Genomic DNA, 115,343 nt, shown 5'->3' with positions numbered 1-115,343 from the left:
AAAAACCTTTTGGGTTCAGCGCATAATGAAAAGTGGTTAACGCCTTTTTCTGCAGGTACGCCTCCATATAAATTAGCACATTGCGGCAACTAATAATATCCATTTTGCCAAAAGGCGGGTCTTTTAAAAAATTATGTACGGCAAATACACACGTATCTCTTACCCGCTTATTTACCTGGTAGCCGCCGTTGTTTTCGGTAAAAAATTCTTTTAACCGCTGCGGGCTTATTGCTTCCACATCGCTTTTGGTATAAATGCCCAATCTTGCTTTAGCAATGGCCTGCTCGCTTATATCGCTGGCGAATATTTGAACCCTGTCTTGTTTATCGCCTAAAAATTCGTTAATACATATGGCCATGGAATAGGCTTCTTCGCCCGTGCTGCAACCTGCCACCCATATACGAATGGGTTCCCCCACAGGCTTGGTTTTTATGAGTTTTGGAAAAGCAGTTTCGTATAAATTGTCCCAGGTTTTGGCATCGCGGAAAAATCCGGTAACAGGAATCAGGAGGTCCTGGTAAAGCATATCCTGTTCGGGTTTATTTGCCCTTAAGTATTGTAGATACTCAGCCAGATCATCGTTTTTATTGAGCAGCATCCGGCGGAGTATGCGCCTGCGGATAGTGGTTTGTTTGTAGTAAGTAAAATCGATTGCTTTGCGGATACGCAATAAAGAAAGTATTTGTTTGAACAGTTCTTCATCTGTTTGCGAAATGGTTTGTTCGTTATTATTTCCATTGATGCGGCGGGTGATCTCCATCAATTTTTGTGGTATCTGTTCAGGCGGAAGAATAAAATCAACCACGCCTGCCCGCACCGCACTATTGGGCATGCTGTTATACGCCGCTGATGCCTGATCCTGGGCTATGGTAATGCCACCATGATCTTTGATCGCTTTTAATCCATGTGTACCATCACTGGCAGTACCCGATAATACTACACCAATGGCATGGCTTTGATGCACTTCCGCCAGTGAGGCAAAGAAAAGGTCAATCGGCAGATTGAGTTGATTTTTGTTTGTCGCGCTTTTTGCAGGACGGGGGCTCAGTTCCAGTTTGCCATCATTTGCGATCAGCATTTTATTGCTGGGGATAATATAAATATGATCGGGTTCTACTTTAATGTCATCTGTAATTTCCAAAACGGGCGTAGTGGTAACCTTTTGCAGCAGTTCCGGCAGCAGGCTTTCGTGGCTGGGGTTTAAATGCTGCACCAGCACATAAGCCATTCCTGAATTTTCGGGGATAGCTTTCAGCAGTTTTTTAAATGCATCCAATCCACCTGCTGAAGCGCCAATACCCACTACAGGAAACAGGTTGGCAGATGGGGTGAGCTCCGTCCCGGCCGAAATGGGCCTGCCGGGCTGGCGTGCCGGTTCAGACAGGGGGGCATCCGATAATGAGGCGGCGTTGTTTTTTTTATTAGCAACCGGCTTTTTCTTATGGGGAGATGCTGATTCCATTTGACTGCCTGCTTTCTGTTTTTTTACGACAGGCGGCCCTTGTTTTCCCGAAATGCTTTTTCTCCCCACAAACCTCATTTCAACTTATTTTAAATAAAAGGGGAAGTTACAGCATTGCAGTGCTATATGCAAATAGGAGTACCGGTTTGCTTTTTTAAAAGCCTCAAAGTCTCCCTGGTGGTTTTACCATACGGTACAGAAAGGTTTAAAAGAAAAGCCGGGTGTGGTATAATTCCAGCTTCCGCCTTCCTTTACTTACAGTACGGAACAGCTAAACCGCATTGTTCAAAATCATTTTTATTGTAGTGTTCCTGTATTTGTACCCTTTTGTTCATCAATCCGCTTGTTTTCTCTCATGGTTTGCCAGTATTCTCTCCCGTAATCCACCAGTACTTCTTCGCCAGGCTTAATATTACGGATAGCTTCTATATATACTTTTTTCTTTACCGTAACATATACAGCGTTATTGCGTAACCCTTTAATCTTTCCGAATCCTTTTGCATCATTGGCATACCGCGCCAATGCTTTCCTGTATGGCCGGGCATTAATAACATGATTGCGGTTTACATACATGATATAAACATTATCGGCTTCCTTTTCTTCAACTTCCTTCCAGGTGGTTACCCTGCCTTTGTATTCAATAATATGGGTTCCGGAAGGTATAAAGGCTTTTGTAAATAATCCTTTACCGGATCCCGGCAGGGACGATTCTTTTATAAATAACTGGTTCTCATTCATACATCATTAATCTGCCTCAGCATCGCGAAGTTTAATTCCCATTCATTTTCACAGCGCTTATCAGCTTTTTTACAGGCCGTATAAATATAACCTTTGCTTTTGAATAACCAACTTATCCGGCAGTTTTTATATGTTTACAAACAGGGTAAGATTTTACCCGGATTGGGTAGCCGGGAACCATTTTTATTACAGTACATTTTTGATCGCATCCATAATAATATCTTCCGCTCAACCACACTTTACCCAAACGCAGGGATGATATAGTAATTTTTTGTGCCGCCCGGGAACGCAGGTGCCAGGCAAGCTTTTCGGCTGCTGACAGTTGCTGGGCTGTAGTTGCCTTTTCGTTTGAAAGCCTGGCCCGGAGATCCTTTTCAATCATATTTTTCCCTACGGGGAGCTGAACATGAACGTTCTTTCAGCGTATGTTCTTTTTACTGATGGATGTTTTTTGTTTGCTCCCAGGCGGCCCGCATGTCCTTTTCCACTCTTTCGGCCAGTACCGGGTGCATCGCTTCGGAGCCATCATTATACTTGCCTGCCGCGATATTTCCACCGGCGCCGTTAAAATGAATATGGGGTACGCCGTTCATTTCCTTCTCTCTCGCATTACGCGCTATGCCAATAAACTCGCAGGTAACATCGCCCTGGCCATAATAACTCTGGGGATGCGTGGCGTAATAGGTCATTACGGCTACCGGGGTTTCATTATTCCAAAAGCTCACACATTTCAGCTATGAACTAATCAACCCTTCCTGCGCCGCGATGGCTGGAGCATCCGTCATCTTGCTCCAGCGGGTAATGGCAACCTTGCCATCCTCACCCAAAATACTGCGATTGGACGTTACTTTTTGTACTACGGCCTCGCCAAAACGGAGATGCGTAACAGGCACTGTGTTTTTGAGAGCGGTATTAACGGCATCGGCTACATGTTGAACCGCATCATACAAAAATGCAGTATCAAAAGAGATGCCGCCCAAACCGTACTCTTCCATAACCCTTGCACTGAGCGAATCAACAATAGCGCGCGCTTTGGCACAGGCAACGGGGCTCCCAACAGGCGGAGTTACATTTACATTAAAAATACTCACCCCGACCGGCTGCGCCATCACCTGCTCTGCAGCAGTAAAAAAGATAAGTAGCCACAGCAGTATTATTCTCAAAAACATATACCACGCACTATGTTTTTTACAAAAGGGCTTTACCATTGTTTTAGTATTTAATAAGGAGCGATCTTCACATTATACCTGCGGCGCCCAGTAGGTACAATGCCCGGCGGTATAAACGGGGCCTTTAAAAAGCTGGCATGCGCCACAATCTTTACCTGCCAGCGGCGGAAGCCAGAGATTACAATTGCCGCATTGCTTTTCAGGGATGGGTGATTGCTTTACATACCCCATGGATTGGCGTGCTTTCAGATCATTTTCAGACAAACCTGTATAGTCACTACATGGATCCACAGGGGGAGCGCTCCCCGCTTCTTTCGCTGATAATTTTTCTTTAGCATTACAACTATGCAGCAATAATGATCCTCCTGCAAGGGTTACGCCTGCAGAAACACATTTTTGTAAAAAAGATCTTCGTGAATTGATTTCATGCATTACGGTACACTCTTTTGTTCTATAATAAATTTCTCGTCAAAACACCCGTATAATCATTCGTATAATTATTGTAGGGAATCGCTCATCGCCTGCTTTACCGCTTGTAATGCGCCTTTAATTTCCCCGGTTGCTCCCGATTCATAGGCCTGAAGCGCGCTGGTCAGATCCGGATCGGGCTTATCTTGATTTGCTGATTTTTGCAGCCCTTTAGCGAGCCCTTCTAACCCGGCAAGCTGCCAGTTGACGGCTTCCTTAACTTCAGGAAGAGACAATAATGTGATTACCGCTACAATATCTTCTTTCTTTTTGCGCGCGCCAATTACATAGAAGAAATCTTTGATGAAAGCAACTTTTCCGGGGCCGGCATTTTCAAAAAACGTTTTACGACCGATCAAAAGCTTTAAGAGTTCCATAGAAGACCCGGCATCCGAACTTAATACGGCGGTTTGAAACAATGGCATTTCTCCATACCGCTCCATAATGTTAGCCAGTGCCGGTATTACCCGGGGTGAAACAAATTGACCGAGGCTGAGCGCTGTTTGCAAAACCACCTGCGCAGAACCATCGTCAACACTATTCAATAATTGTGGCAGGCATTGCGGGTAGTGTTCCGCAAGTATTACCGCATGCCTGCGCATACCCGGATGCGGGTCTTTCAATACCTGTTCTATCAGCGCCGCATCCAGTACATTTAATCCTTCTAATGTATACAACGCATGTAAACGCGCTCTTGCATCAGCATGCTCCACACACATTTTTTTTAATGCGGGAACTACCGATAAGCTGCCCTGTTCGAGTAAAAGCCGTTGCGCCTGCAAGCGCCACCATTGATTAGGATAGGCAAGCAGTGCAACCATCTCCTCCGGGTTTTTTTTCCTGAGATCAGGGATTTGAGTTGCTCTTTTTGCAGCGCCTTCCGGAACAATGCGGTAAATTCTGCCATACTGTTCGCCATTAGTAAAATCCATATCCTTCTTCAGGTCTTCCGGAATGGAAACAGGCGTTTCAATATGCTGGCGGTACATGTCTATGATATACAAATACCCATCGGGACCAACAGTAAAATTTGCAGGACGGAACCAGGGATCAGTAGATGCCAGGAATTCCCTGTCTTTCTCTCCTTCCGCACGTTTTGCCACAAATAAAGGATGATCATCTTTCAGGGTAAGTATATCTCTATGCACCAGGTTACCTGCCACATCCCCGGTAAAGATGGAACCATAAAAAGGTTCAGGAAATGCATCTCCGCCATAAAAAACACCTCCGGAAGCTCCGGTAAAGTGCCCTTCCGCATATTCATTCCGGTTCAGTTTGCGCTCATCATAATCCTTTTGCCGCCGGTTGCTGCGTTCAAGCCGCCAGTAAGGCGGCGGTGTTTTTTGAAACATCAGCAGTTCGTGATCAGAAATATTTATATCAACCCGGTCTGAAGGTAAGTATGCATGCCGGTGTAAGTATCGCCACGGAATGGGCGCCTGCTGAATATGTGTAGTGTTCTGTGTGTAAAAACGATTTCCCCAGTCGTCTACCGCCAGTCCAAACTGACCATTTCCCGATTCGTTTTCAAATAGGCCCCTGCCTGGTCTGAACCTGAAATCACTTCCTCCCATAGATAGTGTATCCGTAGCCGTGTGGTTTACCGCATACACTTTACCGGCCTGTCCGTTGTTATTGGCATATATCCAGTTATCGGGCGCTAAACGGAGACTGGTAATTTGCGCTTCAGAATTGCTTGCAAAAAAACCGGTAAAAAGCATTTCTTTAATATCCGCACGAAAATCGCCGGTAGTGTCTTTTAGAAAAAGAATATCCGGAGCCGCTGTTACAATCAGCCCGCCTTTCCACGGCAGCATGCTGGTTGCGCTGGGAAGTCCGTCAGCAAACACAAAAGAAGTATCAGCTTTACCATCGCCATTGCTATCTTTCAGTACACGAATCCGGCCTTTGCCCTTGCCGCTTTCGGGCTGATAAGGATAATCCTCCATTTCTACCACGTACACATTACCCTGCTCATCAAATACCATATCTACAGGAGACATGATATGAGGCTCCGATGCGAACAGTTCTATTGTAAAACCATCAACAATTTCAAAATGCTTCATTGCTTCTTCAGGTGAGAGCGCATCAGCGTAATGCTTTTGCGTACAGGAAAAAAACAATAAACTGCAAAGGAGCAGCGTAGTAGTGCGGCATGCACTGTAATTGATATTCGGCAAGGTTTACATATTTAAGGTGACTAAAGTTATTGCCTTTAAAAACAGACCTCCTGCAATTCCCCCAAAAAAAGCATACGCATTGAATAACAGCCTGCTTCCTATTTTTTTCTTTTCTGATACACTTTTACATAATCCACAATAAAAACATCAGGGAATACGGCATTCCTGATCTCTTCCAGCTTTGAAGGATATTCCATGCTCAGGATCATGTATTCTTCAATATGGGATATGCCCTGTGTTACTTCGTAAAATTTATACCCGTCTATATAAAAAATATATTTCTCCGGCGTCCACTCCAGTCCAAAAGTGTGAAAGCCTTCACTCACCCCTTTCAGATAGCTCTGCATGCCGCGGGTAGTGCGCTGATTAGGTCCGTAAGCCCAATGCACATTATGCGAAACAATATCGGTTCCTAATTTTTTGAAGAACTCCAAAATATCAATCTCTGCACCAAATATTGCCGGATCTTCTCCTTTTGAAATTTCTGTAGATTGAATCCAGAATGCCGCCCATACCCCCGGCGACTTTTGCAATTGCGCCCGGCATTCGTAGTATCCGTATTTACTCATGAACAAGTCCTGGGTGCCTACAGCGCTTCCCAATAAACTGTCGCCTTTTTTCAAAGCATATAGTTTCAAATATCCATCTTCTACCTTAACTGCTTCTTCCGATACATAGGCAATACCTCTCGGACCTACGCCACGCAGGGCCCATTTTTGGGGATCCAGTTTGTTGCCTTTAAACTCGTCTTTCCAGACTAATTTATATCCCAATTTTTTAGGGGTATAGCGTTTTTCTGACATCGGATTTTGAGCCGGCCTTTGTGCTATACAGGTGGCTGTAAAAAGCGCGCAGGCGATAAACAGTAAAACATTTTTCATTTTGTGTTGAAAGTTTTAGTTGGATTTTTACGAAACTTATCTTTCTGTAATCCAATTTTATGATACGGGATTGCTTTAAAACCATACCGGAGCGCTCCTGGTTGCAGCCGGAAGTTGCCTGTATTGTAATTATTTATTCCCGGGTTTTCATTCATGATGTGATCGCCCGTGTTCTTAAATTCTTTTTCGGATTTGGCAATAATGTTATCCCTGCTCAGTACCGTGTTCAGGTCCAGCCCATCGTGCAGATCTATCCATCTTCCCATATAGGAAATATTATGCGTGATCCTGTTGTACTTGGCAACAGCAGGCTCATCATCATACAAGGATAATAATGCAGGATATTTTTGAGCATACGGAGGCAATTTATACTGCATGGCGTCCATTCGTTCAAACAGGGTATTGGTTGTTCCGTTAAAATAATATTTGGCCCAGCCCAATCCTCTTGAATCAACATGGATAGCAGGTTTGCATCCAATGAAAATATTATTATCCACCACGTTATCCCTGCCACCACCAATCATAACGCCTCTTGCGCAGTTGTAAAATATATTGCCGCTTACCGTAGTGCCGCTTGCCCAGTCATCGAGGTACACCGCGTTTACATCGTGTACGCCCGGCCCGGTAAGATCATGAAAATAATTATAGCGGATGATGTTCCCTCTCTCCGTCCAGTCGCGCCCCATATAAAAAGCGCCTACATCGCCGGTTTCCAGGGCAAGGTTGTACAGTTCGTTATATTCAATAATATGCTCATTGCCTGTAAGTAAAATGCCGGAGCCGGGCGCATCATGAATTACATTATGAGCTGCACGATTGCCCACCCCGGAAATAGTAATAGCAGACTGGTAGGTGCGGATCCATTGGGAGTAATGATGTATATGCGTGTTCTCTACAAAATTTCCGGCCGGTGTAAGACTTTTACGGTTGCCCCCGCCAAGTAGTACGCCTCCCGCGGCAACATCATATATATTGCAGGCAGCTATACCATTGTTTTGACCACCTTCTATCTTTACTGCCACATCCCCAAGATTACTAAAAGTGCAACCGCCAATAAGATTGTTTTTGCCCCCTTTAATTACAATACCGTTTCCGCGGGAAAACTGAAATGCCAGTCCTTCTACCTGCACATTTTCTGTACTATCCAGCAACATAACCGGGTGGTTGAGCAAAGAAACAAACGCCTTGCCGGTGGCTATAGGCGAAGGAGGCCAAAAGAACAGCACCCCGGCTGAACGGTCAAGATACCATTCGCCGGGCTGGTCTAATTCTTCCAGCACATTTACCGCATAATATCTTTGCTCTTTGCAATAGCCATAGTGAGAATGCGGCGGTTCAATGAAAATTTCTTTAGTGCCGGTATCAATAGATTGCACCTTCACAAACTCATCGTACCAGTTCCATACCCAATACCCGTGTAAAAATATGTCATTGGTGTTCGACCAGTTGTTCTGACGGTTACCACTATAGGTAAACCGCCCGTAATGCTTCCCCACGGGAAGACCAAAGCGCATATGCGGCAGTTCACCTTTATACACCAGTTCGCCGCTTTGCGGTACATCGGCAATTTTTGCCCATCCTTCGTTTGGCCACCTGGCCAATTGCATTTTTTTATCATTAAAAAAAAACTCCAGTCCGGGTCTGCCGCGGTTCGTAATGGCGCCAAAATCTGTTATGCCATCCGCCTTCAGGTTCACTTCAAAAATTTCTTTCTGATACGCCGTATCTATTTTTTTTATAGCAGCAGCATCGGTAAGCGCATGAAATTTTTTTATTGCTTTGCCGCCCACCAACTGCACTTTTTCATTTCCGTAATTTTTCCACAGCACAGGCGCATTGGTTTTTCCCGCATGTTTGTTTGCAAGTACAATCGTTTCTTCTATCGGATAAACGCCGCCACGAATAAGAACCTGGATGCCCTGTGCCGGTATGCTGCCTTTTTCATTTAATTGTTCAATTTCCAGCTTAGCTCTTTCAAAAGTTCTGAAGGGGCCGTCTGCCTTATTTTTACCAGGCGTGGCCAGCTTTCCCGACCAGGCATCATTGCCGGCAAGAGAAACATACAATATAAGCTTTTCGGCAGCCTGTGCATAGGAATGGCCGGGTATAATAAAAATAAGCAAAAGGATTACCGGGAAAACTAATTTCATTGGAGATGCATTGGGTTATGTATTGATTAAACGGGTTTGTTTAAATGCCGGCGCTTAAATAATAGTATAGAGCTGTAACGGCAGGAACTATACTATGGGATCGTAAAAAATATACTGCACAATATGCTCATTCAATATGTACAGCGGTAAGCTCTTTCATGCCATTACTCTATTCCATAATAATACACTTCCGGGTGCATTCCTTCGCTGATTGTATAGTAACCCTTTCCTTCCATTGTAAAACCAATGGCCTCTCCCTGTTGTTCTGCTTTGTAAGGCATTTCGCGGGGCGGGGTCATTAATAGCTGCCATACGGGCTCTTTTGCCCTGCGCTTCCAGTAATACACTTTAAGGTAACTCTTTACCAGCACCTGGCTGCCATTTGCGGATATATCTCCGCCGGATATCCATTTGCCACTATTGCCGCCTTCAAAAAATAAAGTAGCTCTTTTGGTAAGTATTACCGTATCGTTCCGTTTGAACAGTAACGGCGCGGTATACACGCTTACGGAATCTTCCCGTTTTGAAATGATATAAAACAATTTTTCCACGGGGTCAACCATCAGGGTTTCCGCATCACGTGCCCCATCGGGGTATTTCAGATACAGCGGATCAGCATTTGCGTACCCGGTAAATATTTTTGCTGAAGATTTAAGTTTTGGTTCTTTTATCCTGTAAACCGTAATGTATTTTCTTTTAGCGTTGTTATCCCCGATATCTCCAATATAAACATAAGGCTTCCCTTTGGGGCCTCTGCCCACTGCTATATCTTCACAATCGGTTACCCCATTTTTTATAAGCGGATTGGCTTTAAAAGTGTAAATAGCTTTTAATACCCCGTCTGTACCTATTAAAAAGAAGCGGCTGGTATCTCCGCTGTCGTTATGAATATAAAGCAATCCTTTATTGATGGAAGAAGCGGCAATACCTGATGTTTCGTCATTGATATCGGCGTTCAACTTTCCTTTTATTGTTACAGGAATACTATCCTGTGCCGGAGCGGGTAAAGAAAACGCGATGCAAAGCAAGAATAAAAAGATTTTCATTGTCCGTTTAGCATTAAGTGTAAGGGTGCGGGAATAAATATAACAAAAAAGTCTGGAGTAACGCTTAAGGTATATTCCAAATTGTTGCATTGTTTTGCTTCTGGAAGTAAACCATAAGTGTCCGTAAGCATTTAAAGATAACAGGGATGTGTGTAGCAGGCTGTCCGCCAAACCATCTGTATTGATTGAAGCTAAGCCAGCACACCTTCCCTGCCTGCCCTTTAGGCTGCGTTAGGGGTGACTGGCAGAGGGTTAATTAGTTGAAATTTGCTTTGTTGTTTTCTTTGCTCCCTTTTTAAAAATCTTTTTCGCCAGTACGATAACTGCCAGTACGATAAAGCCGACCGCCAGTCCTACAATAAACTCCCGGATAAAAGCCGGCAGTACGGGAAGCAGGTGATGAAGAAAATCAATATTGTGTACAAAAATACCACCCGAAACGAGGATTAAAGCCACCGTGCCGATGACACTCATACTTCTGATTATTTTAGGAAGTGCTGCCACTAATATTTTCCCTACCTTATCAGAAAAGCTGTTGTCTTCTTTATTAAGCGCGATAAGTTTATAGCCCAGCTCGTCCATCCGCACAATCAGGGCAACTATTCCGTACACGCCAACCGTAGCAATAATAGCGATCAGTGAAACCACCATAACCTGGGAAACGATTGGTGTACCTACTACAGTACCCAACGCGATGATAACAATCTCTACGGAAAGGATGAAATCTGTAAAAACGGCCGATTTCACCTTCTCTTTTTCTTTTAGCAGCATTTGTTCTTTGGTAAGATTTTCTGCCAGGGCAACCATTTTAACATGTTTGTGGGGGACTATATATTCGTAGATTTTTTCCGCGCCTTCATAAGCCAGATATAATCCTCCAAGCACCAGGATAATGGTAACGGCTGCAGGGAGAAAAGCGCTGAGCAGAAAAGCGAAAGGCAGGATAATGAGCTTATTCAAAAATGAGCCCCTGGTAATGGCCCATAAAACAGGAATTTCCCGGTCTGAAACAAACCCTGATGCCTTTTCGGCATTCACGGCCAAATCATCACCCAGAATTCCGGCGGTTTTTTTTGCAGCCACCTTGCTCATCACAGCCACATCATCCATGAGCGCGGCGATATCATCGAGCAGTGCAAATATTCCTGATGCCATTCGTATTACTTCAATTTTTTAAAAAGTTTGTCACCGGTCCGTTTCCATTTTGGCCAACATCGGGGGTGAAGATACTGCGCTCCTGTGATCGGCTATGCATTAACGCGGAAAATTATTTTTCACCGGCATACCAGTCTTTTAAACTTTTCTATATTACCCAAAATATAAAATTCCAACACCTTCACGGTTTTTATATCCATATAATCACCATGAATATCTGTAATCAAAATCAAATCAGGCAGTGATTCTTTTTACAGACCTAAGTTGAGATGATGGGGTGCGGGGTGCCGGTTACAGTATGGTATTTCCAGGTAACGTCTCCCCGGCCTTGTTCCGGGCCAGTATCTTTGCAGGGAAGAAGAGATTTAAAAGCAGCATAACAAAATTGTTTCCTATTTTTATAGCTGTTCGAAAAAGATAATAAATAAACAAGCACAATGAAAAGAAGAAATTTTATAAAAACTACGGCTGCAGGAACGCTGGCTTTCATGCTTCCCTTTCCATCATCGGCATTTGCCCCCGGCAAAAAACTACGGGTTGCACAAGTTGGACTGGGTGCTATGGGGTTAAATGATTTGAAAGATATTGCATCTCATCCATCGGTAGAAATTGTGGCACTATGCGATGTTGATGCAAGCAAGCTCAATGCAGTAAAAGCCAGCTATGCCAATGCTAAAACTTTTGCTGATTACAGGGAAATGTTCAAGAGTATAGGCGATGAGATAGATGCTGTAGTGGTTTCAACTCCCGACCATGCACATGCGCCGGTTGCTTTGAAGGCTATGGAAATGAATAAAAACGTGTATTGCCAGAAACCCCTTACACATTATATTTCTGAGTCAAGAAAAATGGACGCAGTAGCGCGCCAGAAAAAGCTGGTAACGCAAATGGGCATACAGGTGCACTCCTTCTACGATTACAAGCTGGCTACTATTTTAATTCAGAAAGGCATCATCGGTAAAGTAAAAAAAGTAATTGCCTGGTCGCCCAAAGTGTGGGGATATGACGGTCCCGAGCCGGAAGGAAGCGACCCTGTACCGGAAGGATTAGATTGGAACCTGTGGCTGGGTACGGCTAAGGAAAGACCTTATAAAGAAGGATTTTACACCCCCGGCAACTGGAGAAAATGCATTGATTACGGCTGTGGTACTTTAGGCGATATGGGCGTTCATATTTTTGACACGCCATATAACGCTTTACAATTGGGCGTTCCATTAACTGTTAAAAACGCCTGCCGACCTCCTAACGATTTTGGACACCCCGAAAAAAATCATGTAACCTATGTGTTCCCTCAAACGCCCTATACGGCTAAAACGCTGGAGTGGGTTTGGTTTGATGGAAAGGGTGCACCCGAACTTGAAAAAGACCTGATGTTGCCTGATGGACAAAAACTACCCGATCAGGGTGCTATGTTTATTGGTGAAAATGGACAACGCCTGTTGTTGCCTCATTTCATGGAACTGCCCAGGTTAATTATTAACGATAAGTATGAAGCTATTGATATAAAAAAATACGATCGAAAGGGCAAAGCCGGAAAGCCCGTTACCAGCTACGATATTGAAGGCCAAAAGCATTATCATGAATTTGTGGATGCCTGCCTGGGAAAAGCTGAATGCAGTGCACCGTTTTCTTATGCGGCAAAATTAACGGAAGTGATTTTGCTGGGTGTGGTAGCCGCCAGGTTCCCCGGTCAAACACTTAACTGGGACGGAGAGAATGCGCGCTTTAAAGAAGAAGAAGCGAATAAATTTTTAAGTGGTGAATATAGAAATTTCTAAGGCTTCGCGCTTAGGAACATGCCGGTATAACGCCAGATACTTTTATCATAAACATTCATAATATAAGTATCTACAAATCAAAAACATTCATAATATAAGTATCTACAAATCAAAAAGCCAGGAAATACAGTATTTCCTGGCTTTTTATTACTTTACTACCTACAAGAAAGTGGAGCTGCAGGGAGTCGAACCCTGGTCCAAACAAATCCGCCATACGCTTTCTACATGCTTATCTGATGATTCATTGTCGGAGATAAACCGGACATCAACAAACCCATCTATCTCTTAGCTGGATGGTCTTAAGTTATGATCACAGCCTTTCATAACAGCAACCCGCTTTGTTTTTATGTCGGCGGCGGGGATTGGTAGCTGGTCAACCTTCCCGGCGGCCCTAATGACTATCTAATCACTGATTAGGCAGCCATGGCATACTGAGTATTGCCATTTGAATTGTTGAATATTCAGATTAAGGTGCTAATTATCCAACGCACCGCATGCTTACACGTACAAAGAACTTTGCTGTCAAAACCGGTCAGCCCCGGATATACAAATGTGAAAATGTGCAAATATGAAGATGTGCAAATGAATACAACATTGTCTCTTCACAAAGCAACTGCAAATGTACAAATAAACTGGGAAGCAACTGCGCCAAATGCCAAAGCATTTCAAAGGCCCTTATGAAAAACCGGTTAAGACTGCCCATTTCCACATTTCACACATTTTCACCTTTTCACATTACTTCCCTCTTCCCCATCCAAACCAGTCGTTACCATTGGCATAAATAAGTAAACCAAATAGTATAATCATACCTACAATTTGCGCGTACTCCAGGAATTTATCGCTGGGCTTGCGGCCGGATACCATTTCATACAGGGTAAACATTACATGCCCGCCATCTAATGCCGGTATGGGCAATAAATTCATAAAGGCAAGTACTATCGAAAAAAATGCAGTAATTCTCCAGAAGGTCTCCCAGTCCCACCCGCTATCCGGGAATATAGATCCCATCGCTTTAAAGCCACCCACTCCTTTGTAGGCGCCTGTTTCGGGCGATAATATTTTTTTAAACTGGTCTATATAAAATTGCAACTGGTCGCCCGCCATTTTTACACCGGCAGGAAATGCTTCCAGTACAGTGTACCTGGTTACGTGCAATTTCAATACGCCCATACTGTCTAAATCCGAAATAGCACTTACCGGGTAAAAACCGATAGTGCCCTCTTTGGTAACGGCTGTGGGTAACGATAAAGTGTCGGCTCCCCTTAATACATTTAACTGAACAGTTTGTTCCCTGCTGTTTTCCAGGATGTTTTTAAGCTCATCAAAAAACACAGCGGAAGCCGAATTCACCGCTATTATCTGATCGCCGCTTTTCAAACCTGCTTTATAGGCATTGCTTGAATCAGCTACCTCATTCACTATTACTGGTATACGGGGTTCCAGCAAAGGCATGCGGCTTCTTTTCTTCTCTACTAATTTGCCTATAAGGTCAACAGGAAGCTTAACCGTTTCCAGCTTGCCATCTCTTTCTATACTTACATTATTTCCCAGGATCAGTTTTTTTACAATATCTGTATAGTCTTCTACAGGCTGGTCATTTACCGCCAGTATTTTATCGCCGTTCTTAAAACCCAAATCAAACATCAGGCTGTCTCTGAATGCCAGCCCGTATTTCATTGAACTTACAGGCACTTTCTTTTCACCCCATACCAGTAATATCATACTGTATATCAAAAAAGCAAGGAGGATATTCATCGTTACACCCGCAACCATAATAATTAAACGCTGCCAGGCCGGTTTGCTTCTGAATTCCCAGGATTCGGCGGGTTTTTTCATCTGCTCTTTGTCCATGCTTTCATCAATCATGCCCGCAATTTTTACATAACCGCCCAATGGCAGCCAGCCCACGCCGTATTCCGTTTCACCCACTTTCTTTTTGAACAGCGAAAACCAGGGATCAAAGAACAGGTAAAATTTTTCCACCCTGCATTTAAACCATTTGGCAGTAAGATAATGACCTAACTCATGTATGATGACCAGAATAGAAAGCGACAAAATTAATTGCCCTGCCTGCAAACCCACTGATGCCCAGTTTATCGCTAATAATGTTATCATTTAAACAAATTGATTTTTTTTAATTGAAAGTTGAAACGGCAATAATGAAGTTTTCTTTTTTCACTTTCCCTTTTGTGTTGTTATATATGTGTTATATATGGATCAAAGAAGCGGCAAAATTACGGGCTGCGGCATCGCTCTCAAAATATTCTTCCAAAGTGGGGTTCTCAATGTAATGTATCTTATCCATGGTTCTTTCCACTATTTCCATCATATCTAAAAAGCCTATCCTGTTGCGCAAAAAACCGTATACCGCAATTTCATTAGCGGCGTTAAGCACGCAGGGCATGTTCCCCCCTTTATGGAGTGCTTCCGTGGCAAGCGCCAGGTTACGAAAAGTTTTAATATCGGGCTGCTCAAAATGCAGTCCCGGAGACCGCGTAAAATCGTAGCGGGGAAACGTATTGGGTATACGCTGCGGAAAAGCAAGTGCGTACTGTATAGGAAGTTTCATATCGGGCAAGCTCATCTGGGCTTTAATACTGCCATCTTCAAACTGCACCATAGAATGTATGATACTTTGCGGATGCACAATTACCTGTATTTGCTTTGGCTGCAGGTTAAACAACCAGCGCGCCTCAATCATTTCCAGCCCTTTATTCATTAGTGTGGCAGAATCAACCGAAATTTTGGCGCCCATATTCCAGTTGGGATGCTGCAGGGCATGTTCTTTTTTTACATTCACCAAAAAGTTGGGTTTTTTGCCCAGGAAGGGTCCACCCGATGCCGTTAGCACCACTTTCTCAATTTTATTTCTTGTTTCTCCCAGCAAACACTGAAATATAGCGGAATGTTCAGAGTCTACCGGTATTACCGGCACTCTTTTCTCTACCGCTTTTTGCATCACAATATCACCGGCTACTACCAGCGTTTCTTTATTGGCCAATGCGATGGCTTTACCCGAATCAATGCCCTTTAATGTAGATTTTAGTCCGGCAAAACCAACAATAGCAGCCACCATCATATCATAACTATCAAAAGTGGCAACTTCTTCCAGCGCGCTTTCGCCGGCAAAAACCTTTACATCTGTTTGTGCCAGTGCGTCCTTAACCGCGGCGTATTTGCTTTCGTTTACAATAACTACCGCGTTGGGGTTAAATTTTTTTGCCTGCTGGATCAGCAGCTTGTCATTAGAATGGGCGGTTAAAATTTCCACCTCAAACTTATCAGGGTTAGAGGCAATCACTTCCAGGGCCTGTGTACCTACGGAACCCGTGGAACCAAATATAGCTATTCGTTTTTTCATTCAATTTTATTGCGAACCCATCAGTCCGGAGATTCAAGATACAGCATGTAAAAACACTGATAAAAATTATCTGTCTATTATTTCAAATTATACGGGTTGGCATCGGTTATAGCTCCTGTAAATAATATTGTAATTCATCCGCTATCTTTCGGTCGTTGCTCAAGCGGGGAACCTTATTTTGCCCGCCCAGTTTACCCACACTCTTCATATAATCTATAAAGCCATTCTTTCTTACCGGCCGGATCCTCAGGGTTTGAAGGATATTACCGCTAATCAGGTCATCATAATAAATATTCTTTTCCCTCAAATTCTGATCCACAGCCATTGAAAAATCAGGAACGCTTTGCGGGCTGTTTTCAAATTCCACGAACCACTCATGATAGCTTTTACCTTTGCCCTGCGCTATCATGGGCGCCACTGTAAATTCCGTAATCTTCAGTCCTTCTTTTTCAGCGGCTTTCATTAAACTGTATTCCACTTCTTCACCAATTACATGCTCGCCAAAGGCAGATATAAAATGTTTGATACGGCCGGTAACCACTATGCGGAAAGGATCTGTTGAAACAAATTTCACCATATCGCCCAGGTTATAGCCCCACAGCCCGGCATTGCTGTTAATGATAAGCGCGTAATTCTCACCCGCTTTTACATCTTTGAGGGACAGCCTTGTTGGATTTTCAGAAAATATTTCCTGCGCGGGTATAAATTCAAAAAATATCCCAAAGTTTGTATTAAGCAACAAACCTTCCTGCTGCTGAGCATCCTGGAAAGCAAAAAATCCTTCCGATGCCGGAAAGGTTTCTATAGTATCTACTTTTTTGCCTATGCTTTCAAACAGCCTGGCTTTATATGGCTCAAAATTTACGCCCCCCTGTACCATTACATTAAAGTTAGGAAACAGGTCCTTTATTTTTTTGCCGCTCCTTGCCGTTAGCCGGTCAAAATACATTTGCATCCACGGCGGTATCCCGCTCACCATAGTCATATCCTGGTCAATGGTCTCATCTACTATCTTCTCCAGCTTGGTTTCCCAGTCTTCAATACAATTGGTTTCATAGCTGGGCAACTGGTTGGTACGGAGGTACCGGGGTATAAGATGGTTGGAAATGCCGCTTAGCCGGCCCGTGGGTATGCCGCCTACTCTTTCAAGTACGGGGCTGCCACTCAGGAAAATCATTTTGCCATCGGCAGAGGAATAGTTTCCGGTTTCCGACATATAACAGAAAAAAGCATTCCTGGCTGTTTCAAAATGATTATCTACCGATTCCTTTGTTATAGGAATATATTTTACCCCGCTGGTAGTACCGCTGGTTTTGGCAAAATAAATAGGCAGCCCCTTCCACAACACGTTGTGCTTACCCTGCTTAATGCGTTCAATATAAGGCTTAAAGGCTTCATAGTCGCGGATGGGAACAGCCTGCCTGAATTCGTTGTAGGCAGCCACCTCATTCAAAGCGTGCGCTATCCCAAATTCGGTTTTTCTGCCCGTTTTCAGCAGGTCTTTCAAAATCTGCTCCTGGTCTGCCAGGGCCGTAAACATCGATTTTTTTACCTGCTTATGGATATAGCCGGCAAATGGCTTTGCCAAAAAGGATTTGATCTTCATGTGCTTTCAGCAAGAATAGTTGAGACCGCAAAGATAGCTTTACGGCTGCAAAGCGGCACGCTAAGCCGGGAAGATTTTTTCTTTCAATTGTTTGCCGGGAAGAAAATTAACCCTACCTTTGCACTCCTTAAAATTTGCCTTATGTTTGCAATAGTTAAAATAGCCGGTCAGCAGTTTAAAGTTCAGCAGGGACAGAACCTCTATGTTCCGCATTTAGATGGAAAGGCAGGTGATGCCTTAGAGTTTACCGATGTGCTGCTGGCAGATAATGGCGATGCCTTATCAACCGGCGCCGATGTAAAGATAAAAGTTAAAGCCGAAATAGTTGGCGAAGTACAGGGTAATAAAGTAATTGCCTTTAAAATGAAAAGAAGGAAAGGCTTCCGTAAAAAACACGGGCACCGTACTTTGTTTACGCATATTAAAGTAACGGACATTGCATAGTTGAAATTCGGACATTGAAATTCGAAATCCGAAACGGTAACTTCTAAATTAAAAATCATGGCACATAAAAAAGGCGAAGGCAGTGTAAAAAACGGCCGCGACTCGCAAAGTAAAAGATTGGGTGTAAAAATATATGGCGGACAGCCAGCAACTGCAGGTAACATTATTGTTCGCCAGCGTGGCACCGCCTACCATCCGGGTAAGAACGTAGGTGTGGGAAGAGACTTTACCTTGTTTGCGCTGAACGATGGTATGGTTGAATTTAAGAAGGGCAAAAACAATAAAACTTTTGTTTCTGTAGCCGCTGCTGAAGCAACAGATTAAAAAAAAATTTTGCAGTTGGAAAAATGTTTTTACTTTTATGACGTTAATCCATTATTAACTAACCATTAAATTCTAAAAAACATGGCAACTGCAAAGAAAGCTGTAAAAAAAGCCGCTCCTAAAAAGGCTGCTAAGAAAGCTGCTCCTAAAAAAGCCGCTAAGAAAGCCGCCCCTAAAAAAGCTGCTCCTAAAAAGGCTGCTAAAAAAGCTGCTCCTAAAAAAGCTGCTAAGAAAGCCGCTAAAAAGAAATAAGCTTAGCTTTTTTCTCAACAGCTCAAAAAATATAAGTCCCGTTTACGGGACTTTTTTTATTATTGGCCTGCCTGGCAGGTGTGGCTTTAGAACAAGCTGCTATATGCCGGATATTACATTTCAAATCTATCTACATGGATAATTCTCAGATAGCAGACGCCTTTTCCCTGCTTTCCAAACTCATGGACATTCATGGCGAAAACAGTTTTAAGGCAAAATCCTATGCAGTGGCGGCATATACTATAGAAAAACTGCCTGTTGTATTAACCGCGTTAACCGATGAAAAAATATTTGCCATAAAAGGTATCGGCAACACCATTGGTAAAAAGATCATAGAGATCAGGCAAAGCGGAAAATTAAATGCGCTGGAAATATACCTGCAAAAAACACCTGAAGGCATACTTGAAATGCTGCAAATAAAAGGGCTTGGTCCTAAAAAAATAGCGGTGATATGGAAGGAAATGGGACTGGAAACAATTGGTGAATTATTGTATGCCTGTAATGAAAACAGGCTGCTGCTCTTTAAAGGATTTGGAGAAAAAACCCAGCAGAATGTAAAAACCTATATTGAATTTTACCTGCGCAGCAAAGGAAGTTATTTATATGCCGGCATAGAACCTTATGCCCTGAGCATGCAGCAACAACTTCAAAAACAATTTCCCAATCATAAATTTGTACATACCGGCGCTTTTGCAAGACAATTGGAAACGATTGATGAACTGGAATGGGTGAGTACCGCAGGCAATAACGAACTGGAACAATTTTTTTCAGCGCATCCATTTTCCGTTACGGAAAAAAACGAATCCGGTATTCGTTTTAAAACGGAAGACAACCTGACCATTATATTTTACGCCGCCGGGGAGGAAAATTTTGGAAGCATCTTATTTCATACCAGTTGCTCCGGCGCTTTTTTAAATGAATGGAAAAAGCAATTTCCATCTGCACAAATTCACAGCAGTGAAGCGCAGGTGTTTAACGCGGCGGGCGTTTCTTATATTCCTCCCTGCCTTCGCGAAAAAGAAACGATAATAGCTACGGCAATGAACACCCCCCCCGTAATACTTATTCAGCCGGAAGATGTAAAAGGGGTTATTCACAGCCACAGCAACTGGAGTGATGGAAGACAAAGCATAGAAGAAATGGCAAAGGCAGCCATTGAAAAAGGATTTGAATACCTTGTTATCAGCGATCACAGCAAATCGGCCTTTTATGCTAACGGATTAAGGGAAGACCGGATAAAGGAGCAACATCTTTATATTGATGCGCTTAATAAACAACTGTACCCTTTTAAAATATTTAAAAGCATTGAGTCCGATATTTTGAACGATGGCAACCTGGATTACAGCAGCCAGGTATTAGCTACATTCGACCTGGTAATAGCTTCCGTTCATTCCAACCTTAAAATGTCGGAAGACAAAGCGATGTTCCGTTTATTAACGGCTATTCAAAACCCCTATACTACTATACTGGGGCATATGACCGGCAGACTATTGCTGAGCAGGGAAGGATACCCTGTGGATCATAAAACGCTTATTAACGCCTGCGTGGAGCATGATGTAGTTATAGAATTAAATGCCCATCCCCGGCGCTTAGACATAGACTGGCGCTGGATTGATTACGCGCTGGAAAAAGGCGCCCTTATTTCTGTTGATCCCGATGCGCATCATACAGATGGTTATAATGATATACGCTATGGCGTGCTTGCCGCGCAAAAAGCCGGATTAACCCGCCAAAGCAACCTCAGCAGTTACAGCCTCGGGGAGTTTGAAATTTTTTTACAAAAAAGAAAAAAGAAAAAAGGAGTTTGAGGCAGGATACAGGTTGCAAGTTGCAGGCTGCAAGGATAAGACAACCCTGAACCCTGTAACACTACTTTCCAACCCACCCGCTCATCACGACACCATACCATTTTCATAAAGCGGCAACTCCACGTAAAAGGTGGTTCCCTTTCCTTCTTCCGTATCGAACCAGATGTTTCCCCGCGACTGCTCCACAATGCCTTTGCATATGGCCAGTCCCAAACCCGTACCCGAAGTTTTTGTAGTAAAATTAGGAGTGAAAATATTAGGAAGCATGGCTTTTGGAATGCCTAAGCCATTATCGCTGATGCTGATCCTTACGTTATGCGCATTTCTTTCTTCCTTTACCGTAACATCTCCCCGCTCTCCTTCAGGAATAGCTTCAATGGCGTTTTGCAGAAGATTGGTGAAAAGCCTGTTGATCTGGGTTTTATCAGCATCAATGCATAAAGCATCATCGCCGGGCGCCCAGTGAATGGTTACGCTTTCCTGCACATCATGCAGGTATACCAGCGAATTTAAAAGCTTATTAATCTCAAATACTTCATTTCTGGCATTGCCGATATTAGCGAACTGCGAAAACTCGGAGGCTATTCTAGATAAATGATCTATCTGTTCCACAAGGGTTTGAGCCACGTTAGATGATAACTCCTTAACGTTAGGTGCATTATTATAAATGGCTTTCTGCAGATATTGTATACTGAGCTTCATGGGCGTAAGCGGGTTCTTAATTTCATGCGCTACCTGCCTTGCCATTTCCCGCCAGGCGCCTTCTCTTTCCGTTTTAGCCAATGCCACAGCGCTTTCTTCCAGCTTTTGCACCATTTTATTATACTCTTTTACCAGTCCGCCTATTTCATCTTTCTTCTTCCAAACAATTTCCGCATTGTGTTTGCCAAGGTTAACGTCTCTCATCATGGCACTAATAAGCGTAAAAGAACCGGTTATCCTGTTGGTAAGAAATAATGCGATAATTCCGGACAAGAGAAAAATGAAAGCGTTAAGATTAATAATGGTAACCAGGAAGCTCGATATCTCCCGTTTCAGCCTGTTTTGAGAATTGAAATAAGGAATATTAAGATAGCCAACGGTTTGCCTGTTTTCGCCCATTACCGGCACGTAAATGCTGAGATAATTCATTTTACCGTATTGCTCTTCCTGTACATATTGTATTTTCTTTTGCCGGTTAAGATTATAAAACGCCAATGGGTCCATCATACGGCTTAGCACTCCTTTGTTGTATACAAAAGGCTGGGAAGATATCTGGAGTGAACCATCGGAGTTATACAGGTTAACATCGGCATTATGCAGTTGAGCCATATCGGTTATTTGCTGCCGTACAGATTTTCCATAAACAGAATCGTATGCCTGTATACCGTTATCGAGCAGCCGGTGATCGCTGATCTTATTTTTTAAGGCAGTAGATATGTCCTGTATGGACCGGCTCAGCTTATCGCGGTTGTTTTTATTATAGGAAGCGGTAAAAAATAAAATGGTGGCCGCTCCAACTACGATAAAAGAGAATACACTCACAAAAATTACGGTGCCATATATCTGCGACCGGATATTAAAATCCGTGATTTCACGTAACGCCCGCCACCGGAACCCCGATTGAATGATAATGCTTGCCACCTGGAACAATGCTACCAGCAAAAGAAATGAACAAAACAGGTAAGCAAAAAGCGTAATAGCTTCCATGATGAAGCTGCTTCTTCGTGTGATGATAATTACCTTATTGCCCGACTTATACCACAATTCGCTATACCCGTTGGTCAGCTTTTCAAAAAATTCCTGTTTGGGCAAATCACTTTCCGTTAGGCTGGTAGGAAAACTATAATCATTAACATATACCTGCAAAGCGCCGCCATCGTAAATGGCGTATGCATAATCCGGCGCATATTCAAATGAATAGTCTTCCGCCTGCCTGAACAGCTCAGGATATAATGCCTCGCTCCGGTAACGTTTGGGATTAGCCAGCATAAAAAAATAAGACCTGACTGACTGGGCGCTATCCCTGATGGCTTTAAGATAGATATAGCTGAATTTATCAAACGCCGTTTCGTAGTAGCGCAGACCGGGGATCCTGGTACCTTTACCCTGTACAGAATAAATGGTATTTAACTCATCAAAGGTTAACCGCTCACCACTGGGAATGGGCCTTTCCTCCGCATCATAAAAAAAGAGCTCTGTGTCATATTTATTAAGGTATGGCGTAAAGTTGGCATTGATCAGGCTATCTTTAAATATAGCGCTTTGTACAGGATCATGCAGCCGCCAGAGGTTAGTAAGAAAAAAGCTGTTACTGAAACTTTGGATAGCTATATTTAATAATCTTTCACTCGAAGGGTCGGCCTGCATTACCAGTTTTTCAGCGGTTCGTTTTCTTAACTCCAGCTCTCTTGTACGGTTTTGAAAAATAATAATAGACGCAATAGACGCCGAAAAAATAAATAACCAGAAAAGCGCATTTGCCACCAGGAAATTATTTCTTTTTAAACCAAGTTCCACTTTACCCATAAGATATACATACAGTAACAGCCAGATGAGCATGCATAATTCAAAAAACACATAAGCGCTGTTCACCCTTACACTCAAACCCAGTAACCCAATAATGGAAATAATGAGCATGGGGTTGTAACGCGATTTTCGGTTTAATATATTTATCGCTTTTACAACAGCCTGTGAAAAAATAAAATACCCCAATGAAACGCAGCATAGCACTATAAATCCAAATACACTGTATGTGGTAAGGCTGAAAAAATTAGTGACATCGAAAGAAACCTGTGAATCGGCTACGAGGCTGCGTATAACATGTCCGCCAATAAGCGTGGCTATTACCATTACCAGCGACAGTACCACTATTGCTATACGGCGCCAGGTAATATTTTCTATCTGTAAACGAATTTGCTGCTTTGAGAACTGGATCCTGGCAAAAAGTACCAGCCAGAAAAAAAGAATGCTGTTGATCAGCAAATCGCCCAAGGAGCGGGATATAATACTGGATCCATATATTACCGGGTCAAACAATTCAAATTGCCGGAAGTTGGCAGGTATGGGAAAAAAATAACTTAATACCCGCAATCCAATCATCAGTACTACCATAAAAGATACCCCCGCAACCGCTCCTGCCCACCGCGAAAGCGCTATGGCCAGGTTATGAAAAAAGAATAACGTAAGCAGCGACCCCAGTATTCTTAACAGCACGGTCAGCCAGTCGTTGCTGTGCTGGTCAACTAATGATTTGGGCTGAAGATAAAAAAGCGTTGTACCGTTGATACTTTGCACCGGGTAGCTGGTGGGGGTAAATACAAGGGCGTAATTTTCTTCTATATGAGCATGATTAACAAAACCGTTCTTCAGGTATTCGCTTTCCAGTACATACTGCCTGCGAATGGGCAAAAGATATAACGCAATAACAGACTTACCCTGGTAAGCAATTTTTTTCCGTATTACTTCATACTGACCATTGGACAGGGATGCAATATACCGGAGTTGTTCCTTCCGCAGCAAATCCTGCCCGGGTAAAACAGACTGCGTGTTCCAGAATAAAAGATTGTAGGTTCCGGGAACCACTTCTTCATACAAAAAAACCTTATAATCCTGCCGCGTGATGTGCTGCACTTCAGCTTCGTCTTCAGTTTTATTAAGGATCTTTCCCAGCAGTACCGTGTCTCTTAAAAAAGTATCGAAATTTTGCTCATTGCGCCAGATATATTTTTCCAGGGATTTTGTTACTCCTCCGGGGGAAGAAGTATAAGACCAGTAATTGCTGAAGATAAAGGAGATCGTAAACAGCCATGCTGCTCCAATAAGCAGGTAACCGTTGTTATAAAGAATATCGCTCCAGAATTTTTTCAAGATTCCTTTTTTTGCTGTTTAACCCGGTTCCAGATGGCGTCCATTTCTTCAAGCGACATCTCTGCCAGGTTCTTCCCATTTGTTATTGCTTCCTTTTCCATACGCGTAAAGCGGTCAATAAATTTTTTATTCGTTCGCTCCAGCGCACTTTCAGCGTCAATATGCAAAAACCGTGCATAGTTAATGAGTGAAAACACCAGGTCGCCGTATTCTTCTTCTATATGTTCAGTGTTATTCTCGGCTATCGCTTCCTGGAGTTCTTTCATTTCCTCTTCCACCTTTTCCCAAACCTGCCCCCGGTTGTCCCACTCAAAGCCCACCTGCTTTGCCTTTTCCTGCAGGCGCATAGCCTTTACCGTGGCGGGAAGCGCCGCAGGAACGCCGCCCAGAACGGATTTTTTACCTTCTTTTAATTTCAGGTTTTCCCAATTGCGCTTTACGTCTTCTTCATTTTCCACCTGCACATCTCCATAAATATGGGGATGCCGGAAGATCAGTTTTTCACATACGCCATGAATAACATCCTCCAGGGAAAACTGCTTTTGTTCTGTAGCTATTTTAGCATAAAAAACAATATGCAGCAAAATATCTCCAAGTTCTTCCTTAATATCCTTCCAGCTTTGCTGCGTTATAGCATCAGCCAGTTCATAGGTTTCTTCAATAGTAAGCGAGCGCAGGGTTTGTATGGTTTGCTTTTTATCCCACGGACATTGCGCTCTTAACTCATCCATGATCTTTACTAATCTCAAAAAAGCATTGCCTGTTGTTTCCATATATCTTCGTTAAACCTTGTAAGCCGATATGATCAGAAAAACGATAACCAGTATAGCCATCACCGTAAAGGTCATCCAGCTTAATAAAAAATATTTGAGCAACGTTCTGAACCTGCCCTGCCCGTAGAAATTCCGCATGGCTTTATACACGTAATACAGCACATATACAATCATTGTAACCTTTGCCAGGGAAAATATCCGCCAGTGCAATCTTCCGCCAATAGCACCAAGCATGTAATACAGCAGCATCAGTACAAACAGGGCACAATAGGTATGTATAGCAAATATACCATGATCCGCATAATAAAACTTTGTTCTCCTGATGTACAGCAGTTTTAAAAAAAGCGCAAAAAAAGGAAGTGAAATAAACAGCATGGTGGGAAAAGAATGCTTGAACTTATCTATCAGTACCTGTAATGACTTTTCGCTGTTCTTTTTCTGTTCCTGGTACCAGTGCAGTGTTTTTAGTTTAACAGAACGTTCTATCAACCCGTCTTTTCTTCCTGCAGGCAATTGCTCCTGCACTGCACTGTAGGTAGCTTCGTTTTGGTACCATTGAATGGTATAAAATCTTACATTGCAGGTTTCGCCTTTGCCATGAAGCTTACCGTTTTCGATGGTTGCTTTACTTATAGAATCCGCTTTACTTATGATGCCGCCCGGAAGCGGCAATCCTGCAAAAACAGAATCCATTACCGGGGTTTTAGTTTTATCGTTTTGCTTTTCCGCTATTTCCTCTTTTTTCAACCTGCCGGTTAACAATTTTATATCGCTTTCATATTGGGCTATCGTTCTGCCTACAGCATTTTTCAAAACCGTATCGCTGGTTTTTGCGAACATTTCATTCATCCCACTGAGGCCTTCCTTTTTAATATTTAATGTTTCCTTCAATGCCTCTACCCCTTCTTTTTCCGTTTCTTTATGACCGCTGATAAAAGAAAAATAGAGAAGAAAAAAGAAAGCGGAAGTAAACACATACATTCGTATAGGGTGCAAGTGGCTTGCTCTCCTGCCTTTAACATATTCGGCAGTGAGGAACCCGGGTTTCAGTAAAAGATACCGGACCGTAGTAAAAAACTTTCCATCAAAATGGGTAATATCATAAAAGAAGTGCGTTACCAGGTGCCATGCAGATTCGCGGGGTTCAATATTTTCCTGTCCGCATATTCCGCAATACCTTCCCTGAACTGCTGCCCCGCAATTGAGGCAGTTTTTTTCCTTCCTTTCTTTAAAATGAGACAAGGGCTTAAATTTTGATAAAAATAATACTTTTGCCAGCTATGAAGCATCACTTATTCCCGTTTCTCCGTTATCTTGTTCTGTTACATGCAGCCATCCTGTTTTTTCAGCAAAGCGTTGCGCAATACTATTACCACGATATTGTATTAGCCGCTCAAAATCAGCAACAACAGCAGCTATACAAAAAGAACAGGGTAGCGCAGGTAAAACTGCTCAGTTATGAGGCAAACGGACAGCCCGCGGAAAATTTCATTTGTGAAGTAACCCCCAATAACAATTATACCCAAATAAGAACCCTTACCAAAACCGATCTTACGGGTACCTCATCGCTAACTGCCTTTTACAATGCCAACGGACAATTATACCGTTCCACAGACAGCAGCAATGAATCGGTAAATAAATATGAGTACAGTTACGATATTGCCGGAAGACTATTGATTGCCGGCAATACATCGGAAGGGTTTACCAGCAAAATACAGCAAAAAGAAACCCATGAATGGAAGTATAACAACGATGGCTGTCCTGAAACAATGTTTCGTATTAAGAATACCACAGACACTACCATTGTAAAATTTGTTTGTGATGGCCAGGGCAATGTAACAGAAGAAGAAAGCTGGTGGCATAACGTTTCAAAAGAAAAAATATATTATTATTTCGATGCGCTTAACCGCTTAACGGATGTGGTGCGATACCATACCCGGCTTGCCAGACTGTTGCCCGATTATATGTTTGAATACAATGAAAAAGGACAGCTTGCTCAAATGATCGCCGTTCAGCAGGGAGGAAGCGATTACCTGGTGTGGCGGTATGAATACGCGGAAAGCGGGTTAAAGACAAGAGAACTTTGTTTGAACAAACAAAAAAAACTTGTGGGTAAAATGGAATACCAGTATATATTAAGAGACAAATAGCGGTTTTACACAATATACCATTTGCTTTCCGCATCTTTTGCGTAAGATAAGCCGTTGCTCATAACATGTATTTCCCTGCCGGAAGCGGCATCTGTATACGTTTGCTTTTCATATACCCTTACGCCGTTGTTTTCCCTTGTGAGGTACAGGATCAAGGCATGAATACCCGGCCCCACGTCATGCAGCCATTGCTCTTCACTTTCTCTTACAAATGCGGAACTCATAAAAAAAATTTATTAAAAGATACGATTTTTTGCATTTGATGCGGTACAATGGAAGAATAGACTTAGAAGAAACCTTAGCGATGTGTTTGATGAAGCGCTTTCCGTATTTCAATTCCGTTACAGTTCGATTACAAGCACATTCGGCATAAGTCGCGCCGGGATATTCATAAACGACCATGTGTTATAGGTCCACGAAACCCTGATGATGCAAATTTTAAATACTTACACAAACAAAGAAGGTCTCCAATTTCAATTTTAAAGGTAATGAAACAATACCCGATCTTAAACACCCGGGGAATAGTTTTTATTGCTTGTTTCCTGTGCAGACTGGAAGATATGCAAGACTTGCAGAGATACCCGTAATGCCTTCATAAGTACAGTCATTAGTGGTGAATGGTTATCAATAAATTGCCGAACGATATCGTGTATTTTCTCTTTCCGGTTTTATGATTTTTAAAGAGCACTCATATAGCGTGTGGCACAATTGAATTACCTAATAATATTATCCGTAGGTGTATTTAACACCTGGCATAAGTATAAACTCCTAAGAGATAAATTAATCACGGTTGTACCAAAATAAATACGCACTAATCTTGTTTTTAGACATTGTTGTCTTCTAAAATTATTTCAGAAAGCCACACAATGGTTCAACCCAATTCTTATGAATAATCTTTACCCGACCCGTTCATCCTATGGGCTGTTATATGCCTGTATCAGCAAGCTATCGTCCAAAAGTAAAATCGCACTTATTTTCCTGCTCGCCATTATCATGTACAAAGCGTCAGTTGCGCAAACTACACTTTCGGCAGGCGATATCGCTGTTGTTCGCATCAACGAAGATGGCACAGACGGCTTTTCATTGGTAAATCATGTTCCGGTCTCCGCCGGCACAAGTAATTACAGGGCTTATGCTATCAACTCAGGTGGTACAAGCTATGGTACCACTACTGCGGTGCCGGGAGCGTTATTAAGCACAAACCCGGTTATCAGTTTCTCAAATAATAGTGGTTTTAGTGATAATGTTGCATCGGACGGTGAAGGAGGTTCTATTGCTATAAGTGATTTTGATATTAATGTACTTCCTATAAACAGCGGTGGGTCAAAATTAACGGCAGATCCCATTGAATATCACGATGAAACCCAACCCGGCTGGTCGGGATATCCTGCTATCATTACTTACGGCTCCTCCAATGCACATTATGGCTGGTCTGTCCGTTCCGGCAATGGTGCTGAATTCAATCTCAAAGCCATTGATGCGCACGATTGGGGAAACTGGGAAGGTGGTACCACTTTCGTATTGGAAGCATTCAGGGATGGCGCCTCTCTTGGAAGCATAACGTTTAGTGGTAATACAAGTGGAACATATGTTCAATTAAGAGAGGAGGATCAGCTTTCTGCGATATTTAAAAATGTGGATGAGGTGCGGATGTATCAACAGGGCGGAATAAATTCTTATATTACAGTAAACAATATACAGGTTGGTCCTGCATCAGCAAGCCCACCACCAGCCATAACAGCCAATCCTCCCAACCGTACAGTGTGCGCATTGTCCAATACTACTTTTTCGGTAACGGCAACCAATGCTACCGGTTACCAATGGCAGCAAAACACCGGATCTGGTTTTAGTAACATCTCAAACGGAGGGGTATATTCCGGTGCTACAACAAGTACACTTAGCCTTGCAGGAATTACCGCGGGAATGAGTAGTAACCAATACAGGTGTGTAGCCAGCGGCTCAGGAACTGCAACGTCAAATGCCGGTACCCTTACCGTATCAAATATAAGCGCAGCTTTCGGTCAGACGAATATTGCCTGCTATGGAGCGAGTACGGGCAGCGTTACTGTTACCCCTTCGGGCGGGATTTCACCCTATAGTTACAGTTGGTCGCCCAGCGGTGGTACAGCAGCTACTGCCAGCGGGCTTGCGGCAGGCAGCTATACGGTAACCATTACCGATAACACAACCTGCACGGCTACAAAGAACTTTACAATCTCACAACCGGCAGCCGCATTGTCTGCTACCATTTCAGCTACCAATGTGTCTTGTAACGGAGGTAGCAATGGTACGGCGAGCGTTGCCGTAAGCGGAGGAACACCCGATTATACTTATAGTTGGAGCCCCAGCGGGGGAACCGGTGCAATTGCCAGCGGCCTTGCAGTGGGTACCTACACCTGTACGATTACCGATGCTAATAGTTGCCAGGTTATAAAAAGTGTGACCATTAACCAACCAACGGCACTTTCAGCTACTGCTTCTAAAACAGATGTAAGTTGTTACATGGGTAGCAACGGTACGGCGAGTGTTAGCGTAAGCGGTGGCACAGCACCTTACAGCTATAGCTGGTCACCCAGCGGTGGTACAGCAGCAACTGCAAGTGGTCTTACTGCCGGCACCTATACGGTAACAGTTACAGATAACAATACCTGTCAAACTACAAGGTCAGTTACTGTCAGTCAGCCTTCAGCGTTAACTGCTACAGCATCTAAAACAGATGTAAGCTGTTACATGGGTAGCAACGGTACAGCGAGTGTTGGCGTAAGTGGTGGCACAGCACCTTACAGCTATAGCTGGTCGCCCAGCGGTGGTACAGCAGCAACAGCCAGTGGTCTTGCTGTGGGAACATATACTGTAACTGTTACAGATAATAATACTTGTCAAACTACGAGAAGTGTTACGGTTACTCAACCCGCTTCAATTACAGCAGTTGCAACACCTGCTTCAGAAACGATTTGCAGCGGAGGCTCAACAGATATTGCGTTGACATCTTCATCGTCTGGTGCCGGTTTCAGTTGGACTGTCACTACCGTTAGCGGTAGCGTATCCGGCACATCGGCTTCCAGCGGCTCATCCATACAGCAAACACTTACCGGTAGTGGCGTAGTAAAATATACCATTATACCTAATAACGGATTATGCTCAGGCGCGTCTAAGGATATACTGGTTACAGTGAATGCACTTACCACTATAGCGCTTCATCCTTCAGGCAAAGCGATTGATGAAGAAGAAAGCACCAGTTTTTCTATAGAAGCCAATAATGCCTCTTCCTATCAGTGGCAGGTGGATGCCGGCAGCGGATTTACCAATATTTCCAATAACAGTTATTACAGTGGCGCTGCCACTGCCACACTTACCATAAGCAATGCGTTGGGTGGGATGGATGGCTATCATTACCGTTGTGTAGCAACCGGTAATTGTGCTCCGGTAAATTCCAACAGGGCCCAGCTTAGCGTGCGGGTAAGAACAGCACAAACCATCAGTTTTGCCTCAACACAAGAAAAAGTATATGGAGCTGCTGATTTTATACCTGCAGCAACCAGCGATGCAGGATTGGAGATCAGCTATAGCAGCAGCAACGAATCTATTGCGTCTGTTACTGATGGAAAAGTACATATCAAAAATGCCGGGCAGGTAACCATTACGGCTACCCAGGCTGGTAACAATGATTATAAACCCGCAGCCCCGGTTCAACAGGTATTGACGATCGCTAAAAAACAGATCACCGTATCGTTGAATGCCAGCCCTGCCATCAGCAAAGCATACGATGGCTATACAGGTATTGAATTGGCCGCCGGTAACTATGCATTGCAAGGGTCGGTAGAAGGAGATGATGTATATGTAACAGGTACTGCCAGTTTTGAAGATGGTAATGCAGGCGGGGATAAAGACATTCACGTAAGCAGTTTTATATTGAATGGTGAGGATATGGATAATTATGAACTAACCACCAATACGGCAGAAGTGAAAGGCACCATTACACGCAAAGCCATTGAAATATCCCTGCATTCTACGCCATCCATCAGTAAGGCTTACAACGGGTCTGATGAGGCGGACCTGGTGGCAGCCAATTACAGCTTATCGGGTGTTGTGGGTGAAGACGATGTAATTGTTGCATCCGGCAAAGCTTCTTATAACAACAATAAAGCAGGGTATGATAAAGAAATCACTGTTACCGCATTTGTATTGGGCGGTGAGCAAAAGGATAATTACAGTGTAAGCACTGTATCTGCTAATACCAGGGGTGATATCATCGCGAAAGATATTACACTCTCGCTTTTAGCTGAGCCTGCTATCAGCAAAATCTACGATGGTTCTGTTGAAGCAACTGTTCCAACTGAAAAATACCAGTTGGAAGGAGTAGAAGAAGGCGATAAGGTTTCAGTAAAAGGAACCGCGGTATACGATAACCGGCATGCAGGCGATGATAAAACGGTAAGCATAAATACTTTTGTGCTGCAAGGTGACGATAGAAATAATTATCACTTAACCACCACCGAAGCTACTGCCCCAGGCAGCATTAAGAAGGCAACACTGAAAGTTGAGTTATTGGCTACACCTGCCATTACAAAAGCATACGATGGCAATACCGGTGCAGTATTATTACCAGGGAACTATTCGGTGGAAGGTATTGCAGGCGATGATTACGTTGTCATAAATTATCCTGTGGCAGGCGTGTATGAAACTAAACATGGCGGGGAAGGGAAAAAAGTAACAGTAAATGGATTACAGATAACAGGTGAGGATGCAGATAACTACAGTTTAGAATCAACTACAGTCAGCGGCAATGTTGGTGCAATTGCCAAAAAATTAATTGAAGTTACTGCTATATCACAAACTAAAGTGTATGGTGAGGCTGATCCGGAACTGACCTATGTAGCAGAAGGTAAACTGGAAGGAGATCAGTTACCTGGTAGTTTACAAAGAACGGCAGGCAAAAACGTGGGCAGTTATGAAATAGAGCAGGGAAGCCTTAATGGTGGAGATGATTACGAGATTGAGTCGTTCGGGACTGCCGCATTTACTATTGCACCGGCGCCGCTGCTGATTAAATCAGAAGATAAAACCAAAAAGCAAGGTGCAACCAACCCTGTATTTACTTTCAGCTACGATGGGTTGGCGGAAGGAGATCAGCCATCTGACCTGGAGGTACAACCATCAGCAGCTACAAATGCTACTACCGGATCACCGATCGGTTACTATGATATCGAAGCGTCTGGTGCAGCATCGGGCAACTATACCATCAGTTATACAAAAGGCAAACTTACGGTTACGCCTGCCAACAATGCCAACTATAGTGTAAAAGTATGGAGCAGCAGCCCCAATACATTAACGGTAAAAATATACACCACGGTAGCGCAAAAGGCTGCGATCATCCTTTATACCGAAACTGGTCAGCAGGTGATATTGCAACAGCAGCAGTTAAACGCAGGCATCAACAGCTTTAATGTATCTGTAGCACATCTGGCATCAAGTACCTATGTGCTGGGCGTTACCGCAGAAATATTCAGGGACGCTCAAAAAGTAAAAGTGAAATAATAACATAATAATTGCTGCCTGGCAAACCAGGCAGTAATTATTTCTCTCTCTAACTTATTACAACTGCCCGATCAATCTTAAATTCAATTCAAATGAAAACCGTATATAGCAAGTTGCTGATGTCGCTGTCTGCAGCCTTTACGTTCTCCGCAGCAGCTTATTCGCAAACTGCTGAACGCATTAATATTGTCACTACATCCGTACCCTTTCTACGGGTTTCGCCCGATGCAAGAGCCGGCGCCATGGGCGACCAGGGAATATCCACATCACCCGATGCGAACGCGCAATTTTATAATGTGGCCAAATATCCGTTTATACAAAATGAATGGGGCATTGGCGCTACTTACACGCCCTGGTTAAAAGATCTTGGGTTAAAAGATGTATACCTCGCCTCGCTGGCCGCACATTATAAATTGGATGAACAACAGGTGATCTCCGGCGCTTTGAGATATTTTAACCTGGGCAGTATACAATTTGCCGATGCCTTGGGCAATGAACTCAACAAAGGCAATCCCCGTGAGTTTAGTCTTGATTTCGGCTACTCACGCAAATTGGCGGATAAGCTGTCGCTGGGTGTGGCCCTGCGATATATTTACAGCAACCTGGCTTCAGGATCATCATCGCCTTATGGCGGAGGCTCCTACAAACCCGGAAATGCCTTAGCCGGTGATGTTGGTTTATATTATACCGCAGCCAACGACAAAGGGCAGGGATGGAACGCAGGTTTGGTAATGAGCAACCTGGGTTCTAAAATTTCATATACTTCAGATGCCACGCAGAAAAATTTCATTCCTGCAAATATAGGCGTGGGAGCGGGTCATACCTGGGTAACCAATGAAGTGCATAAGATATCACTCAACGGGGAAATCAATAAATTACTGGTGCCTGCTGTGCCGGGTGCAGCAGCCGACTCGGCCGACTATGCCAAATACAACAGCGATGGTGTAGTAGATGGCTGGATGAAATCCTTTGGTAATAATGCTATGGCATACTCCCTGGGAGCCGAATATTTTTATAACGATCAGTTTGCACTGAGAGCAGGTTATTATGCCGACAGCCGTACCCTGGGTAAAAGAAGCTATTTTACTATGGGATTGGGCATCAACTATAATATTATTGGCCTGAATTTTTCTTATCTCCTGGCCTCAGGTAATGGAGTGAACAGGAATCCTTTGTCGAACACAATGCGGATTGGTCTCCTGTTTAATGCAGGCGGAGGAACAAATTCAGCCAAACCTGAAAAGGAAAAATTATCGTATTAGGATTGTACACGCCCTTCCTGGTTGAGTATAAAAGCGGTGGAAACCAACGGGTTCGATAATAAATACAAAAGGTTATAACGTGGTTTTCGTCACGTACCATTTGTCGTAAATAGCACTATTGTTGTCTTTATCACCCATCATATTTTCTAAAATAATTTGGGATCTTTATATCAGAGTTCAACTTAGGATTTGCACTTAAAAAAAATGGCAAAGAAGATTTTCATTAATCTGCCTGTAGCAGATTTACAGAAGGCAATGGCTTTTTACACCGCAATTGGGTTTACAAACAATCCTCAATTTACAGATGAAACAGCCGCTTGTATGGTGGTAACGGAAGAAATTTATGTGATGTTATTGACAAATTCAAAATTTAGAGAATTTACAAAAAAGGAAATCGGCAATAACAATGTAACTGCATCTGTAATTAATTGTTATAAAAAACAACAGCGTTTCTTTCCACAGAGTTTTGAAAGCATCACCCGAAAAGGCTTTTCGTGCTTTTTCCGATCCACTTGCCTATTCCATCTGGCTTCCACCTTATGGATTTTTGTGTACCATTCAACAAATGGAATTTAAAGTGAGGGGGGGGCAGCTACAAAATGTCATTTGTAAATTTTACAACAGGAAATGAACAGCCGTTTTGGGTAGTTTTTTTAGAAATAAATAGTAACGGATTTGTTAAAGCCACTGACAAATTTAACAATCCAATTTGCGAGGGGAAATGATAACAAGTGTGCCGTTAAAAAAAGTAATACGTGGTACAGAACTAAAAGTTTCCCAAGAAGGCATCCCATCTGCAATACCTGTGGAAATATGTTATTTGGGATGGCAGGAATTTTTAGATAAATTGATAAAATTGGCAGAGCCGGAGATTCCAGATGCATAAAGGAACATAACAACATAGCAAACAACAAATTTTTGCAGACTTCTAAAAACAGAAAAAACAGCAATGAATAAATTGGGAGTTTAAAAATAAAATTCAAAAAATCACTTCGTACTGCATTCAAAAGAAGAATAATGAATAAATGTTCTAAAAAAACAAAATATGAGAAAGCTAATTGCAGCGATCAATATGACACTTGACGGAATTTGCGACCATACAGCAGGAATTCCAGATGACGAAATACATCAGCATTACACTGCCCTTTTAAGTAACGCAGACACAATTCTGTACGGCAGGATAACATACCAACTTATGGAGTTTTGGAGAACACTGTTAGAAAACCCTTCAGAAGAAAAATCAATGAATGACTTTGCAAAGGCTATAGACAAAATTTCAAAAATTGTTTTTTCCCACACGCTGAAAAACATAGAATGGAAAACTGCAAAATTGGCAAATAGAGATATGAAAGAAGAAGTTCTAAATCTTAAAAAACAACCGGGAAAAGATATTTTAGTGGGCAGTCGGAGTTTAATTATACAGCTAATGAAACTTCATTTGATTGATGAATTCCAACTCTGTATTCACCCTGTCATTGCCGGAAGCGGTTTGCCATTATTTGAAAACATAAACGATAAAATTGTTCTTACACGCTTAAAGACAAAGACCTTTAGTGGTGGCGCAGTAATCCTTTACTACAAGCCGGCAAAAAAATAACAAGACAAAAATACCAATGAATAAAATATTTTTTGCTGCATTGATGGTTGTAGCTTTAACATCTTGCAATAACAATACAACAACAATATGAGCGAACAAAAGCAAATTGTAGAAAAATATATGGACGGATTTCGTGCAACTGATCACGAAAAAATAACATCGTGCTTAACTGACGATGTAGTTTGGGAAATGCCCGGTTTTTATCTTCATAATGGCAAAGCTGCGTTTGACCAAGAAATTGAAAACCCAAATGCTGACGGACATCCTGACATTACAGTAACCCGGCTTGTAGAAGAAGGAAACATCGTAGTTGCCGAAGGAACAGTAAATGCAAAAATGAAAGACGGAAGTAAACTTGATGCGGTTTTTTGTGATGTATTTCATTTCACAAACAGAAAAATAAGCAAGCTTACTTCGTATGTAATGTTCAGCAAGGAACCGTGACGGCAGATATAAACATAAACAGAATTACCGACCCGATAACTGAGGAATTAAAAACGGGAAACAACCCGGATCATGTTGATTATGTAATGAAAGGCCCGGAGGAAAATCGGGCAGGCGGCGTTTGTCATGCCAGAGGGGTAAACAGCGATACACCACACCATGCAAGCATCACCTGACAGACAAAACACCGCAAGTTCCGGATTTTATGGCAACGATACAGTTCTGACATTTGCAACATAAATTCAGAACGATGAACGAACAGCAACAACTTAATTACAGCCGAATTGCCGAAGCAATAGCATATATCAAAAGCAATTTCAAGGAGCAACCCAATCTTGACGAAATTGCACAAAAAGTGCATTTAAGCCCTTTTCATTTTCAGCGTTTATTTAGCGAATGGGCAGGAACAACACCCAAGAAGTTTTTGCAGTATATCAGTTTGGGACATGCCAAAATATTATTGAAAGACCAACAAGCCACGCTTTTTGATACCGCTTTTGAAACAGGGCTTTCAGGCACAGGGCGACTACACGACCTTTTCATCAACATTGAGGGTATGACACCTGCCGAATACAAAAACGGTGGTAAAAATCTTTCTGTGAATTACAGTTTTGCCGAAAGTCCTTTCGGAAATTTAATTGTGGCTTCCACGCCCAGAGGCATTTGTTATATGGCTTTTAATGATGATGAAGCCAACGCATTAAGCGATTTGAAACAAAAATTTTCCAATGCTATTTTCCAAAGAAAATTAGATTTAATGCAACAAAATGCACTATTCATTTTTCAGAACGACTGGAGCAAACTGCCCGAAATAAAACTGCATTTAAAAGGGACTGATTTTCAACTCAAAGTTTGGGAAACGCTTTTGAAAATTCCATTGGGTAAGCTATCCACTTACGGGAATATTGCAGAACAAATAGGCAATCCAAACGCTTCAAGAGCCGTAGGCACGGCAATCGGCAGCAATCCTGTTGCATTTCTTATTCCTTGTCATCGCGTTATTCAATCATCGGGAAACATTGGCGGTTATCTATGGGGCAATACAAGAAAGACCGCTATCATCGGCTGGGAAAGTGCAAAAACAGACATTGTGGAAATGTAGCAAGTTCCGGATTTTCTGCCGCAACACATATTCCAATATTTGCAACAGAACTGATACAAGGTTATAACAATCCAAACGATTACAGAAAAACGGTAGTAATGGAACGCTACCGTTTTGGCTTAGGCGAATCAAATATTTCGACTATCTGTTGCCCAACCTTATACAGCAAATCAGAACAAATATTTATCCGCACCTTGCACCAATAGCCAATGCGTGGTTTAAAGCATGGAACATAAACAAGCAATTTCCGTTACACCACACTGAATTTTTGCAGCAATGCCGGAAAAACAATCAGCAAAAAGCAACAGCTTTGATTTTGAAATATGGTAAAGGCGGACACAACACATTGCATCAGGATTTATACGGAGATATCTGTTTCCCCATACAAACCGTATTGTTTTTGAGCGAACCCGACAAAGATTTTACAGGTGGAAAATTTGTATTGACCGAGCAAATCCCGAGAACACAGTCTAAAGCCATTGTTTTGAAACCCCAAAAAGGAGATATGTTGGTTTTTACGACTAATTTCAGACCTGCAAAAGGAGCAAAAGGCTATTTCCGAGTGAATATAAAACACGGTGTAAGTGAAGTGCATAGCGGAGAACGCTATACGCTGGGGATTATTTTTAACGATGCTATAAGTTAGCAATGATATGGCACAGCGAAATATCGGATAACGGCTTACGAAGTAAAATCAAGCAACAGGTAATCTGTTTGGGTGGTAATAGCAAACTAAAAATTTATGGAACTTTGTCTTGTACTTCGGGCAAGAAAATGAAAAGGGAAAACCGTGTTTGCTTTTTGACGAAAAGGAAGCTGTTGCAAACTGCTTTCGCCCCTGCGGACATTGTTTGAAAGAAAGATATCAGAAATGGAAAAATGAAACTATTTGAAGACATCATTGACAAAACAAAAAACTGGTTGCCGCAAGACGGAACAGTAAACCATTACGGTAAGCTGTTCAGCTCAAAAGAAGCCGATAGTTACTTCGACATATTGCTAATGACGATTGCGTGGAGAAATGACGAAGCTATTCTTTTCGGAAAGAAAATCATTACCAAAAGAAAAGTAGCCTGGTATGGTGAAAAGCCATTTGAATACACGTATTCCAACACCACCAAATATGCTTTATCGTGGACAAAAGAATTGCTGGAACTCAAAAACAGGATAGAAAAAGAAACAGGAGAAACCTTTAATTCGTGTTTGCTCAATCTGTATCACAACGGAGAAGAAGGAATGGCTTGGCACAGTGACGGAGAAGCCGATTTAAAGAAAGACGGAGCAATTGGTTCACTGAGCTTCGGAGCAGAACGGAAATTTGCATTTAAACACAAACAGACTAACGAAAAAGTAGAATTGATTTTAGAACACGGAAGTTTGTTAGTAATGAAAGACACCACGCAAACATTTTGGTTACACCGTCTTCCGCCAACTAAACTCATCACTACACCAAGAATAAACCTGACATTCAGAACTATTATTCACTAACCGAAAAGAAGCGGTTGAATGGAGAGCAGCCGCCAATTGAGTAGGCGGCTCCTGACAACACAGAACTATCAGAAATCAATTATACTGGCTTTTATCGTTTCTATACGGAAATGAACAATTGGAAAAGCTTTTATCAGCAAATTTTAGCAATGGCATATTTCATTCCAAAACAGAAAAATTGAGCAATTGGTAACGCTGACAGCAAAGCAACGCTATGACTGTAAATGATAAGCATTTTTTTCTTTGGTCGTATTCGGAGTTTTAGCCGTGTCATACATTTACGATTACAAATTAAACTCTAACAAAAATTAAATATTATGTTGTTTCAAGCATACATTGACAATATCAAATCCAAGACAGGAAAGACACCTGCTGACTTTAAAAAAATGGCAGAGAGAAAAGAATTTATTATTGACGGAAAACTTAATCCTAAAACAAAAGCAACAGAAATTACGAATTGGCTCAAAGCAGAACTTGAATTAGGGCACGGACACGCAATGGCTATTTATGCAACATTCAAAGGAAAAACCCTGTTGTTGGCCGGGTTGCCCCCAACGCAATCCTAATACAAAAATGGTTTAAGAGAAGCAAATAATTTAAAAAATGAACGAACACTCAGCTATTGTAAAGGGCGACTCCGCAATAAAAACAACGAAAAATAAAGCCCAGATAAGAATCAATACAAAAATTGCCGAAATTATTACAGATAATATTGTTTTAAAAACAACTGGTGACGGATTGGATTTACTATGAAATTTATATTGCCTGGGTTTTGATAAAATGATCATTCACAAGAAAAATGTTACACCCGGCTTCTTCAACTAAAAAAACAGAATAGCTGGGAACATACTTCAAAAATTCACACAATATCAAATGCTCTTAGCTATTTTGGCACAAACTGCGTAAAAAATATTCCCTTTTCAAAATAAGCCAATATACCCCGATAAATCCGAATGAGGTTTAATTTGAATCATTTCACAGTGTCAGTGTGTCTAACGGATTATATACCTTTCATTTACCGCGTAACTTGAGGATATTTAAATACAAAAACAGGCATCTATATCAGCCTGGAAGCGTTGCAGGAGTTACACATAATTGCTAATGATTATCTTACTAAAGCAGGCTTAACTAAACTTAGTGAAAACCTTACTGCCCTTCGTAAAAAGTAACAGGTATCGGTGTGTAAAAGTTTCTCAAAAGAAGGCTTATTTCCCCTTACTCCCCAACAAAAGAAATCCTTAATTTGCAACGTTCAGGTTCACCATTGAAAAATGAGGAAAGGATTGCTGGTAACGATCCCCAGGCATTTCATAATTGCTGCTCCGGCCACATGAGTAAGTTCAAAAACAAGATAGTATAAAAATGAGAATCTGGTCATTGCATCCAAAATACTTAGATACTAAAGGTCTTTTAGCCTTATGGAGAGAAACCCTGCTGGCAAAGTGTGTATTGGAAGGAAAAACAAAAGGATATAAAAACCATCCGCAGCTATTCCGGTTTAAGCAAATGAAGCAGCCGTTGCATGCCATCAATCATTATTTATCTGAAATTTATAAAGAGGCTGCATTAAGGAATTATCATTTTGATAAAAGTAAAATTGATGATACTTTTCAACCCGTAACCATGACGGTTACAAAAGGTCAACCGGAATACGAAAAAAAACATCTGCTGAAAAAGCTGGAGGTAAGGGATAGACTACGCTTTGAGAAATTACGCCTTATTAAAATGGTTGAACCAGCTTTACTCTTTAGGGAAATAGAAGGTCCATCAGAACATTGGGAAATTCAGATCCCGGAAAACTAAAAGAATGAAAGAGGTGGAAACATACCGGAAAATCATTCACATTGATATGGACGCATTCTATGCTTCTGTGGAACAGCGGGATTTTCCTGAGTACCGGGGTAAGCCGCTTGTTGTGGGCGGTATGCCCGAAGGACGCGGCGGTGTGGTGGCCACAGCCAGTTATGAAGCCAGGAAATTTGGTATCCGGTCTGCCATGCCGTCCAAAACCGCCCAACGTCTTTGTCCCGGTGCCATATTTGTGTATCCGCGCTTCGATGCTTATAAAGCCGTTTCAAAACATATTCATGAGATATTTCATCGCTTTACGGATCTAATAGAGCCACTTTCTCTTGATGAAGCCTACCTCGATGTAACCAGCGACAAACAAAGTATAGGATCAGCAATGGAGATTGCAAAGCTGATTAAAGAAGCGATCAGGAAAGAACTACAGCTTACGGCTTCAGCAGGAGTTTCTATTAATAAGTTTGTAGCGAAGATGGCTTCTGATATGAACAAGCCCGATGGCTTAACTTTTATAGGACCATCTAAGATCGAAGCATTTATGGAAAAACTACCGGTGGAAAAATTTCATGGCGTGGGTAAAGTAACGGCAGCAAAAATGAAAGCAATGGGATTGCATACAGGCGCTGATTTGAAAAAACTTTCTGAAGCAGAGATCATACAGCACTTCGGTAAGCCCGGAAAATTTTATTACCAGATCGTGCGGGGTACTGACAATCGTGACGTGCAGCCCGACAGGGAGACCAAATCGGTTAGTGTAGAAGACACCTACCAGGAAGACCTGACAACCAAAGAAGCTTTGCTACCCGAGTTGAAAATACTTTCTGAAAAACTTGCAGAAAGGTTGCAGGGCTTTGGCTTAAAGGGAAGAACGGTTACCGTAAAATTCAAATTTCATGATTTTGTTATTATGACCCGCAGCCAGTCACTATCAGAATTGATAAATGATCAACACAGCATTTTTAATGTGGTGAAACTGATTTTAGATAAAGCACCCCTGGAAGAAAAAAAGATACGTCTTTTAGGTGTGGGTCTTTCCAATTTTGAGATGCCTGCCGAAAGAAAAAAAGAATTTACCCGGATACAATTAAAGTTATTTTAATTACGGAAAATCATTCAAAGCTCGGATGCGGCAATGAGTGCCACCTTTTCTTTATTACATATTGCAACCGTTCTATAGCCATCCCATTTGATTTCATATTTCCATCCCGGCTCATCAAAAGGTTTATCCACTAAAGTGGTCAGCATTGGGGAAAATGTTTTAGGAAGCGAAGCTTTGGGCAATTCTCTAATCTACGGGAGTTGTTCAGGTGGATTTAATTTCTTTTGGCGAGGAAAGTTTGGAAGCAGTTTTTTTATGAGTGTATATCTTTTTTCGGATTTTTTTGAGTGTCTTTGAACTGCATCGTTGCTTTGCCGTATACCCTACCCTTTGCCACGGCCGAAATCATGATAGAAGATTATTGTATCTCCTTTTTTATCCGGTATCTCCCAAAAATACAACTACACAATTTTAAAGGTGATACAACAGGGATTCAACCTGTGTGCCGTGCCATGATTTTTCAGGTGTTTCACACATTCCTTAATAATAACTTTTTTGCATGTGGAAAGAAGCGGTAAAAAATAACAAGTGACAGAAATGAAAAAACCGGTAAATCAATGACATACAGACTTTTCAGGTGGCCCGGGACTGGATTCTTTATCTATTGATAGTCAATTTATTGTAATTACAATGGGTGCAGTTTTTCCAATTTGTAACTAATTTGCAATCAAAGTATTCCAGTCTATGTTAAATTTCAACGTTTTTTTCAACAAATTTCTAACAAAAAAATCTTATCAGAAATATGACAAAAAGCCACTGACATTTTTTTGTTAAGTTAATTGAGTTTACACAAATAAGCCAGTCCATATCCATTGTCTTATACGTTCCTTTTCAACGATCTGCTTAGCACACCATATTCGCATCAATATACTGTTTAAATATCTATACAAAACCGATATAGTGAAAGACCTACTTTGCTTGGCTGCATAAGTATTAATTTTGTTGATACAATCAATGCTCCTCATAAGTCCAGTGGAACATCCAAAAAAATGTCTGCGTTCTTTCGAGTCCGGACGGAGCCGTTCTGCGGACTGGACGGGGCTGTTAAAAGCCTCATTTCCAGCCTAAAAACCATGTAAATATTCTATTACACCCGGATGGGAATCCGAATTGGTACCCGCATCATTTGGGCTTATTTGAATCAGTTTATTAAAGAACTTTTATCAGTATAAAGATACTGAACCCCCGGCCTAATAAGCATCTTTTTTAGAGTATTAATAAAGCCATTGCATTGTCTCTTTTTATTAGATCTTCCAATAAAACCGGGATGCTTTAACCGTACCTGAATCACTCAACTTTTCATGCCTTGTTAAGACTGTTGCGTTTGGTGCTATAGTCCAGCAAATAAGCACGCTTGGTAGCATCGTTTAGAAAAGAGCGTTGAACCAGTTGTTCCACTTTATCCTGTTTTATTAAAAACGGCGCTATCAATCTTTCTGCTCGTTTTTCATCAATATTGATCCTTCGTCCGAATTCCAAAAAATCCTCCTTATTGTGGTGATGTGTTTTCTTAAAAGCGCCTGACTGAAAATCGTCAACGAATAAGCCTTTATCCAGAGCAAAATCGGTATCATCCACATGTATTCTTGTATTGATCAGATCATACGCCGGGCTGAGAAAATAATCGCCGCTTTCTGTTTCCAGCAAAGCAAAGTTTTTCAAATGGGCATCGCCGTTAGAGAAGGCATAATTGAATAACACTAGTGTAAAAAACTTCTCTATTTCCACTCGCCATGCCGGAACGAATTTTCGGATCAATGCAGCAGCTTCTTCATAGGAGTATTCATACTTAAAATTCGCACCGGCAGTAGCTTTTGTTTTACCTGCCAGTGTAGCAAAATCCTCCTTCCCCCATTTACTGCCGTTTTTTTTTACATCAAAGCGCCGGGTTATATATGCTGGTTGGCCATCTTTAAAAAAGATCATCCCATTTTCAGCGGTATATATTCCATATACCTGCGCGGCTATCTGCATAGTAATATGTTCGTTAGCCGGTACCTGGTTCACTTTTTTGAGATCTCTCGGAATGGGCTTTAATATATATGTTCCCTGTTCTCCTTCTTCCGTTAAGCTGAGCTCATTCTTATGCAGCGCCAACGACAGTTTTTCCTGCACTCCCGAGATGGAAATACGTTTCCTGTTCTCTATAAATCGTGCTGCATCTTCCTCGCTGTGCTGAGAGGAATCGTAGCGTAATATATGGTTCACCTTTTTCCCATCGAACATCCTTCTTAGAAAAGTAGGACTATAAGTGTGATAGCCTTCAGTCAGCAAACCAGGGCAATATTTTATTTCCGGAACGCTCATATAATTATCGGTTTAACAGTTACCGCACCAATCGTATCATACCGCGCAGTAGCTGCCAGTAATCCAAAATCATCTCCTTCATCTATTTTTAGCGCACGGCTCTGCAATTTCCGGTTCACGCCTTCAGACAGCATATTGTAGAAGAAGGGAAACAGATGCGCAGCTTTATATTCCTGGGAAGTTTTGGGCAGCGTGAGGCTGATGGCCGGTTTTGACGGATCTGCAAAATAGTTATCATCGTAATGAAAAGTATAATGCCTATTATCCTCTTCCGTTAGAATGCCAGTCAATATATTGTTTCTATATACTTCAACACTTCGCACAAATAAATAATTACAGGGTTATTTTTTTTACCTCCAGCTTTATTTCAAGTCCCAATACATCAGCAATTTTTTCCACCAGGTCAAGTGTCGGATTGGCATCGCCCCGTTCGATCTTATAAAGGGAATTCACACTGATTCCAGCCAGTTCGGCTAAATGCGGCTGGGTAATTTTAAGCGCTTTCCGGCGCTTTTTTATAGCTGTTCCCACATCCCTTACTAACATTATAATGTGATTTTTAGCTAAAGTAGGAAATTTTACCAATATTTCAGAATATAATCACACTATGATATGATTTTGGTGTAATTAAACGTGAGAGAAAGGGTAATAAAAAGCTATATCACAGTATGATGTGATTTTTATAAATACCATATCCTTAATAGGAACAGCAAAAGTTTCACTTCAAGAACTAAGTATGCAAAGAGCAAAGAGCATTTTCTCCAGATGTTATTTTGGAGCTACGGTGGCAGATCAGCATTTTTTATGAAGAACCTGAAACGAAAAAGGAATAGCAAAAGAATTGCAAATGGCGAATGAAAACTGCTTGTCATACTACTTGTCATTTGCTTGTCAAATACAGCGGTAGAAAGCGTAAAAAGGTGACAGTTTTTTGACAAGCGTAAAAAGAAAAAGCTTTGTAAATCAATGACTTACAAAGCTTTTAACGTGCCCGGGACTGGATTCGAACCAGCACATCCTTTCGAACGCTGCCACCTGAAGACAGTGCGTCTACCAGTTTCGCCACCCGGGCAATAATTACGGGTTGCAAATATAAGGGGAATAATTATTTCATATCTACATTTTTTGATGGCCGCCAGCCGGCAACGGGCCATACCCCCAATGGATACCCGAAAAGCCTCCGGGGGCATATTACCTGCCGGTATAAAGTGAATGAAAATACCGGCAGCGGTACTCTCTTCTTTTCTTTTACTTTCTACACGCTTACATTAAAATCTCTTAATGCATCGTTCAGGCTGGTTTTCAAATCTGTACTGGTTTTGCGCTGGCCTATGATCAAAGCGCAGTTAACTCCATATTCTCCTGCCGGAAATTTTTTATTGTAAGTGCCAGGTATTACAACGCTCCGCGCAGGAATTCTTCCTTTATATTCAACCGGCGCGCTACCGCTTACATCAATGATCTTAGTGCTTTTGGTTAATACCACATTGGCGCCCAGTACCGCTTCTTTTTCTACCATTACGCCTTCTACCACAATACAACGGCTGCCAATAAAACAGCCGTCTTCCACAATTACAGGGCTGGCCTGCAAGGGTTCCAGCACACCGCCAATACCTACCCCGCCGCTCAAATGCACGCCTTTGCCAATTTGTGCGCAACTGCCTACAGTGGCCCAGGTATCAACCATAGTACCCTCATCTACGTAAGCGCCTATATTTACATAAGAAGGCATCAACACAACGTTACGGGCAATGTATGCACCGTATCTTGCCACAGCGTGCGGCACGGCACGTACGCCCAGCTCCCGGTACCCGCTTTTCAGCAGCATTTTATCATGGAATTCAAACGGTTCAATATGCCATGTTTGCATGGTTTGTATAGCAAAGTACATAAGAATGGCCTGCTTCACCCATTCATTCACTACCCAGCCTTTTTCGGAAGGAGATGCAGTGCGCAATCTTCCCTTATCAATATCTTCAATCACCGATTTTATTGCTTCAACATATACTTCGTCTTTTAACAACTCCCTGTTTTGCCAGGCTTTTGTAATTAGATCTTGTAAGTCTGTCATGTTGTTCTTTTTTTTACAAACTTAATCAGTTTGCTTTGCAAAGCCTTACTATTTTTGCAATATGAACTTTACAGCAGATGTGGACCGTTGTTTACAGGTAGTGCAGGCTGGCGGCATAATACTATACCCTACAGATACCGTTTGGGGGCTGGGCTGCGATGCTACCAACCCCGCAGCGGTACAAAGAATTTACCAGATAAAACAAAGGGAGGAATCGAAATCCATGATCGTTTTATTAACAGCGGAAAGGGATGTAATAAAATACGTGACGCAACCTGATTTAAGGGTGTTTGACTATTTGGATGAAACCACCAAACCCACCACTGTAATTTATAAAGGCGCAATAGGAATGGCGCCTAATTTAATGGCGCCGGATGGCAGCATTGCCATAAGAATAGTAAAAGACGATTTTTGCACGCATCTGATCAAACGGCTGCGAAAACCGCTGGTGTCTACCTCCGCTAATATTTCCGGTAAGCCGGCCCCTGCTTTTTTCAGTACTATTGATCCGGCAATAATTGCTGCTGCAGATTACGTGGTACAATACCGGCAGGATGACACCCGTGCTGCGCAACCTTCGGCGGTAATACGCTGGAATGATGATGGAACGGTAACGGAGCTGAGGAAATGATGAAAAAAATACTGATCATACAAACCGCATTCATAGGAGATGTAGTGCTGGCTACCTGCCTGGTAGAAAAGCTACATGCTTTTTTTCCGGATGCGCAAATTGATTTTTTACTGCGGAAAGGTAATGAAGGGTTGCTGAAAGCACATCCTCACCTGCATGAGGTATTGATATGGGATAAGCAGCATGGAAAATACAGCGCGCTCTGGCGCCTGCTGCAACGCATCCGGAAAAATAAATATGACAAGGTGATTAACGTTCAGCGTTTTGGCGCAACGGGTTTGCTTACCGCTTTTTCAAAGGCCAAACAAAAAATAGGGTTTGATAAAAATCCTTTCAGCCCGACATTTGATATCAGCATAAAACACAACATGTGTAATAGCAGCGCCGCACCACATGAAACTGAACGTAACCTCAGCCTTATACAATCCTTTACCGATTCCGCCATATACAAGCCACGGCTGTATCCTTCGCAGCAAGACAGAGATAGTGTGCAACCGCTTATGTCTTCCCCCTATATCTGTATTGCACCCGCATCCGTATGGTTTACCAAACAATACCCGGCACAAAAATGGATAAGCTTTATTAATAAAATACCTGCTTCATATACCGTTTATCTTCTTGGCGCACCCGGTGAAGCCAAACTATGTGAAGAGATACAGCAAAAAGCTGAAAGGAAAATAACATCCCTGGCAGGTCAATTCAATTTTTTACAATCGGCTGCGCTAATGCGGGGTGCTGTTATGAATTATGTAAATGATTCCGCACCCATGCATTTCGCCTCTGCTATGAACGCACCGGTAACAGCGGTATATTGCTCTACTGTTCCTGCGTTTGGATATGGCCCGTTATCTGACAAAAAGTATATAGTGGAAATACAGGAGCCGCTGCGCTGCCGCCCATGCGGACTGCACGGCTACAGGCAATGCCCGGAGGGTCATTTCAAATGCGCTTACCTTATCGGGGACGAACAGTTGCTGGAGCCGCTGATAAATGTGGAAACGTGGAAAATGTGATGATGTGGAAATTTTCAAACCTGCCAGCCGGCAGGCTGGTTTGAAAATGAGAGCGGAATGACCGCAGGGTGCAAGCTTCAGAACACACTCCCTGACACCTGACACCAGATACCTGCTACCTCCCCCTCACTTCCTGTATTTAAGGATAGTTCTGCACAACCCCTCAGGGTTAAAAGGTTTTACTACTATATCCGTAATACCCGCATCCTTTGCTTTTTCCGCAATTTCCGCGGCTAAGGTAGCGGTTAAAGCAATAATGGGTACAGCAATACCAGCTTTCCTTAATTGCCTGGTGGCTTCAAATCCGTCCATTTCAGGCATATTCAAATCCATAATAACAATATCATGAACAGCAGCGTTAAATTTTTCAACCGCATCCCTGCCGTTACCCGCCAGTTCCACAACCGCACCAAAATCCTCAAGAATAGTTTTTGCTATCATCGCATTCAGCGGGTTATCTTCTGCAAGCAAAATGGCACAACCCTGTAATGGCTTATACTTTCCCGTTAAAGCGCCGGTGGATAAGGGCTTTTCGCGGTATACTACGGGAAAAGACAAGGTGAACCAAAAAGCCGAGCCCTTGCCCGGATTGCTGCTAAACTCCAGCGCCGTGTTATGCAAGTCCAATATTTTTCTGCAGATGGCAAGTCCCAACCCCGTTCCGCCATATTTTCGCGAAGTAGAGGAATCCGCCTGTGTGAACCTTTTAAAAATTATTTTCTGCTCATCCGGCGATATACCAATACCTGAATCTTTAACCGTTATGGTAATGCTTGCCTGATGCGCATCCACTTTTTGTGTGTGCAATGATAGTTTCACCCACCCTTCATCCGTAAATTTTATTGCATTATGCACGAGGTTGGTAATTACCTGGGTAATGCGGGTAGGGTCGCCGGATACCAGTTCGGGTATACGGTCATCCACTTCATATTCCAGCCTTAAGTTTTTACTGCCGGCGAAGCTTTGCTCACCTTTAATAATATGCTTTCCAATGTCCCGGAGGTTCATATCAATTTTCTCCAGCCGCATTTTATCCGCTTCCAGCTTGCTGTAATCAAGAATATCATTAACCAGCACCAGCAGGTTGTTGGCAGAAAATAAAACTACTTCTAATGTGTCTTTTTGGGATAAGGAAGGTTTTCCTTTGAGCAAAATATGCACCAGCCCAACAATAGCATTCAGGGGTGTCCTTATTTCATGAGACATAGTAGAAAGGAATTCGGATTTCGCCGTTACACCCAATTGTGCCTGCATCGCAGAATAGCTGAGGGTGTACGCAAAGCGCGAAGAAAGAATAATAGCCTGTAAAAAAAGGAAAAGAATATACCCCGAACAGATCATTACTTTCATAACAGGTGCCAGCTTAAAATAGTGCAGGTTCAGGAACAGGAACAGCACAAAAGCGATACAGGTACTCAAAAGCGCAAAATCAGAGCCATTACGTTTATGCATATACGCTCTTATAAAAACATAAAAAGCATAGCCTAAGTAAAAAAACAAAACAATAAGATACAATGGCATAACACTGCTGAAGAGCCGAACGGGCGCTATAAGAATCATGATACTATACAGCGCGCTTATCCATAACAGCGTTCTTACCAGTGCTTTATTTGCTTCTTCAGGATAGAGATAACGGATATACTGAAAGAGAAAAGCACAAGCTACCACGAGTGACAGATATTCTATCCGCAGGGCCAGGAACCAGTTCACTCCCGGAAAAAAAGAAAAAAACAAATAGGGTCCCGTGCCTATAATACGATAACTATACGCGAGGCAAAATAATGCAAAGTATAAAATAGGTTTATCGCTTTGGGCAAACAGGTATAACCCAAAGAAAAGAAACCCGCTCATCAATATAAAACCTGTTGTAACAGCGTCTAAGCCCCAGTCTATTTTGCTTTGTTTTACGACTTGCGCAAAATCACCAAGCACAATGGTTTTATGCGGTCCGCCCTTGGAATGCCAGAAATTAGCAACCTGCAGCAACAGGTGTACCGTATCGGTATGTTGCGGAAGTAAAACGATCTGTTCCGCCCAAAAAGGCCGGGCATCTTCTTTTTTTATGGCCGGCCTCCCGCTTTCAACAGCCAAACTATCATTTACGTATAAACGATAGCTGCTGTATATATCGGGTATACGCAAGCCGGTTGGACGAATGCCCCGCGGAAGAAGTATAGCGAGTTTGTATGTAGCATAACCGGTGGAAGGCAGCATCTTGCCATTAACCATTATATGATCCCACAGCGAGGGAAAGGGGGCATAGCTGCCATGTTCCGGTATGTCTGCGGGAGTGAGCAACTGATTCCAGTAAAATTCCCACTGCCCGGTTAAAGGAACATGCTCTGAACCTATACCGGCACCACGCAAATCAAGTACGCCATGCCGTACAGGTTGCGTATCGTGCATACTGCCGGTAAACAGCGCAAACAGCAGTACCCATAGTGCTACAATAACGGCCAAAACAATTAACCATTTTTTTTTCATAAAAACCGGACAGGTTACAGGGTTTTGGAAAAATGTGCAGCACCTGTTAATGCTGAAGCTTAAAGATAAATATAATATTTGTAGTTTACCAGGTATGAGATATCAGGTATGAGATATCAGGTATGAGCGATCAGCAATCAGCCGTCAGCAGTGAGCTAATACCATTTTCACCTTTCCGTTCGCTTTTCACAACTCACTTCTCACGCTTCACTTTCTCACTTCTCACTTTTCACTCACCCCCTCCCCCTCCTTATCCCTCACCACAACCAGGTTTTTCAATTCAACCGTAATAGGAATAACACCTAACTGAACGATCGCTTTTTTATCGCGTATTTCCTTTACCGTACCCACCTGGTTATTCTGAAGCATCCTCACTTTTAGTCCGGCTTTAACCTCCCCTCCCGTTTCAATATATTTCGAATCAAATTTTTTCTTCGCTTTTTCCTTTACCTGTTTTTCCTTTTGCTTAAACAGCATGGCGTGCAGTTGCTTCATCAAAGCCGATTTATCTTCATGGCTTTCCATCCTGCGCCAGTCAAAAACAATTTGCTTCAGCTTGCGTTCCATGTCTTTCAGATAGGCAATCCGCTCTTCATTTATTTTGTTCTGCTGTTCCAGCAATTCCACCTGCTGGCGGTGTTTTTCCTGCTGCATGGTTTGCTCCATTTCCTTTTTCAGGCGTTCATTATCTTTCAGCAGCGTATTCAGCTTTTTTTCCTTTTGCTCCAGTATGCGTACGTCCTGCTCTGCCCGGTTCAGCAGCTTATCCAAACTGAAATGATCCTCTGCCACCATCGTTTTAGCCCTGGCAATGAGTTGCGGCTCCATACCAATTCTTTCTGCGATAGAAAAGGTATAGGAGCTTCCGGGTTTACCAATGACCAGCTTATATAAGGGTAATAAATGCTTTTCATCAAAGGCCATTGCCCCATTGATAATACCCGGCGTTTTATTGGCCATCACTTTTAAATTAAGGTAATGCGTTGTTACAATACCAAAAGCATGCTTTTTCGCCAGCTCTTCTAATATCACTTCGGCAAAAGCTCCGCCCAGGTGCGGATCGCTGCCGCTGCCCAGCTCGTCAATAAAAAACAACGTTCTTCCGTTGGCGTTATCAATAAGATATTTCATGTTTTTTAAGTGCGAGCTATAAGTACTCAGCTCAAATTCGAGGCTTTGCGTATCGCCGATATGGATCATCAGTTGTTTGAATATACCCATCTGCGAATGCGGATGCACCGGTACCAGTAACCCGCTCTGCAGCATCATTTGCAGCAACCCCACCGTTTTTAAGGTAACCGTTTTACCACCCGCATTGGGGCCCGATATAACCAGTATCCTGCTTTTTTCATCTAACGTAACCGAAACCGGTATTACAGGCTTACCCGATCGCTGATGATAGAGATACAATAAAGGATGATGAGCTTCAATAAGCTGTACAAGCGCCCTGTCCTGTACAACGGGGTAATTGCCGCCAATATCCATCGCTAACTTTGCTTTCCCCCTAATAAAATCATATTCCCCGGCAATAACATAGTACTCCTTTAGCAAAGCGGCATATACAGAAAGTTGCTTTGTTAATTCCCTGAGTATCCGGTAAATTTCGCGACTTTCTTCGTGCTCCAGCGCAAATACATCATTGTTCAGCTCAATGGTTTCTTCCGGTTCAATAAAAGATGTTTTGCGCGTATCGCTTTCACCCAGCAAAATGCCTTTTACCTGCCGTTTATATTCCGCATGAACCGCTACTACCCTGCGGCCGTTTAAAAAAGCTTCTTCAATATCCGATACATAACCGCTTTTATTCCACTTAGCCACCACCCTGTCGAATGCGCGGCGCAGTTCTGCCCGCTTGCGTATTAAACCTATTCTTATTTTTTCCAGCGCTGTTGAAGCATTGTCTTTTACGTTACCGTATTCATCCAGCACATCATCAATAAGCGCAATAACCGCTTTTTCGTAATAACTGCGGGCAACTACACTTAACAGTAACGGGTAGGCGATCTTCCTTTCCGCATCAAACCAGTGAAAAACCTGCTTCATACTTTCCGCCAGCCGGCGTATATTTATCAACTGCTCTTCATTCAGCACAGCGCCCGGAACACCCAGGAGCTTTAACTCACCGGCTACATTCAAAACAATGTCATTGGGAAAATAAATTCCGTTCTGCAGCAGCAGTTTATACTCATGGGTTTGCTTCAGCTCAGGTTCAATATAACTGAGCCGGGTATGAATACGCAATTGTTCCGCCTTATTTTTGCCATAAGCCGTTTGACAGTGGGCAGCAAGCAGTGCTTTCACTTTATCAAATTCCAACTGCATCAAAGCCGATTCCGGAAAGAGTTTCATTTGTTTATTGCTTCATTTTTGAATGGGCAAAGGTAAGCGGAAATGTATTTTACCGCTTTCCGTTCCTAATGGCGAAAGACCGGGTAAGGGGCTGTCAACCGGCCTGCTGCTATGAGCTGCAGTACGGGCTATTCGCTGCAGGTACGGCTCAAGGCCCCGCACAATGCCTCACCGGGCTTTCCGCTGCTATCCCGCAGCCCGTGGGCAGCGCCTGGTAGTGTACGGGCTATCGGCACGCCCTGTCTTGTCATGCGGGAACGAGGCATCCTCCGCCGTGGTTCGTGTCTGCACGAACACCTTAATCATGCTGAACCTGCCCGCCGCGGGGAGCGAAGTATCCAAAATTCCGGTTCGTGTCTCACGAACCGGGGCTATTCCAACAGCGGTCTGACCCTCCTCGTTGGGTACCGACCGCTTTGTAACCAGTGGACAGAACAGTATTACAACCCTTTCAGGGTTGAACAATAAATGGCTTGTTTCAATTACCGGGAAAAGGCGTTTAACAAAATTTAACGTCTTCGTTATACGCCTGCTTCGTACATTCCTTTCGTTATTCAGTAACTTGCGTGCTGGTTGGCATAATATTTATCATTCGTAAATGTTAAGCAATGAAATACCTTTTTCTGGTCCTTGGGATGATCCCTGCAACCGCATTGTTTTCCTGCGGTGCAAAAAGCAGTTCCCAAAAAACAAATAACATGAGCAACGATACTACCATTCATCCTGCTGCTATTACTACCGATGCCCATACGGCAACAGCTACTTTCGCAAACGGCTGCTTCTGGTGTACCGAAGCTGTTTTTCAGCAATTAGAAGGCGTTACAAAAGTAACCAGCGGCTATAGTGGCGGACATGTGGTCAACCCTACCTACGAGCAGGTTTGTGAAAAAAATACCGGGCATGCAGAAGCGCTGCAAATTGTGTATGATCCCACCGTTATTACATTCGAGGAATTATTAGAAGTATTCTGGAAAACGCACGACCCTACCACGTTAAACAGGCAGGGTAATGATGTGGGGCCACAGTACCGCAGCGTAATCTTTTATCACAACAATATCCAAAAAGAAAAAGCCGAAGCCTATAAAGCCGAATTGGATAAAAGCGGCGCATGGCCCAATCCCATTGTAACAACTATTGAACCCTTTAAGAATTTTTACGTGGCGGAAAATTATCATCAGAATTACTATAAGCTCAACGGCAAAGCGCCTTATTGCCAGTATGTGATCAGGCCAAAGCTCGAAAAATTTGAAAAAATATTTAAGGATAAGCTGAAGAAGCAATAAGATTTGCTGTGGGTAAAGATGTGAGGCATGAGGTATCGGGTACCAGGTGTTAGGTTTCAGGTTGTAACTTGTCCGTGTAACTTGCACTCTGTAACAGCCGGAGATGTCAGCCGTCAGCTATGAGCTAATACAACTTCCTCTCACTTCTCACCTCATTTATCACCGCATCGCTTCTCCGCAATGCCCGCGCAAAAGTATCCGTTACATTAGCCTTACCAATAGCAAACAATAAACGGGCAGATCTTAGTTCGTCTATTACCTGTTTGCTATGCACTTCCGATAAAATTAATGTTGTACCCCGGCTTTTCGATTCTTTATGAATTTCCCGCAGCGTTCTTATTCCTGTAGCGTCAATAATAGGTACATACCGCATGCGGATGATGAATACCCTGGATGGCTTTTTTATAAACCTTATAGCGTCTTTGAATTTATAAGCGGCGCCAAAAAATAAAGGTCCGTTTATTTCAAATACTTCTACATCTTTCGGAATAGCATAATTACTTACCGCCTCCTTATCCCGCCCTTCCTCTTTATCTGTATGCTCACCGGTAAGAATATTTACATCTGTAAACTTTATCATATTCCGCATAAACAGGAATACTGCCAGCACCATACCTATCTCAATAGCTACGGTAAGATCAATTAATACAGTAAGAAAAAAAGTGGTCAGTAATACCGCTACATCTCCGCGCGGACCTTTGGCTACGGAAATAAAATTCTCCCATTCGCTCATATTATACGCAACTATTACCAGTATGCCGGCTAATGCAGCCATTGGAATCAGTGCGGCCCATTTTCCTATAAACAATATAATTAACAATAAAGTAAGCGCATGCACAATACCCGCTACAGGGGTTCGGCCCCCATTTTTAATATTAGTTGCAGTACGTGCTATTGCGCCTGTAGCCGGAATACCGCCAAAAATGGAGGAGAAGATATTAGCAATGCCCTGTGCTATCAGTTCCGTATTGGATTTGTGGTTTCCCCCAATCATTCCATCGGCTACAATGGCCGATAATAAAGATTCAATACCACCCAGTAAAGCAATGGTAAATGCAGGTGCGATCAATTTTTGAATAGTAGCAAAATCAATATCGGGTATTACAGGGGAAGGAAAGGAAGAAGGGATGCTGCCGAAACGGCTGCCTATTGTTTCTACAGGCAGATGAAGCCATTGCACCACAGCAGTTGTAATGAAAAGCGCGATTAATGATCCGGGTATTTTACGTGTAACTTTAGGCCACAAAGCTATAACAGCAACGGTGCCGGCTCCAATTAAAAGCGCATATATATTTACCGATTGAAAATTGCCAATATAGCTTTGCCATTTATCTGTAAAATCAGCAGGAACTTCGCCCATTCGTAATCCAAAAAAATCTTTCATCTGCGAAGAGAAAATAATAAGCGCTATACCACTGGTAAATCCTACAATTAAGGGGTAAGGTATAAATTTAATAATGGCCCCCAAACGGGCAATACCCATAATAATGAGGATTATGCCTGCAATGAAAGTGGCTATAATTAAGCCATTAATACCAAATTGCTGAACAATGCCATATACAATTACAATGAATGCGCCGGTAGGTCCGCCGATCTGCACCCTGCTGCCACCCAAAACAGAAATAATAAAGCCGGCTATAACCGCTGTATACAATCCTTTTTCCGGCGATACGCCCGAAGCTATGGCAAACGCAATAGCCAGCGGCAGCGCCACAACACCCACTATTAAACCAGCCATTATATCCTTAATAAACTGCTGCCGGTTATAGTCTTTTAAAGTATCCAACAATTTAGGTCTGAACATACATACCGCTCCTGTTATTATTTTACCCTGGTTTCCAATTTGAGTTTATATTTTAATCCAGAACTTTAACAGGTTATCCATATCAGACCCCACTACATGATAATCAGGCGGTACTTCATCTTCGAGGCTGTAAAATGTGGCTAACCTTGTTCCGGCAGGCATTTGCTCTAACTGTTTAAATAAATACCGGTTATAATAATTATACAACTCGCCGGAATAAGCTATACGTTCATCTATTTTATCTGTACCCGCCAGGTTCTCATAAAAAGCATTATAAAAATAAACATGATCGTAATCGCGCAAATCTAATTGTGTAAAATTTCCGTGTATGAAAGAAACATTCTGTAAGCCAAGCGTATTGCCTGCGGACTGTGCATACGTTACCAGGTCTTTGCGTTGTTCTATACCATAATAATGCGACTTCGGAGAATGATAAGCTGCACTTAAACAAAATTTACCCACACCACTGCCAATGTCAAGTATACGCATGCCATCTTCGGCCGCCAGAAAAAAGGAAGCCTTGCGGGCTACGCTTAACGGCGTCCAGTGCCTGGCGGCTAATAAACGGATAGACTCCGGGTATAGCTGGTTAAACTGTTTATCGGAATTGAAATAACCGCTTATCCCTGACCTTTTTTCGCTCACATCCATCATCATGTAAATATTATTTTGCAAAATTAAGGATCAATCAGTTGCCTTGCGGTAAACCTTATCACAGGGAAAAGTAATTTATATCAATTTTTTAAAAGGTAATTTTGCTATTTACTATGAGTATACAGGGCATTTTTCCGATAGACAAGTGGAATTTTAAAAGCGAATCCATCTTAACCGATCTGCCGGCAGCCGATTTTGAGCAGCTTATGGTGCATAAAAGCGAGCATGTTTTAAAGAAAGGAGAAATTTTATTCCGGGAAGGAGCCTATCCCTCAGGCATATATTATATTGTTGAGGGAAAGGTTAAAAAATATAAAACAGATAAAACGGGAAGAGAGCAGATCATTTACGTGGCTAATACGGGGGAACTGCTTGGCTATCACGCTATATTATCCCAGTACCGGTACCCCGATTCTGCCGCCACACTGGAAGAAAGCAGGATTGCATTTATACCAAAAGAAGATTTCCTACTTACACTACAACAGTCTTCCATCTTGAATAACAGGCTCTTAAAAACGCTCAGCCATGAATTTTCCGTATTGGCTAACAGCATTACCCTGCTTGCTCAAAAACCGGTAAGGGAAAGACTGGCGCTGCAATTAATTGTGCTGAGGGAAAAATATAAAGTAAATTTTGAAGAGGGCGAGGCCGTAGAGATCAATATATCGCGCGATGATCTGGCAAGCCTTGTAGGCACTGCAAGAGAAAATGTGGTAAGGGTATTAACCGAATTTAAAGAAGAAGGGATGCTCAAAACAAAAGGCCGGAAGATTTTTATTAGTGATGTAAAAAAGCTGATTGTGCTGGCAAATGCGGGCTGACATTCCAATAACTGCTTAAAGTAGCACTATATCATTTCTTTATTAAAATTTCAGCAGCCCCTGCTACCTTACCTGCGTAACCAGCGTGGTATCTCCTTCCAGCAAAGGCAAAGCATATCCTCCCGTATCTAGTATCGCTTTAGGAAAAGCTTGTTTAAGTGACGACCAGCCGGCAGCAGTAATATCTGTTTTATACAGATAGATGGTTTGCAGTTCCGGCAGTTGTTTCAACAGCAATAATCCATCGGCGGTAACCCTGGTTCCTACTACATTCAGATATTGTAATTTAGCTGAAGATTGCAGTGCCGACAGCCCTTTGTCTGTTATACGCGTATTATCTAAACTTAGTTTAATTAAAACGGGGAGTTTACCTATGGCAGTCATTGCGCTGTCGCTAACAGCCGTGTTCCCCATTTTCAGCCACACCAATTGTGATGCTATAGGCTCCAGTAATTTTAACTCCTTATCGCCAATACTTTTTGAAGCCAGGAAATTAACGGAAAGATAGTTACTTCCCGTTGCCACCGGAACAATAGTAGCACCCGCTTCCTTCAATTTATTTACGGCCTCATCGGACGCTTTTGCCACAGGCGCTTCGGGTACTTCGGGCTTTGCCGGGGGGTGCAGGTGATCGCTCTGCAAAGCAATGAGCAACGGCTTTATTTTATCGTCCTGCGGCAGCGCTTTTACCGTTTTGCTAAAGCTGGCGCCGTTATTGATCCACCAGCGAATCAAAGTGATCTCCGCTTCCGATGGCTGCGATTTCCCTTTGGGAGGCATGTGTTTCTTTTCCAGCAAATCAAGTGTGAGCCTTTTATACAGTTCACTCTCTGCGCTTTTACCTGCCATCAGTACCTTGCCGTCTTTCCCGCCCTTTGTAATCATCTCTTCGCCGTCTAACCGTAATTTACCTTTTTGCTTCGATGGTCCATGACAGCTATAGCATTTGTTCTGTAATACCGGTTGTATAATATCATGGTATGCCATTGCTTCCTGCACATCGGGAATAATTTTCTTTACTTCCTTTATGTCATCCGGTTCTCCTATATCCTGTGTCAGGTATCCTTCGCCGTGGGTAAGGGTGCCGCCCAGGTGACCGGTAAAAGTAATCAGCAAAAGCAAAACAACGGAAAGCACATAAGGGAGCGCCCGATGGAACCGGAACGAAAATTTTTCGGTATATAGTATATAATACAGAATGGCAATCACGGCAACTCCTATGCCCATCCACCTGTGCCGGTCCAAAACAGTTGCATCATATTCTCCTTCCCCGGCCAATAACCAGCCGCTGATGCAGGATAACACGGCGCTGGCGGCGCCCAGTAATAAAGTAACACTTACGGCAGGACGAATAGCGCTGAACTGCGGTTTCCTGCCAAGCCAGTGGAGTATAACACCCAATAGTAAAATACCAATAGGCAAATGCACCAGTAAGGGATGAAACCGCCCAAGAAAACCTGAAATGCTGAGTAGTATCATAAAAGCTGCGGAATAATATTTTTATTGACCGGAATATCTTTTCTTCAGTTGATTTTTCATATATACATTGATAGCCCATTGATCCGCCAGCGGCTGCCGGGTATAGGGCAATGCGGGAAGGTAGTCGGGTGGGCCGAATTCCGTAAGAAAAGTTAGTTTTTTTATTCCCTGTTTAACTTTTAGCTCCACTACTTTATCCCACCATTGCCAATGGCGTTTTACAGTTGCTTCCCATTCGGGCGCCCGGGGATCATTTACCTGCGGGCCTTCGGGATGACCAACCCTTGCGTGAATATGATCAACCCTTGACAGTGCCAGTTGCACGGTTTCCTCCTGGTCATGCAACAGGGATTCATGTACATTACACCAATGAGAAATATCAAGCGTTACCCGCAACCCGGGAATGGCTTCCATAAACTGCCGCGCTACAGGCGCAGCATATAATATACGCGAACGATGCGTTTCATGACTGACAGGGATGCCCGTTTTCTTCGCTACGTTAATGGTATATTCAATAAACTGTTTATTCTGTTCAAAAGAAAAATAATCCCTGCCTGAATGGCAATTAATGTACAACGGTTTTTGTATATGCTGCGCAGCCGCCGCGTCTATCATGCGCTGAAACTGTTGCAGGTGCTTTTCGAAGTGACTGTCTCCCGATCCGCATAAAAATCCAACTTCCAGCCCGTGCTTTTGCAATACGCTAAATAATGCATCCTGTTGCTTTTTATCGGCGGGCCACCACATTTCTATTCCATCATAGCCCTCCTGTTTGGCCTTTGCGCAAAAATCTTCCGTAGTGCCTTCATATCCCCAGTTGGTTGCCATTATCAACGGCGTAAAATCAGCGGGAAGCGGGAAAGCGGGTTTATCCATCATTGTTTGTTGAAAGGGTGCAATCATTACTCCACCGAGGGCGGCGGTAGCTGATATAAATTTTCTCCGGTTTAAAGGCATATATAATAAGTGGTAAGTAGTAAGTGGTAAGCAATACGGCTCAATCATTTTTATGATACAATTTCGCGTATAACCTTGCCGCTTACATCGGTTAACCGGAATGGTCTTCCCTGGAACTGGTAAACAAATTTTTCGTGATCAAAACCCAACTGGTTTAATATGGTAGCCTGAATATCATAGGGCTCTACTTTACCACTCACAGCACTATAGCCTATATCATCCGTTTCTCCATAGCTCGTACCTCTTTTAATACCACCCCCTGCCATCCACATCGTAAATGCCTCGGCGTGGTGATCTCTTCCCTTGAACGGCATTTCTTTACCATCCCTGTTTTCCTGCATAGGCGTACGGCCAAATTCTCCGCCCCATACCACCAATGTTTCTTCCAGCAAACCTCTTTGTTTCAGATCAAGCAGCAAAGCCGTTATGGGCCGGTCTATAGAACGGCATTTATTGATCAGTCCTATTTCTAAACAATCGGCCGGGCTTGTGCCATGTGAATCCCAGCCCCAATCGAAAAGCTGTACATAACGCACTCCCTTTTCCACTAATTTCCTTGCCAGCAAAACGTTGTTGGCAAAACTTGTGCGCCCCGGTTTGGTGCCATACATTTCGTGTATATATTCAGGTTCATCACTAATATCCATTGCTTCAGGAACCGACATCTGCATTTTATAAGCCATCTCATACTGGGCTATGCGTGATAATATTTCAGGGTCTTTAAATTCTTCATAAGATTGCTGGTTCACCTTGTTAATCGCGTCAATAGAGGCTTTCCGCAGGTCTTTATCTATCCCTTCGGGATTATTGATGAAGAGTACGGGGTCGCCTTCCGACCGGCACTGCACGCCCTGGTAAACAGATGGCAGAAAGCCGCTGCCCCAAACGCTTTTCCCCGCATCGGGGTTTTTACCGCCTGAAGTAAGTACAACAAAACCCGGCAGGTTACTGTTCTCCGTTCCCAGGCCATAGCTTACCCATGAACCCATACTTGGCCTGCCCAAACGCGCGCCACCCGTATGCATCAGCAATTGAGCCGGGGCGTGATTAAACTGGTCTGTTTTAACCGCTTTTAAAAAACTGATTTCATCGGCTACGGTAGCCAAATGGGGCAAGTGATCCGATACCCACGCACCGCTTTGTCCGCGCTGCTCAAAATGGGCCTGCGGCCCCAGCATTTTAGGCACTCCTCTGATAAATGCAAAGCGTTTGCCTTCTAATAATGATGGAGGACATTCCAGCCCATCCAATTTCATCAGGTCGGGCTTGTAATCAAACATTTCTAATTGCGAAGGAGCACCTGCCATATGCAGGTAAATCACGGATTTTGCCTTCCCGGGAAACATTGGAGGATGCGCCGCTAACGGGTTATTACTGTCAAAACTATTCAGTGCCGCGCCTTTCGAACTCCAGAAATCGCAGCCGCTTAATAAAGACCCAAAGGCCATGGCACCCAGGCCGGTAATGCTATCTTTTAAAAAGTGTCTCCGCGTGGCCAGGCGCAGGGTTTCATGATTGGCCTCATTAACCAGCCGCTGGTTATGCAATTCTTTTTGAGTCATATTTTATATTTTGCAGCCTGGAATTAAGAATAACTCAAATCCAGGCATTTTTCTTTTTTAATGATACACCGCTTCTCCTTATTGGCTTTACCGGAACTATTCTTATGGCAGATCGGCGTATAATTGATTTACAAAAGTCTTCTGTCCTTCTTTAAATATATTAGTACAATTAAAGTTAATCAGTATTCCTTTAGGCCGGTTCATCAGCTTCATGTAGGTCAGCAATTTTGCATCGTATATTGCTATTAAATATTCAACGGCTTTAAGCTCTACTAATATCAGATCTTCCACCAAAACATCTAATCTTAATTGTGTTTCAAGTCGCAACCCCTTATAAAACAGAGGAATCCATATTTGTGTTTTATGATTAAGCCCCTGCAGGGATAATTCTCTGATAAAACATTGTTCATATACGCTTTCCAATAAGCCAGGACCTAATTGCTTATGTACCTCAATGGCGCATCCTATAATCTTATAGGTGAGTTCATCAATATACTGTTGGGTGTTTTTCATTATGGTGTTTTTTAGGTTACCATTTTTTTCTAACACATAGGATCATAGGCACATCGGCACACATAGGTTTTTCTCTCTTCTACTGTGTCTATGTGGTCAATGTATTCTTTAACACATAGGATCATAGGCACATAGGCGCACATAGGTTTAATCTCCCCATTTAATTCTTGGTCACAAATTCATCTAAGTTAAGCATAGCGTTTGCCACAACAATCAGGGCCGCCTTTTCAGGGGTATTGTGTCCTGTATCCATACCTATCATTTCACAGGTCTTCTTTTCATCCTGTTTAAATTGCTGTAATGCCTGCTGATATAAATTCACTAAAGGTTCAAGTTTTTCTTTGGTGATGGAACTAAACATTGCCATTTCATAGCCTTTGCTGATCTGCTGCCGTTCATCACTGCCCCCTGCCTGTTCCATCCTCGCAGCAAAATGCCGCGCCATTTCAATAAACCCTTCATCATTTAAAGTAGCCAGGGCCTGTAAGGGCGTATTGGTTCGTATTCGCCTGGCAACACATACTTCACGCGCTACGCCATCAAAGCTCAGCATGGTGGGGTACGGCGCTGTGCGTTTCCAGTAGGTATATACCGCACGCCTGTACTGATCTTCTCCCGTACTCTTCTCCCATACATTTCCATCATAAGGTGATAACCATATACCAGCTGGCTGATAAGGCATTACACTTTTACCATACATTTTCGGACTTAATAACCCCGATAATACCAAAGCCTGGTCTCTAATCTGTTCTGCGGATAGCCTTATCCGTGGCCCACGGGCATAATACCTGTTAAAGGCATCTTTCTGGAGCATTTCAGGAGTAACTTTAGAATCCTGCATATAGGTAGCCGACATTACAATGGTTTTGATGAGTTTTTTCAGGCTCCAGTTATACTCATTCATCAGTTGCCCCGAGAGCCAGTCTAACAGTTCCCTGTGAGTAGGTTCAATACCTTGCGATCCAAGGTCTTCGAGCGTTTCCGCAATTCCCTGTCCCATAAGTTGCTCCCATATCCTGTTTACAATGGTTCTTGAGGTAAGAGGATTTTTTTTATCCGTTAGCCACATTGCCAAACCCAGGCGGTTACGCGGAGCTCCCTCCGGCATCGGATTGAGCGATTCGGGTACATCAGGCTGCACCTCATCTCCCTTTACCATCCAGTTTCCTCTTTCAAATACATGCGTAGTGCGAAACATATCAGGAGGGTTCTCCATCAGGATGGGAGTAACTACCGGCACGGAAGTACTCATTAAATCGTTAAACCAGGTATAGGCGCTATCATATCCCGGCGCCCCGCCACCAGGAAAAGAAGACGTAAAATAAAACCAGTCGAAATACACCAGGGTATGTTCATTTGTTTTTTCAACACCGGGGTTAGTATACGTAAAATACAGGTCGTGAACGCCATCTACCCCGCTAAGGTCTACCCTGCCAATATTCCATCCCTGCGATTGGGGGATAACGGTAGATGCCAGCACCGGTCCGCCGGGCTTGTCTAAATGAATCGTCCATTTACCCTTATCAACTCCAGAAGTATAGCGATAACGCAATACATTTTTATGGGTAAGATCAATACCGGGCAAACGGCTAACCGCGTTGTTCCGTAACGCCAGCCTGGTATCGGAAACCGCACTGTTGACTAATTTATCTGCCAGATGCGCATTAACTGCGGGCTGCCATGTTTTAAGAAAGCTGATCAGTTCGTGTGCCTTTTCCCGGGTTGCATTTTGTGCTAACCACCCTTTCAGCTTCTCAAATTTTATATTATCCTCCGCACCAAATTCACGCAGTTGCGGATAATCGCCTGTTACATCCTCGTCCCTTGTATTATTAAAGAATGCCATGAACTTATAATAATCTTCATGCTTAATAGGATCATAAGGATGGCTGTGGCACTGTACGCAGGCGAAGGTTGTACTCAGGAGCGTTTCCCATGTAGTATTTACCCGGTCAATAATAGCGGCTGTTCTAAATTCTTCATCATCCGTACCGCCTTCGTCATTGGTCATAGAGTTGCGGTTATACGCGGTAGCAATCAATTGTTCATCGGTAGCGCCCGGCATCAGATCGCCCGCCAGTTGTTCCGTTAAAAAGCGGTCGTAGCCCATGTCGCTATTAAACGCTTTGATCAGCCAGTCGCGATACCGCCATATGGAGCGATAGCCATCTTTTTCATATCCTTTGCTGTCTGCATACCGGGCTAAGTCCAGCCACATGGAAGTCCATTTTTCACCATATTGCGGCGAAGCCAAAAGCTGATCAACCAGCTTTTCATATGCATCTTCACTGCTATCATTTAAAAATTGTTCTGCAATAGCCGCGGATGGAGGAACACCGGCAATATCAAGACTAACCCTTCGCAAAAGGGTTGCTTTATCAGCCACCGGAGAGGGTTGTAATTGCTGTTCCTTTAGTTTATCAAAAATGAAATGATCAACATCATTTTTTACCCAATCATTTTTGCCGGAAAGAAAACCCCAAAAGCCGGAAGAAGCATCCGGTACCTCAACGGGCTTTACTGCTACATAAGCCCAGTGGTTGCCCCAATGTGCGCCTTCCTTTATCCATTGCCGTAACATATCAATTTCTTTGGAAGAAAGGGGGGCATGATGATAGGGCATTCTTTCCTCAGGATCTTTACTGGTAAGCCTGCGCATCATCTCGCTGTTATCCGGATCACCGGGAATGATCGGAAATTTGCCGCTTTCCGCCTTTTCCATTGCTTCGGAACGGAATAAAACGCTGAACCCGGATTCCTTTTTCACCCCGCCATGACAGGTGATGCATTTTTTATTGAACAGGGGCTTTACTTCCGTATTATAATCCACCCTTTTGTGACCAATAAGACTGGTGGTTGCAACAAGGGCAACAACGAGTGTGCCGGTAATAAGCAGTAATTTTTTATTGAGTTTGATTTTCATAATGGCAATGCACGTTCTTTATAATAAGCTCTAAGGTACGAAATATAAAAAATGAAACACACTACGATCCGCCATATTATAACGGGGCGATACATGTCAGCATGCTTTAACACCCAAACTTATTCCTTTTGCTTCTCTTTTCCAATGTACTAAACGTGGATAATAATGAATTTTCCCACTTTAGCGGAAGCAGGCCTGCGGTCTGTTCTGCCCCGATGGCTATTTACTTATTTTTCCAGAGTGATCCGTGCCAGCCACCCACCTCCTGGCGCCAGTTCAAGCTTCAAGATTTCTCCGGCATTGATTTGCCGCCGGGACAGCTTATAATCAGTTGCCGCAGTGCCTGCATTAATTCCATCTTCAATTATTTCTATTTGGTATTTACCTGGCGCTAGAAAACCTGTAGGCAGTTCTATAGTTCGCCGGTCGTCATTTGTTATTGCCCCTACATGCCATTCGGTGCCGGACCTCCGGGCCAGCACTGTATATTTGCTGATTTTGCCCATTAAAAGTTTGGTTTCATCCCACTCAACAGGTATCCTTGCCAGGAAATCGGTACACTCTTTTTCGCGGTAGTAATCAGAAGGCGAGCCGGGCAGCATGGTCATAGGGCTATGTAAAATGATAAATAAAGCCATTGCGTGAGCCCGCGTACCCCATCCCATCGGGTAATCTCCAAAATGCCTGAAATTATTTTTGTTTCCGTTGCGCATAGTGGCAGGAATATAATCCATGGCACCGGTAAACATGCGGATATAGGGCAAAAGATTGTGGTGCTCAGGATTGTCATTATTGGATACACCGCTTTGTTCAAATTCAATCAGTGCTTCCCGTGTCAGCACATTCGGATATTTACGGCTTAAGCCACAAGGTTTGTAAGCACCATGAAAATTAATCACCATCTTTTTCTCCGCGGCTTTGCCGGCAATGGCCTCGTAAAACTCTACCATCTGCTGATCATCGCGGTTCATAAAATCTGTCTTGATACCTTTAATGCCCCAACGTTCAAATTGGTCAAAAGCTTCCTGCCATTGATCTCTCAATGTATTCCAGATCACCCATACCATTACGTCTACCCCTTTGGCTTTGGCATAAGCAGTAACTTCTTCCATATCTAAACCGGGAACCGCGTGCAGCAAATCATCTTTGCGGCTCCACCCATCATCAAAAAGAAAATACCGGAATCCTTTTTCAGCACAAAAATCTATGAAGTATTTGGCTGTTTCGGTGTTAACGCCTGCTTTAAAATCAACGCCATAAATATTGTTCTTACCCCACCAGTCGAACATAACCACTCCAGGCCTGATCCATGAAACATCCTTCAACTCAGTAGGAGAAGCCAGCAAATAAACCATATTGTTGTTGATTAGCCCGGCTTCCCGGTCTGCAACAGCAAAAATGCGCCACGGATAGTTTCTCTTACCGGCTACTCTTGCAATATAATCGTAGGTTTCCCCCACCTGTCCGCTGGAGTAGCGACTCTTCGTATTTACCAGCGTTTTGGGATAACGTGGATGAGTAGCCGTAATTTGCGTCTTTCCGGCCCCCTTTACCCACAAGCCCGGGTAATGGTAAAGGTCCGATTCAGTGATCATTACAAACTTACCATTTTGTTTTTCAACAAGAACGGGCAGGTTGCAAAGCCTGGCGGGATCTAATTCGCCCAGCTTTTTAAATTCATAGGGCTGCTCATACGCCGAATGAAAAGATTGCTCCGACTGGAAGCGTATTGAATCATCTTCCCGGAATTGTATATTCAGGGTTTCCTTAACTATTGTCAAACTGTCTTTGGCAGTAGTAGAAAAACGATAAGCCAATCCTTCGTTGAAAAGCCTGAATGTTAATGCGTGTTCCGATTTGAATGTCAGCACCAGTTCGTTATATTCATTCCTGTATGTTTCACTCTTCTCTTTTACTGCCGGTTTAACATCTTCACTTATAGCATTGCGCTTTGCTTTCTTCACCTGCGGGGGTACTGCTTTCGTTTGACCGGTAACCATACCCAGGTCTGACAGGCTTAGAAGAATATCTCCTTCTTTCGTCATTTTTACGCTTATACCCTGGCGGTTGCTTTCAATTTCAGCCGACAGTTTTTTGTCAGGAGACATCAACACATATTGCTGCGCGTTGCCTGCAACACAAAAAAGACACAGGAAGCACCCAATTAAAAAATATTTCATAACACGAGAATTTTTATAGTATCATTTATCTGCCAGTTGCAGCAGCATATCAACTACTGTTCAGTCAGCCAATTAAATTATGTCTGCATATTATCATGAAATGTGAGCGATGAGATGAACTTTCACATCTCACCGCTCATGTTTGATCAACTGCCTACCATCCCGGATTTTGTTTTAATTCAGGGTTTATTAAAATTTCTTTTGTAGGTAATGGCGCCAGGTAATGCTTATTGGGATCAAACGATCTTCCGGAAGCACTTTCTACAATAATAAACCCATTGGCATCAGTTCTGGTTTGCCAGCTTGCATCGGTATAAGGATTTCTGTCCTGGCCTTCCACCACAATAGGATTGGCCCAGGGCGTTCCAACAATTTTGATTCCCTTCACATCCGTTGGAAGCTCGTTTTCCGCTGTCTTCCACCTTCTCAGATCATCATATCTAAAACCTTCCAGTGCAAGTTCTACGGTTCGCTCCCGCCTTATTTCCTCCCGCATATCCAATCCATTGGCATTTACAAAACTATTGGACAATTCAATCATATTAACCCGCTGACGGATCAAATTTATTGATTTATTGAGGTCTTCATCACTAATGGCGCCATTCTTTTCAAATGTTGCTTCTGCATAAATAAGAAGTACTTCTGCATATCTTAAAATATGACGGTCATAGCCATACCCCAGACCTGGCGACTCGTTGGAAGCCGCATCTTCAGACAGGAATTTATAAGTGGTATAACCCGTATTTGCATTACGTTGAGGATAAAAAGGCCAGGCTTCTGCAGGTTGCGGATACCAGCACTGTGGAATAGCTGTGCCGGGAATCACAATAGTCATGGTCATTCGCGGATCGCGCTGCTGAAACTCGGAGCCTGTTTGATCGTAGCCTTTGAATAAAGGCGACTTTGTGACAGGCAAACCATCTGCACACAAATACATATCTGCTAATTTTTTTGTAGGAAGGAGATGTCCTTCTCCGACAACACCAGGGAAATTATAGCTGGCAATCTGCATTTGGTAGCGACGATCTAATATCGCTTCAGATCCATCATCCCCTTCCTCAATAAAAAAGTACCGGTAGCTCTGCGAACCTTTCGCAGTAAAAAGCGAATATTCTGAACTATTCATAACCGTTGTTGCCGATTCAATGGCAATATCCAGGTAACCGTTTGCACCGGCATCGTTCCTGGATTTCCCCCAGGTACCTTCAAATAACGCTATCCTTGCCTTCAGCGCATTGGCAGCGCCTTTGGTGACCCTGCCGACATCACTGCCTGACAATGCACTTTTTTCAGGTAAGTCATTTGCGGCGTCTGTTATATCTTTTAATATAAAATCTACGGTCTCTTTCCGTGCAGACCTTGGAGCATATAATGCCTCATCATTAATATCCAGCTCACTGGTAATAAGAGGTACCTCTCCGAAATATCTATACAACATCCAGTAGTTATAAGCCCTGAAAAATTTGGCTTCACCCACAAATTGTTTCAACGCCGAAGCAATAGGTGACGCTGCCGCTTTTGCTATGATCTTATTGCAACGCCGGATATAGATGTATGCATTTGTCCACCGGCTGTCATTTTCACTGGTTTGATAAGTTCCGTTACTAACGGAATTGGGTACATCGTAAGCAATATCCGATTGCAAATCCAATGTATTAAATGTTTCAAGTGAAGAATACAGGTTATTAGCTGCCAGCTTAAAGTCGGCAGTCGTATTCCAGAATGTGGCATCGGAAATAGCGTCTTTAGGTACAAGGTCCAGCCCTTTATTACATCCTGTTAATAGCAGGATTGAAAAAATAAATGCATTAAAATATGTATGCTTCATGATACTTAGAAGTTAATGGTTTAGAATTTGATATCCAGTCCAAAGGAAATTACACTGTTAAAAGGATAGGTCTGCTCATCAGAACGTTCCCATGTTTCTTCAGGATTGAATGAATTGTTCCATGTATCCTTTGAAAAAGTAAGGAGATCCTGCCCGGTAACATATACACGAACATTTTGCATTTTAGCTTTGCGAACTAAGGTTTGAGGTAAATTGTAAGCTAAGGTTATTACCTTAAGTTTAAGATAAGCAAGGTTGTTCATGCGCATGGAAGAATATCTCCAGTTCCAGTTTCGTATCCCGTCAAAACCAACTGCACCGGGTATAATACGGGGGTATCCTGCATCAGTGTTCTCAGGTGTCCAGTTCTTGCCATAAAAATATTCTAAGGGTTGCATCCATACTGAGGTGAAAGGAAAACTAAATTCTCCTGTTCTGATACCTTGCCGTTTTCCGATCCCCTGTAAAAAGATACTCAGATCAAATCCTTTGCAGGATACACTGATGTTTGACGAATATACATACCTGGGAAGCAGATTTCCAAGATAAACCATATCGCCCGAAGTGCCTTTTGCAGCATCACCAAAAGCAGTAATCTTGCCATCACCATCCACATCACTGAACATTACATCACCTATTCCCAGGTTGGCGGGCACATTACCTAATTGTTTGTAAGCTGTTAACTGTTCTTCATTTTGAATAATTCCATCAAACTGGTAGCCAAAATAAGAATTCAGTGAATAGCCTTTCCGTGCATAAATCAACCCTTCTCCGTAAGCATCATTTCCTTTCAGTTCTATTAGTTTGCTTTTACTATCGCTCAGCATAGCTGAAACGCTATACCTGAAATTTCCTGCCTGATCATTCCATCCTATAGAAAAATCCCACCCTTTTGTTTCTAACTTACCAATATTTTGGGTTGGTGCAGATCCGCCCAGCGTTGCAGGTAACTGATCATTTACCAGCATGTTCTTATTGTTCTTAACGTAATAGTCAAAGCTTCCGGTTAATCTTGAGTCTATAAATGCAAAATCTATACCCAGGTTCTTTGCTTCAATGGTTTCCCAGGTACGGCTTTGTGAAGCAATGCTGGACACCGCGCCAGGCAAGCCTACATTAGGTGACCCCATAGGATAGGCGCCAGAAATAGAGATCAGAGAAATATAGTCGTAGTTTCCAAAACTCAATTCCTGGTTTCCCGATTGCCCCCATGATAACCGGGCTTTAAGATTGTCAAAAACATTCAGCGATTTAATAAAACGCTCTTCTGATAAATTCCATGCTACCGCTACAGACGGGAATAAAGCACTCCAACGCTTGCGTTCAGCAAATTTTGAACTGCCGTCCATCCGTGTAGTAAAGTCTACCAGGTACTTTCTGTTGAAAGAATAGCTAAACCGGCCAAAGTATGATTGCAAAGCCCAATCAGACGCACCACCGGTGAAGTTGGCATACTGTGTTTTTGTTCTGTCTGCAAGGTTTAATGTAAATATTTCATTGCTGGCAAAATTATACCCCGTTATGGACTGTCCCTGGTAATCGCTCACCTCGCGGGAAGCGCCTGCCATTACATTCACCCTGTGTTTACCTGCAATGGTTTTATTATAATCCAGGTAAGCGGTATAATTCTGGTAAAGATTCCTGGAATTGGCAAACAAAGCGCTATTCGGAACATTTACAATATCAAAATTGGTTCCATCCCAATTATGTTGCGCGAATGTAGGGCGAGTTTCCTTCCTTTCACTGAAATCTACAGTTACACCTACCTGACCTACCAATAACAAATCGTTGAGTAACTTAAGGTTTCCTTTTAAGTTAGTAGATAACCGGTAGGCATTATCCTTATTTATGCCGGCTTCCTGAAGATACTGAACAGGATTTCTAAAACCGCCCTGGTACTTATAAAGCTGTCCTAATGGATTATACATGGGAACGTAGCTGCCCATCTGGTTTACAAAATATAATATGCTGCCAAGCGCAGTGGGGCTAACCGTAGGCTGGTTCTCAAAGCTGGTTCTTGTTTCGATATTTATCTTATCGGAAATCTTAAAATCATAGTTCATGCGAAGGTTATAACGGTCGGACCGATTTTCGCCGTGTTTGAATACTCCTTCGTTCCTTTGATATCCTGCAGAAAAAAGATAAACGTTATTGTCGCCACCCCCGGATATACTGATATTATGCATTTGCTGAACGCCTGTTCCAAATACTGCATCAATCCAATCGTGCGACTGATAAAATCCGGGGAAATTCTCCAGGTATTTCAACCATCCTGTGGGATCAGGCTCCGCATTGTTCCTAATTTTTTCAAACACCTCTTCAGAAACGCCGGGCTGGTTCACGTTTCTCATACCTTCATCATACATCTCAGCGAGTTGCAAAGTGTTTGTTCTCTTCTTTAAAAACTGTGGTTTCTTTATTCCGTAATTACCGGAATATGAAACAGAGGGTGCTCCTTTTTTACCCTTTTTTGTGGTAACTATTATTACTCCATCGGCGGCACGTGCACCATATATAGAAGCCGCGGCATCCTTCAACACAGTGATTTCTGCAATATCGTTTGGATTAATGAGATTGAGATCTCCGGGAATGCCATCTATTAAAATCAGCACTTTACTACCACTTACCGAGGAGGCGCCGCGTATTTGCGCGGTATAGTTCTCAAAGCCCGGCCTGCCGCTTCCCCTGGTAACGGTAACTCCGGGCAAAGCGCCCTGTAACGCATTCATGGTATTGGTAAGCGGCCTGGTTTCAAACGCCTTACTGTTTACTTTAGACACAGCGCCGGTTAATTCTCCTTTTAATTTAGTTCCGTAACCAATTACTACCACATCACTCAACTGATCCCTTATTGACAGGCTTAATGTTACCACAATGTCCGACTCATTTATTTCCACAGGCACCGACTGGGGTTCATAACCAACATGCGAAACATGTAACACTACTTTTCCTGCCGGCACTGTAATTTTAAATTTACCATCAGCATTAGTGATTGTGCTGGTTTTACTGTTTGTTAAAGCTACAGTAGCGCCAATAAGAAAAGCGTTGTCTGAAGACCGTACTGTACCCCTAATCACTTTCTGGGCGTACGCTCCACTGAAAGCAAAAAAGGCAAATAGCAACATAAGTAATAGTATCTTTCTCATAAAAAATGTTTATTGGAATGATTAATTATAACGACTTGCATTTAATTTGGTGCTCTTAACAGTAACACCCGGTAAAGGAGTTTTTTTAAAAAATTGTTCCCTGCATAAGTATAGCAGGCGCTGAAAGTATTTGCCGGTGATTTAAAAAAATAAATACTATAAATAATTTGAGAGAAAATAAAAAACACTTTTGTAAGCACAGCAGGTACTGTTCGGCAACATGGTAAAGCTATTATTCATACTGGCAATTTTACGTTTTGGAATAATTATGTAAATAGTTATAACGCGAAAACGAAATTAAAAATCACCGTAAAATAAAGACATGGATTAAGCAAGGAATATGATGGATTTTTTTACGGGAGATAGCTGAAAAGATAACAGCACCTGAAAAAGAAAAGACACGGGCTGCAGGGTGCATTCAAAATTAACCGGGCTGGCGTAGCAGCAAAACATGAGGATATACCCTGGACTTTTAGCCACAGATGCGCAGATTAGATCTGCGCATCTGCAACAATTTCCGGATGGAAGGGTATATATAATTATTTAATTATTGCATTGCTACCGGTGAGGCTTACTTGCAGATTTCTAAATGTACATTGGCTCCCTGGTGACTGATGTCTATTTTTATTACCGCATTAAAATGGGCAACCGCCTTTTCTGTTTCTCCCATGCCCGCATAGCCCAGTGCCATTACATAATGACAATGAAGCCTGTTGCGCATATTTAAATCATCGTTAAATATTAAAAGACCCGGCAATGAAACAGCGAAATAATCCATCTTCACTTCATCATGCATATGCTGTTCACCATACCCGACCAGGCGGTTAAACCTTATATGCGCTTCTTCCGCCCGCTGCAATTTCAATAAGGCTAATCCCTGGTAAAATATTTTATCCGGCTGGGCATCATTATAATATATAGCCGCCGCGGGTTCGGCTATTCCAACAGCGGCTTCCATCCAATATTTTTCCGCGGCAGCTTTATTATTCATGTATTCATGAGCAATCCCTAACCAGTAAAGAATATCATTTTCCTGTATGCCCGGCAATTTCCCTTCTCCCAGGTTTTCCGGATACACCCGGGCTTCTTCCAAAAACTGTATGGCATCCTGAAACCGCTGGCCCGCTATGGCTCTTTTAGCAAGTCCAAGCTTCAACTGCACATACTGACCGGTTATCTTCCCTTCTCCGCCTTCCCACGGATGGAACTTCCTGTTGTTTAGCAATCGCATTGCTTCCTCATATTCTCCGCGTAAATTGTAAAGCGTTACCAGTTCAATGTAGAGATCATCCCTTTGCAACACCAGTTGAAAATACTGTTTTAAAAAATGGAAACGCCTGTCCACTCCATAGTTCATCTTTTTGTATAACTGATCCAGTTCAAATAACACCCTCGCGTCTGAAGTATCGGCAAGAAACGCTTTTTCAAAATATTGCAGTGCTTTTTCTTCCTGGTTAAGCCGGTTGTAGCAGGCAATACCCAGGTTGCGCATAACGGATGCGAAACGGTCATGTATACGGTATGATCTTTCCCAGCAATCTATCGCCTCGCTGTACTGCCGCTTATCATACCACAAATTTCCCAGATAGTATAAGACCTTATAATCTGCAGGATTGGCCTGCGAAATGTATTTCAGCACAGCAATATCTTCCAACCGGTTAGGAAATACACGATCCGGACTTTGGGCGAAACCATTGTCGGCCCAGTATTTTGACGCTTTATGATTACCGGATAAAAAATAGTAGTAAGCTATATAATAAGCATTGAGGGGGTGCAGTGCAGTGCTTTCATTCAATAATAAAAAAGCGATCGCTTCTTCGTACCGGCCGCACCAGGCATAATCAATCGCTATCTCTATAAAGGTATGAGCATCATTACGCAGCCTGTGTTTTAGCTGCGCCAGTTGCAAATCCGCTTCGTTGCTGTGTTGCTGTATTTGCAGTATGAGGAAGCGCTCATAAGACGAGCCAAAATCAAAAGCATCTGATTGCAGGGTTTCCACGGCAAAGGCTTTAGCCTCATCCAGCCTGTTCATATAACGAAGCAGGATGGTTTTCAGATGCCGCGATTTAATCCCCCGGTTATTGCGCGCCAGTGATTTTTCAATAAACAAAAAACTCTGCTCTATATTATTCTGAGCCAATTCCATCCTTGCCAGTTGCAGATAGCCATTATCCTGCCAGGCGGCATTCCAGCAACTTTTAAAAAAACTTTCGTACGCTTTTTTCTTTTTATCCTGGTATAAAAAGCTTAGCCCAAGATTATATAACGGTTCTCCATCATAGGGATTAGGATTGTGTACAAGCAGAGATGCTACTGCTACCTGGAAATGAGATTCCGCTTTCGCAAATTGTCCCCTGCGGAAATACCAAAGCCCGAGCGCGTTGTTGTTTCTGATATCTGATCCATCTCTCCGTAATGCTTCTTCGTAATAAGGAACAGGAGAAAAGGTGGCATGGCGGTATTGTTCCAGGTGCAACCCCGCCATATACAATGCTTCATTGGTTTCCATATCAGCAGGATCCTTTAGTGGTTTGGCAGGATCCGGAACAGCAGCGGCAATGGCAGGCATAACAGGCACATAGCTCACCAGTACTTCTCCACTTTCGCTTTTTACAATAACTTGCAACTGCTGAAGTGAATAGGCTTCAGGCAAATCAATGCTTTGTTCAAAAGCTGTTACAGGCGATAAGCTGGCTGTTGCTTCAAAAAGCATCATACCTCCCAGTAAGAGCTGTATGGAGATATTGCTTCGAGCGGAAGAAAGATATACTTTCAATACCGCTTTATGATCTTTCACTTCAAGGTTTATCAGCGCGTCCTTCGTTGCGTTCTTTACATTTCCTACAGCTTTATAAGGCAGAAAATACTGCCTGAATGATCTTTCTTCATTGGGCATAATCCAGCCAAAGTCCGGCTGATTATCGGTAAACACGCCGGTCATTATTTCCAGGTAAGGACCATCTTCGTCTGTAAGATGCCTGTCCCAGGCTTTGCCAAAATCGCCGCAGCCCCATGTCCATTGTTTTTTACCCGGTGAAATATGATGGTCGGCTACATGCAGCAGTCCGGCCTTTTTAACATGATGATACCCACCCACAAAATCAAATTCCGAATTAACCGCCATGTAAGAAGTTGGTACCGGAATATGCTTATACCAGGAAATATCCGTACCGGGCGAATAATCTACTTTATAATAGGTGCCCGTGGCAACCGGGAAAGAAGACACATCTCTTTTACCATGGTCGTACACCGCGTGCACGTCAGGCGGAAATATGGATTGATAATGCTCATCTGCCGCTACTGCCGGATTTGCCCACCACAAAAATGTTTGTGGCAATGCCGTGCGGTTGTATAGCTTACCGGTAACTTCAATATATGCTTTCCCGGGGTATAACCGGAAACCCGCCATCCCTTTGGTGTGAAACATTTTTTCGATTTCACTTACCCACACCGTTTTACTGCCATCGTCATGTTCTTCAAAAGCATAATCAATAGGTTCAAAGGTACTTGGGCGATGGTGCTGCGGCCAATTAAACTCTATACCGCCCGAAACCCACGGGCCTGTAAGCCCTACCAATGCCGGCTTTATTACCTGATTGTAGTAAATAAAATGATAGTTATTTGTTTTATCATACGCCATTTGTATACGACCACCAAGTTCAGGCAGTATCATAATTTTAAGATACTCATTTTCAATATACAGGGCTTTGTATATTTTGTCTTCTCTATCATCAAAAATTTTATCAATCACCGCATTCGGATATACCACACCGCTGCTGCCCTGGTACACCCTTTTTTCCAGGAACATGGGGTGCTTATCCGGCTCACCGGTTTTGTATGTTGGGATGGTTATTAATTCTTCCCAGGCTCTTACTGCGTTATTCATAGTTGATTGTATACTTTTACAAAATTATTATTATCCATGTCTGCCCATCACTCCTTCCATTTCTTCCAGCGTTTTTCCTTTTGTTTCTTTCACCTTTTTCCAGATAAAGAAAAAGCCCAGCACACAAATGGCGGAATAGATATAAAATGTGTTGTCTTTGAACGTTTCAAACAATACAGGAAATGTAAAAACCAGTATAAAGTAGGCCGCCCATAAAAAAAGCACGGCAATGGCGGTGGCGGCGCCCCTTATTTTATTAGGGAATATTTCGGAAATAAGTACCCAGGTAACCGGGGCTAACGACATGGCATACGTGCCGATAGCTGTTAACAAAACCCAGGAAACATTTTCAGAACCTGTAGCCAGCAGCTTCGCTACTATTATATAAAGAACAGCCAATCCTCCTGCGCCAAACAGCATTAACGGCTTACGTCCTATTTTATCTACCAGCAGCATAGCCAGAACTGTAAATACTAAATTTACCCCACCAATGAAAACCGTTTGCTTTAGCTGGTCATCCTGGCTGGCGCCAATACTTTCAAAAATTTTTGGAGCGTAATTGAACACCGTGTTAATACCGCAAAGCTGCTGAAACACGGCAAGTCCTATGCCTGTTAGTACCGCGGGTAAAAAAGCCTTCCTTAAAGTCGAACTATAACTTATTTTATTTATTCCTGCCAATGACCTTTTGATCCCGGAAATTGAAATATCTGCGAATTGTTTACCACCAATTTTATTCAAAATCCTGCTTGCCGTATCCGCTTTATTATTCTGCACCAGCCATCTCGGGCTTTCGGGCAAAATAAATATTCCCAGCAAAAAAAGGATTGACGGAACGGCGCCTAAACCAAACATCAACCGCCAGGAATCATCGCCGTTATTACGCAGCCAGTAGTTAACCAGGTTGGTAATTAAAATGCCCAGTACAATCGTAAGCTGGTTGATAGCTACCAACCTCCCGCGCCAGTTTGCAGGGGCAATTTCCGCAATGTACATAGGCGATAGCATAGAGGCCATGCCTACCCCAATACCGGCCGTACATCTTGCCGCAATAAAAAAATCTCTTCCCGGCGCAAATGCCATAGCCAGCGATGACACCGTAAAAGTGGCAGCGGCTAATAGCAGCGCCGGCTTGCGTCCGTATTTACCCGATACTTTGCCGGCTATTAAGCAGCCAACAATAGCGCCCAATGCCAGGCTGCCTGTTGCAAAGCCTTCCCAATACGCATCTAACCCAAATTGCTTCTGCAAAAAAGGTAAGGCGCCGGCAATAACAGCAAAATCAAACCCAAAGAGATAACCACCTAAAGCGGAAATAAACGAAATGCCAACAATATATCCTGTGTTAAATTGATGAGGTTGCAAAGGCTTAAGCATTAAGTTATATGAAAGGGTATCTTTTCAAACATATACAGCACAAATATCCTACTGCATTTATACAAGTTCAATGTAAAAAATTGGGATAATGATGGATTTTTTTACTTTTATCAAAATTTATCTGCATGCCGGCAACAGCTATTAAAAAGAAAGATGGATTCCAGGGACAAAAAGCGGTAGTCATTCCCCGGAAAGTGCTGGCATCCAACTGCACGAATAACGCCATCATAGCGGGACTTTACATAACCGATATCGGCTATTACCCCAAGGCGCGGTTCCACTACCGCGAGCGGCCGCATGGTGCCGAGCAGCACATCCTTATTTACTGTATAGAAGGCAGGGGGAGCGTAACCATAAAAAAGAAACAGTACGATATTGAGCCAGGGAATTTTTTTATTGTTCCAAAACAAACAGAACATTATTACGCCGCAAATGAAAAAGATCCATGGACCATTTACTGGACCCATTTTACAGGCAAAATTTCAGATGCCATTATAGCCCATATGCTTGATCAATTAGACGGACACAAAAGTTTTTTGCACTACAATGAACAACGTACAAAGCTGTTTAATACTATTTATCATCAACTGGAAAGAGGTTACAGCATTGAAAATATACTGTACGCTAATATGTGTTTTTTTCATTTCCTTGGCTCTTTTATGCACGCTGAAAAAATTAATGACGTTAGCGCTATTACTGAAATGGACATCGTGATTGACTTCATGAAAAAGAATATTGATTCTATGTGCACCCTGCACCAGATGGCCGATGAAGTAAATATGTCGCCTTCACACTTTTCCTTTCTTTTTAAAAAAAAGACCGGCTATCCACCCATGGAATATTTCAATCACCTTAAAGTACAGCAGGCCTGCCAGTTCCTGATGTTTACCAACCTGAGGATAAAGGAAATAGCAGCCCGGGTGGGGATAGAAGACCCCTATTACTTTTCCCGCTTTTTTACCAGGCTGATGGGCATGTCGCCTAATACCTACAGGGAAAGGAGGAACCAATAATAACATCATCCTGAGCACTACGCGGTTTGTGGCGGGTGTGGCAGAAAAAGAAAGCAGCCGGTATATGGAAATGTATACGAATCAACCACATCTTCAGTTTTACAATGCATGGTTATTTGATGGGACGGATATTGGTAAAAACGGCCAACCTTATTTTGCCAGCAGCGGTTTTGCCCTGGAAGCCCAGGGTTATCCTGATACAATAAACCATTCAAATTTCCCATCAATTATATTAAATCCCGGTCAAATTTATCAACAGCAAACGATCTATCATTTTTTGGTGAAACAATAATCCTGTTGCTTTGCAAGGATAAAGATTATGAGATGGCTCATTTCTTTTCTATCAACGTTTCTTTCTTTTCCGGATAACAATATAAAATGCACCCGATAACACCGGAACAAAAATAACCAGCCACCAGGGAACACCGGCAGAACCGGAAAGCATAACCGGCTCCGCATTACCCACCAGCACCATGTTGGCCCAAAAACAGGGAAGTAAGTTTTCTTTGCTTCCCTGTTTAATAAAATACAATTTCGCTTTTTGCAGGGCATCATCTTTACGCATACCCTCCGAAAGGTATTCATGAAACTTATCCGACAGTGCATATACAGCTTCCTCATCTGCCTTCCATAAAGTAGCCGCAACCGCAGGTATACCTACCGAAGAAAAGCCCCTTGCCAAACTGTATATTCCCTCTCCCGCCGCGTTTTTACCCACACTGGTCTGGCAGGCGCTGAGCATAATTAACCGGGTGGCCGGACGCGGCAATAATTGTAATTCGGAAAGATGTATTACCGAATCCTGCATATACAATACGGGTTCCGTATTTCCGGTATCGGCAAATGCATGAGAAAACACATTTACTATACTGTAATCTGCCAACTGGTTTATAAAATTATTCCGGCTGGCCCCGGTATGGGTAAATAATTTCGTATGGCTATAGTAAGCCCCGGATTCTGCAAGCGATTGCGCGGAACGTTTGAGTTCGGGTACGCCCAGGTTATCCCGAAAGGATACAGGTGCGAACCCTATAAAATCGCCTTTGGGCTTACGAACCGCAAACCGCTTCATAAGGTAACGGGCCGAATATACATAACTGAACACATAATCATACACCAGGAATTGTGCGCCTTTCTCATCCTTACACAACGCGTCAAAGGGTAATAAAAAATTATCCTGGCAAAGAATTACACGTCCGCCAGGTAATTGAAGCGGTTTAAAAAGGCTTGTGTACAATTGATGAGCAAGAGTGGCAAAAGATGGAAAATGATTGTTTAACCGTTGTTTATCGGAGCACCACTGCAAAAAAGCGTTCATGTCTGCCACATTTATATCTCCCGGCCGAAGTTTTATCATTCTGCTGGCACGGGGTGTAACAACCAGTATATAAGCCGTTGTATCCTGTATAAAATAATGCACGAAATTTTCCCTGTTATTCAGTAACCAGGTTTGCAGCTCTTCCAGTGCGGGTATGTCATCCGCGTATTTGTATTGATAATAGGCGGGATATTTTTGTCCGATGGTTTTAATATAGCCTTCAAATATTTCTTTTGTATGAACCAGCTTCAGTTGCTGACTTGAATAGGCGGGTGATTGCTTATCTAAACGGGTTAGCTTTTGCTGCTCATAAACAATAGCTGCTTTATAGTTTTGTTCCATTGCGCTTTCCTCCGCCGGCAAATGGGCAGAAGCGCCCAGTTCATTCAGCTTATCTCCTAATAATACTGCCCGGCTTTTTTCCATAAAATAAAACGCTTTGGGCATATCCCCGGCCACATAACAGGCTTCAAGCGCGTTGGCAAAAAACGGCCTGGTTTTATTGCGCCAGTATAGCTTGCTTTGTTCACCCAATTGCTCATGCCGCGCCTGCGCGATAGCGGAGTCCATTAAAGCAGCAGTGGAAAGGCAGGCGCTGAGGTATTGCTTATTGCCGTTTGATTTATAAAGATTGAGCAGTAATTCCGTTTTATTATTAAGCATAACAAGCAAAAGATCGGTATTGCCAATAGCAGAAAAACGGCTCAATGACGGGTTTTGTAAAAGGGTAGCCTCGTTCAATTCATATACCTGCAATGCTTTGCGGTAATAATCCCTGGTACCTGCGTATTCCTTTTCCGGGTATAATCTAAAAGCGGTTTCCCCCAGATTAATATAGCCCTTACATAACCTTTCTGCATCTCCTGCTTTTTTAGCATACTCAACCGTTTTTGTATAACAATGCGCTGCCTGCCTGTAGCGCTTTAATTGGCGGAAGTAAAAATTACCGAAATCGGTATAATCATCAGCTAACTGGCGGTATTCTTTTGTTTTGAGACGGAACAGGATCGCTTTATTGAACAACGCGGCGGCCTCGTTATACCGGTGTTGCCGGGCGCAAATCATTGCCTTTATTATAATAGCTGTAGCCCGCTCAAAATCATCATGCAAAACATTCGCATAATATATGGCGGAGTCTGTATCGGAACGGGCATTTTCCATTTGTTCCAAATACATACGGGACTGGGCTCTCCGGTTAAATAACTGCATCGCTATATGGCCGTCATTGGCTTCTCCCGCTTCCGCCAGGCCGGCAATACATTCATCAATACACTGCTGAAAATCGCCATTTCTGAATAAAATATCTGCTCTTAACAGCCGGCATGCTGTTGCCAGGCTGTGATGAAGGTTTCGCTTTTTATTTACAACAATTACGCTATCGTAATAATCTAATGCCTTGCTGTTTATACCAAGTGATTTATAAAAAATGCCTATGTTGTAATAACTGTTTATCACATAATCCGGCGAAGTGTTTTTGGCTCCTGAAGTATTGATGGCTATAGAAAGGAGCATATATTCAACAGCCTCCTTTGTGGCATGTTCGCCATTTTGAAGATAATGCAATGTGGCAATACGGTGCAGCAAACGGGCATATACAGCATCTTTACACAGCCTGCCCTCTTCAAATTCATGTTTCAGCCGGTAAGCCTGCTGCAATTTTTCGCTATTCGTACAGGTGGCGTTTTCTATCGCAACAATTTTACTCCACATATCTTTTCCCGGACTGCATTGCGAAAAACAGGAAACGCTGTCAAAAAAGATGGTGATAAGCGGAAACATCAGCATCCTCAACAATATATGGCCGCCGGTAACCATTTGTTTTATCGCCGTTTTACAAACGGTCATCTCTGTAAAGAAGACAGCGTTTGCGCATTTGCACCAACTGTTTTGTTAATCACCTTTCCTTCTTTCACCTTGCCTGCCAACCCTGGCTGATTATACAAAAAAGCAGGGCTGGACTGGCTTTTAAGGATGCTGAAAATACTATCCTTTACGCTGAACGTAACCGGGGCGGTTAACAGGTTTTTATAGGTATGATACCATGCTGTTAGCTTTCCCGTGGCCACAGGCGCCGCAAACGAAGATCCTGAAACAGGCGGCAGGGCCGCGTTCAGGGGATTGGTAAAATAAAAATGTCCCGCATTATCTGTTCCATCCGCATGTACGCCCGCATCAACCACATTGTTTGAAAAATTCTGCGTGGGGCTTACCTCGTTTTTGTATACCGTGGTTACGGCTATAATATTAGGCAAAACGGGCGCAAGCGATGCGGGATAAAAGTATACACTGTCGAGATTACGTTTCTGCAATGTATCGGCCGGGTTATACTCAGGGTCTTCCATTGCATCGTCTTTATTGCCGGCTGCCGTAACTAATAAAATGTTATGCTTAGTAAGATGTTCTTCGATGAATGCTTTCAATAATACAGGAGAAGTTAATTCCGGTATTGCCTCACCCGAGCTATCGTATTTATGCCTTGATTCATAATAGCCGAAGCTTGCGTTAATAATATCCACCTTCCGGTTTTTGGCATAAGCAAACCCGCAAAGTATACTGTATAAATCGCTTGTTCCATCGGCGGTAAAAATTTTTACAGGTAAAATGGCTACCTTGTTTTTCTGATACCTTTCTACCTCATCCGTTATAAGTTTTGTTACCGTACTGCCATGTTTTCCCGGATTGTCATCTAACCAGTTATTATTGCCCCTGGTAAAATTCCATCCGGCACTTGCCCCGGGTATGCAGGCGCTGTCGGCAGCTTTATATAAAAAGGAAGCGCTAACAAAAGCGGTATCAATCCCCGTATCAAAAACAGCCACCTTTACTTCCGAACCGGAAAATGATGCAACAGGCGATAGCTTTGCTTCCCTGGCTTGGTTGCGCTGATCAGGAAACCTGAGCGGAATATTAGTGCTGAAATAAAGCGGGCCGCTCTCTCCCGTTACCTTTGGTTTACCCTTGCTGCTGGTTCCGCCATTGGCTACCTCGCCCTGCATATATAATTCCACACCTTTTCCTTCTATTAAAAAAAGGGAAGAATCGCAACTACCGCATACAAACCGGACCTTCAATTCGTTTTTTTCTTTTTTTACAATACTATCCTGCAGCCATTTATTAAAATCCTGCCTTGAAGTGCCTGGTTTTAACCATACAATCAATTGCTTGTAAGGATCGGGCTTTTCACCTTCATAAGGAGATTTCACCTGGTAAGTTGTCCAGTCTTTGGGCATTCCGGAACCACAATTACAGCCCGAAATAATAACCATCAGCAGCAAAGCCATAAACCCTGTATAAGTTATTGACCGGGTTGTTTTAGAAACAGCATTCAGCATACAAAATGAAATTAAGATGGAAGGGAAAGATTGTAATTACTAACCTGTTGCTATTTTTTTAACCAGCGCGCCGCTTCTTTGCTACCGTCTGATTTTTCATTAACTACCTGCTGCAGCAATTGTTCCGCCTGTTCTTTATCGCCCTGCAGATCGCGTTGTAATAAAGTTACTGCTTTAAGGAACATACCCGGGTTACTGAATAATTCTTTTTTGGCAGCCAGTTCATCAAAACATGCTAACGCCTTAGTATATGCTTTTGTAACGAGGTAGGTTATCCCCGCATATTTTATAGCATCGCTGTTATCCGGGTGCGCCTTATACACCGCTTCAAACAGTTGTATAGCCTGCGCATACGCCTTTTTATTATACGCCGCTATTCCCTGCTGCAAGCTGTCTTTGGCGCCATCCATAGTAAGGCTGAGATGCAACAGATTTTCCTTCACATAGCGGTCGGCCAACGCGCTGGTGTTGGAACTGCTTTTAAAAAAAAGAGAATAACCTGCCAGCATCAAAACAAATACCGCGGCGGCAGACATTACCGCTCTGTACCATTGTTTACGGCTACTCATCTGGATTACCGGCACCTCAGATTTGAAATAAACTGCATTGAGTTGCTGCAGGGTATTTCTCAGGTCTGCTTCACGACTGCTATATTTTTCAGTATTATGCATTTCGGCATCAATTGTTCTGTATATATGCAGCAGTTCAGACAACTTTGTATCGCTTTCCAGGTTAGCTTCAAAACGTAATTTTTCTTCAGAAGGCATATCGCCGGAAAGATAACTTTCAATTTGCTCCATATTAAAATGCTTGCTTTCATCCATACGTTACCATTTCAATGAATTAAACCTGGGAGATTGTTTTACCAGGGCAATGAGCCTTGCCATACATTCCGATTTCTTTTTTCGGGCATAAGCATAGGTAACATTTAGTTGCCTTGCCACTTCATCCATCGCTATGCCACTCCAGCTCAGGCGGAGTATTTTTTTACAACTCCCGCCCATTTCAGCAAGTTTCTCCGTTAGCAGATTGTTACGCTCCTGTTGTAATACACATTCCTCCGCCAGTTTAAAATTGTCTTCACCTATGTAGTTAAATCCTTCTGTGTCGGTAATTGTTACCTTTTGCGTCTTCCGCTTATTTAAGGTATTGAGCCACTTATTTTTACAAACGAGGTATAAAAAGGCCTCCAAAGGACAGGTGAGGGTAAAATTTCCTGTTTTGGCTTTATTATATATAGAGAGCAGCGCATCCTGGAAAATATCCGCGGCATCGGTTTCGGCGCCGTTATTACGGATAATCATCCATTTAATCTTTTCTGAAAACTTCCGGTAGAGTTCTTCCAGTATCACAACGTCATTCTCCAATAAGGCATTGATATACTTTTGGTCGGGATGTTGCATGAGCAATTATAATGATTAAACGTAATAAAAGTCTTCCGGGAGTAGGGTAACAAATTTAAATAACATGTATATTAACTACATATTAGAACAAAAAAAACAAAATTTATGAAACTGGTAAAAAATTTTCTTTCCCCCATGCTGCTAATTATTGCGTTTTCCTGTCAAAAAGAAGGCCCGGAGGGTCCGCAGGGTTCCCAGGGTGCAAAGGGCGAGAAGGGTGACAAGGGTGATACAGGCATAACGAATGTTATTTATTCGAACTGGTTTACCCCTCCAGCCTATACGGCAACAATGGTTTTTGGATCCAGGAACCTTGACTTTACAAAAGCCGTTCCGGCAATAACCCAGGACATCCTTGATAAAGGCAGCATTATTACCTATGGCAAATTAGCGGGTTACACTACCAGCGTTTGGCCTGCTGCACAGGTAGGTAAACTGCCGGTTGCACTTACTTATATTCAGGGTGGCACGCAAACAGATACATGGTCGGCCTACTACACTCCCGGAAACCTGAGAATCAATTTTGTAAACAATACCAACCTTTACACAACTATTGCTGTTACGCACAGTTTCAGGTATATAATTATTCCCGGGAGCGTAGCCGGCCGCAAAGCATCCGGCATTAACTGGAATAATTACCAGGAAGTGTGTAAGCATTTCAATATCACTCCATAATAATATTAAGCAATTGAATAGTACCAGGCATTGAAAACAGGGGTTCTCACGCACACATTCCGTACTAAAATAGTGAACCGGGTGCACTATCATTAGCTTCGGAAATGATAAAAGCCGCTTAAAACAAATGTTTTAGCGGCTTTTTAATGCAATCTGAAAGCCCCCTTACCAGTGGGGCCAATTGAAAAAAAATATAATTACAGGTTATTTGACAGAGAGTTCAAACAGGCTTTCATCTTCTACAAACCCTTCCAGATCATCGCCCACTACACATTCGCCCACCCCTGCCGGAGTACCCGTAAAAATAACATCACCAATATTAAGGGAAAAATAATTGGAGATATTGGCTACAATACGATCAAAGCTAAAGATCATTTGGCCGGAGTTTCCCTGTTGCACCAGTTCCTTGTTTTTGTATAAACAAAAATTGATGTCATCTTTCTTCAATTCAGGGGTAATATCCATCCATTTGCCTATAACAGCAGAATTGTCCCAGGCTTTGGCCCTTTCCCATGGCAGTCCTTTCGATTTCAACTCGTTCTGGATATCCCGGGCGGTAAAATCAATGCCGATAGATATACCATTATAATATTTACCGGCATGTTTTTCCTGGATGTATTTTCCATTCTTACATACCCTTAGCACCAACTCCGCCTCGGCATGCAATTCATTGGTAAACTCAGGATAATAAAATGGAGCATGTGCCTGCAACAACGCACTCTTGGGTTTCATAAAAATAACAGGCTCTTCCGGTATCTCATTACCCATTTCGTTGGCATGTTCAGCATAGTTACGGCCAATACAGAATATCTTCATATTTCAATAGAGTTCAATAAGGTTTACAATAACAATTAAACGATATGAACATTGCGTTTTTAAGTAGATTAAGAAGTTAATTCAAGGAAGATGGATTGCTGCGGAATGAAAATAGCAAGATGCTAATTTAAGGCAAACAAATTGAAACTTATACACTTGTCAATATTTTTTAGCTAATGTCATTAAAGCAATGCTCTACGCTTCTCCAAATGCAAGGCTATTTACCAGGTTCATTGTCCGGTCAAATCCCATAACAGAAACATTTTCAATTGCTTCAACGCATTTTTCTATTTTTTCCTTCACAATTGCCTGTTCTTCGGGAAACCATTTACCCAGCACATACTCTACCTGCATACCTTTTGGAAAGTTATTGCCTATTCCAAACCTTAATTTGGGGTATTTATCCGTACCTAAAATGTTCTGAATATCAAAAAGGCCGTTATGCCCTGCATGACTACCGCCGGTTCTGAGCCGCAGTTTACTCAGGGGAAGCGCCAGGTCATCTACAATAGTGAGTGTATGGTTAAGCTCAATCTTTTCCTTATCCATCCAGTAGCGAAAAGCCTTTCCGCTTAAGTTCATATAAGTAGAAGGCTTTATGCAGATGAATAGCTTTCCTTTCCATTTTATTTCGGCTACTTCGGCAAGGCGGTCCTGCCTGAATACGCCGCCATGCTTTTGCACAAACGCGTCTGCCACATCGAAACCGATATTATGACGGGTATGCCTGTACTCCGCTCCGGGGTTGCCTAAGCCTATTACTAAAAATTTAGACATAAGAAACAAACAGGTGTAACAAAAAACCCAATCCACAAAAGGATTGGGTATATAAAAGAAAACTATCCTTTTTATTTTTTTGCAGCGGCTGCAGGCGCTTTAGCCGCCGGAGCTTTAGCTGCCGGTGCTTTAGCCGCCCCACCAGCAGGTGCCGCAGATTCTTCCTGTTTCAACTGACGGGTCATTACCACAGATGCAACAGGAATACGCGGTGAATTCAATATTTCATAATGCACAGCTTTAACATCTTCCACCCGCACGTTTTCGTTAATCTCAAGATCAGTTAAATCTACTTCAATATTTTCCTGCAGGTACTGAGGCAGGGTTTTAACCTTTAATGTTTTCATTTTGATTACCAGCTTTCCGCCGGCTTTTACACCTGCGGCTACTCCCGTAAATTTCAGCGGAATGTTGGCAATAACCTTTTTAGATTCGGAAAGTTCTAAAAAATCAGCATGATTCAGCTTGTCGCTCACGGTATCCAGTTGTATATCTTTTAAAATACACCGGTACGACTGCCCGTTAACACTGATGTTCGCTAACTGAAATTCGGATGTGTACACTAACGATTTAAACGCCAGTGCAGGGGCCTGAAAATTTACCTCTTTGCTGCCGCCGTAAATTACACCAGGCACCAAACCCTGAGAGCGGAGCTGCCGGGTGGCTTTCTTTCCGGTTCCGGTCCTCAGTTGTCCTTCGATTGTAACTGTTTTCATTTTTTATTTGAGTTTAATATTTACTATTTATTTCTTAACTGGCTATGTATAAAAAGACTTGTAATACTTTTATTTTCATACGCGTTACGAATGGCTTTTGCGAACAAACCCGCAACGCTCAATATCTTTATTTTTTCCGGATGTTCCCTTAAAGGCAGCGTGTCGCAAACCACCAGTTCCTCCAGCACACTATTTTCAATATTCCTGTATGCATTGCCGCTTAATACCGGGTGCGTGCATAAAGCCCGTATACTGGAGGCCCCTTTTTCAATAAGTAAACCTGCCGCTTTAGCAAGTGTGCCGCCCGTATCGCATATATCGTCAATCAACACTACATTCCTGTTTGTTACATCGCCTATTACCACCATGCTTGATATTTCATTGGCCCGCTTGCGATGCTTGTCGCAAATTACCATTTCGGCATTGAAATAACTGGCTATTTCCCGTATCCTGTTAGCGCTTCCCACATCGGGGGCGGCAAAGGTAAGGTTTTCCAGATTAAGTTTTTCAATGTAAGGGATGAAAATGGCGGAGCTGTCCAGATGATCTACCGGGATGTCAAAGTAGCCCTGTATCTGGGGGGCATGCAAATCCATGGTAATCACCCTGTCGGCTCCGGCAGCCGTTAACAGGTTGGCTACCAGCTTACTGCCAATAGCTACCCGGGGTTTATCCTTCCTGTCCTGCCGGGCATAACCATAATAGGGCAAAACAGCAATAATTTTATCGGCAGATGCCCGGCGTGCCGCGTCAATCATCAGTAACAACTCCATAATATTGTCGGAAGGAGAAAAAGTGCTCTGGATCAAAAACACATAATCACCCCTGATGCTTTCCAGGAAGGTAGGCTGAATTTCGCCATCGCTAAAACGCTGGACGCTTATTTTTCCTAATGGCTGTCCAAACTGTTGTGCAATCTTTTCTGCAAGATAGCGGGAACCTGTACCTGAAAATATTTTCGCCTTCGGTTGCATAAATAAGTGGATATGGGGCGAAGATAAAAAGAAGGTGGAAACTAATGAGCGGGTATTTTTAAAAAGTATTGCAAACTGTTCGAAGCCGCAGGAGTAAAACTGCAATTATTGAACAAGCCCGATACAACATAAAAATACGTTTTGTAACCACCACAGCCTATATAGTTATAACCTCCTGCGTGTTTTTATTGTAAAAGATATTTCCTTTCTTATAGCTCTATTTATTCAATGATACGGCAACCTGCTGGTGAACAGAAGCAACAGGCACTGATTTAACCTCTGTAGCAGCAGCTTTTTTATTGCTCTTAAAAGCCTGGTATATGGAAGAACATACAAATACCGAAAAAATGAGGATAACGAAATACATGCCTATGCAGAATAAAAGGGGTTGCAGGGAGCCAATAACAAGCTGGCGGTTAGACAGTTTCATAAGGGTCAGATTTTAAAGGTTTTTAAAAGGAATTTGGATATATTACAGGATGTAATAACGGTTGAAAAACACAAAAATTATGTTGCCTGCTCAAAAAACATCCATCAAACACTGGTCGGAAGACGACCGGCCACGGGAAAAGCTGCGTAATAAAGGACCTGAAAACTTAAGTAACTCCGAACTGATAGCCATATTATTACATCATGGAACCCGTCAAAAATCTGCCGTTGAACTGGCCAAAGAAATCCTGCAACTGGGCAGTAATAACCTGAGCGAACTGGGCAGGCTCTCCATAAAAGAATTGATGAAGATCAAAGGAATTGGCGAGGCAAAATCCATAACCATTGCGGCGGCGCTGGAGTTGGGCAGGCGCAGGCAGGGCAGCGCCATATTAGACAAACCGGTAATTTCAGACAGTGGCAGCATTGCCAGGTACCTGCACGCCATACTCAAAGACCAGGATAAAGAAATATTTATGGTACTGTTCTTAAACCAGGCCAATAAAATCAATCACATGGAAATCATCAGCCGCGGAGGCATAACCGGCACCGTGGCCGACCCCAGGGTAATTTTAAAAAGAGCCCTGGAAGAAGACGCGGTAAGTATTGTACTTTGCCATAACCATCCCTCCGGCAGCCTTAAACCCAGCCGGGCCGATGAGGTGCTGACCCGGAAAATAAAGGAAGCCGCCCGGTATTTCGATATTAAGGTGGCCGATCATGTAATTGTGAGTGAAGCGGGATTCTTCAGCTTTGCCGATGAGGGATTGTTATAGTGAGGGGTGAGTAGTGAGTGCAGCCTGCAACTTGTAACTTTCTCCTGCCAACAGATCTGCACAGCCGGGCAATGGTGAGGGGGTGATATACAGGGGAATAGTTTACCACCAGGGGTATAACTATCCATAATGGCTTTTCATTACAGACCCCGCTGCAACTTAAAAGGCAATTTTTTTCCATAGTTAACTGATCGAAGACCTTCAAAATATATAAGTTTCAGCTTTGCATAAAAACCTAATCTTTATATTGCCGCTTTGCCTATAAGCCAAATTAATATGAAACAGATCACCCATTATTTTACCTGCCTTGTATTTGTATGCGTTGCAACAGTTGCCACAATATCCGCCCAGCATGCTGATACGGGTAAAGAAGCGCATGACACCTCTCCCGTATTTAAAAAATTACAACAGGTTTCATTAAACAGCCAATGGAAACGAATTTCGGCAACGCCCCTTCTTTTTACTACTTATCATACCCAGGGACTTACCAAAGTAAACGGCTCCTTTTACATAACGGCCGTAAAGGTAAACCGCTGGCCAAAGCCTTATGGCAAAGTCATTAACGGATACGACCGGGATAACGGCGATGGCATGGGTTATTTGTTCCGGTTTGATAGTACCGGAAAGCTGACAGACAGTATTCAAATAGGCGAAGGCGTTATGTATCATCCCGGGGGAATTGATTATGACGGGAAGTATATATGGGTTCCGGTGTGCGAATATCGCCCCAATGGCAGATCCCTTATTTATAGAATTGATCCGGCCAATATGAAAAAAACAAAAATGGCTGCCTGTAATGACGCGCTTGGCGCAGTGGCTTATAACAGGTATAACCATACCCTTGTGGGCATGAACTGGGGCAGCAGAAAGTTCTACGAATGGAAGGTTACGGCGTTAAATAACAGCATCGTGCTGCAGCCTGTTTCGGAACAAGGTGTTAAAAACCCGCATTATTATATAGATTACCAGGATTGCAATTATATTGGCGATGGACTGATGCTTTGTGCCGGTTTAAGAACATACAAAAACCCCAATGGTGGCGCGGTTTTTAAACTGGGTGGAATAGAAGTGATTGACATGCGTAATTATTCATCCGTGTTTCAGTTCCCGGTAAATGAATGGGCTAAGCCCGGAACGGTTATGACCAATAACCCCTGCTTTGCAGAAATCGTAAACGGAAAGCTACGGTTCTATTTTGTACCCGAAGATGACCAGTCCACTTTATATACTTATGAGTTGAAGGAGGAGTAGTAAGCGGTGAGTGGTAAGTTGCAAAACCTGCAATTTGTACCCTGAAACCCAAATTACACTACCTTTCAAAAAATAAAACTTCATGAAACGGTATTTTGCATCACTTTTACTGTTATTTGCGCTTACCCCATACAGTTACGCTCAAAACAAACCCATGGAAGTGCCTTTATACCCCCAAAATAAAGTGCCTGGTAACTTACCCGGACCCAATGATGAAAAATCGGAATCCGGCGGAGGTATTCTTCGCGTTAGCAAAATAAAGATTCCTACTCTTACCGCTTATCTGCCCCCGGCAGATAAAGCCAACGGTACCGCTGTTATCATTTGTCCCGGCGGCGGCTATAGCATAGTGGCTATTGACCATGAAGGTTTTAAGGTAGCCGAAAAATTCAACGAAATGGGCGTGGCGGCATTTGTATTAAAATACCGCATACCCGATACAAAAAACCAGGAAGATCCTTCTATCGCTCCGCTGCAGGATGCCCAGCAGGCCATACTAACGGTAAGAACTAACGCTAAAAAATGGAATATTGACCCGGCAAGGATTGGTATCATGGGCTTTTCAGCCGGCGGGCACCTGGCGTCTACCGCCGGAACGCATTTTGAACGCTCCCTGGTTAACAACCCCGGAAACATTAGTGTACGGCCGGATTTTATGCTCCTCATTTACCCGGTTATCAGCGCCGATATAGCTATTACACACAGCGGATCATTTAAAAACCTGCTGGGCAACAACGCATCAGCCGAACAACTTCTTTTATACTCTAATGAAAAACAGGTTACGACTAAAACACCGCCCGCTTTTTTAGTGCATGCATCAGATGACGGCGGCGTAAGCCCCAACAACAGTATTGTTTTTTACCAGGCGCTGCTGAAAAACAAAATTCCCGCGGAGCTGCATATTTATCAAAATGGCGGACATGGTTTTGGTATGCACAACCCTACTACCAAAGATGAATGGATGGAAAGATGTAAAAACTGGTTAAACGGGAACGGCTGGCTAAAAGCTCAGTAAAAAAGCGGTTCCTTCGCCTTCGGCACTTTGTACCTGCACATTGCCTTTATGCAACATCATAATTTGTTTGCACAGGCTCAGTCCAATGCCGCTGCCGCTTTTTTTAGTGCTGAAAAAGGGAATGAATATTTTATCCAGGATATCAGCCGGTATGCCGCTGCCATTATCCGCAATTTTTACCGTTACTTTTTGATTGGCGGACTTATAGGCACTCAAAACAATATGGGGCTCCGCCTGGTCTTTCACCGCTTCCATAGCATTTACCAGCAAATTGATCATTACCTGCTCCATGAGGTTTACATCGGCTTCAATTTCCAGTTCCGGGTCTTTCAGTATCACATCCATATCAATATTTTTTTGCTGCAGGCTGGGTTGCATTAACCGGAACAGGTTTTCAAACAGGTCGCGCACATATATTCGGGTTAGGTTGAGCGTAGTGATCTTATTCAGGTTGCGGTAGGTTTCCGCAAATTTCAACAGTCCTTCGCTTCTTCTTTTAATAGTAATAATACCCAGCTCCAGGTCTTCTACCGTTCCTTCATTGTCTTCAATATGTTTGGAAGCAAGCTCCAACCGGTTTTTGAGCGTATCGGCCAGTGAAGAAATAGGCGCTACGGAATTCATGATCTCATGCGTCATTACGCTCAGGAGCTTTTGCCAGGCCTTTGCCTCATTTTCATCCAGGGCCTCGTCCACATTCTGAAAGGCAATGAGCTTGTATATTCTGCCGTCTGTTTGAAAAGCGGTTGCCGACAGCAATACTTTTATCATATTCCTGTCTTTCGTTAACTGCACCACCTTGCCTTCCCCCGGCCGCAATGCAATAATTTCCCGGTATAATAACCCGTCTCTTTTCTCAAGCGAATGAATGGTTTTGAGATAAGGAATACCCAGCATTTTTTTGAGCGATTCATTCATCCATCCTGTTTCGCCCGACTGGTGATCGTAAGAAAGGATACCAGTGTCTACCAGCTCCAATATTTTTTGCAGGTACTGGTATTGTGTTTCCCGTTCTTTACTGATCACTTTAAACGTAGTATTGATATCATTGAATCCCCTGCGCAGGGGCTGGAGCTCAAGTGGCGCGTGTTTTACATCAAAATGCCGGGAGAAATCGCGGTAATGCACCGACTCTACAAACTGCGATACCTCGTCATGCGCTTTTTTATGAAAGCGGTAGAAATCAAACAACTCATATACTACTACAGGAATAAGGATAGTAAGATACACGTACCCGCCGGGTCCTTTCATTAAAAGATAAGCCGTAACGCATAATGTTATGAACAACAGCGCCACCCTTATTAATATACGCCATTCGTATTTTTTGAACATACTTGCAGGTATCAGGTTTCAGCATTCAGCTATGAGCTAATAATTATTTACCTTGCATTTCTCACTACTCACTACTCTCACTCTTCTCACTTTACTTCTCCTAAATATCATACTTGCTCAGCCTCCGGTACAAAGCCGTTCTGGTTAACCCCAGCTCTTTTGCCGCTTTGGTAATATTACCATTATGCTTTTCAATAACCCGGAGTATAGCATTCTTTTCAATGGCACTCAGGTTCAGTTCACCAGCCTCCTCAGCGGTAGCGGAAGCAGATTCCATAGGTGAAAAAATAAGATCAGCGGCTGCTAAGTTTTCACCATCACACATAATTACAGCACGCTCTATGGTGTATTGCAACTCACGCACATTACCCGGATAATGATACTGCTTTAATTTTTCGACAGCCGATGCCTGTAATGCCAGGGAAGGCTTTAAATATTTGGACGCGTATAACTGCACGAAATGTTTAGCCAGCAGTATAATATCATCCTGCCGTTTACGCAGTGGCGGAACCGTTATTTCAACGGTGTTGATCCGATATACCAGGTCTTTCCTGAACCTGTTTTCATTTGCCAATTCACTGAGCGGCAAATTAGTAGCGCAAATAAGCCGGATGTCTACAGGTGTTAATTGATTGGAGCCCAAACGGGTTACCTGCCGGTTTTGCAGAACCGACAATAATTTAGCCTGCTGATGAAGCGATATATTACCAATTTCATCTAAAAATAAGGTGCCGCCATTAGCCGATTCAAACCTGCCCGGACGGTCTTCTTTCGCATCGGTAAAAGCACCTTTTTTGTGACCAAACAATTCACTTTCAAATAAGGATTCCGTTAAAGCGCCAACATCTACTTTTATATAGGCCTGCCCCGCCCGCAAAGATTGCTGATGAATGGCCTTTGCTATTAAATCCTTCCCTGTTCCGTTTTCTCCCAGTATTAAAATATTGGCATCGGTAGGCGCAATTTTATTGATCTTAAAAAAAATATTCTGCATTACTTCCGAATTGCCTATTAATTCGGAGCCTATAATGGAGCCAGAAAACGGCGTTGCTTTTTTTATTTGTGCACTGTCTTTTTGTTTCAGCGTTTCTTTTATAGCAGTGATCAATCTTTCATTGTGCCAGGGCTTAACCATAAAATCGGCAGCGCCTTCCTTTAAGGAACGAACAGCGAGGTCAATATCGCCATAGGCGGTAATCATAATTACCGCCGCGTCTGAACCCATCTCTTTTATTTTACGTAACCAGAATAATCCCTCATTACCGGTATTGATAGAACTATTAAAATTCATATCCAGCATGATCAGGTCAAAACTTTGCTTTGTTAAAAGCCAGCGAAGGTTCTCCGGATTTTTTTCAGTAACTACCGATGCGGCCTCTGTTTTTAGCAACAGCCGCACAGCAGTAAGTACATCCTGGTCGTCATCAATAACCAGTATAGCAGCATTTTTTAAATTCATTGTTACTTTTTAAACTCGGGAACTTTGCAATACTAAAGTAAACGAAAAGGAGGTTAAAACATAAATATGGGAAGGGAGAATGTTGAGGGATGAATGGTAAGGAGGGAAAGCCCGAAGGAATACAAAGCATCAAGAAATAAATCACAAGAACCCAACAAAATTCAAATCCGAATACTTAAAATTTGAAATCGGAAGCGAAATCCGGACCTCACCCTCTTTCCCTCTCCCCGCGGCGGCGAGGGACGGTGCTTAATGACAACGCTAAGCGTAGGATATCCCACTTCAACTATTGCATAAAAGTGAACAACGCTATAGCTGGCTGATCAAAACAGGTTCAAAACCTTCCTTTGCGTTCTTTGCTCCTTTGCGTGCTCTGCCTGCCCGTCCGTTCAGGCGGGCGTGAAACCATGAAACAACCCGAATCGAAATCCCAACAGTAAACCAAAAATAGTAAACTACAAATAGCATACGGTCTGACGCTCCTTTAGTCGCGTACCAACCGCTGTGCCTTAGACCTGAACCTAACCTGTAACCTTTACTCCTCCCTCACCAGTACTGGCTGATCTTCTTTCTTAAAAAAGTAACGCTTCTTTCTAACTGCGCCATACCATCCACCCCGTCTTCAATACTTATCCAGCTATCAAAGCCCACCCTTTTTAACTCGGTAAAAATAGCATCGTAATCGTTCAGCCCTTTGCCTATTTCACCATGACTAAGCCTTTTGGCATATCCCTGTGCCCCACCCTCCTCTTTTCTCAAATCCTCAATAGTGCCTTCTTTCAGGTAGCGGTCGCTGGCGTGCATGGTAACTACCCGGTTTGACACGCGTTTCAGGAGTTCAATAGGATCTTCACCGGCCAGGTAAGTATTGCTGGGATCGTAATTAACACCAAAATGGGAGTGATGAATGCTATCTACCAGCTTGCAGAATACATCCATTTTTTGTGCAAATTCGGGGTACTCCCAAAAATCATCTTTATAATGATTTTCCAGGATCAGCGTAATACCGCGTTCTTCCGCATAGGGTAAACAGGCATATATGCAATCTGCCGCAAGCTTAACACCTTCCTCAACAGACAATTCCGGACGGCGCTGACCCGATAGTACGCGGCAATAAGATCCGCCCAGGGTATGGGTCATATCAATCCATTCTTTTTGTTTGGCAATTTCCTTTTCCCGGAACTTCACATCCGGGTGTGTAAAATCGGGGGAACAACACATCATCGGAATCACTTTTCCATGATCTTCCACTTCCTTTCTGAATCGCAGCCAGTTTTTTTTATCTGCCATTTCCAGGAAACCGGCGTACCATTCCAATCCGTCAATATCTAAAGGGGCGGCAAGCCTTATCCATTCAGAAACGGTCATCGTTCCGTCTTTACAAAGTGCCTGCATAAAAGCTTTGGGAAACGCTGCTAACTGGGGCATAGGGAAATTTGAGATTTGAGATTTATGATTTTAAATTTAAACACTCCTGGCTATCAACGGTAAACTATACACTCCCTTTATTCTTCTACCTTCATGAGTCCGAGCTTTTCAACCGCAATCTGGGAAGCAATCTGGCTGGCATCTTTTTTATTATAGGCTTTCCCTTCTGCCAGCAATTCTCCGTCTACTACCGCGCCAACCGTAAATAAACGTCTTCCATTTTCAAAACGTTCTTCTAAGGTTTCAAATTCCAGGTTCTTGCCATTTTTATTGGCCCAGCCATATAATTTGTTTTTATGATTGATTTCTAGCGCTTCCAGGTCTTCTATAAACATATGAGGAATAATGATGCGCTTTAATACCCATTGTTTGGTTTGATTAAATCCTTTATCGGTATAAACAGCACCAACCAGCGCCTCCAGGGTATTACCAAAAATCTGGCTTACTTTTAGCGATCCATCGCTTTTATTATAAATAGTGATTTTTTTAAGTCCCATTTTTACAGCAATCTCATTCAGCGTTTGGCGGTTTACCATTTTGCTGCGCATTTCCGTTAAAAAGCCTTCGCCTTTATAGGGGTATCTTCTAAAAAGATAATCTGCCACAATACCGCTCAAAATGGCATCGCCGAGGTATTCGAGGCGCTCGTTGTTTTCGTCTGCGCTTTCTTTTACAGACCGGTGGCTTAAGGCCGTTTTATAGAGCGAAAGGGTGCCGGGGGCAAAACCCAGCACGTTGCATAGTTGTTTATAAAAGAACCGGTTGGTTTTGTCAATGCCAAGATATTGAATAAAATACTGCACTAATGCCAAGTGAATGAATTTAGGAGTAATGTACCACAAATGTAAAGCAACTCTTTAAGAAGTTGGCTGCATTCATTGGGTTTAACGTCAAAATCAGGCAGAATATTTCTTAATAATTACGGAAGCGTTATGACCACCAAAGCCAAAAGTATTGCTAAGCGCCGCACGAACCGTACGTTTTTGGGCTTTCCAGAATGTAAAATCAAGTTTTGGATCAAGCCCTTCATCATCTGTAAAATGATTAATGGTGGGAGGAACAATATCATTTTTTACAGCCAGCACACAGGCAATAGCCTCAATAACGCCGGCAGCGCCTAACAAATGACCTGTCATGGATTTGGTAGAGCTGATATTGAGGTTATAGGCGTGATCACCAAAAACGGCCTGAATGGCCTTTACCTCAGAAATATCGCCTAAGGGTGTTGAAGTGCCGTGAACATTAATATAATCAATGTCTTCCGGCTTCATACCGGCATCATCTAATGTAGCAAACATCACATTCTTTGCGCCCAGTCCTTCCGGATGGGGTGCGGTAATATGATGGGCATCGGCAGTGGCTCCTGCGCCGGCAATTTCACAAACAATATTGGCGCCACGGGCTATGGCATGTTCTAAACTTTCCATTACCAGCATACCCGCACCCTCTCCAATTACAAAACCATCGCGGTTTTTGTCGAAAGGCCGGGATGCGGTTTGCGGATCATCGTTTCTTTCACTAAGCGCTTTCATGGCATTAAACCCACCCACCCCGGCTTCCTTAATCACACTTTCACTTCCACCTGCTAATATGATGTCGGCTTTTCCCAAACGAATAAGGTTAAAAGCATCCATAATGGCATGTGTGGAAGAAGCGCATGCCGATACTACAGCATAATTAGGACCGCGAAAGCCATGACGCATAGATATTTGCCCGGCGGCAATATCCAGTATCATTTTGGGAATGAAGAATGGATTAAACCGGGGTGTGCCATCGCCCTTTGCAAACTCCGTTACTTCCTGCTGAAAAGTAATTAAACCGCCGATACCACTTGAAAAAATAACGCCTACCCTGTCCGGATTAACGGTATCCTTACTGATGCCCGCGTTTTTCACCGCCTCATCGCTGCATACCAATGCGGTTTGCGTGAAGCGGTCCATTTTACGGGCTTCCTTTCTATCCAGGAAATCGGTAGGCTCAAAGTGTTTTAATTCGCAGGCAAACCTTGTTTTGAATTTAGAAGCATCAAATAAAGTAATAGGATTAGCGCCCGAAACGCCATTAATAAGTCCATGCCAATACTCAGGCACAGAATTTCCCAATGGGGTTAAGGCACCAATGCCGGTTACAACAACTCTTTTTAAATCCATAAGCAAGTTTGCCTGCGATCAGTGGAAATGGGGAGAAAATTACTTTGCGTGTTCTTCGAGATAAGCAATAGACTGACCTACCGTAGTAATAGTTTCAGCCTGCTCATCAGGAATAGAAATATTGAATTCTTTTTCGAATTCCATGATCAGTTCTACGGTGTCTAATGAATCAGCACCCAGATCATTGGTGAAAGATGCTTCAGGGGTTACCTCCGCTTCATCAACACCGAGTTTGTCAACAATAATCTTCTTAACTCTTGTTGCAATGTCAGACATGGTTGTAAAATTTGGTTAATACTGGGTGCAAAAATATAGTTTTTGGGGTAAAAACAATATCTATTTGAGTTTGTGTGTAAAAGATAATTATTTACCCTCTCCGGAAGGAACCTGTAACTTTCATGGCAAGCCTAATACCAGCCTCCTTTTGTGACAAAATCCGGGGTGGTATTTCTACCACTTTTTTTGTATTTTTAAATAAATATACCTGTAAACCAACAGCATGCCTTTAAAGATTATTGATCACGATTCAAAAGAATACCATCAGATGATTGAGCTGCGGGATGAAATATTACGCCGCCCCCTGGGACTTTATTTTGACCCCGAAGAACTTAATCGTGAAAAAGACGATGTGCTGATTGGCGCTTTTGAAGACGAGAAGCTCATTGGTTGCTGCCTGCTTACCCGTATGAATGCTGACTCCTGCAGGCTGCGCCAGATGGCCGTGAGCAGCAATCTTCAAAAAAAGGGAATAGGCGCTACGCTCATGAATTTCGCGGAAAATGTAGCCAGGGATAAAGGTTACCAAACCATGGTTATGCATGCCCGCAAATCGGCTGTAGGATTTTATCAAAAATTTGGGTATACCATTTCAGGCAGCGAATTTTATGAGGTTACCATTGCCCATTATGTAATGGAAAAGAAGCTGAGATAAGAAAAGGTTTGCAGTTTATCGTTGCCTTTTCCCTGAATGGGGAGAATTTGAGATTTGAGATTGCTTTTCGTTCGGATTTCCGGCTTCGGGTTTAAAAGCAGGTATCAGGAGTCCTCAGGTGAGTAGCTAACGATAGACTGAATACTTGTTCTTGCCCGCGGTCTGACGCTCCTTCGTTGCGTGCCGACCGCCACATTTCTGTAACCTGATACCTGAAAGCTATCTCACTTCCTGCATTTCCACCAGCTTCCGGTAAATACCGTTAATAGCCAGTAACTGGTCATGCGTTCCTCTTTCGGCTATTTCACCTTTTTTCAGTACCAGAATTTCATCTGCATGCCGAACGGTAGACAGCCGGTGCGCTATAACGATAGAAGTGCGGTCAACCATAAGATTGTTGATCGCATCCTGCACTAACCTTTCGCTTTCCGTATCTAAAGAAGAAGTAGCCTCGTCTAATATAAGAATGGGGGGGTTTTTTAATACCGCCCGTGCAATCGTAAGCCGTTGCCTTTCACCACCGCTCAGTTTTGTACCCCTGTCTCCGATATTACTGTTATATCCACCTTCCTTTTTAATAATAAAATCATGGGCATTGGCAATTTTTGCCGCATGAATAATAGCTTCAGGCGTAGCATCCTGGCACCCCAGCGCTATATTATTGGCTATCGTATCGTTAAAAAGTATCGGCTCCTGGGTAACAATACTCATCAGGCTGCGCACCGCGTGCAGGGAATAATCTTTGATATTGATGCCATCAATCAATACTTCCCCGCTGGTTACATCATGAAAACGGGGTACCAGATCGGCCAGGGTAGATTTACCGGCTCCGGAAGATCCTACCAGGGCAACCGTTTTCCCTTTTCCTATAACGAGGTTAATTTTATTAAGGATTACCGTATCATCATAAGCGAAGCTTGCATCGCGAAACTCAATATGGCTATTGAAAGCAAGCAGTTGTTTCCCGTTAGGGTTGTCATCTACCATTACTTTCGTTTTTAATATTTCTTCTATCCGTACAATAGCAGAAGAACCTTTTTGCATATTACTGAAAGAGGTAGATAATGTTTTTACAGGATTAATGATATTATAAAACATGGCAAGGTAGGCCAGGAACATGGATGGAGAAAGCGCAAGCTGCTTACCCAGCACCAACTGCCCGCCAAACCACAATATGCCCACAAAAACCAGTACACCTAAAAACTCCGACATGGGAGATGCCAGGTCACGGCGGCGGCTGATCTTGTTTCTGGCATATAACAATTCATCATTTATTTTGTTGAACCTGCCTTTAAGTAATGTTTCAATATTAAATGCTTTGATCACCCGCAGTCCGTTCAGGGTTTCATCTAATACCGAAAGCGATTCGCCCAGCTTTACAGCGGCCGCGTTGGACTGCTTTTTCAGCGACCGGGAAATTCGTCCCAAAATAAAGCCTACGAGCGGAATACAAACAAGGATGGCAAGCGTTAACTGCGGACTGATGTAGAACAGAACCGCGAAGTTGATTATAATGGTTAAGGGATCGCGTATCCAGCCTTCCAAAGCGCCTACCATCGAAACCTCCACTTCCGACACATCATTAGTAATGCGGCTGATGAGATCGCCCTTTCTTTTTTCGGTAAAATAGCCAATAGGCAGTCCGAGCATTTTATTATACAATTCCGAACGCAGTGTGTTAACGATCCTGTTTTTTATAGGATTAAGAATAGTAAATGATAAATAGAGGAACAGGTTCTTCAGCAAAATAGAGCTTATTATAATAATACAAATGAAGGCCAACGCTCCTTTCGGATTCAGATCACCAACCCACAATATTAAAAGCCCGCGGATATATGCCGTTAGCGGGCTATCGGCTTTAGGTACCATACCCACATTATCACCCATAAAAATAAGGTCGAAAAAAGGAGCAAGCATGCCCAGGGAAACAACAGAAAAAACGATGGAAAGTATGATGCAAATAAAGTAGAGAACAATTTCCGTACGGTATTGTTTCAGGTAATTGAAAATCCTCGAATATTTCTTCATTATGTTTGCTGATCAAATTGAACGGCAAAGTAACTAAATTTACAGCCACTAAACTTGAATGAAATGCAGGAAGGAAAGCGTCAGAAACAGGTAGCCGGTTTATTATATGAGGAATTTAATGCCATATTTCAACGGCTGGGATTGAATATGCTGGAAGGCGGAATGGTTTCCATATCATCGGTAAAGGTTACCCCGGATTTGCTGGAAGCCAGGATATACCTGAGTTTTTTTCAATTAAAAGATCCGGCTGAAGGGCTGAAGAGGATTGAGGATAAAGCCTGGGAAATAAAAAAAGAACTAACAGCAAGCGTTAAGCGCCAGTTGCGCCGCATGCCCGAATTGAAATTTTATATAGACGATACGCTCGATCATGTATTCAAAATGGAGGAACTCTTTAAAAAGATCAATTCGGAAAGAGATGAAAAGAACAAATAATATGCGGGGCGCCTCCCGGCCGGCTTCCATAAATTCCCGCTATTCATTTACATATAATTATATTAGCATAAACTATTAATATTGTACTTCACCTTTGCCTGGAGATATTTTAAAGCTAAAAAATCTACCAATGCCATTAACATCATTGCGTGGGTAAGCGTAGCCGCCATTGCCTTTGCTACAGCGGCCCTGTTAGTGCTATGGAGCGCTTTTAATGGCTTTGAAGGCCTGGTAAAGTCGCTGTACTCCACATTTTATACCGATCTTAAGGTAACCGCCGCAACCGGCAAAACCATCACGCTTACGCCTTCACAAATAGCAGAACTTAAAAAAATAAACAATATCAGCAACCTTTCGCTGGTGGCGGAAGAAAAAGCGCTCCTGCAGAACCAGGACTACCAGGCTATTATTGAACTAAAAGGGGTTGATACTAACTACACCAAAGTTACTACGGTTGAACAAAGCCTGGTAAGAGGCAAGTTTTTACTGGGGGATGCCGAAAACCCGGGGGCGGTAATGGGCGTAGGCATCGAAAACGCTGTGGCCATTTTAAGCGACAGGGCCATTGGCGCCCTTACTGTTTATTTACCTAAAAAAGGAGCGGATGATATCAGCAACCCCTTAGCGTCATTTAACGAAGGAAAGATCATTCCCAACGGGGCTTTTGCTGTTGAGCAGGGATTTGATAATAAATATGTGCTTACTAATCTCAGTTTTGTAAAGCTATACATGGGATTTAAGCCCGATGAATATACGGCTGTAGAAATAGCCATTACTAACACGGATAAGGAGAAAATAACAAAAAATGAAGTGCAGCAGTTATTAGGCGCTAACTATGTTGTTCAAACCCGCTATGAGCAAAACAGCAGCTTATATAATGTAATGCGGCTGGAGAAATACGCCATTTTCGGCATCTTTATTTTAGTGCTGGTGGTAGCGGCATTTAATATGATAGGCGCCTTAAGCATGCTGGTATTAGAAAAGCAAAAAGACATCCAGATATTACAATCTATGGGCGCCACCAGGGGCTGGATACAAAAAGTTTTTTTAACGGAAGGCATTGTACTGGCTGCTATTGGCGCCGGCATAGGAATAATACTGGCATTAACGCTTTGCTTTTTACAGTTGCAGTTTAAGCTTATTCCATTAGAAGGCACTTCTTTTATTATTGATTATTACCCTGTTAAACTGGTATTCACCGATTTTATAATAGTTGCCGCTACTGTTTTTATTATTGCCATAACCGCATCCTGGCTTCCCTCAAAACGCGCCGCCGCACAGCCTTTTGAATTGAGGAATTAAACAAGCCATACCGGGTATAAGGCGCAGGGTATGCGCACCTTTTAGCCCCTCCCCCGTAAACTGCTGCGGGCGGAATTATAATTTCTTGTTTATATTTGCTCCCCATATTTTTGTTTGCACATTGTATTTTGCCTTTTAACAGTTCAACCGCTTGTTTTCTGGTGCATCCGGGAATTGAAACAGCACAACGGGTATTTTTGTTATTATTCAATAAATTCGTTAATCTTGACCTCCAACATAAGCACAAAGATGCAACACGAAGAAGATTTTGATGCCAACCTTGCCGGCGAGGATGGGAACAATGAAGAAGCAAGAAGTCGTTGGTTCAAACGAATCAAAAAGGGCATACTTACGTCTACGGCGGAAAAGAAAGAAACGCCGGACGGATTATGGATCAAATGCCCGAGTTGTAAATACACCTGCACCGTACTGGAACTAAAGGAAAACCTTTTTGTTTGTCCTAAATGTAATTACCATCACCGCATAGGCAGCCAGGAATATTTTGATATTTTGTTTGACGGGCAGCAGTACGAGGAATTATTCGTAAATATCCGCTCTGTTGATTTCCTGCAATTCAATGACCTGAAGTCGTATCAAAAACGTTTGGAGGAAGCCTACCGTAAAACCGGGCTGAATGATTCCATTTCCGTTGCTTCCGGTAAAATTCATACCCATGCGTTAGTGGTTTGCTGTATGGACTTTAACTTTATTGGCGGCTCGCTGGGAAGTGTAATGGGCGAAAAAATTGCCAGGGCAGTTGATTACTGCCTGGAGCATCGCATTCCCTTAATGATCATTAGTAAAAGTGGCGGTGCCAGGATGATGGAAAGCGCTTTTTCATTAATGCAATTGGCCAAAACCTCCGGTAAACTGTCGCAACTATCCGATGCGCTCATTCCCTATATTTCTCTTTGCACCGATCCTACTTACGGCGGAACCACCGCTTCGTTTGCCATGCTTGGAGATATTAATATCGGAGAACCGGGGGCTATGATAGGATTTGCCGGCCCGCGGGTAATTAAGGAAACCATAAAGAAAGACCTTCCGCCCGGCTTTCAAAGCTCGGAGTTTTTAATGGATCATGGTTTTTTGGATATTATTGTTCCCCGTAAAGAATTAAAAGAAAAAATAGCAACCCTCCTCACATTATTTGAATCCTAACGCGCTGCCCGCAATAGTTTATTATTCGGGGAATCATTATTTATAAAAACATGTCCACTATACGTAACCGTTCCGCCTATTATGAATATCACATAGATGACAAATATGTGGCCGGACTGGTATTAACGGGCACAGAAGTAAAATCGCTGCGCGAAGGCAGGGCCAGCTTTAACGACAGCTACTGCTTTTTTCACAGCGGCGAGCTATGGATCAAAAGCCTGCATATAGCCGAATACAGCCACGGCACCTATCATAATCATGAGCCTTTACGCGAACGGAAATTACTGCTGCACAAAAAAGAACTAAAAAAGCTGGAAACTAAATTAAAAGAAAAGGGATATACCATTGTGCCGCTCAGTATTTTTTTTAACGAAAAGGGACTGGTCAAAATAGAAATAGGGCTGGGTAAGGGTAAAAAACTGCACGATAAGCGGGAGAGCATTAAAGCCAGGGACAGCGAACGGGAAATTAAACGGAAATATGGTGTATAATAACTGCCGGTTTACGGCAAGGAACATACCGGGTGAATATAAACAGTTTATTTACAATACTTTTAGATATCATGCGTTACTTTGCATGTATTTATATAACCGTACTATTCTAATAGTTTGATGAGAATATTACTAACCCTTTTTTGTTTTTTTTGCGCAACACATAGTATAGCCCAGGGCATAAAAGGTAGCTGGTTTGGAAGCGCCGATGTATTATTAGGCGGATCGCACAATAATTACCTTGTTGAACTTGATCTGAAACAGAATAATAACGAAGTAAAAGGTATTATCAGCTATTATTTCCGCGACAGTTACCAGAGCTTTTATGTAAAAGGCACTTACAATCAGCGTACAAGGGAAGTGCTGATCAAAGACGTTCCCATTACCTATTTCCGGGCATCCGCCAGCAATGGCGTGGAATGCATTATGGACCTGAGGGCTATTCTTACGGCTTCACGGGTAAGCACCAGCATTAAAGGCGTGTTTACTACCCAGGGTAAATATAAATATACCTGCCCCGATATTGCCTTTGACTTTGTATATGGCGAAGCGCTTAATACAGACAGTTTAATAGACAAATTTGCCGCTATCAAAAAAATATGGCGCCCTTCTGAAGAAGATGTGGTGGTAAATGATCAGAAAATATATGTTCCAGACTCCATAGACCTGAAAGTTAAGGAACCCTCCGCCGAAAAAATGGAAGCGCAAAAAATACTGGAAGAATTTACTAAGCGAAAAGAAGTAGTAGGCCGGGAAATATGGGTGCATTCCGATTCGCTCCGGCTTACCTTTTACGACAATGGAATAGTAGATGGCGACAGCATTTCTGTTTTCTTTAATAAAGAACCCGTGGCCACGCACCAATCGCTCAGCGAAAGAGGAATTGTATTTTATACCGTTTTAGATACTACAAAAGCATACAATGAAATAAGCATGTTTGCCGAAAACCTGGGAAGCATAGCCCCCAACACGGCTTTAATGGTATTGACCGATGGTGTAAACCGCCACGAAATATTTCTTTCGAGCAGTTTAACACAAAACTCTACCATAAGGATACGCCGGAAACGATGATGTTTTCTGCAAAATTATTGTACATACACTTTGTACCCCCACGCAGCCAGTTCAAACCATTGGTCGGCCGAACAATCTTTTTCTTCCCCATTGAAGAGTTCCGTGTATTTTCCTGTAATACCGCTGTCCTTATGTATAAACCGGCTGGGATACGGAGATAAGTTCAGCAATACCAATACGGCGTGGATACCACATTTTCTTACGTAGCCAAAAATATGTTCATCCAGTTTAAAATCCAGTATGCTTGTTTCTGCCTTTCCATTGCCCGAGGCTAAGGCTGGATTTTCTGTTCTGAGAGTAAGCAATTTCCTGTAAAACGTTTCTAACGCATATTTATCATTCCACTCAATAACATCTTTGTCAAAAAATTGTAATCTTTTCAGGTTGGGTAATTCCTGTCCGCTGTATAGTAATGGAATACCATCCCATGTGCAGCTAAATACGGCCAGCGCGGGCGCCATATCGCCATACTTTTCAAACTCCGTTCCATTCCAGCTATTTTCATCATGGTTGGATGTAAAATACAGTCCAGTTGTTCCCGGGCGAAAAACCGTTTTATATTGGTGCAGCAGATCCTCTAATAAAGAAATATTGCGTTGCTTTTTATAAAAATCTTCTGTTTTATGCATCCAGGTCCAGGCATAGGCCGCATCAAAAACCTCCAGGTAATCAGGATTATCCAAAGCGTCAAATTCCCCTAACCAAAATAAAGGTTTAACCTGGTCCAATACGGGCCTGGCCTTTTTCCAGAAATCCAGCTCCACCCAAAAAGCAAGGTCGCATCGAAATCCATCAATATCACATTCCTTTATCCAAAAAGCCATGGCATCAATCATTGCCTTAACCAGATCCGGATTATTGAAATCCAGTTCAATAATATCATCCATCCCCGAAGCGGCTTTAAAATTCCCGTCTCCATCTCTTTTATAATATTCAGGATGTGTTTTCGTCCATACATGATCCCAGCCGGTATGATTGGCCACCCAATCTAAAATTACTTTAAATCCTGACTGGTGTGCCATACGGATCAGCTCTTTGAAATCAGCTAATGTGCCAAATTCGGGGTTTACAGTAGTATAATCAGAGCAGGCATAATAGCTGCCCATAGTACCTTTCATTTTTTCTTTTGCAATAGGCGTTACCGGCATGAACCATAACGTTTCCACACCCATTTTCCTTAGCCTTGGAAGTTCCCCCGCAAAAGCATTGAAAGTACCCGCTTTTGTATATTGGCGAAGGTTTATTTCGTATACATTGGTATGATGCCTCCACGCTACCCGCTGGTGTTCTGTATGCATAGTGATGTTGATTATCTGTTCATAAAAAAATGGGTACTAACCCGTCAGGCGGGAAGATAATATATTTTGTTGAAGTACACGGGTACAGCACTGACATTGCAGGGCATATGGTTTTTCTTTCAACAGATAGGATTATAGCTGCATAGATGCACATAGGGATTTGCTCTCTCCTATTGCGTTTCTATGCCCCTGCTGTGTCTATATGTTTTGAATTTCTTTTTATTAACACATAGGAGGAGCATAGGCACATAGGTACACATAGGTTTTCTATTCTAAAGTGCCGGATATTCCACTTATACCAAACTTCGTACCTTCGTTGGATTGTATTTTCCATTTGCATGAAACAGTTTAACGTTCCTATCATATACCGCAGTCCGCTTATCTCTGCCATAAAACAAAAGCGTAAACAGCAGGATAAGATGAAGAAAGACTTCACCCCTACCCTGCTTAACCTGGGTGATTTGCATATTTACCTGGCAAGGCATTTTGGATTTTGCTATGGGGTGGAAAATGCTATTGAAATAGCTTTCCGCACAGTGGATGAAAACCCGGATAAACGTATTTTTTTACTGAGTGAAATGATACATAATCCGCATGTAAACGAAGACCTGCAGGAAAGAGGTGTGCGATTTCTCCAGGACACGCATGGGAAACAATTATTACCTTTTGAATCGCTCACGGCTGATGATATTGTTATTACCCCTGCTTTCGGCACTACGCTCCATATCGAAAAGCAGCTACATGATATAGGACTCGAAACCAAACGATTTAATACTACCTGTCCGTTTGTTGAAAAAGTATGGAACCGTTCCGAACAAATTGCAATGAGGGGCTACAGCATTGTAATACACGGAAAGCCCCGGCATGAAGAAACCCGCGCCACTTTCTCGCACAGCGCCGTTAATGCACCCGCGGTAGTGGTAAAGGACATGAAGGAAGCTATAGCGCTTGGCAAATACATTACCGGCGAAAAAACAACGGCGGAGTTTAATAAGGAGTTTGAAGATAGGTTCTCGCAGGGATTTGACCCCTTGAAACACCTGCAGCGCATAGGTGTTGTAAATCAAACTACCATGCTGGCAGCCGACACACAGGCTATAGCTGATTATCTTAAACAGGTAATGGTACAACACTACGGGTTAACCGAAGATACCCTGGCAGAACGTTTTGCCGATACAAGAGATACGTTGTGCTATGCTACCAATGACAATCAGACCGCTGTTTCGGGAATGCTGGATACCGATGCCCATATAGCCCTTGTAATAGGCGGCTACAACAGTTCCAACACCTCTCACCTGGTAGAATTATGTGAAGAAAAATTACCCACTTATTTTATTAGCAGCGAAGCTAAGATCCATTCAAAGGAAAAAATTCTTCACTATAATTTTCATACCAAGCAGGAAGTAGTAACTACGGGCTTTCTTCCCCCGCATACTCCTACCAAACTGCTCATTACCAGCGGCGCTTCCTGCCCCGATGCCCTCGTGGAAAATGTGATCAGGAAGATGGCTTCTTTTTATGATGCGGAAGATAAAATTGAAGCGTTAATCCGGGAATGGACTATAGCGGCTTCCGTTCCCACGTAGTAAGGGGAATACATTCCTTTAGGAATATAGGATTTCATATTGCCATCAGGCAACGCGCTATGGGTTTTTCCTTGTGTTCTTGTGACTTACGTGGTAAATATTCAAAAACATAAACAATAACAAACCAATTCTCATTTCCGGATATCCGGAACTCCCGTTTTTTAAGGCAGGTGCTTAATGATACCATCCATAAAACCTCACCTTTCCTTTTGAATTGATCTCCAGCGTTGGAGCGGGAAATTTAAAAGGCTTCAGGAGGTAAGTTGCCGCATCAACCGGTGCAATGGAACGTACCCTGAAAAGATCCGCATCGGGTGATAACATAAACCGGCGTGTTCGTTCAAAGTGCGGAACAAGGTTTCCCTTAATACTATCAGGATTTTCATGCCCGCCAATCATGCCATCCGCTCCATATCCCAATGCAAAAGCAGGCCAGTTAGGGAAAGAAGATGAAGCCGGCAGGAACGATCTTATATTAAAGGATAGCCAGTAGCTCTGACCGTTATAATCTTTGAGTATGCGGGATGCCCATGATTTACCCAGCTCGCCACCGTGGTATTGCGCATAAGGTGAAAAGTGCGCAGAAAATTTCATCGTAACCCGTTGTTCATCCCACCAGCGTTGCTGCGAAGCAAATATAGCAGTGCCCACCAGGTTGGCCAGCATATCGCCCCTGGAAAATCCCCAGTGCGTGGAAAATCCGTCTAAAATTTCAATAACAGTTAATCCGCCAAGCGCAGTAGCTGCGCCAATAACGATAGCATCATTTTTTTTAACCCCGCACCACCGCATCATATCATATTGCAGCACGCCTATATTATAAGCCGTTGCAGCGTGGCCTATTTTATCCATTTGCAGCCACTCCCTGTTATCGTTGAATAAATGAAACCTGCTCCGGGGAAATTTTTTATACCACAAATAATATAACCCAATACTTACGGCAGTACCCACAGCTACTTCTGTAATTACCACTTTTTTGAGCCTGTTGGGCCGGTAGGTATCGGAAGGCGGAAGAAAATGCTGGGTATGCGCCGGTTCTGTTACGCAGCATAATACTGCAAAAAAACAAAGCTTAGATATAATACGATTGAACCTGTGCATATTACAAGATAACGAAGTAACAAAAAAATTAGCAGTTATGCGTTTGTCCTGGATGCATTCCAAATAGCCGGATGCTGGTTAAGCGTTTTGTGCACACACAAACCACGGTATCCCCTTTTTGCCGGCTCAATGTATAATATCGTATTTTTGCCGTATGAATTTAGCATACAAACACTTGCTTCCTGCAGATTTCGCTGCATCATCAAGGGTATGGATATACCAGTGCAGCCGGCCATTTACCCTATCTGAAGTATTACAGGCGGAAGAAATATTGAACAACTTTTCACAGCAATGGCATGCCCATGGCGCCGGTGTAAAAAACTTCGCTACTGTTTTTTTTGGACAGTTTATTATACTGATGGCAGACGAAACCCACACCCATGTAAGCGGATGCAGCACCGATAGCTCGGTTAGGATAATTAAAGAAATGGAAAAACAATTTGGCGTTACATTGTTCGACAGGCAAACATTGGCCTTTGTAGTGAAGGACAAAATACAACTGCTCCCCATGAACCAGTTAGCCTATGCCATGGAAAACAGTTTCATTACGGCAGATACCCTGTATTTTAACAATACGGTGCAAACCAAAAAAGAACTGGAAAACAACTGGCTGATCAGTGTTAAAGATAGCTGGTTGGCCCGGAAACTGGCATTTCCACCCGTTATATCCTGAATTATTTTATGATATTCGCCGGCGAACCTATCTTTATAAAAAATACGGGTAATGATTGTTGAAAAAGATAAAATAGTAAGTATTCAATACAATGCCACCGATGAAACAGGCGCTGTGGTTGACAGTAATACGGAATTTGAACCCTTAGCCTATTTGCATGGGCATGGTAATATTTTGCAAAGCTTAGAAGAAGCGCTGGAAGGCCTACAAATAGCAGAAGAAAAAAAGGTAACATTAACTCCGGGAGAAGCGTACGGCGATTTTAATCCTGAGCTGGTGTTTGAGGTAAGCCGGGAACAGTTTCCCGAGGGCGCCGAACAGGTACAATTGGGTACAATGGTGCAGTCTTCAGACGGGCAGGAGTTATTGATCACCGATATTGATGGTGATAAAATTGTTTTAGATGGCAACCATCCGCTGGCCGGAAGAACCTTACATTTTAGCGTAACCATAAAAAATATCAGGCAGCCAACCGAAGAAGAATTATCGCACGGGCATGTACATGACGCGCATACGCACAACAATAGCTGCGGCGATGGTTGTGGATGCCATTAGTAGTGGTAAGTAGTAAATAGTGTAAGTAATAAGTGGTAAGAAGTGCTAAACCATACTTCTAAGACGCGCTTCTTTTTCAAGGAGCTTTTTAAGCAGAACAATCTGGTTAGCGCCGCGAACAAAGTTATGACCTTCATACTTTGCACCGTAGTATTGATCATCATTCAAATGATCGGTTATAAAACGCAGCGCCTGCATATAAATAAGATAACAGGCCGCATCAAAAAAGGCTGCTTTTTCCGCCGTACTTAGCGCAGCCTCTACTCCCTGAAGATAGCCCTGAACGATGGACTTATAGTATTCTTCCCTGATCTCAATCTGTGAAAAATCTTTTTCCTCTTCACTTACAGGCGAAAGACAGGTACGCATCATATCACCCACATCACTGATGAAATATCCGGGCATTACCGTATCCAGGTCTATTACACATAAACCCTTATCGTTTTCATCAAACAAAACATTACTGATCTTTGTATCATGATGCGTAACCCTTAACCTGAAATCGGGGTTTTGTTTCATCGCATCAAATCTCCTTACAATATATTCCTGCTCCTTTAACCATTTTATTTCCGTCTTCGCATTTTCAATACGGATGGAATTGCCTTCCTGCAGCGACTGAAGAAACTGCCGGTAGCGAAGCGTAAGATTATGAAAATCAGGAATGGTAACTTTTAATTCATTAACCGGAAAACCATCCAGCAAATGCGTGAACCTCCCGAATTGCTTCGCTGCTTCAAAAGCCTGTTGCGGCGTTTGAACCACATCAACCGTATGCGATTTTTTTACAAAAGGTACCAGCCGGAAGTACCCTTCTCCCTCCATAAAATAAATATCGGACCCTTCAACCGTAAATAAGTTCCTCACAAAAAAATAATCCGGGTGATGCGCGGCAAGATAAGCACCAATAATACGGATATTGTGCGCTATGTCTTCCGGCGATTTAAATACATGGTGGTTAATACGCTGCAGTATGTAGGAATTGCCATTATCCCGTTGGTTTACCTTCCACGTATTATTGATCAACCCTGATCCAAAGGACTTTACTTCCAATGCAGAAAAATCCAAACCGTATGTTTGTAATACCTGTTGTAACATTTGCTTGAAATTGCTTAAAGGTAGAAGAAAAACAAACCAGACCGCTTGTTTTACATCCTTATCTCTAAATTTCACACAAACGTTTCCGTAAATTTAAATACTGCAAATAACAAAGCAAATGCAAAATCTGAAATCTAAAACCTGAAGTGAAATGCAAATCATTTCCTCACTTTCACATTCCCACACTCCCACATTTTCAAATTCCCCTTGCTCTCCTGTGAATTTATAATTACCTTTTGAAACAATATCAACAAATAACAGATGGAAAATACAAAAGACCTTCGCCTTGCGGTTTTAATAGATGCCGATAATATTCCTTACCGGCTCATTAGTGGTATACTGGAAGAAGTTGCCAAGTATGGCTCACCTACCTTTAAACGCATTTATGCCGACTGGACCAAGCCGCATGTGGCAGGATGGAAAACGGTTTTATTGGATCATGCCATTACCCCGGTGCAGCAATACAGCTATACTACGGGCAAAAATTCGTCTGACTCGGCAATGATTATTGACGCGATGGATATTTTATATACCGGCAGGGTAGATGGTTTTTGCATTGTAAGCAGCGACAGCGATTTTACCCGGCTGGCAACGCGCCTGCGGGAAGCCGGTATGAAAGTGTTTGGCATGGGCGAACAAAAAACGCCCGGTGCCTTTAGGGCGGCATGCGACAAGTTTATTTATATAGAAATACTGATGCAGGAAGAAGCCCTGCCAAAGCCTGCCCGGCAGAAAGAAACAGCTAAAAAAGAAAAGATACTGAATAAAGCAGATAAGCCCTTTGTGAACCTGCTTACCGGCAGCATTAATGATCTTGCAGACGAAAACGGATGGGCATTCCTGGGAGACCTGGGAAACCTGCTGCTCAAAAAACGTCCCGATTTTGATCCGCGCAATTACGGTTATGCTAAACTGTTACCACTTATTAAAAGCTTACCCGGCTTTGAAATTGACGAGCGTGACACCGGAAGAAAACATGTAAAGCTGGTGTATATCAGGGCTAAGCAGCCAGCATAACACTACACCGTTAAAGGCGGACCTACTACCTCCATTTCATGGGCCAGGAATAACCGGGCAATTTCTTCCGGAGAAGGTGGATTTGTGAAAGCTGCTAATGCTACAAAAAAATCCTCCAGTTTACCGGCAGGCTGCAGCATCACGGTCATCTTTCCGCTTTCACTTAATTGCGACCACGCATGGGGTAGCTTTCGCGGAAGAAAAATGCTGTCACCGGCATTGAGATCATAGATGCTATCCCCTGCCCGAAAACGATAACTTCCTTCCAGCACGTAAAAAACTTCGTCCTGGTACGGATGAACATGCAGGGGCGTTCCCTTTTTGGGTGATACACTTGTTTGCTCAAAAATAGCCAGGTCACCATTGGTATCTTTTCCCGATACTTTTACATCAATGGTATTGGCGTTAACGCCTTTCAACTGAATATGACCGTGATAACGACCCTCTCCCGCTTTCGTTTTAAACCCCTTTTCTTCGCGGTTAACCTGCCCAAAATGCCGCCCAAAACCTGCTGCAGGAGCAACAGACAATAAGGACAGCATGAATTTACTTCGTTTCATTTTTCATTTGAAGTTCTGACATAAAAAGGATTCCGGCTATCACATAAAAAGGGGATATTTTTTTCCGAAATCTCCGCTCCGCTGTACGAAGTCTCCAGACTGCTATGTAGAAAAGCATAGTGAGGTGTAATATGTACGAGCAACTTCACATAAAATTAGATTTTAAAATTCAGTAATCAAAATAATCCCCGACTTACATAATTACTGTTAACCGTCAATTTACAAAATTCCAGAAAATGCCCAGTTTAAAGAGTAAACCCTGGTAGGGATATAATGGCGCAGCCATATTGTTGTTGGTAAATGAAAAGCCGTTCAGCTCAAGCGTATTCAGGTTCTCCAGGCGTACAAAAGCGCTGAAACTCCTGATCCTGAAATTCATAAAGGCAGCAATGTCGGGCAAATTTGCTATGCGAATGCTGTCTTGCGGGAAGAACTGCCCCGTTACGGGAGAATAATTATCGGCGGTATAGGGTGTATAGTACCTGGAATCTAAGCCTATAGCAATATTCAGGTTCCTAAAGAATTGTCCCTGGAAAACAATGCGGTTGCGTAAATAAAGCAGCGGAATATTAACGGGCGTATTACCGGCTGTTTTTTGAAGGACCACGTCTGCATACCAATGCCAGAATTTACTTATCCGGAAATCTTTGCTGCCTTTAATTTGCAGCACGTTAAAGGGAGCGGTTTGCTGATCTGCTTCATAAAAATTCTTAAAATACGCGTAATTGCCAATAAGATAATAATGCCCGCTGAGCTGTAGTTGTAAAGCAGGAACCGTAAGCGTACTGAACAGGTGAGAAATATTTTCTTTGTTAGTACCATCCGCAGGCGCCACTACAGGAAATCCGCTTGTATTACGCAGCAGGTAAGATGGTGTTCGGTTTGCATTTTCAAAACCCACCTGCAGCGATCCCAGTTTGCGGCCCAGTAGTCTTTGCAGGCTTACATAGGCCCGGTAATCGCCGGCATTAAACCCGGTAGGGTATAGTTGGGCATAAGCCTCCATGTCCCATTTTTTATTTCGGGTGCGGTTCCTGTATTCTCCATGAAGGAGAATATTATACAGCATATCGCGTGTGAGATCAGATTTTTTAAGGGACAGGTTTTGCATGCTGGCGCCCACCTTCAAGAATTGTTGTTGATTTTTGATATCTGGAAACTGGTAGATAGAGAAATCGTTAACCACCTCTTTCCAGGTATTGCTGTATAATATAGTATCACGTGGGCTAAACGATACATCATAGTTCATTTTATAAAAAGCGCTGTCGGGTGCAATATCCTGAAACAGGTACTTATACGTGTTGTACTGAAGCGTATGTTCAATTCTGAACCGGGGATAAAAAAGCTTGATAACGGTAGAGTCGGTTACCAATGAATCCTTCTTTCCGAAATCGTATTGTTGCCTCACCAATAGCTTAAGCTGGTTATATTTATTCCCGGTTTTTAATTGCGTGTTAAACGGGTCGCGGCTGTAGGTGGCATCGCCTGCGGTATTGATAGGAATATTAAAGCGGTCTGAATAGGTACCCGTTTTATCTACCAGGAAGCTATCATTGGCTATGCCCCCGTTTTCGGCAGATTGCAGGCTGTTGGTTAGTCCGATAAAATATATGCCATACCTTTTATTGGGCGACTGATAATAAGAATTGAGCCGCAGGTTAGAATGGCTGGTATTCTGGCTTTTAAAAAAGCCGGGGGCATTAATGAGCCTGAACTGGAAAGCAAAATTCCAGTTGGGTTTTATGTTTTGCGTATGTAAGATATTAATGAACTGCTCGGAGCCGCTGCCAATCAGGTAATTTAATTCGGTAAAGGGCCGGGTAGTATTGTAAAACCGCGTTTGTTCAATATTAAAAGCGTAAGCGTCAAAAGCATGAAAACCCGGATCCCATCCCGGCGCTGTTGACGGATTAAACAGCAGGGAAGTAGTAGCTGTACCGTTATTTCCCAGCCATACATATTCAGACTTTAAAG

At 42.8% G+C, this 115,343-nt stretch carries 98 protein-coding genes, 1 tRNA gene, 1 other RNA gene and 1 pseudogene (2 of these 101 cut by a window edge); 40 read left to right on the top strand and 61 right to left on the bottom strand.

Translation table 11 applies throughout. The features are described 5' to 3' along the window. The 11 genes from VL121_RS09570 to VL121_RS09520 form a co-directional block, all read right to left on the bottom strand. Positions 1 to 1,540 carry the 5' end (the start) of a chemotaxis protein CheB gene (locus tag VL121_RS09570; RefSeq protein WP_325404596.1) on the bottom strand. It extends 3,071 nt beyond the left edge of the window, so the window shows 1,540 of its 4,611 coding nt (coding positions 1-1,540); its start codon is at positions 1,538 to 1,540; its stop codon lies beyond the left edge, outside the window. Positions 1,541 to 1,759: 219 nt separating this feature from the next. Then, complete coding sequence (locus VL121_RS09565) at positions 1,760 to 2,200, bottom strand: SET domain-containing protein (RefSeq protein WP_325404594.1); 441 nt, start codon at positions 2,198 to 2,200, stop codon at positions 1,760 to 1,762. A 112-nt stretch (positions 2,201 to 2,312) separates the two neighbouring features. Further along, positions 2,313 to 2,582 (bottom strand): hypothetical protein, encoded by a 270-nt coding sequence (locus VL121_RS09560; protein ID WP_325404592.1) that lies wholly within the window; start codon positions 2,580 to 2,582, stop codon positions 2,313 to 2,315. A 52-nt stretch (positions 2,583 to 2,634) separates the two neighbouring features. Beyond that, complete coding sequence (locus tag VL121_RS09555) at positions 2,635 to 2,925, bottom strand: hypothetical protein (protein WP_325404590.1); 291 nt, start codon at positions 2,923 to 2,925, stop codon at positions 2,635 to 2,637. 9 nt (positions 2,926 to 2,934) lie between these two features. Further along, complete coding sequence (locus VL121_RS09550; RefSeq protein ID WP_325404589.1) at positions 2,935 to 3,369, bottom strand: hypothetical protein; 435 nt, start codon at positions 3,367 to 3,369, stop codon at positions 2,935 to 2,937. 72 nt (positions 3,370 to 3,441) lie between these two features. Further along, complete coding sequence (locus tag VL121_RS09545; RefSeq protein WP_325404586.1) at positions 3,442 to 3,801, bottom strand: twin-arginine translocation signal domain-containing protein; 360 nt, start codon at positions 3,799 to 3,801, stop codon at positions 3,442 to 3,444. 65 nt (positions 3,802 to 3,866) lie between these two features. Then, positions 3,867 to 6,017, bottom strand: a complete 2,151-nt coding sequence (locus VL121_RS09540; protein ID WP_325404584.1) for a PVC-type heme-binding CxxCH protein — start codon at positions 6,015 to 6,017, stop codon at positions 3,867 to 3,869. 98 nt (positions 6,018 to 6,115) lie between these two features. Beyond that, positions 6,116 to 6,898: a glycoside hydrolase family 16 protein gene (locus tag VL121_RS09535; RefSeq protein ID WP_325404582.1), complete on the bottom strand. Its 783-nt coding sequence runs from the start codon at positions 6,896 to 6,898 to the stop codon at positions 6,116 to 6,118. Next, a complete protein-coding gene (locus VL121_RS09530) occupies positions 6,895 to 9,048 on the bottom strand; it encodes a right-handed parallel beta-helix repeat-containing protein (RefSeq protein ID WP_325404580.1) in 2,154 nt (717 codons plus the stop codon). The genes VL121_RS09535 and VL121_RS09530 overlap by 4 nt, the downstream gene beginning before the upstream one ends. A 164-nt stretch (positions 9,049 to 9,212) precedes the next feature. Then, a complete protein-coding gene (locus tag VL121_RS09525) occupies positions 9,213 to 10,094 on the bottom strand; it encodes a hypothetical protein (protein ID WP_325404578.1) in 882 nt (293 codons plus the stop codon). A 252-nt stretch (positions 10,095 to 10,346) separates the two neighbouring features. Further along, positions 10,347 to 11,249, bottom strand: a complete 903-nt coding sequence (locus tag VL121_RS09520; RefSeq protein WP_325404576.1) for a DUF808 domain-containing protein — start codon at positions 11,247 to 11,249, stop codon at positions 10,347 to 10,349. A 437-nt stretch (positions 11,250 to 11,686) separates the two neighbouring features. Here VL121_RS09520 and VL121_RS09515 point away from each other — a divergent pair, with 437 nt between their 5' ends. Further along, positions 11,687 to 13,027, top strand: coding sequence for a Gfo/Idh/MocA family protein (locus tag VL121_RS09515; protein WP_325404574.1), 1,341 nt, complete (start codon positions 11,687 to 11,689; stop codon positions 13,025 to 13,027). Between the two features lie 167 nt (positions 13,028 to 13,194). Here the strand turns inward: VL121_RS09515 and ssrA are convergent. The 4 genes from ssrA to VL121_RS09495 all read right to left on the bottom strand — a co-directional run bounded on the left by ssrA (position 13,195) and on the right by VL121_RS09495 (position 17,994). Then, positions 13,195 to 13,567, bottom strand: a transfer-messenger RNA (tmRNA) gene (gene ssrA, locus VL121_RS09510). A 195-nt stretch (positions 13,568 to 13,762) separates the two neighbouring features. Then, entirely contained in the window at positions 13,763 to 15,142 is a 1,380-nt protein-coding gene (rseP, locus tag VL121_RS09505) for an RIP metalloprotease RseP (protein WP_325404572.1), read from the bottom strand. 91 nt (positions 15,143 to 15,233) lie between these two features. After that, on the bottom strand, positions 15,234 to 16,388 hold the full coding sequence (locus tag VL121_RS09500) for a 1-deoxy-D-xylulose-5-phosphate reductoisomerase (protein WP_325404570.1): 1,155 nt from the start codon (positions 16,386 to 16,388) through the stop codon (positions 15,234 to 15,236). A 106-nt stretch (positions 16,389 to 16,494) separates the two neighbouring features. After that, positions 16,495 to 17,994 (bottom strand): GH3 auxin-responsive promoter family protein, encoded by a 1,500-nt coding sequence (locus VL121_RS09495; protein WP_325404568.1) that lies wholly within the window; start codon positions 17,992 to 17,994, stop codon positions 16,495 to 16,497. Positions 17,995 to 18,135: 141 nt separating this feature from the next. Here VL121_RS09495 and rplU point away from each other — a divergent pair, with 141 nt between their 5' ends. From rplU to VL121_RS09475, 4 genes are all read left to right on the top strand, one after another. Further along, entirely contained in the window at positions 18,136 to 18,438 is a 303-nt protein-coding gene (gene rplU, locus VL121_RS09490; RefSeq protein ID WP_325404566.1) for a 50S ribosomal protein L21, read from the top strand. 57 nt (positions 18,439 to 18,495) lie between these two features. Further along, a complete protein-coding gene (rpmA, locus tag VL121_RS09485; protein ID WP_325404564.1) occupies positions 18,496 to 18,762 on the top strand; it encodes a 50S ribosomal protein L27 in 267 nt (88 codons plus the stop codon). 81 nt (positions 18,763 to 18,843) lie between these two features. Next, complete coding sequence (locus VL121_RS09480) at positions 18,844 to 19,014, top strand: hypothetical protein (RefSeq protein ID WP_325404562.1); 171 nt, start codon at positions 18,844 to 18,846, stop codon at positions 19,012 to 19,014. Positions 19,015 to 19,148: 134 nt separating this feature from the next. Further along, complete coding sequence (locus tag VL121_RS09475) at positions 19,149 to 20,822, top strand: PHP domain-containing protein (protein WP_325404560.1); 1,674 nt, start codon at positions 19,149 to 19,151, stop codon at positions 20,820 to 20,822. Positions 20,823 to 20,906: 84 nt separating this feature from the next. On the opposite strand, the gene VL121_RS09470 is transcribed toward VL121_RS09475, so the two are convergent. Genes VL121_RS09470 through VL121_RS09460 form a run of 3 tightly spaced genes read right to left on the bottom strand, consistent with a single transcriptional unit; the run spans position 20,907 to position 26,686 of the window. Beyond that, entirely contained in the window at positions 20,907 to 24,671 is a 3,765-nt protein-coding gene (locus VL121_RS09470; protein ID WP_325404558.1) for a sensor histidine kinase, read from the bottom strand. Next, a complete protein-coding gene (mazG, locus tag VL121_RS09465; protein ID WP_325404556.1) occupies positions 24,668 to 25,444 on the bottom strand; it encodes a nucleoside triphosphate pyrophosphohydrolase in 777 nt (258 codons plus the stop codon). Before mazG ends, VL121_RS09470 begins: the two co-directional genes overlap by 4 nt. Positions 25,445 to 25,453: 9 nt before the next feature. After that, on the bottom strand, positions 25,454 to 26,686 hold the full coding sequence (locus VL121_RS09460) for a DUF3667 domain-containing protein (protein WP_325404554.1): 1,233 nt from the start codon (positions 26,684 to 26,686) through the stop codon (positions 25,454 to 25,456). Positions 26,687 to 26,724: 38 nt separating this feature from the next. On the opposite strand from VL121_RS09460, the gene VL121_RS09455 reads away from it, so the two are divergent. Beyond that, entirely contained in the window at positions 26,725 to 27,594 is an 870-nt protein-coding gene (locus VL121_RS09455; RefSeq protein ID WP_325404552.1) for an RHS repeat domain-containing protein, read from the top strand. A gap of 5 nt (positions 27,595 to 27,599) precedes the next feature. On the opposite strand, the gene VL121_RS09450 is transcribed toward VL121_RS09455, so the two are convergent. Further along, complete coding sequence (locus VL121_RS09450) at positions 27,600 to 27,818, bottom strand: hypothetical protein (RefSeq protein WP_325404550.1); 219 nt, start codon at positions 27,816 to 27,818, stop codon at positions 27,600 to 27,602. Positions 27,819 to 28,479: 661 nt separating this feature from the next. Between VL121_RS09450 and VL121_RS09445 the strand changes: the two genes are divergently transcribed. The 14 genes and pseudogenes from VL121_RS09445 to dinB all read left to right on the top strand — a co-directional run bounded on the left by VL121_RS09445 (position 28,480) and on the right by dinB (position 41,930). Next, on the top strand, positions 28,480 to 33,132 hold the full coding sequence (locus VL121_RS09445) for a YDG domain-containing protein (protein ID WP_325404548.1): 4,653 nt from the start codon (positions 28,480 to 28,482) through the stop codon (positions 33,130 to 33,132). 92 nt (positions 33,133 to 33,224) lie between these two features. Beyond that, positions 33,225 to 34,394 (top strand): type IX secretion system outer membrane channel protein PorV, encoded by a 1,170-nt coding sequence (gene porV, locus VL121_RS09440; RefSeq protein WP_325404546.1) that lies wholly within the window; start codon positions 33,225 to 33,227, stop codon positions 34,392 to 34,394. Between the two features lie 204 nt (positions 34,395 to 34,598). Continuing rightward, complete coding sequence (locus VL121_RS09435; RefSeq protein WP_325404544.1) at positions 34,599 to 34,970, top strand: VOC family protein; 372 nt, start codon at positions 34,599 to 34,601, stop codon at positions 34,968 to 34,970. A gap of 469 nt (positions 34,971 to 35,439) precedes the next feature. Continuing rightward, positions 35,440 to 35,991, top strand: coding sequence for a dihydrofolate reductase family protein (locus VL121_RS09425; protein WP_325404540.1), 552 nt, complete (start codon positions 35,440 to 35,442; stop codon positions 35,989 to 35,991). A 16-nt stretch (positions 35,992 to 36,007) separates the two neighbouring features. After that, positions 36,008 to 36,082 carry a lipoprotein gene (locus tag VL121_RS21690; RefSeq protein ID WP_414635411.1) on the top strand — a complete coding sequence of 25 codons (75 nt, stop codon included), beginning with the start codon at positions 36,008 to 36,010 and terminating at the stop codon, positions 36,080 to 36,082. Beyond that, positions 36,079 to 36,435, top strand: coding sequence for a nuclear transport factor 2 family protein (locus VL121_RS09420; protein ID WP_325404538.1), 357 nt, complete (start codon positions 36,079 to 36,081; stop codon positions 36,433 to 36,435). The genes VL121_RS21690 and VL121_RS09420 overlap by 4 nt, the downstream gene beginning before the upstream one ends. A gap of 250 nt (positions 36,436 to 36,685) precedes the next feature. Next, the gene (locus VL121_RS09415; protein ID WP_325404536.1) at positions 36,686 to 37,537 is read left to right on the top strand and encodes a bifunctional helix-turn-helix domain-containing protein/methylated-DNA--[protein]-cysteine S-methyltransferase; all 852 of its coding nucleotides are present in this window, start codon (positions 36,686 to 36,688) and stop codon (positions 37,535 to 37,537) included. 148 nt (positions 37,538 to 37,685) lie between these two features. Further along, complete coding sequence (locus VL121_RS09410) at positions 37,686 to 38,183, top strand: 2OG-Fe(II) oxygenase (protein WP_325404534.1); 498 nt, start codon at positions 37,686 to 37,688, stop codon at positions 38,181 to 38,183. Positions 38,184 to 38,416: 233 nt separating this feature from the next. Further along, positions 38,417 to 39,025, top strand: a complete 609-nt coding sequence (locus VL121_RS09405) for an alpha-ketoglutarate-dependent dioxygenase AlkB family protein (RefSeq protein ID WP_325404532.1) — start codon at positions 38,417 to 38,419, stop codon at positions 39,023 to 39,025. A 317-nt stretch (positions 39,026 to 39,342) separates the two neighbouring features. Then, on the top strand, positions 39,343 to 39,591 hold the full coding sequence (locus VL121_RS09400) for a DUF4287 domain-containing protein (protein ID WP_325404530.1): 249 nt from the start codon (positions 39,343 to 39,345) through the stop codon (positions 39,589 to 39,591). Positions 39,592 to 39,628: 37 nt separating this feature from the next. Continuing rightward, on the top strand, positions 39,629 to 39,778 hold the full coding sequence (locus VL121_RS09395; RefSeq protein ID WP_325404528.1) for a hypothetical protein: 150 nt from the start codon (positions 39,629 to 39,631) through the stop codon (positions 39,776 to 39,778). A gap of 78 nt (positions 39,779 to 39,856) precedes the next feature. After that, positions 39,857 to 39,931, top strand: a pseudogene (locus VL121_RS21685) (DUF4180 domain-containing protein); the annotation flags it as partial. A 456-nt stretch (positions 39,932 to 40,387) separates the two neighbouring features. Then, positions 40,388 to 40,828, top strand: coding sequence for a pyrimidine dimer DNA glycosylase/endonuclease V (locus VL121_RS09390; protein WP_325404526.1), 441 nt, complete (start codon positions 40,388 to 40,390; stop codon positions 40,826 to 40,828). A gap of 4 nt (positions 40,829 to 40,832) precedes the next feature. Beyond that, on the top strand, positions 40,833 to 41,930 hold the full coding sequence (dinB, locus tag VL121_RS09385) for a DNA polymerase IV (RefSeq protein WP_325404524.1): 1,098 nt from the start codon (positions 40,833 to 40,835) through the stop codon (positions 41,928 to 41,930). Between the two features lie 14 nt (positions 41,931 to 41,944). Here the strand turns inward: dinB and VL121_RS09380 are convergent, their stop codons facing one another. The 6 genes from VL121_RS09380 to VL121_RS09355 all read right to left on the bottom strand — a co-directional run bounded on the left by VL121_RS09380 (position 41,945) and on the right by VL121_RS09355 (position 46,308). Then, positions 41,945 to 42,076 (bottom strand): hypothetical protein, encoded by a 132-nt coding sequence (locus tag VL121_RS09380; protein ID WP_325404522.1) that lies wholly within the window; start codon positions 42,074 to 42,076, stop codon positions 41,945 to 41,947. A gap of 1,153 nt (positions 42,077 to 43,229) precedes the next feature. After that, positions 43,230 to 44,237: a type II toxin-antitoxin system HipA family toxin gene (locus VL121_RS09375; RefSeq protein ID WP_325404520.1), complete on the bottom strand. Its 1,008-nt coding sequence runs from the start codon at positions 44,235 to 44,237 to the stop codon at positions 43,230 to 43,232. Beyond that, positions 44,234 to 44,560, bottom strand: coding sequence for a HipA N-terminal domain-containing protein (locus VL121_RS09370; RefSeq protein ID WP_325404518.1), 327 nt, complete (start codon positions 44,558 to 44,560; stop codon positions 44,234 to 44,236). Before VL121_RS09370 ends, VL121_RS09375 begins: the two co-directional genes overlap by 4 nt. A 10-nt stretch (positions 44,561 to 44,570) precedes the next feature. Then, a complete protein-coding gene (locus VL121_RS09365; RefSeq protein WP_325404516.1) occupies positions 44,571 to 44,783 on the bottom strand; it encodes a helix-turn-helix domain-containing protein in 213 nt (70 codons plus the stop codon). A 442-nt stretch (positions 44,784 to 45,225) separates the two neighbouring features. Next, positions 45,226 to 45,309: transfer RNA gene (locus VL121_RS09360), tRNA-Leu, on the bottom strand. 183 nt (positions 45,310 to 45,492) lie between these two features. Continuing rightward, complete coding sequence (locus VL121_RS09355; protein ID WP_325404514.1) at positions 45,493 to 46,308, bottom strand: 2,3,4,5-tetrahydropyridine-2,6-dicarboxylate N-succinyltransferase; 816 nt, start codon at positions 46,306 to 46,308, stop codon at positions 45,493 to 45,495. 61 nt (positions 46,309 to 46,369) lie between these two features. Here VL121_RS09355 and VL121_RS09350 point away from each other — a divergent pair, with 61 nt between their 5' ends. Continuing rightward, a complete protein-coding gene (locus tag VL121_RS09350; RefSeq protein WP_325404512.1) occupies positions 46,370 to 46,939 on the top strand; it encodes an L-threonylcarbamoyladenylate synthase in 570 nt (189 codons plus the stop codon). Further along, complete coding sequence (locus VL121_RS09345) at positions 46,936 to 47,952, top strand: glycosyltransferase family 9 protein (protein WP_325404510.1); 1,017 nt, start codon at positions 46,936 to 46,938, stop codon at positions 47,950 to 47,952. Before VL121_RS09350 ends, VL121_RS09345 begins: the two co-directional genes overlap by 4 nt. Positions 47,953 to 48,078: 126 nt before the next feature. On the opposite strand, the gene VL121_RS09340 is transcribed toward VL121_RS09345, so the two are convergent. From VL121_RS09340 to VL121_RS09330, 3 genes are all read right to left on the bottom strand, one after another. Beyond that, a complete protein-coding gene (locus tag VL121_RS09340; protein ID WP_325404508.1) occupies positions 48,079 to 50,436 on the bottom strand; it encodes an ATP-binding protein in 2,358 nt (785 codons plus the stop codon). A 222-nt stretch (positions 50,437 to 50,658) separates the two neighbouring features. Further along, on the bottom strand, positions 50,659 to 52,785 hold the full coding sequence (locus VL121_RS09335; RefSeq protein ID WP_325404506.1) for an endonuclease MutS2: 2,127 nt from the start codon (positions 52,783 to 52,785) through the stop codon (positions 50,659 to 50,661). Positions 52,786 to 52,913: 128 nt separating this feature from the next. Beyond that, positions 52,914 to 53,051 carry a hypothetical protein gene (locus VL121_RS09330; RefSeq protein WP_325404504.1) on the bottom strand — a complete coding sequence of 46 codons (138 nt, stop codon included), beginning with the start codon at positions 53,049 to 53,051 and terminating at the stop codon, positions 52,914 to 52,916. Between the two features lie 342 nt (positions 53,052 to 53,393). On the opposite strand from VL121_RS09330, the gene msrA reads away from it, so the two are divergent. Further along, on the top strand, positions 53,394 to 54,068 hold the full coding sequence (gene msrA / locus VL121_RS09325) for a peptide-methionine (S)-S-oxide reductase MsrA (RefSeq protein ID WP_325404502.1): 675 nt from the start codon (positions 53,394 to 53,396) through the stop codon (positions 54,066 to 54,068). Positions 54,069 to 54,192: 124 nt separating this feature from the next. Here the strand turns inward: msrA and VL121_RS09320 are convergent, their stop codons facing one another. After that, on the bottom strand, positions 54,193 to 55,872 hold the full coding sequence (locus tag VL121_RS09320; RefSeq protein WP_325404500.1) for a SulP family inorganic anion transporter: 1,680 nt from the start codon (positions 55,870 to 55,872) through the stop codon (positions 54,193 to 54,195). 45 nt (positions 55,873 to 55,917) lie between these two features. Then, positions 55,918 to 56,547: a class I SAM-dependent methyltransferase gene (locus VL121_RS09315; protein WP_325404498.1), complete on the bottom strand. Its 630-nt coding sequence runs from the start codon at positions 56,545 to 56,547 to the stop codon at positions 55,918 to 55,920. 92 nt (positions 56,548 to 56,639) lie between these two features. Here VL121_RS09315 and VL121_RS09310 point away from each other — a divergent pair, with 92 nt between their 5' ends. Next, positions 56,640 to 57,347, top strand: a complete 708-nt coding sequence (locus tag VL121_RS09310) for a Crp/Fnr family transcriptional regulator (protein ID WP_325404496.1) — start codon at positions 56,640 to 56,642, stop codon at positions 57,345 to 57,347. 63 nt (positions 57,348 to 57,410) lie between these two features. On the opposite strand, the gene VL121_RS09305 is transcribed toward VL121_RS09310, so the two are convergent. The 10 genes from VL121_RS09305 to VL121_RS09260 all read right to left on the bottom strand — a co-directional run bounded on the left by VL121_RS09305 (position 57,411) and on the right by VL121_RS09260 (position 77,201). After that, the gene (locus VL121_RS09305; protein WP_325404494.1) at positions 57,411 to 58,826 is read right to left on the bottom strand and encodes a c-type cytochrome domain-containing protein; all 1,416 of its coding nucleotides are present in this window, start codon (positions 58,824 to 58,826) and stop codon (positions 57,411 to 57,413) included. 21 nt (positions 58,827 to 58,847) lie between these two features. Continuing rightward, positions 58,848 to 59,783 carry a sugar phosphate isomerase/epimerase family protein gene (locus VL121_RS09300; protein WP_325404492.1) on the bottom strand — a complete coding sequence of 312 codons (936 nt, stop codon included), beginning with the start codon at positions 59,781 to 59,783 and terminating at the stop codon, positions 58,848 to 58,850. 50 nt (positions 59,784 to 59,833) lie between these two features. Next, a complete protein-coding gene (locus VL121_RS09295; protein WP_325404490.1) occupies positions 59,834 to 61,345 on the bottom strand; it encodes a DUF1501 domain-containing protein in 1,512 nt (503 codons plus the stop codon). A 102-nt stretch (positions 61,346 to 61,447) separates the two neighbouring features. Further along, positions 61,448 to 61,858, bottom strand: a complete 411-nt coding sequence (locus VL121_RS09290) for a GxxExxY protein (protein WP_325404488.1) — start codon at positions 61,856 to 61,858, stop codon at positions 61,448 to 61,450. Positions 61,859 to 62,018: 160 nt separating this feature from the next. Further along, positions 62,019 to 64,781, bottom strand: coding sequence for a DUF1553 domain-containing protein (locus VL121_RS09285; RefSeq protein WP_325404486.1), 2,763 nt, complete (start codon positions 64,779 to 64,781; stop codon positions 62,019 to 62,021). A 227-nt stretch (positions 64,782 to 65,008) separates the two neighbouring features. Further along, positions 65,009 to 66,961 (bottom strand): glycoside hydrolase family 97 protein, encoded by a 1,953-nt coding sequence (locus tag VL121_RS09280; RefSeq protein ID WP_325404484.1) that lies wholly within the window; start codon positions 66,959 to 66,961, stop codon positions 65,009 to 65,011. Between the two features lie 154 nt (positions 66,962 to 67,115). Then, positions 67,116 to 68,789, bottom strand: a complete 1,674-nt coding sequence (locus VL121_RS09275; protein ID WP_325404482.1) for a RagB/SusD family nutrient uptake outer membrane protein — start codon at positions 68,787 to 68,789, stop codon at positions 67,116 to 67,118. A gap of 20 nt (positions 68,790 to 68,809) precedes the next feature. Next, a complete protein-coding gene (locus VL121_RS09270) occupies positions 68,810 to 71,935 on the bottom strand; it encodes a SusC/RagA family TonB-linked outer membrane protein (protein ID WP_325404480.1) in 3,126 nt (1,041 codons plus the stop codon). Between the two features lie 571 nt (positions 71,936 to 72,506). Then, positions 72,507 to 75,824 (bottom strand): tetratricopeptide repeat protein, encoded by a 3,318-nt coding sequence (locus tag VL121_RS09265; RefSeq protein WP_325404478.1) that lies wholly within the window; start codon positions 75,822 to 75,824, stop codon positions 72,507 to 72,509. A 30-nt stretch (positions 75,825 to 75,854) separates the two neighbouring features. Next, positions 75,855 to 77,201, bottom strand: coding sequence for a sugar porter family MFS transporter (locus tag VL121_RS09260; RefSeq protein ID WP_325404476.1), 1,347 nt, complete (start codon positions 77,199 to 77,201; stop codon positions 75,855 to 75,857). 125 nt (positions 77,202 to 77,326) lie between these two features. Between VL121_RS09260 and VL121_RS09255 the strand changes: the two genes are divergently transcribed. Next, positions 77,327 to 78,214 carry an AraC family transcriptional regulator gene (locus VL121_RS09255; RefSeq protein WP_325404474.1) on the top strand — a complete coding sequence of 296 codons (888 nt, stop codon included), beginning with the start codon at positions 77,327 to 77,329 and terminating at the stop codon, positions 78,212 to 78,214. A 28-nt stretch (positions 78,215 to 78,242) separates the two neighbouring features. Continuing rightward, a complete protein-coding gene (locus VL121_RS21680) occupies positions 78,243 to 78,506 on the top strand; it encodes an aldose epimerase family protein (protein ID WP_414635410.1) in 264 nt (87 codons plus the stop codon). Positions 78,507 to 78,557: 51 nt separating this feature from the next. On the opposite strand, the gene VL121_RS09250 is transcribed toward VL121_RS21680, so the two are convergent. Genes VL121_RS09250 through VL121_RS09235 form a run of 4 tightly spaced genes read right to left on the bottom strand, consistent with a single transcriptional unit; the run spans position 78,558 to position 84,267 of the window. After that, complete coding sequence (locus VL121_RS09250; protein ID WP_325404472.1) at positions 78,558 to 81,377, bottom strand: CHAT domain-containing protein; 2,820 nt, start codon at positions 81,375 to 81,377, stop codon at positions 78,558 to 78,560. Beyond that, positions 81,374 to 82,864, bottom strand: a complete 1,491-nt coding sequence (locus tag VL121_RS09245; protein WP_325404470.1) for a S8 family peptidase — start codon at positions 82,862 to 82,864, stop codon at positions 81,374 to 81,376. The genes VL121_RS09250 and VL121_RS09245 overlap by 4 nt, the downstream gene beginning before the upstream one ends. A 50-nt stretch (positions 82,865 to 82,914) precedes the next feature. After that, positions 82,915 to 83,688, bottom strand: a complete 774-nt coding sequence (locus tag VL121_RS09240; protein ID WP_325404468.1) for a tetratricopeptide repeat protein — start codon at positions 83,686 to 83,688, stop codon at positions 82,915 to 82,917. A 3-nt stretch (positions 83,689 to 83,691) separates the two neighbouring features. Next, positions 83,692 to 84,267 carry an RNA polymerase sigma factor gene (locus VL121_RS09235; protein ID WP_325404466.1) on the bottom strand — a complete coding sequence of 192 codons (576 nt, stop codon included), beginning with the start codon at positions 84,265 to 84,267 and terminating at the stop codon, positions 83,692 to 83,694. A 105-nt stretch (positions 84,268 to 84,372) separates the two neighbouring features. Here VL121_RS09235 and VL121_RS09230 point away from each other — a divergent pair, with 105 nt between their 5' ends. Then, positions 84,373 to 84,942, top strand: a complete 570-nt coding sequence (locus VL121_RS09230) for a hypothetical protein (protein ID WP_325404464.1) — start codon at positions 84,373 to 84,375, stop codon at positions 84,940 to 84,942. A gap of 204 nt (positions 84,943 to 85,146) precedes the next feature. On the opposite strand, the gene VL121_RS09225 is transcribed toward VL121_RS09230, so the two are convergent. The 5 genes from VL121_RS09225 to VL121_RS09205 form a co-directional block, all read right to left on the bottom strand. Then, a complete protein-coding gene (locus VL121_RS09225; RefSeq protein WP_325404462.1) occupies positions 85,147 to 85,758 on the bottom strand; it encodes a fumarylacetoacetate hydrolase family protein in 612 nt (203 codons plus the stop codon). Between the two features lie 195 nt (positions 85,759 to 85,953). Continuing rightward, a complete protein-coding gene (gene pth / locus VL121_RS09220; RefSeq protein ID WP_325404459.1) occupies positions 85,954 to 86,535 on the bottom strand; it encodes an aminoacyl-tRNA hydrolase in 582 nt (193 codons plus the stop codon). Positions 86,536 to 86,606: 71 nt separating this feature from the next. Next, positions 86,607 to 87,251, bottom strand: coding sequence for a 50S ribosomal protein L25 (locus VL121_RS09215; RefSeq protein WP_325404457.1), 645 nt, complete (start codon positions 87,249 to 87,251; stop codon positions 86,607 to 86,609). A gap of 23 nt (positions 87,252 to 87,274) precedes the next feature. Then, positions 87,275 to 88,225 carry a ribose-phosphate pyrophosphokinase gene (locus VL121_RS09210; RefSeq protein ID WP_325404455.1) on the bottom strand — a complete coding sequence of 317 codons (951 nt, stop codon included), beginning with the start codon at positions 88,223 to 88,225 and terminating at the stop codon, positions 87,275 to 87,277. Between the two features lie 217 nt (positions 88,226 to 88,442). After that, positions 88,443 to 88,655, bottom strand: coding sequence for a hypothetical protein (locus VL121_RS09205; RefSeq protein WP_325404453.1), 213 nt, complete (start codon positions 88,653 to 88,655; stop codon positions 88,443 to 88,445). 79 nt (positions 88,656 to 88,734) lie between these two features. Between VL121_RS09205 and radC the strand changes: the two genes are divergently transcribed. The 3 genes from radC (at position 88,735) to VL121_RS09190 (ending at position 91,696) form a co-directional block, all read left to right on the top strand. Next, positions 88,735 to 89,430, top strand: a complete 696-nt coding sequence (gene radC, locus VL121_RS09200) for a RadC family protein (protein WP_325404451.1) — start codon at positions 88,735 to 88,737, stop codon at positions 89,428 to 89,430. A gap of 276 nt (positions 89,431 to 89,706) precedes the next feature. Next, the gene (locus VL121_RS09195) at positions 89,707 to 90,681 is read left to right on the top strand and encodes a DUF6454 family protein (protein ID WP_325404449.1); all 975 of its coding nucleotides are present in this window, start codon (positions 89,707 to 89,709) and stop codon (positions 90,679 to 90,681) included. A gap of 82 nt (positions 90,682 to 90,763) precedes the next feature. Further along, positions 90,764 to 91,696 carry an alpha/beta hydrolase gene (locus tag VL121_RS09190; protein ID WP_325404447.1) on the top strand — a complete coding sequence of 311 codons (933 nt, stop codon included), beginning with the start codon at positions 90,764 to 90,766 and terminating at the stop codon, positions 91,694 to 91,696. Here VL121_RS09190 and VL121_RS09185 read toward each other — a convergent pair. The 6 genes from VL121_RS09185 to VL121_RS09160 all read right to left on the bottom strand — a co-directional run bounded on the left by VL121_RS09185 (position 91,682) and on the right by VL121_RS09160 (position 98,341). Next, positions 91,682 to 93,028, bottom strand: a complete 1,347-nt coding sequence (locus tag VL121_RS09185; protein ID WP_325404445.1) for a sensor histidine kinase — start codon at positions 93,026 to 93,028, stop codon at positions 91,682 to 91,684. The genes VL121_RS09190 and VL121_RS09185 overlap by 15 nt on opposite strands. A gap of 100 nt (positions 93,029 to 93,128) precedes the next feature. Beyond that, positions 93,129 to 94,487 carry a sigma-54-dependent transcriptional regulator gene (locus VL121_RS09180; RefSeq protein WP_325404443.1) on the bottom strand — a complete coding sequence of 453 codons (1,359 nt, stop codon included), beginning with the start codon at positions 94,485 to 94,487 and terminating at the stop codon, positions 93,129 to 93,131. Positions 94,488 to 95,033: 546 nt separating this feature from the next. Further along, positions 95,034 to 95,915, bottom strand: coding sequence for a sugar phosphate isomerase/epimerase family protein (locus tag VL121_RS09175; RefSeq protein WP_325404441.1), 882 nt, complete (start codon positions 95,913 to 95,915; stop codon positions 95,034 to 95,036). A 77-nt stretch (positions 95,916 to 95,992) separates the two neighbouring features. Further along, entirely contained in the window at positions 95,993 to 96,718 is a 726-nt protein-coding gene (rnc, locus tag VL121_RS09170; protein ID WP_325404656.1) for a ribonuclease III, read from the bottom strand. A gap of 93 nt (positions 96,719 to 96,811) precedes the next feature. After that, a complete protein-coding gene (gene fabF, locus VL121_RS09165; RefSeq protein WP_325404439.1) occupies positions 96,812 to 98,065 on the bottom strand; it encodes a beta-ketoacyl-ACP synthase II in 1,254 nt (417 codons plus the stop codon). 39 nt (positions 98,066 to 98,104) lie between these two features. Further along, positions 98,105 to 98,341: an acyl carrier protein gene (locus VL121_RS09160; RefSeq protein WP_116873112.1), complete on the bottom strand. Its 237-nt coding sequence runs from the start codon at positions 98,339 to 98,341 to the stop codon at positions 98,105 to 98,107. A 223-nt stretch (positions 98,342 to 98,564) separates the two neighbouring features. On the opposite strand from VL121_RS09160, the gene VL121_RS09155 reads away from it, so the two are divergent. Further along, positions 98,565 to 98,996 (top strand): GNAT family N-acetyltransferase, encoded by a 432-nt coding sequence (locus tag VL121_RS09155; protein ID WP_325404435.1) that lies wholly within the window; start codon positions 98,565 to 98,567, stop codon positions 98,994 to 98,996. 219 nt (positions 98,997 to 99,215) lie between these two features. On the opposite strand, the gene VL121_RS09150 is transcribed toward VL121_RS09155, so the two are convergent. Beyond that, entirely contained in the window at positions 99,216 to 101,024 is a 1,809-nt protein-coding gene (locus VL121_RS09150; RefSeq protein WP_325404433.1) for an ABC transporter ATP-binding protein, read from the bottom strand. 63 nt (positions 101,025 to 101,087) lie between these two features. On the opposite strand from VL121_RS09150, the gene VL121_RS09145 reads away from it, so the two are divergent. The 5 genes from VL121_RS09145 (at position 101,088) to VL121_RS09125 (ending at position 105,484) form a co-directional block, all read left to right on the top strand. Further along, positions 101,088 to 101,459, top strand: coding sequence for a ribosome-binding factor A (locus VL121_RS09145; RefSeq protein WP_325404431.1), 372 nt, complete (start codon positions 101,088 to 101,090; stop codon positions 101,457 to 101,459). 81 nt (positions 101,460 to 101,540) lie between these two features. After that, complete coding sequence (locus VL121_RS09140) at positions 101,541 to 102,761, top strand: FtsX-like permease family protein (protein WP_325404429.1); 1,221 nt, start codon at positions 101,541 to 101,543, stop codon at positions 102,759 to 102,761. 225 nt (positions 102,762 to 102,986) lie between these two features. Further along, positions 102,987 to 103,922, top strand: coding sequence for an acetyl-CoA carboxylase, carboxyltransferase subunit beta (gene accD, locus VL121_RS09135; protein ID WP_325404427.1), 936 nt, complete (start codon positions 102,987 to 102,989; stop codon positions 103,920 to 103,922). Positions 103,923 to 103,972: 50 nt separating this feature from the next. Further along, a complete protein-coding gene (gene smpB, locus VL121_RS09130; protein ID WP_325404425.1) occupies positions 103,973 to 104,413 on the top strand; it encodes an SsrA-binding protein SmpB in 441 nt (146 codons plus the stop codon). A gap of 120 nt (positions 104,414 to 104,533) precedes the next feature. Continuing rightward, positions 104,534 to 105,484: a hypothetical protein gene (locus VL121_RS09125; protein WP_325404423.1), complete on the top strand. Its 951-nt coding sequence runs from the start codon at positions 104,534 to 104,536 to the stop codon at positions 105,482 to 105,484. A gap of 14 nt (positions 105,485 to 105,498) precedes the next feature. On the opposite strand, the gene VL121_RS09120 is transcribed toward VL121_RS09125, so the two are convergent. After that, positions 105,499 to 106,782 carry an alpha-amylase family glycosyl hydrolase gene (locus VL121_RS09120; protein WP_325404421.1) on the bottom strand — a complete coding sequence of 428 codons (1,284 nt, stop codon included), beginning with the start codon at positions 106,780 to 106,782 and terminating at the stop codon, positions 105,499 to 105,501. 338 nt (positions 106,783 to 107,120) lie between these two features. Here VL121_RS09120 and VL121_RS09115 point away from each other — a divergent pair, with 338 nt between their 5' ends. Continuing rightward, the gene (locus VL121_RS09115) at positions 107,121 to 108,368 is read left to right on the top strand and encodes a 4-hydroxy-3-methylbut-2-enyl diphosphate reductase (RefSeq protein ID WP_325404419.1); all 1,248 of its coding nucleotides are present in this window, start codon (positions 107,121 to 107,123) and stop codon (positions 108,366 to 108,368) included. 174 nt (positions 108,369 to 108,542) lie between these two features. Here the strand turns inward: VL121_RS09115 and VL121_RS09110 are convergent, their stop codons facing one another. Continuing rightward, positions 108,543 to 109,469: a DUF2279 domain-containing protein gene (locus VL121_RS09110; protein ID WP_325404417.1), complete on the bottom strand. Its 927-nt coding sequence runs from the start codon at positions 109,467 to 109,469 to the stop codon at positions 108,543 to 108,545. A 154-nt stretch (positions 109,470 to 109,623) separates the two neighbouring features. Between VL121_RS09110 and VL121_RS09105 the strand changes: the two genes are divergently transcribed. Together VL121_RS09105 and VL121_RS09100 are read left to right on the top strand one after the other, a co-directional pair. Beyond that, on the top strand, positions 109,624 to 110,142 hold the full coding sequence (locus VL121_RS09105; protein ID WP_325404415.1) for a hypothetical protein: 519 nt from the start codon (positions 109,624 to 109,626) through the stop codon (positions 110,140 to 110,142). A 51-nt stretch (positions 110,143 to 110,193) separates the two neighbouring features. Then, positions 110,194 to 110,697, top strand: a complete 504-nt coding sequence (locus VL121_RS09100; protein ID WP_325404413.1) for an FKBP-type peptidyl-prolyl cis-trans isomerase — start codon at positions 110,194 to 110,196, stop codon at positions 110,695 to 110,697. 45 nt (positions 110,698 to 110,742) lie between these two features. Here VL121_RS09100 and VL121_RS09095 read toward each other — a convergent pair whose 3' ends face one another. Further along, on the bottom strand, positions 110,743 to 111,792 hold the full coding sequence (locus VL121_RS09095; protein WP_325404411.1) for a phosphotransferase enzyme family protein: 1,050 nt from the start codon (positions 111,790 to 111,792) through the stop codon (positions 110,743 to 110,745). A gap of 261 nt (positions 111,793 to 112,053) precedes the next feature. On the opposite strand from VL121_RS09095, the gene VL121_RS09090 reads away from it, so the two are divergent. Continuing rightward, positions 112,054 to 112,809, top strand: coding sequence for an NYN domain-containing protein (locus tag VL121_RS09090; RefSeq protein ID WP_325404409.1), 756 nt, complete (start codon positions 112,054 to 112,056; stop codon positions 112,807 to 112,809). Positions 112,810 to 112,811: 2 nt separating this feature from the next. Here VL121_RS09090 and VL121_RS09085 read toward each other — a convergent pair whose 3' ends face one another. Together VL121_RS09085 and VL121_RS09080 are read right to left on the bottom strand one after the other, a co-directional pair. Continuing rightward, positions 112,812 to 113,369, bottom strand: coding sequence for a cupin domain-containing protein (locus VL121_RS09085; protein WP_325404407.1), 558 nt, complete (start codon positions 113,367 to 113,369; stop codon positions 112,812 to 112,814). Between the two features lie 214 nt (positions 113,370 to 113,583). Continuing rightward, positions 113,584 to 115,343: the 3' portion of a putative porin gene (locus tag VL121_RS09080; RefSeq protein WP_325404405.1), read on the bottom strand. It continues 256 nt past the right edge of the window; only the last 1,760 of its 2,016 coding nucleotides appear in the window; its start codon lies beyond the right edge, outside the window — the gene reads right to left on this strand; its stop codon occupies positions 113,584 to 113,586.

It is taken from the genome of Agriterribacter sp. (assembly GCF_035497235.1).
Lineage (GTDB): Bacteria > Bacteroidota > Bacteroidia > Chitinophagales > Chitinophagaceae > Agriterribacter.
The sequence above is the reverse complement of the archived record's forward strand: the minus strand, read 5'-3'. Positions and strand labels throughout refer to the sequence as shown.

Bases quoted from the DNA above. Each gene is read 5' to 3' on its own strand.
- VL121_RS09380 (WP_325404522.1), bottom strand. From the start codon at position 42,076: ATGCTGACCACTTTAGTGGATAAACCTTTTGATGAGCCGGGATGGAAA.
- VL121_RS09270 (WP_325404480.1), bottom strand. From the start codon at position 71,935: ATGAGAAAGATACTATTACTTATGTTGCTATTTGCCTTTTTTGCTTTC.
- VL121_RS09295 (WP_325404490.1), bottom strand. From the start codon at position 61,345: ATGACTCAAAAAGAATTGCATAACCAGCGGCTGGTTAATGAGGCCAAT.
- VL121_RS09095 (WP_325404411.1), bottom strand. From the start codon at position 111,792: ATGTTACAACAGGTATTACAAACATACGGTTTGGATTTTTCTGCATTG.
- VL121_RS09455 (WP_325404552.1), top strand. From the start codon at position 26,725: ATGAAGCATCACTTATTCCCGTTTCTCCGTTATCTTGTTCTGTTACAT.
- VL121_RS09565 (WP_325404594.1), bottom strand. From the start codon at position 2,200: ATGAATGAGAACCAGTTATTTATAAAAGAATCGTCCCTGCCGGGATCC.
- VL121_RS09395 (WP_325404528.1), top strand. From the start codon at position 39,629: ATGAACGAACACTCAGCTATTGTAAAGGGCGACTCCGCAATAAAAACA.
- VL121_RS09120 (WP_325404421.1), bottom strand. From the start codon at position 106,782: ATGCATACAGAACACCAGCGGGTAGCGTGGAGGCATCATACCAATGTA.
- VL121_RS09175 (WP_325404441.1), bottom strand. From the start codon at position 95,915: ATGCCCCAGTTAGCAGCGTTTCCCAAAGCTTTTATGCAGGCACTTTGT.
- VL121_RS09545 (WP_325404586.1), bottom strand. From the start codon at position 3,801: ATGCATGAAATCAATTCACGAAGATCTTTTTTACAAAAATGTGTTTCT.
- rpmA (WP_325404564.1), top strand. From the start codon at position 18,496: ATGGCACATAAAAAAGGCGAAGGCAGTGTAAAAAACGGCCGCGACTCG.
- VL121_RS09415 (WP_325404536.1), top strand. From the start codon at position 36,686: ATGAACGAACAGCAACAACTTAATTACAGCCGAATTGCCGAAGCAATA.
- VL121_RS09290 (WP_325404488.1), bottom strand. From the start codon at position 61,858: ATGAAAAACACCCAACAGTATATTGATGAACTCACCTATAAGATTATA.
- VL121_RS09250 (WP_325404472.1), bottom strand. From the start codon at position 81,377: ATGACCGTTTGTAAAACGGCGATAAAACAAATGGTTACCGGCGGCCAT.
- VL121_RS09160 (WP_116873112.1), bottom strand. From the start codon at position 98,341: ATGTCTGACATTGCAACAAGAGTTAAGAAGATTATTGTTGACAAACTC.
- VL121_RS09085 (WP_325404407.1), bottom strand. From the start codon at position 113,369: ATGAAACGAAGTAAATTCATGCTGTCCTTATTGTCTGTTGCTCCTGCA.
- VL121_RS09330 (WP_325404504.1), bottom strand. From the start codon at position 53,051: ATGCCTCGTTCCCGCATGACAAGACAGGGCGTGCCGATAGCCCGTACA.
- VL121_RS09475 (WP_325404560.1), top strand. From the start codon at position 19,149: ATGGATAATTCTCAGATAGCAGACGCCTTTTCCCTGCTTTCCAAACTC.
- VL121_RS09280 (WP_325404484.1), bottom strand. From the start codon at position 66,961: ATGAAATATTTTTTAATTGGGTGCTTCCTGTGTCTTTTTTGTGTTGCA.
- VL121_RS09100 (WP_325404413.1), top strand. From the start codon at position 110,194: ATGATTGTTGAAAAAGATAAAATAGTAAGTATTCAATACAATGCCACC.
- VL121_RS09310 (WP_325404496.1), top strand. From the start codon at position 56,640: ATGAGTATACAGGGCATTTTTCCGATAGACAAGTGGAATTTTAAAAGC.
- VL121_RS09425 (WP_325404540.1), top strand. From the start codon at position 35,440: ATGAGAAAGCTAATTGCAGCGATCAATATGACACTTGACGGAATTTGC.
- VL121_RS09205 (WP_325404453.1), bottom strand. From the start codon at position 88,655: ATGAAACTGTCTAACCGCCAGCTTGTTATTGGCTCCCTGCAACCCCTT.
- VL121_RS09185 (WP_325404445.1), bottom strand. From the start codon at position 93,028: ATGTTCAAAAAATACGAATGGCGTATATTAATAAGGGTGGCGCTGTTG.
- VL121_RS09480 (WP_325404562.1), top strand. From the start codon at position 18,844: ATGGCAACTGCAAAGAAAGCTGTAAAAAAAGCCGCTCCTAAAAAGGCT.
- VL121_RS09560 (WP_325404592.1), bottom strand. From the start codon at position 2,582: ATGATTGAAAAGGATCTCCGGGCCAGGCTTTCAAACGAAAAGGCAACT.
- VL121_RS09125 (WP_325404423.1), top strand. From the start codon at position 104,534: ATGAGAATATTACTAACCCTTTTTTGTTTTTTTTGCGCAACACATAGT.
- VL121_RS09435 (WP_325404544.1), top strand. From the start codon at position 34,599: ATGGCAAAGAAGATTTTCATTAATCTGCCTGTAGCAGATTTACAGAAG.
- VL121_RS09515 (WP_325404574.1), top strand. From the start codon at position 11,687: ATGAAAAGAAGAAATTTTATAAAAACTACGGCTGCAGGAACGCTGGCT.
- VL121_RS09155 (WP_325404435.1), top strand. From the start codon at position 98,565: ATGCCTTTAAAGATTATTGATCACGATTCAAAAGAATACCATCAGATG.
- VL121_RS09350 (WP_325404512.1), top strand. From the start codon at position 46,370: ATGAACTTTACAGCAGATGTGGACCGTTGTTTACAGGTAGTGCAGGCT.
- VL121_RS09450 (WP_325404550.1), bottom strand. From the start codon at position 27,818: ATGAGTTCCGCATTTGTAAGAGAAAGTGAAGAGCAATGGCTGCATGAC.
- VL121_RS09105 (WP_325404415.1), top strand. From the start codon at position 109,624: ATGAATTTAGCATACAAACACTTGCTTCCTGCAGATTTCGCTGCATCA.
- VL121_RS09500 (WP_325404570.1), bottom strand. From the start codon at position 16,388: ATGAAAAAACGAATAGCTATATTTGGTTCCACGGGTTCCGTAGGTACA.
- VL121_RS09535 (WP_325404582.1), bottom strand. From the start codon at position 6,898: ATGAAAAATGTTTTACTGTTTATCGCCTGCGCGCTTTTTACAGCCACC.
- VL121_RS09215 (WP_325404457.1), bottom strand. From the start codon at position 87,251: ATGAAAACAGTTACAATCGAAGGACAACTGAGGACCGGAACCGGAAAG.
- VL121_RS09365 (WP_325404516.1), bottom strand. From the start codon at position 44,783: ATGTTAGTAAGGGATGTGGGAACAGCTATAAAAAAGCGCCGGAAAGCG.
- VL121_RS09260 (WP_325404476.1), bottom strand. From the start codon at position 77,201: ATGCTTAAGCCTTTGCAACCTCATCAATTTAACACAGGATATATTGTT.
- VL121_RS09180 (WP_325404443.1), bottom strand. From the start codon at position 94,487: ATGAATTTAAAAAATGCTGCTATACTGGTTATTGATGACGACCAGGAT.
- VL121_RS09520 (WP_325404576.1), bottom strand. From the start codon at position 11,249: ATGGCATCAGGAATATTTGCACTGCTCGATGATATCGCCGCGCTCATG.
- VL121_RS09305 (WP_325404494.1), bottom strand. From the start codon at position 58,826: ATGATACTACTCAGCATTTCAGGTTTTCTTGGGCGGTTTCATCCCTTA.
- VL121_RS09530 (WP_325404580.1), bottom strand. From the start codon at position 9,048: ATGAAATTAGTTTTCCCGGTAATCCTTTTGCTTATTTTTATTATACCC.
- VL121_RS09550 (WP_325404589.1), bottom strand. From the start codon at position 3,369: ATGTTTTTGAGAATAATACTGCTGTGGCTACTTATCTTTTTTACTGCT.
- rseP (WP_325404572.1), bottom strand. From the start codon at position 15,142: ATGATAACATTATTAGCGATAAACTGGGCATCAGTGGGTTTGCAGGCA.
- fabF (WP_325404439.1), bottom strand. From the start codon at position 98,065: ATGGATTTAAAAAGAGTTGTTGTAACCGGCATTGGTGCCTTAACCCCA.
- VL121_RS09390 (WP_325404526.1), top strand. From the start codon at position 40,388: ATGAGAATCTGGTCATTGCATCCAAAATACTTAGATACTAAAGGTCTT.
- dinB (WP_325404524.1), top strand. From the start codon at position 40,833: ATGAAAGAGGTGGAAACATACCGGAAAATCATTCACATTGATATGGAC.
- smpB (WP_325404425.1), top strand. From the start codon at position 103,973: ATGTCCACTATACGTAACCGTTCCGCCTATTATGAATATCACATAGAT.
- VL121_RS09145 (WP_325404431.1), top strand. From the start codon at position 101,088: ATGCAGGAAGGAAAGCGTCAGAAACAGGTAGCCGGTTTATTATATGAG.
- VL121_RS09240 (WP_325404468.1), bottom strand. From the start codon at position 83,688: ATGGATGAAAGCAAGCATTTTAATATGGAGCAAATTGAAAGTTATCTT.
- VL121_RS09375 (WP_325404520.1), bottom strand. From the start codon at position 44,237: ATGAGCGTTCCGGAAATAAAATATTGCCCTGGTTTGCTGACTGAAGGC.
- VL121_RS09495 (WP_325404568.1), bottom strand. From the start codon at position 17,994: ATGAAGATCAAATCCTTTTTGGCAAAGCCATTTGCCGGCTATATCCAT.
- msrA (WP_325404502.1), top strand. From the start codon at position 53,394: ATGAAATACCTTTTTCTGGTCCTTGGGATGATCCCTGCAACCGCATTG.
- pth (WP_325404459.1), bottom strand. From the start codon at position 86,535: ATGTCTAAATTTTTAGTAATAGGCTTAGGCAACCCCGGAGCGGAGTAC.
- VL121_RS09420 (WP_325404538.1), top strand. From the start codon at position 36,079: ATGAGCGAACAAAAGCAAATTGTAGAAAAATATATGGACGGATTTCGT.
- VL121_RS09400 (WP_325404530.1), top strand. From the start codon at position 39,343: ATGTTGTTTCAAGCATACATTGACAATATCAAATCCAAGACAGGAAAG.
- porV (WP_325404546.1), top strand. From the start codon at position 33,225: ATGAAAACCGTATATAGCAAGTTGCTGATGTCGCTGTCTGCAGCCTTT.
- VL121_RS09320 (WP_325404500.1), bottom strand. From the start codon at position 55,872: ATGTTCAGACCTAAATTGTTGGATACTTTAAAAGACTATAACCGGCAG.
- rplU (WP_325404566.1), top strand. From the start codon at position 18,136: ATGTTTGCAATAGTTAAAATAGCCGGTCAGCAGTTTAAAGTTCAGCAG.
- VL121_RS09340 (WP_325404508.1), bottom strand. From the start codon at position 50,436: ATGAAAAAAAAATGGTTAATTGTTTTGGCCGTTATTGTAGCACTATGG.
- VL121_RS09525 (WP_325404578.1), bottom strand. From the start codon at position 10,094: ATGAAAATCTTTTTATTCTTGCTTTGCATCGCGTTTTCTTTACCCGCT.
- VL121_RS09230 (WP_325404464.1), top strand. From the start codon at position 84,373: ATGAAACTGGTAAAAAATTTTCTTTCCCCCATGCTGCTAATTATTGCG.
- VL121_RS09190 (WP_325404447.1), top strand. From the start codon at position 90,764: ATGAAACGGTATTTTGCATCACTTTTACTGTTATTTGCGCTTACCCCA.
- VL121_RS09210 (WP_325404455.1), bottom strand. From the start codon at position 88,225: ATGCAACCGAAGGCGAAAATATTTTCAGGTACAGGTTCCCGCTATCTT.
- VL121_RS09235 (WP_325404466.1), bottom strand. From the start codon at position 84,267: ATGCAACATCCCGACCAAAAGTATATCAATGCCTTATTGGAGAATGAC.
- VL121_RS09265 (WP_325404478.1), bottom strand. From the start codon at position 75,824: ATGAATAACGCAGTAAGAGCCTGGGAAGAATTAATAACCATCCCAACA.
- VL121_RS09300 (WP_325404492.1), bottom strand. From the start codon at position 59,783: ATGCCTTTAAACCGGAGAAAATTTATATCAGCTACCGCCGCCCTCGGT.
- VL121_RS09355 (WP_325404514.1), bottom strand. From the start codon at position 46,308: ATGACAGACTTACAAGATCTAATTACAAAAGCCTGGCAAAACAGGGAG.
- VL121_RS09225 (WP_325404462.1), bottom strand. From the start codon at position 85,758: ATGAAGATATTCTGTATTGGCCGTAACTATGCTGAACATGCCAACGAA.
- VL121_RS09445 (WP_325404548.1), top strand. From the start codon at position 28,480: ATGAATAATCTTTACCCGACCCGTTCATCCTATGGGCTGTTATATGCC.
- VL121_RS09285 (WP_325404486.1), bottom strand. From the start codon at position 64,781: ATGAAAATCAAACTCAATAAAAAATTACTGCTTATTACCGGCACACTC.
- VL121_RS09195 (WP_325404449.1), top strand. From the start codon at position 89,707: ATGAAACAGATCACCCATTATTTTACCTGCCTTGTATTTGTATGCGTT.
- VL121_RS09255 (WP_325404474.1), top strand. From the start codon at position 77,327: ATGCCGGCAACAGCTATTAAAAAGAAAGATGGATTCCAGGGACAAAAA.
- VL121_RS09245 (WP_325404470.1), bottom strand. From the start codon at position 82,864: ATGCTGAATGCTGTTTCTAAAACAACCCGGTCAATAACTTATACAGGG.
- VL121_RS09335 (WP_325404506.1), bottom strand. From the start codon at position 52,785: ATGAAACTCTTTCCGGAATCGGCTTTGATGCAGTTGGAATTTGATAAA.
- VL121_RS09345 (WP_325404510.1), top strand. From the start codon at position 46,936: ATGATGAAAAAAATACTGATCATACAAACCGCATTCATAGGAGATGTA.
- VL121_RS09275 (WP_325404482.1), bottom strand. From the start codon at position 68,789: ATGAAGCATACATATTTTAATGCATTTATTTTTTCAATCCTGCTATTA.
- VL121_RS09110 (WP_325404417.1), bottom strand. From the start codon at position 109,469: ATGCACAGGTTCAATCGTATTATATCTAAGCTTTGTTTTTTTGCAGTA.
- mazG (WP_325404556.1), bottom strand. From the start codon at position 25,444: ATGGAAACAACAGGCAATGCTTTTTTGAGATTAGTAAAGATCATGGAT.
- radC (WP_325404451.1), top strand. From the start codon at position 88,735: ATGTTGCCTGCTCAAAAAACATCCATCAAACACTGGTCGGAAGACGAC.
- VL121_RS09150 (WP_325404433.1), bottom strand. From the start codon at position 101,024: ATGAAGAAATATTCGAGGATTTTCAATTACCTGAAACAATACCGTACG.
- VL121_RS09405 (WP_325404532.1), top strand. From the start codon at position 38,417: ATGAAACTATTTGAAGACATCATTGACAAAACAAAAAACTGGTTGCCG.
- VL121_RS09115 (WP_325404419.1), top strand. From the start codon at position 107,121: ATGAAACAGTTTAACGTTCCTATCATATACCGCAGTCCGCTTATCTCT.
- VL121_RS09090 (WP_325404409.1), top strand. From the start codon at position 112,054: ATGGAAAATACAAAAGACCTTCGCCTTGCGGTTTTAATAGATGCCGAT.